Genomic DNA, 113,447 nt, shown 5'->3' with positions numbered 1-113,447 from the left:
ACGCCTCCTCGGTACACGGGGCCGGTCAGAACGCCCGACGTCTGCTCGAGGACGCGCGAGAGCGACTCGCGTCTGCGCTCGGATGCGAGCCCATCGAAGTCGTGCTCACGTCCGGCGGCACCGAATCCGTCGGTCTCGCCGTGCAGGGTCTCTGGCGTCGACGCGCGGCGGGCCAGAGCGAGATCGTCCTGCCTGACGGGGAGCATCATGCGACCCTCGACACCGTCGAGTGGTTGGCCGCGAATGACGGTGCGGTCGCCACGGCGGTGGCGCTGACCGCGACCGGACGGATCCCTCTCGACGCGTTTCGCGCGGCCGTTGCGCGCGAAGGGACCGCGCTCGCGACCGCACTCGTGGCAGGAAACGAGACCGGCACGATCAACGACGCGGCCGGACTCGCGCGCGCCGCCGCGGTCGAGGGTGTTCCCCTGCACCTCGACGCCGTTGCCGCATTCGGACACACCGAGGTCGACTTCGGCGCATGGCGGGCAGACGCCCCGGCAGGCGCAGGTCTCGTCGCGATGAGCGTGTCGGGCCACAAGATCGGGGCGCCCACCGGAACCGGCGCGCTCGTCGTCGCCCGCACCGCCGGAATCGCACCGCTCCTGCACGGCGGCGGCCAGCAGCGGGGGATCCGCGCCGGCACGCAGGACGTCGCCGGGGCGGTCGCGCTCGCGCGCGCCGCCGAGCTCGCCGTCGCCGAACGCCATGCGGAAGCGCATCGCCAGGAGGCGCTCCGCTCCGACGTGATCGCCCGCATCCACGCGCGCCTCCCGGACGTCGTCGTCCTCGGGGATCCGCAGCATCACCTGCCCGGCACGATTCATCTGCACCTGCCCGGAGCGGCAGGGGAATCGCTGCTGTTCCTCCTCGACCAGCGCGGCATCTCCGTCTCCACGGGATCCGCGTGCCAGGCCGGAGTAGCCGAGCCCTCGCACGTGGTCATCGCGCTCGGCTACTCCGCGCAGGCCGCCCGTGAGGTGCTGCGGATCTCCATGGGGCGCGATACGTCGTCCGCCGACCTCGACGAACTCATCGACGCGCTCGTCGAGGCGTATCCGCGGCTCGTCAGCCGACGCTGACGCGGCGGCGCGTACCCTGGAGATATGCGAGTTCTTGCTGCGATGAGCGGAGGCGTCGACTCCGCGGTGGCCGCCGCGCGTGCGGTCGACGCCGGACACGACGTCGTCGGCGTGCACCTTGCCCTGTCGCGCGCCGGAGGCACCCTGCGCACGGGCAGCCGCGGCTGCTGCACCGTCGAAGATGCCATGGACGCGCGACGCGTATCCGACAAGCTCGGGATCCCTTTCTACGTCTGGGACTTCTCGGAGCGGTTCCGTGACGACGTCATCGACGATTTCCTCGCCGAATACCGCGCTGGCCGCACTCCCAATCCGTGCATGCGGTGCAACGAGAAGATCAAGTTCGCTGCGCTGCTCGAGCGCGCCGTCGAACTGGGCTTCGACGCCATCTGCACCGGCCACTACGCGACGCTGGTCGATGGCGAGGACGGTCTCGAGCTGCATCGCTCCAGCGAACAGGCCAAGGATCAGTCGTACGTGCTCGGCGTGCTCGATGCCGACCAGCTGCGTCACACGATGTTCCCGCTCGGTACGACGCCGTCCAAAGAACTCGTCCGGGCCGAAGCCGCCGAGCGCGGCTTCACCGTCGCGAAGAAGCCCGACAGCTACGACATCTGCTTCATTCCCGACGGCGACACCCGCGGCTACCTGGCCGAGAAGGTCGGCGCACGGGAGGGCGACATCGTCGATCGCTCCGGCGAGGTTCTCGGAACGCACGAGGGCGCCCACGCCTTCACGGTCGGGCAGCGCAAGGGCCTCAAGATCGGCCATCCCGCCCCGGACGGCAAGCCGCGCTTCGTCCTCGAGGTGCGACCCGTCTCCAACGAGGTCGTCGTCGGACCCAAGGACGCGCTGCTCATCGGCGAGATCTCCGGCGAGCGATTCAGCTGGGCCGGCGCCGCCCCGCGCGACGCCGACGTGCCGTTCGCCTGCGACGTCCAGATCCGCGCCCACGCCGACCCCGTGCCCGCCATCGCCGTCGTGCGCGACGGGAACCTCGTCATCACGCCGACGGATCCGCTGAGTGGTGTCGCCACGGGACAGACGGCAGTGATCTATCGCGGGACACGCGTCCTCGGCCAGTGCACCATCGACCGTACGACCCCCGCGCACGCCGCTGACCGCGTTCTCGTCGATTGACGCACCCCGCGTACGGCCCCCGCGCACGCCGCTGACGGCGTTCTCGTCGATTGACGCACGTTCGTGCGCCTGCTCTCCTCGGCCTTGTCATCGACGCACGCGGGCGCCGTACGTAACGCCGCTGACGGCGTTCTCGTTGATTGACGCACGTTCGTGCGCCTGCTCTCCTCGGCCTTGTCATCGACGCACGCGGGCGCCGTACGTAACGACGCGACCACGAAATCTGTCGGTGCTCGGCCGTAGGATCGAGGCGTGACTACCGCGGCCAGTGATCTCTCGCTCGACGACGCACGCGCCGAGGCAGCCGATCTCGTCGCCCGCATCGATGACGCGCGCGAGGCGTATTACGGATCCGATCGGTCGCGCGTCGACGACCCGACGTACGACGCGTGGATGCACCGGCTCGAGGAGATCGAGACCGCGCACCCCGTGCTCCGGGCACAGGACTCGCCGACGCAGACGGTCGGATCCGCCGAGAACACTGGTCTCGAGACGATCACACACGCCGAGCGCATGCTGAGCCTCGATAACGTCTTCTCCGCGGACGAGCTCCTCGCGTGGTGTGAGAAGACCGTCGCTGCCGCGGGGCGAGACGTGCGCTGGCTCACGGAGCTCAAGATCGACGGTCTCGCGATCAGCCTGCGCTACGAGCGCGGTATCCTCACCTCCGCGGCCACGCGCGGCGACGGGCGCATCGGCGAGCTCGTCACCGACAACGCACGCCTCGTCACGGGCATCCCCGAGAAGCTCGCGGGCGACGGCCATCCCGACATCGTCGAAGTGCGCGGCGAAGTGTTCATCCCCGTCGAGGAATTCCACGCCCTCAACGCCGGCCAGGCGTCGCGCCGCGAGCGCGCGTTCGACGAGGCGCGCGAACGCTGGGAGCGTCGTGCCTCCACCGCCAAGAAGCCGTTCGACGAGGAACGACAGCGACAGGCGGCCGACCGTCGTTTCCCGGCATTCGCGAACCCGCGCAATGCGGCCAGCGGCGGCCTCCGGCAGCAGCTCGAGAAGAAGACCGGCCTCGAACGCGAGGCGGGAGAGGCTCGCCTCGAGGGGCTGCGTCTCTACGTGCACGGCATCGGCGCGTGGCCGGATCCGCCCGTCACGGCGCAGAGCGAGGTCTACGACCTGCTTGCGGGATGGGGACTTCCGACGAGCCCGCACTCGACCGTGAACTCGTCGATCGACGAGGTCGTGCGGTTCGTCGAGCAGTACGGCGAGAACCGGCACACGGTCGAACACGAACTCGACGGCATCGTCGTGAAGGTCGACGAGCTCGCCCTGCATGACGAACTCGGCATTACCAGCAGGGCACCGCGGTGGGCGATCGCCTACAAATACCCGCCCGAGGAGGTCCAGACCACGCTCCTCGACATCCGCGTCGGCGTCGGCCGCACCGGGCGTGCGACGCCGTACGCAGTCATGGAGCCGAAACTCGTCGCGGGCAGCGTCGTGCGGCAGGCGACCCTGCACAATCGCGACGTCGTCGTCGAGAAGGGCGTCCTGATCGGCGACACGGTCGTGCTCCGCAAGGCCGGCGACGTGATCCCCGAGGTCCTCGGCCCCGTGATCGAGAAGCGCGACGGCTCCGAACGCGCCTTCGTGATGCCGACCTCCTGTCCGGAGTGCGGCTCCGAGCTGCGCCCGATGAAGGAGGGCGACGTCGACCTGCGTTGCCCGAACGGCGAAGACTGTCCCGCGCAGGTGCGCGGCCGCGTCGAACACATCGGCTCCCGCGGAGCGCTCGACATCGAAGCGCTCGGAGAGGTGACAGCCGCGGCTCTCACTCAGCCCGCCCGGTCGGCCCAGACCGGCGACCCGCTCGACCCCGTGCTTCGCACGGAGGCCGGCCTGTTCGACCTCACCCTCGACGAGATCGTGCCGATCGAGGTCATCGTCACCGACCCGGAGACGGGGGAGGACCGCACCGACGACGACGGACGGCCGGTCCGCCGCGCCCCGTTCCAGAAGGTCGAGAAGACCTACCCTCCGGGATGGGAGGATGCGACGCCCGCAGAACGGCGCAAGGCAGGGATCCGCAAGGACCACGAGGTCATCCATCCGTCGGCGCAGGCGACGAAGCTGCTCGCCGAGCTCGAGCGCGCCCAGCAGAAGGAGCTGTGGCGCCAGCTTGTCGCGCTCAACATCCGCCACGTGGGGCCAGTCGCGGCACGCGCCCTCGCACAGCACTTCGGCTCGCTCGATGCGATCCGGGCCGCGAGCATCGATGAGCTCGCCGCGGTCGAGGGCGTCGGCGAAACAATCGCGCAGTCGCTGCTCGACTGGTTCGACCTCGACTGGCATCGCGACATCGTCGACCGGTGGATCGCGGCTGGCGTCTCGTTCCGCATCGACGGCCACCCAGGCCCCGGCGCGGCGGACACCGCGGGCGGCGTGCTCAGCGGGCTCACCGTCGTCGCGACGGGATCGCTCGACGGGTACACGCGCGACGGGGCCAAAGAAGCGATCATCGCCGCCGGCGGCAAGGCTGCGTCGAGCGTGTCCAAGAAGACCGACTTCGTCGCGGCAGGGCCGGGCGCCGGGTCCAAGCTGACCAAGGCGGAGGATCTCGGCCTGCGCATCCTCGACGCGGCACAGTTCCACCTCCTCGTCACCGAGGGGCCGGGCGCTCTGGAGGGCGAGACGTCGAACGGATAACACTTCGGCGCGATGCTTGCGATTCTGAGAGAATGCTGTGTATCGTTACGGAAATCCGCGGGAGTGCCGCGGCTCCGACCATTTCCCTCGCGGAGAGACTTCCGCGCGCGGGCGCCTACAAGGTCGCCCCGGGGTGAAGGGTTCCTGAACGCACCATGTCCAACCACACCTGGTTCATCATCGCGCTGGTGATCTACTTCGTTGCCATGATCGGCATCGGCGTCTACGGCGCGCTGAAAACGAAGAACCACGAAGACTATATGCTCGGCGGGCGCAATCTCCCGCCCGCTGTCGCGGCGCTGAGCGCCGGAGCCTCCGACATGTCCGGCTGGCTCGTCATGGGCCTGCCCGGCGCTCTTTACGCCACGGGACTCGTCGAGGTGTGGCTCGCGATCGGACTCACGATCGGCGCTTACCTCAACTGGAAGCTCGTCGCACCGCGCCTGCGCGCATACACGGAGATCGCGAAGAACTCCATCACCGTGCCGAGCTTCCTGTCCAACCGCACGCGCGACAGGACCAACATCCTGCGCGTCGCGGCCGGCATCATCATCCTCGTCTTCTTCACGCTGTATGTCTCGAGCGGCATGGTCGCCGGCGGCAAGTTCTTCCAGAGCGCGTTCGACGGCGACTACACGACCGGTTTGCTCCTCGTCGCGGGCGTCACGCTGCTCTACACGCTGTTCGGAGGCTTCCTCGGTGCGAGCTACACCGATGTCGTCCAGGGCCTGCTGATGTTCGCTGCGCTCCTCATCATTCCGGTGCTCGCGATCGTCTCGATCGGCGACCTCGCGGCCGTGGCCGAGGGCATCACGACGGTCGGCGCCGAGAACCTCGACTGGTTCGGCGGCGGGCTGACGGCCGCGTCGGTGATTGGCATCATCTCCTCGCTGGCGTGGGGGCTCGGCTACTTTGGTCAGCCCCACATCATCGTGCGCTTCATGGCGCTCCGTAACCCCGGCGAGGCGAAGACGGCGCGCCGCATCGGCATGGGATGGATGATCCTGTCGCTGCTCGGCGCCGTCGCCTCCGGCCTCATCGGCATCGCCTGGTTCAGCATCAACGGCATCGAGCTGCCCGACGCGGAGACCGTCGTGCTGGTGCTCTCGCAGAACCTCATGCACCCCTTCGTCGCGGGCCTCGTGCTCTCGGCGGTGCTCGCGGCGATCATGTCGACGATGTCGAGCCAGATGATCGTGTCGTCGTCGGCCCTCATCGAGGACATCGCGCGGCTGATCTTCAAGACGAAGCTGAACGAGCGCCTGCTGGCCTGGCTCGGACGTCTCGCGGTTCTCGCGATCGCGCTGATCGCGATCTCGATCGCGTTCGACTCGGAGGCGACCATCCTCGAGCTCGTCGGGTTCGCCTGGGCGGGCTTCGGCTCCGCCTTCGGACCGCTGATCATCCTGTCGCTGTTCTGGCGCAAGCTGACGAACATCGGCGCGATCGTCGGCATGCTCTCTGGAGCGGTCGTGGCCTTCGTCTGGGGAACGGCTCTCTCCGGCGGCATCTTCGACCTCTACGAGATTGTTCCCGGCTTCCTCATCAACCTCGTGCTGGCCGTCGTCGTGAGTATCGCGACCTTCAAGGCCGATACTGACAGCGACAAGGAGATCCAGCAGGAGTTCACCGACACCGGCTCGATCGTCCTGACCCAGGTCAAGCACAAGCAGGCCTGACCCTCTCTCGCCGAAGGGCGCCCCGCGGAGCGAGTTCCGCGGGGCGCCCTTCGCGATTGTAAGAAACATGAACGCCGTCTAAACGCTCTCTCATCTCACCGTCACATCCGCCTCATCGCCTGCGCCCAGAGTGGATCTCATCGCAGAACCGCTGGGGAGGACTTCATGACGATCACGCGCGAGGCACCGCTCGCCCCTGTTCCGGGGGCCGCGCACGCCGGGCCGCCCCGTGTCGCGCTGTATTCGCACGACGCTCTTGGACTCGGACACATCCGCCGGAATCTCGCACTCGCGCACGCACTCGCCGGGTCAGCGGAGGCCCCGGACATCCTGCTGCTCACGAGCGCCCCCGAGGTCGTCGCGGGCGACCGGCCCGACCGCTGTGACGTGGTAGCGCTGCCCGGCGTCGCGAAGAGCGCCGACGGGACGTACACCTCGCGGCATTTGTCGTTGGACCGCGGACACCTCGGCCGGATGCGTGAAGGCATTCTGTCGGCCGCGTTGGATGCGTTCCGCCCGGACGTTCTCATCGTCGACAAACACCCGCGTGGTCTCAGCGGCGAGCTCGAGCCCGCGCTCGAGATGCTCGCCGCGCACGGGACGCGGGTCGTGCTCGGCATTCGAGACGTGCTCGACGATCCACTCGTGACGCGACAGGAGTGGCTCGCCGATCGCACCCGCGATGCGCTCGCTCGCTGGTACCACCAGATCTGGGTCTACGGCGATCGCCGCCTGCACGACCCTCTCGCTCTCCTCCCGATCCCGCGACACATCGCGCAGAACGTCGTCTACACCGGCTACCTCGCCCACGGGCGCGGCACCTCCGGGCGTCGCCCGGCGCAGTGGCCCTACGCGCTCGCGGCGTTTGGCGGCGGAGCCGACGGGTTCACCGTCGCCGATGCCTTCGTGCGCAGCGAGCTCCCGCACGGCTACGACGGGATCCTGCTGGCTGGCCCGCAGATGCCGCCCGAGCAGGTGCGAGACCTCGAGCGGATCGCGGCGCAGCGCACGGACATGCGCGTGGTCGCATCCGTCGATGACGCCGCCGGTCTCGTCGCTGGTGCCGCGGCGCTCGTCGGCATGGGCGGATACAACACGGTGTGCGAGGCGATCGCCGCACGTACCCCGATGCTCGTCATCCCGCGCGTCGTGCCCCGCCGCGAACAGCTCGTGCGCGCGTCCGTCATGAGCGAGGCCGGGCTCATCGACATGCTGCTGCCCGAGAGCCTTTCGCCCGAGGCGATCTCGGCCTGGCTGCGGATGTCGACGCTGCGCGCGGACCGGCCGACACCGGCTTCTGTCGACCTCGACGGCCTGCGCCGGATCCCTGGGCTGGTCGAAGGTCTCGTCGCTTCTCGTCGAAAGGACGTCGCCCATGCGCACCTCTGACCCGCACCGCATCGGATACGTGCTCAAGATGTATCCGCGGTTCTCGGAGACCTTTATCGTGACGGAGATCCTCGCGCGAGAGGCCCGGGGAACCGACGTGCGCATCTATTCGATGCGTCCGCCCGTGGATCCGCGCTTCCACGGCATGCTCGCGGATGTGGCCGCGCCCGTCTCGTACATCCCGCGCGTGCGCAGTGCCGAATCGCAGTGGCAGTCGATCGGGGGCGCACAGAGCCTCCCCGGATGGACGCGAGCGCTCCCGGAGCTGCTGCGCGCCGATGCGTCGGACGCGGCGCAGGCGATCGACGTCGCTCACCGCGCTCTCGACGACGGCGTGACACACCTGCACGCGCACTTCGCGAGCATGGCGACGACGATCGCACGCCTCGCCGCGCTCCTCGCCGACATCCCGTACTCGTTCACGGCGCACGCGAAGGACCTCTTCCATGAGTCCGTCGATCGCGACGACGTCGCACGCAAGATCGCCGACGCCGACCACGTCGTGACCGTCTCGGACTTCAACGTCCGATTCCTGACGTCCCTCACGCGCTCCGCGACGCCGATCTGCCGGGTCTACAACGGCATCGACCTCGACGCCTTCCCGTTCCGGAGAGGCGCGCCGGCCCCGGCGGCGGTCGACGTCATCGCGGTCGGACGGCTGGTGGAGAAGAAGGGCTTCGTCGACCTCGTCGACGCGATCGCCGGACTGCGCAGGCGCGGACGCGACGTGACGTGCCGAATCATCGGCGGCGGCGATGAGGAGCGGAGCCTCATCGACCGGATCGCGCATCACGGTATCGGCGACCTCGTGACGCTCGCGGGACCGATGCCGCAGGAACGCATCCGTGAAGAGGTGCGCCTCGCGCGGGCTTTCGCCGCGCCGTGCGTTGTCGGCCGCGACGGTAATGCCGACGGTCTGCCCACCGTGCTCCTCGAGGCGATGGCACTCGGCACCCCGTGCGTTTCCACGGACGTCACGGGCATCACCGAGGCGGTGCGCGACAGGACGACCGGACTGACGGTGCCGCAGCACGACCCGGCCGCGCTCGCTGACGCGATCCTGCGGCTGATCGACGATGTCGCCCTCGCCGACGACCTCCGGGCGGCCGCCCGCGGTCTCGTCGAGCGGCAGTTCGCATCGGCCCGACAGGCCGAGCAGCTTGACGCTCTGCTGACGTCGAGCGAGGAAGACGAATGGAAGGTCGCGTGATGAGAATCGCCTACGTCTGCGCCGACCCGGGGATCCCCGTCTTCGGTTCGAAGGGCGCCTCGGTGCACGTGCAGGAGGTCCTGCGGGTCCTCCTCCGATCCGGGCACGAGGTCGACCTGTTCTGCCGCCGGACGGGCGGTGAACCGCCCGCCGCCCTCGCGGCGGCGATCGACGAGAGGCAGTTGCGGGTCCACGCGGCCGAGCGGATCTCGGACAGCGATGCCGCGCGCCGCGAGGAGAAGCTGATCGCGGCTGACGCCGAGCTCGCCGCGGTGATCGCCGCGAAGCACGCCGTGCGCGGGTACGACGTCGTCTACGAGCGCTATGCGCTCTTCAGCACCGCCGGCACGACGGTGGCGCGTGCCGCGGGAGTGCCGTCGATCCTCGAGGTCAACGCCCCGCTGCCGCTTGAACAGGCGAGGCACCGCCGGCTCGTTCGAGCCGACGTCGCCGACCAGGTGGCGCGCACTGTCCTCGCCGACGCGACCGCCGTCATCTGCGTCTCGGACGCCGTGGCGGCGTGGGCGCGCACCCTCGTTCCCGCCAGCAGGGTGCACGTCGAGCCGAACGGTGTGGATCCGGAGCGGTTTCGCGAGGTCGCGCGGTCGCAGGAGCGGTTCACCGTCGGATTCGTCGGAACGCTCAAGCCGTGGCACGGAACCGACGCGCTCGTTGACGCCGTGCGACTCCTCGACCGCCCCGAGACGCGCCTCGTGATCGTCGGGGACGGTCCTGAGCGCGATGCCCTCGCCCAGCAGGCGCGCGAGGCGGGCGTCGACGTGGAGTTCGCCGGCGCCATGGATCCGGTCGACGTGCCGGGCCGTCTGGCGCAGTTCGATGTCGCGGTCGCGCCGTACCCCGCGCACGGCGACACCTACTTCTCGCCGCTCAAGGTACTCGAGTACATGGCGGCCGGCGTCACCGTCGTCGCCTCCCGCGTGGGACAGATCCCCGAACTCGTCGACCACGGCCGCACGGGAATCCTCGTTCCCGGCTCAGATCCGCGAGCGCTCGCAGACGCTCTCGATGCACTGGCCGCCGACCCGGCGCAGCGTGCGCGGCTCGGATCCGCGGCGCGTGCCGACGTGATGCGTCACCGTACGTGGACAGACGTCGTCGAGCGATCCTTTGCGGCCGCCGACCTCGCCCTGCGCGTACCGGAAGGAGCAGTGCAATGACGAAGAAGACCGGATCTCTGCGCCGCCTCCTGCGTTTTCTCCGCCCGCATCTGCGGCCGAATCGCGGGCTCGTCGTCGGCGGGTTCGCGGCGATGTTCATCGAGGTCGCCGTCCGCGTCATTGAGCCGTGGCCGCTGAAGTTCGTGATCGATGCCGTCGTGGCCCCCGGAGCAGCCGCGGACTCCGGCATCGTGGTGCTGCTCGCCGTGTGTGCCGTGGCCGTCCTCGCCGCGGCGGGGATCCGGGCGCTTGCGGCCTATTTCATGACGGTGTGCTTCGCACTCGCCGGAACCCGCACGATGAACACCGTTCGCGGCCGCGTCTACGCGCACGCGCTGCGACTCTCGTTGCGCTTCCACAACGGCTCGCGTGCCGGCGACCTCATCAACCGCCTCGTCAGCGATGTCGGCAAGATGCGCGACGTCGCCGTCACCGCGGCCATGCCGCTGATCGGCAACTGCGTCACCCTCGTGGCGATGTTCACCGTGATGATGTTCCTCGACTGGCGTCTGGGACTCGTGATCCTGGCGGCGTTCCCGATCTTCCTGCTGTTCTCGCACGTGTCGAGTCGGCGCGTGACGCGGGCGGCCCGGGTACAGCGTGCGCGCGAGGGCGACCTCGCGGGCGCGGCGAGCGAGTCGTTCAGCGCGATGAAGCTCGTGCAGGCTTACACGCTCGAGCCGGTGCTGGAGAGCGACTTCGCATCGTCCAACAGCAAGGAGCTCCGCGAGGGAGTGCGAGCGACACGGCTCGCCGCGGGTCTCGAGCGGACCACGGACGTCCTCGTCGGCGTGGCGACGGGAGCTGTGCTGCTGATCGGCGGCATGAGCGTCGTACGCGGTCACCTGACTCCGGGCGAGCTGGTCGTCTTCGTGCAGTACCTGAAGGGCGCGTTCAAGCCGATGCGCGACCTCGCGAAATACACCGGGCGTATCGCAAAGGCGCTTGCGTCGGGCGAGCGCGTGCTCGCTCTGCTTGAGGAACGCCCGGAGGTCACCGACGGCACACAGGACCTCGGCCGTCCGTCGGGTCGCGTGAGCTTCCGCGGCGTCGCGGCGAGTTATGACGACGAGACCGTCGCCCTCGAGAACGTCGAACTCGATGTGCTGGCGGGGGAGCGGGTGGCGCTTGTCGGGCATTCCGGATCCGGGAAGTCGACGCTCGCGAGCCTCGTGCTCCGGCTACAGGATCCCTCTGAGGGCGTCGTCGAGATCGACGGCCGCGATATCCGCGACTGCACGCTGTCCTCCGTGCGCGCGGCCACCTCGATCGTGCTGCAGGAATCGGTGCTGTTCGCGGGCACCGTTCGGGACAACATTCGGATGGGGCGCCCCACGGCGACGGACGAGCACGTGGCGTGGGCCGCCGACGTCGCCGACGTCACCGAGTTCGCTGAGCGCCTGCCGGACGGACTCGACACGGTGGTCGGCGAGCGCGGAGATACGCTCTCGGGCGGCCAGCGCCAGCGGATCGCGATCGCGCGCGCGATTCTCCGCGACGCCCGGATCGTCATTCTCGACGAACCGACGAGCGGTCTCGACGCGACCAGCGCGGGCACGGTCACAGACGCGCTCGATCGGCTGACCGCCGGCAAGACGACGCTGATCGTCACGCACGACCTCGAAGACGCGCTGAGCTGCGACCGGATCGTCGTGCTCGAGCGCGGCCGGATCGTCGAGCAGGGCACGCCGGAGGAACTCCTCGGGCGTGACGCGTCGCGCCTGTCGATCCTCAATCGATCCGCCGACCGGGCCGCCGCCGGAGGGCCACGATGAACGACGACCTCTCACTCATTCGCAACGACACGCGGCTGGCCGCCTTGGGGACGCTGCTCGACGGCGAACGGATCGGCGCGCTCCTGCGATCGGCGGGGCACGAAGTCGACGCGGCGCGCGTCGCGTACGTGCGCTACAAGCCGCACACGTCGGCCGTCGCTGGCGTCTTCGTCTCCGACGGCAGAGGCGAGACACGGGCGGTGCACGCGGCGGCCTATCCCGTCGCGGCGCACGACAAGCTCGACAAGCTGCGCCGCCGCCCGGACCTCGTCCTCGCCGACGACCGCGAGCACGGGCTGGTTCTCGCGCTGGACGAGGCCGACCGCCACCTGCCTGGTATCCGAGAAGCTCGGAGGCGTCACCCCGACCTCGATGCCGTCGTCTATAAGCCGGGCCGTCGCTGGGTCGGCATCAGCCACTCCGACGGCGTCGTCGTGAAGGTGCACACGCTCGACGCCGCCCGGGCCGCCGTCGCCGCGTACGAGCGCGTCGCGCCGCACCTGCCGACGGCTCGTCTCGTCGCGGTCGACGAGACGCTCGGGATCGTCACCACGGCCCTCATCGAGGGCCTCCCTCTCGACGATCTGCGTGGGCAGAACGCGGGGACCCGAGCCGCGACAGAGGCCGGCCGGGCACTGGCGCGCCTCCACGCCGTCGACGCGGGCACGGCGCCGTCGCGGGCCGCGTCATCGTACGACGACGCGAGCGACGCCGCGCGTGCCGTCGGCGCCCTCGCGCCGGACCTTGCCTCACGGGCCGAGCGCATCGCCCGAGCGTCGTGCCGGGCAATCGCCGCGCTTCCGCGCCCCACGCGTACGCTCGTGCACGGCGACTTCTCCGCGGACCAGGTGGTCGTAGCCTCGAATGGCACCGCACACATCATCGATCTCGATCGCGCCCATCACGGCGACCCGCTCGACGACCTCGCGTGCTGGGCGGCCGACGCACTCGCGCGTCACGATGAAGACGGAAGCGACGGGCTCCTCGCGGGCTATCGGGCCGCCGGCGGTCGGGTCGATCGCGCCGCGCTGGCACCTCGCGTCGCGGTGGCCCTGCTGCGGCGGGCTGTCGAACCGTTCCGCCTGCGCATACCGGGCTGGCGTGCTCACGTCGAGCGGATCCTCGCTCACGCGGAACGGCTGCTCGTCGACCCCGAGCTGCCGGGCCTCGCGCCGACGCTCACCGAACCGGGTGCGGAGGTCATCGTGCACCGCCGCGGTCGCCGCGCGGTCGTGCGCGTGCCGCGGCCGGATGGCGATGTCTACATCAAGGCCGTGCGACCGAAGCGATTCGCTGGCGTCGCGAGTCGCGCGCTGCACGTGACGGAAATGACGGAAGCCCGCACGCCCGAGATCGTCTCGGCCGATGCCGGTCTCGCCGTGATTCGTCAGCGAAGCGTGGGAGACAGGACGCTGCTGGAGGTGGGAGCCGACCCGTCCTCATCGGCCGACCTCGTCGCGGCCGCCTGGCGTCAGACGGCGCGCGTCGTCGCCGAGCTGCAGACGATGACCGTCGCGGGACTCGACGAGCATGGACCCGCGGAGGAGCTGAGAGCGACGCGCAAGGCGGTCGACGCCGCGGTGACGGCCGGCGCGATCGCGGACCCTTCCCGCAGGCTGCGGGCCGTCGAGGACGCCCTCGACGCGCTGGGCGACCGCCCCCGCGTGCTCGCGCACCGCGACCTGCACGACAAACAGCTCCTGCTCCCGCACGACGCGACCGCCGCGGATCCGCGACTCGGGCTGATCGACGTCGACACGCTCGCGGCCGCGGACCCCGCCCTCGACGTCGCGAACCTCCTCGTCCACATCGAGCTGCGCGAGGCACAGTCGCTGCTCGCGCCGGAGACCGCGCGCACGGTGCGCACGGCGTTCGCAGAGGCGCTGCGGCGCGACGAGCGTCTGACCGCGGCCACGTGGTCCGCGATTCCCGCGTATCAGATGGCGACGCGCCTCCGCCTCGCCGCCGTCTACGCGCTGCGACACGGGGAAGGACGGGCGGCCGAGGCCATGTGGCGCTCGGCGGACCGCCGTATGAATACGATGGTGAGGTGACCGACCAGTTCGACCCGCCGCGCCCATGGATCCGTTCCTACGCTGAGACGGTCCCGCACGACCTTCCCGAGATGAGCGGATCGCTCATGGACCTCGTCGCCGATTCCGCGCGCGAATATCCGACGGCCCCGGCTCTGCAGTTCTTCGGCGCCGTGACGTCGTACGCTTCGCTCGCCGAGCAGATCGACCGCGCGGCCGCCACGCTCCGTGCCGAGGGCGTGCGGAAGGGGGATCCGGTGGCTCTCGTGCTGCCGAACTGTCCGCAGCACATCGTGGCGTTCTATGCGATCCTGCGACTCGGCGCGGTGGTCGTCGAGCACAACCCGCTCTACACACCGCGCGAGCTGCGCAAGCAATTCGCCGACCACGGGGCGAAGCACGCGATCGTGTGGAGCAACGTCGTGGGGACGATCCAGGAGTTCCCGGCCGACCTCGCGGTCTCGACGATCATCTCGGTCGACGTCACGCGCGCGATGCCGGCCTACATGCGCTGGGCGCTGCGTCTGCCGGTGCCGAAGCTCCGCGCCCAGCGCGCGCAGCTCACCACCCGCGTGCGCGGCGCGATCCCGTGGCAGCAGGCCGTCGCGTCCGACCCGCTGCCGCAGGATGTACCCGGGCCCGAGACCGATGACCTGGCCGTCATCCAGTACACGAGCGGCACGACCGGCGATCCCAAGGGAGCGTCGCTGACGCATCGCAATCTGCTGGCCAATGCGACGCAGGCGCGTGCGTGGACGCCGACGGTGTCCCGCGGCGAGGGCACCGTCGTCTACGCCGTGTTGCCGATGTTCCACGCGTACGGCCTGACCCTCTGCCTGACCTACGCGATGTCGCAGGCGGCGCGGCTCGTGCTCTTCCCGAAGTTTGACCCCGACATGGTGCTTCAGGTCACGAAGAAGCACCCGGCGACCGTCCTGCCGGCGGTGCCGCCGATCGCCGAACGCCTGCTCGCCCGTGCGCGGGAACGCGGAGTCTCGCTCGAGGGCACCCAGATCGGCGTATCCGGCGCGATGGCACTCGACCACGAGCTCGTCGTGCCGTGGGAAGCGGAGACGGGCGGCATGCTCGTGGAGGGATACGGCCTCAGTGAGTGCTCTCCCGTACTGATCGTCAACCCGGTCGCGGACACGCGCAAACCTGGCACGATCGGGCTGCCGCTGCCGGGCACCGAGTGCCGAGTGGTGGATCCCGATGATCCGACGATCGACGTCGCGCAGGGCGAGCCGGGGGAGCTGCTGGTGCGCGGCCCGCAGGTGTTCAGCGGGTACTACGGGCGCCCCGAGGAGACCGAGCGGGTGTTCTCCGACGGCTGGTTCCGCACCGGCGACATCGTCGAGATGGACGAGGACGGCTACTTCGCCGTCGTCGACCGCATCAAGGAGCTCATCATCACCGGCGGGTTTAACGTGGCGCCGACCGAGGTGGAGATCGCGCTGCGACAGCACCCTGCGATCGTCGACGCCGCCGTCGTCGGCCTGCCGTCCGCCGCGCACGGCGAGGAGGTCGTCGCAGCCGTCGTGCTCGAGGGATCCGCCGACGACTTCGACCCCGCCGAAGCCCGGGCCTTCGTCAAGCGCGTGCTCACTCCGTACAAGGCTCCGCGTCGCTTCGTCGTCGTGGAGGAGCTCCCGCGGTCGATGATCGGGAAGGTACTTCGGCGCCAGGTGAAAGAGCAGCTTCTCGCCGCGTAGACTGACGGGGTGTCTGAAATCACCCCCGATCTCGTGCGTCATCTCGGCGCACTTTCCCGGATCCAGCTGTCCGACGACGAGGTGACCACCCTCACCGGCGAGCTCGAGGCCATCGTGGCGAGCATGGCCACGGTGAGCGAGGTCGCGACGGACGACGTCTCCGCGACGAGTCACCCGATCGAGCTCGAGAACGTCTTCCGCGAAGACGAGCCGGGCGACATGCTCACCACCGAGCAGGCGCTCCAGAACGCGCCCGACGCCGACGGCGAACGCTTCCGCGTGACCGCGATCCTCGGGGAGGAGCAGTGATGAGCGACCTGACACGACTTCCCGCCGCCGAACTGGCGACGCTGCTCGCCGATGGTGAGGTTTCGAGCGTCGAGGCGACGCGCGCGCACCTCGACCGGATCCGCGCGGTCGACGGCGCCGTGAACGCCTTCCTGCACGTCAACGAGGCCGCCACCGACCGCGCCGCGGCCATCGACGCGCGCCGCGCGGCGGGCGAGAGCCTGCCGGAGCTGGCGGGGGTCCCGCTCGCGGTGAAGGACGTTCTCGTGACGACCGATATGCCCTCCACATCCGGATCCCGGATCCTCGAGGGCTACATGTCGCCGTACGACGCGACGGTCGTCGCCAAGGCGCGCGCGGCCGGCCTCGTGCCGATCGGCAAGACCAACATGGACGAGTTCGCGATGGGGTCGTCGACGGAGCACTCGGCGTATGGCCCGACGCGCAACCCCTGGGACCTCGAGCGGATCCCCGGAGGGTCGGGCGGCGGCTCCGCGGCAGCCGTCGCGGCGTTCGAGGCGCCCCTCGCGCTCGGCAGCGACACGGGCGGATCCATCCGCCAACCCGCACACGTCACCGGGACCGTCGGCGTCAAGCCCACCTACGGCGGCGTGAGCCGCTACGGCGCGATCGCGCTCGCATCGAGCCTCGACCAGATCGGCCCGGTCTCGCGCACGGTGCTCGATGCCGGTCTGCTCCACGACGTCATCGCCGGACACGATCCGCATGACGCGACGTCCCTGCGCCACGAGTGGCCGTCATTCGCCGAGGCCGCCCGCGAGGGGAGCACCGGCGAGGTGCTGAAGGGCCTCAAGGTCGGCCTCGTGAAGGAGCTGCACGGCTTCTCGCAGGGCGTCGACGAGTCGTTCCGCTCCGCCGTCGCCACGCTCGAGGCCGCAGGCGCCGAGGTCGTCGAGGTCAGCGCCCCCCATTTCGAATACGCGACCGCGGCGTATTACCTGATCCTCCCCGCCGAGGCGTCGAGCAACCTCGCGCGCTTCGACTCGGTGCGCTTCGGCATGCGGGCAGACGTCGCAGGGACCGTCGAGGACGTCATGGCCGCCACGCGCGAGGCCGGTTTGGGCCCGGAAGTGAAGCGCCGGATCATCCTCGGCACATACGCGCTCTCTGCCGGTTACTACGATGCGTACTACGGTCGCGCGCAGAAGGTCCGCACGCTCATCCAGCGCGATTTCGAACGCGCGTTCGCGGACGTCGATGTGATCGCGACGCCGTCTGCGCCGACGACGGCGTTCAAGCTGGGTGAGAAGCTCGACGATCCGCTCGCGATGTACGCCAACGACCTCGCGACGATCCCCGCGAACCTCGCGGGCGTGCCCGGCATCTCGATCCCCTCGGGGCTCGCGGCCGATGACGGGCTGCCGGTGGGGATCCAGTTCCTCGCACCCGCACAGGAGGACGCGCGCCTGTACCGCGTCGGCGCGGCGCTCGAGGCGCTGCTCATCGATGACTGGGGCGGTCCGCTCGTGGCCCCGGAGCTGAACGGAGTGTCCCGATGAACCTGATGGACTTCGACGAGGCGCTCGAGAAGTTCGAGCCGGTCATCGGCCTCGAGGTGCACGTGGAGCTGAACACGAAGACGAAGATGTTCTCCGCCGCGGGCAACCCCGCGAACGCAGAGTTCCACGACGCCGCACCGAACACGTTGCTCGCGCCGGTCGACCTCGGCCTGCCGGGATCGATGCCCGTCGTGAATCGCCAGGCGGTGCGCAACTCCATCAGCCTCGGCCTCGCGCTCGGCTGCTCGATCGCGCCGTCGAGCCGGTTCGCCCGGAAGAACTACTTCTACCCGGACCTCGGCAAGAACTACCAGATCAGCCAGCACCACGAGCCGATCGCGTTCGAGGGGTCCGTGGAGGTCGAGCTCTCGGACGGCACGATCGTCACCGTGCCGATTGAGCGCGCGCACATGGAGGAGGACGCGGGCAAGCTCACGCACGTGGGCGGATCCACCGGCCGCATTCAGGGCGCCTCCTCGTCTCTCGTCGACTACAACCGCGCGGGCGTGCCGCTCGTGGAGATCGTGACGCACCCGATCTTCGGCGCCGAAGCAAACGCGCCAGAGCTCGCAAAGGCGTACGTCGCGACGATCCGTGACATCGTCCGTGCCCTCGGCATCAGCGAGGGCCGGATGGAGCGCGGCAACGTGCGGTGTGACGCAAACGTCTCCCTGCGGCCGCGCGGCGCGACGAAGCTCGGCACGCGCACAGAGACGAAGAACGTCAACTCGATGCGTTCGGTCGAGCGCGCGGTGCGCTACGAGATCCGGCGCCAGGCCGCGATCCTCGACGCAGGCGGAACCATCACGCAGGAGACGCGTCACTGGCATGAGGACACGGGGGAGACCTCGCCCGGCCGACCGAAGTCGGACGCCGACGACTATCGCTACTTCCCCGAGCCCGACCTGTTGCCGGTCGCCCCGAGCGAGGAACTCATCGAGGAGCTGCGGGCTGCGCTTCCCGAGGCACCGGCGACGAAGCGCCGCCGACTGAAGGCCGAGTGGGGCTTCACCGATCTCGAGTTCCAGGATGTCGCCAACGGCGGGCTGACCGACGAGGTCGAGCAGACGATCCTCGCCGGCGCGTCGCCGGCGTCGGCGCGCAAGTGGTGGACCGGCGAGATCACCCGCGTTGCGAACTCCGCGGGGCGCGAGCCCGGCGAGCTCGTCTCGCCCGCTGATGTCGCGGCCGTGCAGGGGCTCATCGATGCCGGCACGCTCACCGACAAGTTGGCACGCCAGGTGCTCGAGGGTGTGATCGCCGGTGAGGGAACGCCCGAGGAGGTCGTCGACGCCCGCGGGCTCGCCGTGGTCTCCGACGACGGCGCGCTTGTCGCGGCGATCGACGAAGCGCTTACGGCTCAGCCGGACGTGCTCGAGAAGATCAAGGGCGGCAAGGTCCAGGCTGCCGGCGCCATCATCGGCGCGGTGATGAAAGCGATGAAGGGCCAGGCCGACGCCGCGCGCGTGCGCGAGCTCATCCTGGAACGCGCGCAGCAGTAACCGCATACGAGGACGCCCGCACGCCCGGCGTGTGCGGGCGTCCTCGTCGCGTGCGCGCGGTGCGTTCGCTTCCGGGAGACAATGGGGACAGACCGCTCCCCGGGAGGTGACCGAATGAGACGATCGCTGGCCGCCATCGGCACGGTCGCACTGCTCGGACTCGCGGCCTGTGTACCAGCGGAGGACGCGGCGGCGCCGTCGGCACCCCCGACCGCCACCGCCATACCATCATCGGCGCCTTCTCCCGAGCCGTCCGCCACGGCCTCGCCGGATCCGCAAACCACCACCGAGCGCGCCGCCGAGACCGTGTCGGCGATGTCGACGCGTGAGAAGGCCGCGAGCGTGGTGATGGGCTACGCCGCGGGGACGGACCCGCAGGCGCTGAAGACCGCCGTCTCCCGCGGATCCGGTGGGCTCATCCTCATGGGCGACAACGTGCCGTCCGCGCCCGACGCGCTGACCGAGATCACGACGGCGATTGCCGAGGCGGCCGACCCGCCGCCGCTGATCGCGATCGACGAGGAGGGCGGCGATGTTGCACGCATCACCTGGGACGAGGCGGCGTCGGCGCGCAACCTCAAGGGAGCGGGCGCCGACGAGATCGAGGCCGCGTTCGCCGAGCGGGGATCGGTGCTCGCCGAGGCGGGCATCCCCGTGAACTTCGGCATCGTCGCCGACGTACCACGCAGCGCCGACTCGTTCATCTTCTCGCGCGCCTACGGCACGGATCCGCAGGCCGTCGCGCAGGCCGTCGGGGCGGCGGTCGCGGGGGAGTCCGGTCGCGCCTTCTCCACGCTGAAGCACTTCCCCGGGCATGGCGCCGCGGAGGGCGACTCGCACAGCATGATCCCGTCGGCTGACCTCACGCTCGACGAGTGGCGCGAACTCGACGCCACGCCATTCGCCGCCGGCATCGCCGCCGGCGCGGAACTCGTGATGATGGGACACCTGCGCTTCGGTCAGATCGACGAGCTCCCCGCCTCGCTCTCGCCCGAGTGGTACCGCATCCTGCGGGAGGATCTCGGCTTCGACGGCGTCGCGGTGACCGACGACCTCGGGATGCTGCTCTCCTCGGGCGAGGACGCGTACACGGATCCCGAAAGCAACGCCGTGCAGTCGCTCGCGGCCGGCGCCGATCTGGTCCTGACCGTCGTCGGATCCACGCCGGAGACAGCCGACCGCACGGCGGAGGCGGTCGCGGCCGCAACCGAGGACGGCTCCCTCTCCGCCGAACGCCTCGAGGAGGCGGCGACGCGCGTCATGACGCTGCGATTCGAGGCCGCCGCGCCCGCGGACCCGGAACAATAGAGCCGTGAGCAGACAGGACGGGTCTGGCCGGCTCTTCTCGCCGCCGGGCGCCGACGATGCGGGCGCCCACATCCTGCACGTCGACATGGACGCGTTCTTCGTCGCGGTCGCAACCCTCGATGACCCGTCGCTCGCCGGTCGCCCCGTCGTGATCGCGCACAACGACCAGCGCTCCGTCGTCTCGAGTGCGTCGTACGAGGCTCGTCGCTACGGGGTCCGCTCGGCCATGCCACTCGGCATGGCGCTGGGCAGGTGCCCGCGTGCGATCGTCGTGCCGCCCGTGTTCGAGCGGTATCGCGAGGAATCGGCGCGCATGATGGAGGTGTTCCGCAGCATCACCCCGCTCGTGGAGCCGCTTTCGATCGACGAGGCGTTCCTCGACGTCAAGGGCGTCGAGCGGCTGTGGGGAACGCCGGGCGAGGTCGCGGCGCTGATCCGGCGCAACGTCCGCGATGAGGTCGGGATCCCGTGCAGCGTCGGCGGTGCCGCGACGAAACACGTGGCGAAGATGGCGTCCACGGCGACCAAACCCGACGGCCTGCTCATGATCCCGGCAACACGCACGCAGGAGTTTCTCGATCCGCGCCCCGCCGGAAGCATGTGGGGCGTCGGCCCGAAGGCCGCGGAGGCGCTCGCGAACCGGGCGATCCGCACAATCCGCGACGTGCGCGAGACACCCGTGGCCTCGCTCGCGGCGGTCATCGGTGTGGCGCAGGCGCAGCGGATCCATGATCTCGCTCACGGCAGGGATCCGCGGGCCGTGCAGACGGAGCGCGTGGAGAAGAGCATCTCGCACGAAGAGACGTTCCGATACGACGTGACGGATCCCGCGCTGCTGCGCGCCGAGCTGTTGCGCCTCGCCGACCGCGTTGCGGTTCGGCTGCGGCGCGCGGGCGCGGAGGCGGCGGGTGTGGCGATCAAGTTGCGCTTCGACGACTTCCAGACGCTCACGCGATCGCAGGCACTGTCCGAGCCGACGGCCGTCGGGAACCGCATCGGATCCGTTGCGCGCGAACTGTTCGGCGCGATCGATCTGCGCGCCCCGGTGCGCCTCATCGGCGTGCGTGCGGAGCGGCTCGTCCCCGCCGGATCCGCCGCGCTCGCGCTGTGGGACGACGATACGGAGTGGAAGCAGGTCGAGGGCGCGCTCGATCGCCTGTCGGAGCGATTCGGCACGGGGTCCATCACTCGTGCGGCCTTTCTCTCGCGCGCTCCGGAGCGCCCGACAGCAGATCGCCCTCCCGAGAACGGCTGACGGGCGCGGGCGGCGCTGGGTTACGCTGTCTGCATGCCCAACATCGCGATTGAACTCGGCAAGCTCAGCAGCAACTTCGGCGTCACCGCGGCCTACGGCGAGCAGCAGGACCTCGACGGGGTGAAGGTGCTGCCCGTCGCGGCGACCTGGTACGGCTTCGGCGGCGCTTCCGGCGAGGACGACACGAACACGGGCGGAGGGGGCGGCGGCGTCGCCGTGCCCGTCGGCGCCTATGTCCGCCGTGGGAGCGAGTTTCGCTTCGTGCCGAACATCGTCACGCTCCTCGCGGTGCTGACGCCGTTCGTCTGCGTCGCCGGCCGCGCGCTGGGCTACGTCATCAAGTGCCTCAAGAAGAAGAGCCGCTGACGTTTCGACCCCTCGTCGTCGACGATGCGATCCGTCGCGTCCTCGGCGCCGTCGCTCGCGACCCGTATCCGCGGATCCTCATCGACGGCCGCAGCGGCGCGGGCAAGACGACGATCGCGCTCCGCGTGGCCGATGAGCTCGACGCGCGTGTGGTCTCGCTCGACGAGTTCTACCCGGGCTGGTCCGGCCTCGCCACTGCGACCGAGATCGCCGGCGGCATCGTGCGCGATCATCGCGCCGGGGCTCTCTCCCGCTACCGTCGTTGGGACTGGGAACGTCACGCGTGGGCGCAGCACTGCGCCGTGGAGCCCGAGCGGCCGCTCGTCATCGAGGGATGCGGCGTGCTGACGGCATCGTCTGCGTCGGATGCGACCGCGTCGATGTGGCTCGATGGCGATGCCAACGCGCGCTATGCGGCCGCGATGGCGCGCGACGGCGATGGATTCCGGGCGCACTGGGAGATGTGGGCCCGGCAAGAACGCATCCACATGAGGACGCATGACCCGGCCGGTCTCGCCGACATCGCAGCGAGCGTCTGCTGACGCTATAAGTCGTCGCGCTGCTCGGCCACCTGCACAAGCCCCTCGAGGCGGAACCCGAGCCATTCGTAGAGTGCGTACGCGGGATCGTCGTCGGACGCCTCGGTGTCGTCCGAGATTCCGAGCCGGCTCGCGAGCACGAGGCGCAGCGCGGCGAGCGTGCGCAGCCAGGGATCCAAGTGGGATCCCGCGATCGAGACGTCGACGGGGGAAAGCGCATCGCCGACAGAGCCCTCTTCGATGCGGTCGAGGTCGGCTCGCACGGTGGCGGCGTCGCGCGCACGCCGCCCGAGCAGCTCGCTTCGCGTCACCTCGTGGAGGTCGTTGGAGGCCTCCTCGTCATCGGGATAGATGTCCGGAGTGAGTCGCGCCATCGCGGGGTCGTCGGAGGGATCCTCCTCGGAGAGCAGCTGCTGGAACTGCCCCACCAGGTCGGTCAGGTGGCTCGCCTCGATCCGGGTGAGGGTGAGGATCACGAGGTCGTCGCTCACTCGGTTGCCTTTCGAACGGTGGCCCAGAGGCCGTAGTCGTGCATGGCCTGCGCGTGCAGCTCCATCTGCTCCCGCGCGCCTTCGGCCACCACGGCATGACCGTCGTGATGTACCCGCAGCATCAGCGCGGTGGCGCGGTCGGTGTCGTAGCCGAAGTAGTCGCGGAACACGCGCACCACGTAGCTCATGAGGTTCACGGGGTCGTCCCACACGATCGTCTGCCATGGTGAGGCCGCGGCCGGAGCTTGCTCGCGGGCGACGTCGGCATCCGGCCAGGCCGTCGTCATCAGGCCCACCCCAGCTCATGCAGTCGGTCGTCGTCGATGCCGTAGAAGTGGGCGATCTCGTGCACCAGAGTCGTGTGCACTTCGTCACGCAGATCGTCGAGAGTCTCGCACCGCGCGAGGTGCGGTTCCCGGTACACGACGATGCGGTCGGGGAGTTCGCCCATGCCGTAGCGGTCGCGCTCCGTGAGCGACAGGCCATCGTACAGCCCGAGCAGGTCGAGCGAGCCGTCTTCCGGGCGGTCCTCGACCACGAAGACGACGTTGTCGAGCCCCTCGACCATGTCGTCCGGCAGCTGGTCGAGTTCCTCGACTACGAGCGTCTCGAACTCGTCCGCGTTCATGATTCCACCCTATCGACGCAGCGGGTGTGTCAGCCTGGAAACGTGACCACTCCGATCGAGGACTACGCCCTCTTGGCTGATCAGCACTCGGCCGCGCTCGTCTCGCGCGACGGCAGCGTCGACTGGCTCTGCCTGCCCCGCTTCGATGCCCCCGCGGTCTTCGCGGCGCTGCTCGGCGAACCGGATCACGGACGCTGGCGGATCGCCGTCGAGGACGCCGAGGTCGTCTCGCGCGCCTACGACGACGGCACCTTCATTCTCCGGACCCGCTGGCGTTCTGCGACCGGCGAGGCCGAGACGATCGACTTCATGCCGTCCGCGGACGCACGCGCGGACGTCGTCCGTGAGGTGCGGTGTCTCTCGGGCCGGGTCGTCGTCGAATCGGACCTGCGCCTGCGGCCGGGTTATGGCGCCGCGGCGCCATGGGTGCGCCGGCGCGGCGACAGGCTGACGGCGATCGCTGGACCCGATCGCTACGATCTTGTCGGCCCCGAGCTGACTGCCGACGGTCGCCGGCACGTCGGGCGTCACGAGCTCACGGCGGGGGAGAGCGTCGCGTGGGACCTCAGCCGGACGCCGTCGCACCTGGAGGCGCCTGAGCCGCTCGACGTGCGCGTCGCGCTCGATGACACGCGCCGTGTCTGGGACGAGTGGAACGCCGAGATCACCGCGGACGGCCCGTGGGGGCGGTACGTGCATCGCTCGCTGCTCGTGCTGCGGGCGTTGACCGACGCGGACACGGGCGGGATCGTGGCGGCGCCGACGACGTCGCTTCCCGAGGATCCGGGTGGTGTGCGCAACTGGGACTATCGCTTCTGCTGGCTGCGCGATTCCGCGCTCACCCTCGAGGCGTTCCTCTTCCACGGGCGTACCCAGACGCCGCTTCGCTGGCGGCAGTGGCTTCTGCGCGCGGTCGCGGGGGATCCCGAGGACCTGCAGATCATGTACGGCATCGCGGGGGAGAGGTCGCTCCCAGAGCGGACGCTCGATCACCTTCCCGGGTACCTCGACTCGCGCCCCGTCCGTGTCGGAAACGGAGCAGTGACGCAGTTCCAGGCGGATGTCGTCGGCGAGGTGATGATCGCGCTCGCGCAGCTGCGTGATGCGGGCATTGCCGAGGACGACTTCTCGTGGCCGCTCCAGCGAGCGATGCTCGACTACGTCGTCGATCACGCCGCTCGGAAGGATCAGGGACTGTGGGAGATGCGCGGCGACCCGCACTACTTCACTCACTCACGCGTGATGATGTGGGCCGCCGTCGACCGCGGGGTGAGAGCGGTGGACGAATACGGGCTCGCGGGTCCGCGGGAGACGTGGGCGCGACTGCGCGACGAGCTGCGCGACGAGATCCTGACGCGCGGCGTGAACCCCGAGACGGGCGGTTTCACGCAGACCTACGACACGACGGAGGTCGACGCCTCGCTGCTGCAGATCCCGCACACGGGATTCGTCGCTTATGACGACCCGCGGATGGTCGCCACCGTCGCTCAGATCGAGCGCGACCTCATGCAGGACGGACTTCTGCTGCGTTACCGCACCGTTGGAGCAGACGGACTGCCCGGCGACGAGCACCCCTTCCTCGTGTGCAGCTTCTGGCTCGTCGAACAGTACGCGCACTCAGGACGTCGCGACGAGGCGGTCGAACTGATGGAGCACCTCACCGGGCTCGCGAACGATGTCGGTCTGCTCGCGGAGGAGTATGACACTCACGCGCGGCGGCAGATGGGCAACTTCCCGCAGGCGTTCAGCCACCTCGGGCTCGTGCGGGCGGCGGACGCGCTCAGATCAGTCCGCGAAGGAACTCCTCAGGGCTGAGCCCCGCGGAACTCGCACGGCCGCGCAGGCGCGCGTGCTCGTCGGACGACAGCACGACGCGAACCTCTGTGAACACGTCGTCATCAAGCGCGTCGAACAGGGTTCCGTCGAGGGTGTCGTCAGGTGCCTCGACGGCGGATCCGCGTGGCGCGGGAGGCGCGGACGCGGTCGCCCCAGAGAAGCCGGGACCGGGATTCGGAGCCTCCCGTCGCTGGAACGCGCGGGCGGCGCCGTTCGCGCGGACGTCGGCCGCTTCGTTCAGCGGGTGTCCGGCATGGCCCTTCACCCACTCGAAGCGCACTTGGCGCCCCTGCATCTCGCCGTCGAGTGCCTCCATGAGCTCGCGGTTGAGCACGGGCTTGCCGTCGGCCTTCTTCCACCCCTTACGCTTCCAGCCCGCCATCCACTTGGTGATGGCGTCGATGACGTAACGGCTGTCGCACTCGACGACGAGATCCTCGCCGGTGTGCGCGGTCGCTCGAAGCAGTTCCAGCACCGCCGTCAACTCGCCGATGTTGTTCGTGCCGTGTGGTGCGCCTCCGGCAGCCCAGCGGTCGTCGTCGATGTACCAGGCCCAGCCCATCGGCCCGGGATTGCCGAGCGCAGAGCCGTCAGCGGCGGCGTAAAGGGTCATTCCCCCAGATTATGTGGTGCCGCGCACCGACGGTGACGTCACGCCGCGGGTTCGAGAACGAACATGGCGATTCGGCGATCGGTCTTCGCCTTGTACTCGTCGTAGTCGGGCCACACGGCCGCTGCACGAGCCCACCATGCGTCGTACTCGTCGCCCTCGAGTTCGCGTGCGACATACTCGCGCTTGTCGGCGCCGTCCTGCAGTTCGACGCGCGGGTTGCGCACGATGTTCCAGTACCACTGGGGCGGCTTTGGGGCGCCGCCCTTCGAGGCCACGACGGCGTAGCGGCCCTCGTGCTCGACGCGCATGAGTGCGGTCTTGCGCAGCCCTCCGGTCTTCGCGCCGACCGTCGTCAGCACGATGATCGGGGCGCCGCGCAGCTCGCCGGCCTCCGCGCCACTGGTTGCTTCGTACGTCTCTGCCTGTGTGCGAGCCCACTCCGCGGTGCTCGGCAAGTATTCGCCCTTGAGTGCCATGCGTCGAGGTTATCGTGCGGGTGAGGAGGGGAGGCCGGCCGCGAGTTCCGCGAAGACCTCCTCGGCGCGGTCGCGGACGGCGAGCGGCGCCGACTGGCCGACCCACAGCGACTGCAGCTCGCCGAGACCCTGTTCGCCCGCGGGAGCACGAAAGCGACCGGTGAGCCAATTCTGCGCCGGGAACGGCGCGGTGAGACCGCCGGCTTCGATCGCCCGGACGGCGCGGTTGCGCACGCCCCGCGAGAGGCGGCCGCTCATTGCGCGCGTCAGCACCGTCTCGTCGGCGGCGGTGCGTCGGATCGCGTCGCGATGCGCGTCGTTCGCCGCCGATTCTCGCGTCGCGAGGAAGGCCGTCCCGACCTGCACTCCGGTGGCACCCAACGCGAACGCTGCCGCGACGCCGCGACGGTCGGCGATACCTCCGGCCGCGATGACCGGCGCACGCACGGCGTCGACGACCTGCGGCACGAGCGAGAAGGTGCCCACGAGGGAGTCCTCGGCGGCGCGCAGAAAGGAGACACGGTGCCCCGCGGCCTCGGCACCAGAGGCGATGATCGCGTCGATGCCCGCATCGTCCAGCGCGACGGCCTCGGCGACCGTGGTCGCGGTGCCGACCACGCGGATCCCACGTTCGTGCGCGGCGCTCACGAGCTCAGCAGACGGAACCCCGTAGACGACGCTGAGGACCGCGGGACGGGCCTCGAGGATGGCGTCGACCTGTTCGCCGAGCGGCGGGAGGTAGCGCTCCGGGCGCTGCGGCATCTCGACGCCGACCGCCGAGTAGAACGGTTCCAGAGCGAGCGCGAACGTGGTGTGCTGCGGCCCCGGAGCCGCCTCATCGCCCGTCGGAAGCCAGATGTTGACAGCGAACGGGCGCGCGGTCGCGGCGCGCAGGTCGGCGATCGTGCTCCGGATCCGGTCCCCGTCGTAGCCGTAGAGGCCGTACGCGCCGAGCCCGCCGAGCTCGCTGACGGCTGTCGTGAGGGGAATCGAGGACAGTCCGCCGAAGGCTCCGAGGAGGATGGGGGTCCGAATGCCGAGGGTCGCAGTCAGGTCGCTCACCCTTCGAGAGTACGCCCGGCCCATCGGCAGCCCGGCGGGATCTGTCACAATCGCACATGTGTCAGCTTCCCTCCCGTCTGCCTTCGAATTTCTCGACGTGCCCGTCGAGGTGGCGGCGCGGCGCCTGATCGGATGCGAGCTGGTCACCACGTCCGGCCCGCGCGTGCGAGTGCGCATCGTCGAGACCGAAGCGTACGATCAGGAGGATCCCGCGAGCCACACCTTCCGCGGCCCCACGCCCCGCAACGCCGCGATGTTCCTGTCGGCCGGTCACCTCTACGTCTATCAGTCGCATGGGATCCACTTCTGCTGCAACGTCGTGACCGGACGAGCCGATCACGGGTCGGGTGTGCTGATCCGCGGCGCCGAGCCGCTGGACGGCGCAGACGTCATGCAGGCCCGTCGCGGACGCGGGGGAGTCGAGCTCACAAACGGACCCGGAAAGCTCGGTCAGGCGCTCGGCGTCGACCTGACGTTCACGGGCAGCGCGCTCGACGGATCCGCCGAGCGCTCGTTGCTGTTGGTGCCGCGCGAGGAGACGCCGGCGCACCTCATCGAGGTCGGGCGCCGCGTCGGGATCTCGAAAGCCGCAGACCTGCCGCGGCGCTTCTACCTGCGTGGGAACCCCTACGTGTCGCGCCATCACGGAGCGCCGCGCCCCAGCCGGTCATGACCCGCGGTGGCGTCCGAGCTGCACGCGAGAGGTTGCTCCGGTCTTCGCGTAGAGCGAGCCGACGTGGGTTTTCACCGTGGTGATGCTCAGGGTGAGGCGGTCGGCGATCTGCTGGTTGGTGAGACCCTCGGAGACGAAACCGAGCACCTGCGCCTCGCGGTCGGTGAGGTCGGTGCGCGGCGGCGGAGCCGGTGACGCGCTGTTGAGACGCGCGATCACGCCGCCCGCGACGGCCGGGTCGATGACATGACGATCGGCGGCGACGTGGGCGACGGCCTGGATCAGATCGGCCCCGCGAACGGTCTTGAGGAGGTATCCGTGCGCGCCGGCCGCCAGGGCCTGCGCGACAAGGTCGTCCGAGTCGAAGGTCGTCAGGACGAGAACGCGCGTCGTCGTCTCCGCGGTGATGCGCTCGGTCGCCCAGATGCCGTCCGTGCCGGGCATCCGCAGGTCGACGAGCGCCACGTGGGGGTGTTCGCGGAGGCACAGTGCGGCGGCGTCGAGTCCGTTCTCGGCCTCGCCCACGATCGTGATGCGGTCGTCGGCGCCCAGGATAGCCGCGATCCCGCCGCGGATGGCTTCGTGGTCATCGACAATCGCGACGCGGATGTTCTCATGCATGTCGGACGCCCTCGACGAATACCTGCGGCAGGGTGACCGTCGCCCGCCATCGGTCGGTGCCGGCAAGTCGTTCTGCGGAGAGGCTCCCGCCGATGTCCTCGAGCAGCAGAGCAGCCCCGGCCGTGCCGATTCCGGTTCCCGGGACGGCGCTCGTGCCCGCGATGACGTTCGACACACGGACGGCGTCGTCATCGACATCGAGGAGGACGTCGCCCTCGCCGTGCTTGACGGCGTTCGTGATAAGTTCACTGACGACCCTCCGGATGATCGCCGCCCCTGAGGCACTCTGCGCAGCGAGGATGTCCGTGAGGTCGTGCCCGCGCCGGAGGAGCGAGCGGTCGTCGGGCAGCAGATCGTCGAGCGAACCGTCCGTGCTGAGCGGATGCTGCTCGAGGCCGTCTATCGTCGTCAGCACCGCGATCAGCTGACGCAGTCGCCGATGAGCCTCATCCGTTCCCTGCGTGGCCTTCTCGAGGCTCTGCGCCGCTGCCCCCGGCAGTCTCTCCTCCCGTGCTCCGCGGAGTCGCGCGGCCTCGATGTGGAGGCCCGCCACCGCGATGTGGTTCGCCACATGATCATGCAGGTCGTGGGCGATGCGTCGACGGAGCCGCTCCGTCTCCTGGGCGTGGCGCAGCGCCATCGCAGTCCGCGTGCTGACGCGCTCGCTGCGCACGTTCCACCCCCACAATCCGCCGATCATGACGGTGAGCGCCCACTGCAGCGAGACCGCGGCCGCGACGCCGCTGCCGCGAAACCACACCACGAGCGTCAGCACCGCCACGACGGTCAGTGCGAGGATCCCCCACAGCAGCGCGCGCACGCCCCGGTCGCCGCCGTAGCGGAACGCGCAGTAGACGAAGTCGCCGAGGAGGAGGATCACACCGAAGCTGCTGCCAAGCAGAAGATCGCACACGGCGAGCCCCGTCCCGAGCAGCAGCACGAGAAACGGGCGGGTCGACCTCCAGACCGCCAGCAGCGACATCGCGCCGAGGAGTACCAGGAAGGCGGCCGGCTCATCGATGAGCGCGACGTCGGCCCACAGACGGTATCCGCCGAACTGGAGGAGTGCGACGCCGGTCAGCAGGTAGGCGATGGCGCCCAGCGCATCGCGACTGCGTGGCCGCTCGTTCAGCTGTCGCAGAATGCTGCGCATGCGCCGCTCGATCATGACCCAATCCTGCCGAACCTTTCGGGCCAGCACCTCATCCGAACGAAGGAGGACGGTGTGGACGGTCGAAGGATCCGCCGCGCCGAGCGCCGCGGGAGCGTGGAGCCATGAACATTCTCATCGCGATCATCGCGTGCGAGATCGGCTTCTGGGTTCTCCTCGTCGCCGGGCTCGGCGCCCGCTACCTGCTGCGGCTGCGCGGCCTGTCGACGGTGTTGTTGCTGTGCGTGCCGCTGCTCGACGTCATCCTCCTCAGCCTCATCTCGTGGGACCTCGTGGCCAATGGAACGACGGCCGACTTCACGCACGGACTCGGGGCGGTGTATCTCGGTTTCACGGTCGCCTTCGGGCACCCCATCATCCATCGCGTCGACCGCTGGTTCGCACATCGCTTCGCGGGCGCACCGGAGCCGCCGAAGGTGCCGAAGCACGGGCCGCAGCGGGTCGCGCACGAATGGAAGGAGTGGGGCCGGATGGTGGTCTGCGCGGTCCTCTCGACGGCCGTGCTCGGCGGCATCGTCTGGATCGTCGGCGACCCGGTCCGTACGGCCGAACTGATCGGCTGGATCGCTCGCGTCTGGCTCGTCGCGGGGATCTGGTTCATCGGCTGGCCCGTCTGGGTGACGATCGCAAATATGGGACAGGTCGCGAAGCGCGGCTGACGGTCGCCGCTCCACCTCCACATTCCGCAAACGCACCCAAAATCGCGCGGGAGGGTGCATCTGTGGAAGGTGGAGGACCCTGCCCCGCTTCGCCTTCCACGAATGCACCCAAAATCCTGCAGGAAGGTGCGTTTGTGGAAGGTGGGCGCGTCATTCGTGCTCGGCGATGGTGAAATGGCGGTCTCCTCGTGGATTCTCGAGTTCGTCGACGACCGCGATCGCGAGGTCGGGCGCCGTCACGCGCGATCTACCGCCGACGCCCATCAGTAGGGTGTCGGTCCCACGGCGATAGCCTCCGGTGCGCTCACCGGGTTCGAGGACGGCGGGCGGGCTGAGATACGTCCAGTCGGCCGCCGTGTGCGCGCCGCAGACGTCGAACTGGTCAAGACTCGCCTGTGCGAGCGCCTGCCATTCGGCGGGCACGAAGTCCTCCTCGTCGATGACGCGCCGTCCAGGATCACGCGGGGACCGCAGGGGAGCGGCACCGCCGATCACGAGGAGAGGCGTGCCATGCTGCGCCGCGCTGTCGAGGACGGTGCGTGTGAGGCGCGCGAGTCGATGCTCATCCCCGGGCGCGAGCCTGATCGTGAGCACGACCGCGTCGGCTCCCGCGACCACGGTCGCGATTGCGCTGCTGTTGGCGACGTCGGCGGCGACCGACTCCACCCGTGCACGTCCGGAGATCGGCGGTGCGGTGCGGGCGACGGCGACGATGTCGTGGCCGCGGGAATGGGCCTCGTCGACGACGGCGGTGCCGGCCATTCCGCTGGCTCCGAGTACGGCGATTCTCATGGCGTGATCGACACCTTTCTTCGTGCGGGGCTGAGCTGACCGGCGAGCATGGCAGTGAGCGCGATGGCGAAGCCAGCGAGTTGGAGGAGAGTGAGCGTCTCGCCCGCGATCACTGATCCGAGAATCGCGGCGACGAGCGGCGAGAGCAGACCGAGAAGCGCGGTCGCGGTCACGGGCAGGCGACGGATCCCGGCAAACCACAGGCTGTATCCGATGAGCGCGCCGACGACGCCGAGCCACAGGTATCCGGCGATCGCGATGGCGTCGATGTCGGGCGGAATTCCATCGATGAGGAGCGCCGGAGCCAACAGGACAAGGCCGGCGGCGGTGAGCTGCCAGCTGGCGAGGCCCACCGCGGAAACACCCGCCGGGCGCCCCCACTTCTTCGTCAGGACCACGCCCGTTCCCATCGATGCGGCACCGGCGAGGCCCGCGACGACACCAAGCGGCGAGAGACCGGCGCCCGGCCCGACCACGACGAGGCCGACGCCGACCATTCCCACCACACCCCAGGCGAGGCGCCACGTCGACAGCGTCTCGCGCAGGATCACGACCGACAGGAACGCCACGACGATCGGCTGTGCCGCGCCGAGCGTCGCCGCCACGCCTCCCGGCAGCAGCTGTGCGGCGAGGAAGAGGAGGGGGAAGAAGGCCCCCATGTTGAGGGTTCCGAGTAACGCGCTCTTCCACCACCAGGATCCGTGGGGGAGCGTGCGCGTAAGGAGGAGTCCGAGGATGCCGGCGGGAAGCGCGCGCATCAACGCGGCGAACAGCGGGTGGCCCTCGGGGAGCATATGCGTCGTCACGATGTACGTCGTTCCCCACGCAACCGGTGTGATCGCGGTCAGCGCGGTCCAGCCGGTGCGCGTCGCCGACACGGGCGCGGCGGTGTCTGTCGTCATGGGACCATCGTGCGCTGGGAAGAGGTATGACTCCAACACATTGTTGTCATCTCATACATGAACCGAGATCATGTATGGATGGAGCTTCAGCAGATGCGGTACGTCGTCGCGGTGGCGGAGGCGCGCAGCTTCACGCGTGCGGCCGAACGCTGTCACGTCGTGCAGTCGGCCCTGAGTCACCAGGTCAAGGCGTTGGAAACCGAGCTCGGGGTTCGGCTGTTCGCACGCACGAGCCGACGAGTGGATGTCACGGCTGCGGGGGAGGCGTTCGTCGAGGCGGCGCGTCAGAGCCTCGCCGCCGCCGACCGTGCGGTCGCCGATGCGGCCGAGGCAAGCGGGCGGATCCGCGGCACGCTGACGGTCGGGGTGATTCCGACCGTGACAGCGATCGACATTCCGGCGGCGCTGAGCGCGTTCCGGCGTGCGCATCCCTCGGTGCAGATGAGGTTGCGCGGCGGTGGAAGCCACGAGTTCATCGCTGCGATCGCGAGCGGCGACATGGACGTCGCCGTCCTGGGCCTCCCGGACTCCATGACGCCTGCCGGGGTGGCGACGCGCGTGCTGGCGCGCGAACGCCTCGTCGCGGTGGTCTCGACGGGGCACCGGTTGGCGGAGCGACGCCGGGTACGGCTAGAAGATCTCGCCGACGAGCGGTTCGTCGACTTTCCCGCCGGGACGCCGGGGCGTATACCGTCAGATCTCGCCTTTCGCGAGGCAGGGATCCCGCGAGAGGTCGCCTTCGAGGCGATGAGTCTCGACCTCATCCTCGATCTCGTGCGACACGATCTCGTGATCGCCCTGTTGTCGCCGGAGGTGGTGCCGGAACGTGCGGGTCTGCGGACGATCTCCGTGATCGGCGGACCGACCCGCATCGAGTACCTCGCCTGGAGCGATTTCAACCCGACGCCGGCGACGCGCGCGTTCCTCGACACCCTCGAGCCCGCTCCACCTTCCGCAAATGCACCCAAAACGGCGCGGGAAGGTGCATTCGTGGAAGGTTGACGGTCCCGCGTCGCGCGCACGGCCTCCGGTGTGGCTCTTCGGTCTGTTTCGGGCCCGATGACAGCATGATCCTTCGTATGCTACGTTAATATTTCGCCGAGCTAACGAATACGGGGGCATGTAGTGGAGATGGTCGTTCTCGTCGATAGCGAGGGTTCCCCCGTCGGTACGCAGAGTAAGGAAAGCGTGCATGGCGTCACCACACCTCGCCACCTCGCGTTCTCCTGCCACGTCATCGATACCGCGGGTCGACTTCTCGTGACCAGGCGCGCGCTCGGAAAGAGGACGTGGCCAGGCGTCTGGACGAACGCGTTCTGCGGTCACCCGGGCCCGGGTGAGACCTTCGAGGATGCGGTGCGTCGCAGGGCCGCGTTCGAGCTCGGCCTCACGATCGACAGCATCGTCTGCGCGCTTCCCGATTTCGGATACGTTGCGCGCGACGCGTCAGGGATCGAAGAGAACGAGCATTGCCCGGTCTTCATCGCACGAGCCACATCGTCACTGGATCCGAATCCGGCTGAGGTTGCCGAGATCCAGTGGACCAGCGTGCCCGAGTTGTCGACGGCGACGAAGGCCGCACCATGGGCATTCAGCCCATGGCTGATCGAGCATCTGCCGCAGCTGCTGTCGTCCTTCGCAGGTGTCGCCGGAGAGTCGGGCGATGATGTCTGACTCGGTGGCACGACTCGACGACGTCACAGTCACGGTCGAGACGCGGCTGCTGGAGGTGCTTGCGCAACGGCGAGCACGTTCGCGTCGTTTCTCCGCTCCGTATATGCAGTTGTGGGACTCTTTGGAGCGAATGGCGCGAGGCGGAAAGAAGATCCGACCGCGACTGCTGATGGACGCGTATCGGGCGCTCGGCGGCACCGATGACCGCGTGGCTCTGGATGCCGCGTGCGCCATCGAACTTCTTCACATCGCGCTTGTGATCCACGACGACGTGATCGACAAGGACGTCATGCGCCGCGGCGAGATGAACATCTCGGGACAGTTCGCGTCCGAAGCGATGCTGCGCGGCACGACGAGACGCGACGCGCATGCGTGGGGCGAGGCATCATCGCTTCTCGCGGGCGACCTGATGCTCACGCTCGCTCATTCTCTGCTCGCCCGGCTCGAGATTCCGGACGAACAGCGCCAGTCGGTGCTCGACATCTTCGACGCGACGGTCTTCGAGAGCGCGGCCGGAGAGCACTACGACGTCTGGCTCAGCTTGCATCTCGAGCCGGCGAACCCACAGGATGTCCTGGCCATGGTCGACCAGAAGACGGCCGCCTATTCCTTCCAGGCTCCTCTGGTTCTCGCCGCGGTTCTCGCGGGTGCCCCGACGAGTGTCATCGAAGAACTGGCGGTCATCGCTCGTCAGATCGGCGTGATCTACCAGTTGCGCGATGATGTTCTGGGTCTGTTCGGGGACGAGCGAGACACCGGAAAGTCCGTTCTCAGTGATCTGCGCGAAGGGAAGGAGACTCTCCTGATCGCTTACGCCCGTTCTGACCCCGCCTGGAGTGAGGTCGAGCCCCTCTTCGGAACGGAAGCGCTCAGCATCGCGGACGGTCACCGCCTTCGACGAGTCATTGAGGAGTCGGGAGCACTCATGTTCGTGGAATCGCTCATCACAGAACGATGCGAGAGCGTCTCCCAATTGATCCAAGAAGCCTCCCTGCCGGCAGCATTGCGCGAGCAGCTGACCGATGTGACCGCCGCCTGCAACCTCCGTAGCTCATGAACACCACGGGAATCGACCTGTACAACGCGACCGCGGAAGCGAGCGCATCCGTCGTCATTCATCGGTATTCGACATCATTCGGCTGGGCGAGCCGCCTGCTCGATGCTTCCAAGCGACACCACATCGCCCGCATCTACGCACTCGTACGTATCGCCGACGAATTGGTCGACGGGCCGGCGGAGAGCGCGGGTGTTGACAGGGAGACACGCGGAGTGCTGCTCGATGATCTCGAGGCAGAGACAGAACGCGCCCTGCGACTCGGTTTCAGTACGAACCTCGTTGTCCACGCATTCGCATTGACCGGCCGGGAGCACGAGATCGGCATGGAGTTGTGCCGGCCATTCTTCGCATCGATGAGGCGAGACCTCGACGCCACGTCCTTCAACGCTGTCGAGCTGGAAGACTACATCTTCGGGTCCGCCGAAGTCGTCGGGCTCATGTGCCTGGCCGTCTTCGAATCCGGATCGATCCGTGACGAGAGTGAGCGTGGTCGGTTGACCGATGGCGCCCGTCACCTCGGAGCGGCGTTCCAGAAGGTGAACTTCCTCCGTGACTTCGCTGACGATCATGAGGCCCTCGGCCGCGCGTATTTCCCGGGCACCGAGAAGATCCTCACGGAAGGATCCAAGGCCGACATCGTCGCATCCATCCGCGAAGACCTGCGGATCGCAGATATGTCGATTCCGCTTCTTGCTCCGGGATGCCGGGGATCCGTCTGGGCCGCGCGGGCGATGTTCGGCGAATTGACCGACCGGATCGAGACGACACCGGTCGCCGTCCTGATGCAGACCCGTGTTCGAGTTCCGAATCCCGTCAAGGCACGCATCTTCGCCCGTGCGCTCGCGATGAAGGTGACCCGGTGACCCCATCATCTCGGGTGATCGTGATCGGCGGAGGTGTCACAGGACTTGCGACCGCGTGTCTGCTGGCTCGCGACGGGCACCGCGTGACCGTTCTCGAGAAGAACAGCGAGCTCGGCGGTAGGGCCGGATCGTGGGAAAGGGACGGGTTCACATTCGACACCGGACCCTCCTGGTATCTGATGCCCGAGGTCTTCGACCATTTCTACCGAATGATGGGCACGACGACCGCGGAACAGATCGACCTGGTGCCGCTGCAACCCGGATACCGGGTCTACGGCGAACCAGCGGGGGAGGCCCGCGAGGATCCGATCGATGTGGACTCCGGCGCGGATGCCGTCGCTGAAACCTTCGAGGCGCGCGAGAGGGGTGCCGGCGACCAGGCCCGTGCCTACTTGCGGTCCGCGACCAAGACGTACCGCGCGGCGGTGAGATCCTTCCTTTACAACCCGTTCTCATCCTGGCGCGACTTCGCGTCGATGCGGGTTCTCTCCTCGGTCCCTGCGGTGCTTCCCCTCCTGATGCGGTCGCTCTGGACGTTCGTCGCGCGCCGTTTCGCCGACAATCGGCTGCGCCAGATTCTCGGCTACCCCGGGGTGTTCCTCGGTACCTCACCGTTTGAGGCGCCCGCGCTCTACCACCTGATGAGCCACATGGATCTGGTGGACGGCGTGAAGTATCCCGTCGGCGGCTTCCGGAGATTCGTGGCCTCGCTCGTTGACCTCGCACGTGAGAACAACGTCGAGCTCCTCACCGATAGCGATGTCATCGGCATTTCGAGCGCGGACGGTGCGGTGCGGTCTGTCCAGTACAACCGCGACGGCAAGACGGTCGTGCTTGACGCCGAGATCGTCGTTTCGGCGATCGACGAGCACCACACCGAGACAGCGCTGCTTGAGGCGTCCGACCGCTCGTATGCGCCGACGCGATGGGAGAAGCAGGTATCCGGCCCAAGCGCCGTGCTCATCATGCTGGGTGTGCAGGGTGAACTGCCGCAGCTGCTGCACCACACCCTGTTCTTCTCCGACGACTGGCACGGGAACTTCGACGCGATATTCGGGTCTCCGCCGCGCATTCCGGAGTCGCCGTCGTTCTACGTGTGCAAGCCGAGCGCGACCGATCACAGCGTCGCTCCGGCCGGCCATGAGAACCTGTTCGTACTTGTTCCGCTCCCACCCGATGTGAGCATCGGACATGGCGGGCCGGACAGGGCGGGCGATCAGTTCGTGAACGACGTCGCGGACAGCACGATCAGTCAGATCGCTGCTTGGGCGGACATTCCCGACCTTGCCGCCCGCATCGTCGTGCGCCGCACCGTGGGGCCGGCAGACTTCGCGACGCAGTTCAACACCTTCCGCGGAAGCGCGCTCGGCCCTGCGCATACTCTGCGCCAGAGTGCCTTCTTCCGGGGTGTCACGAGGTCGCGACGCCTCGGTGGCCTGTTCTATGCTGGCGCCACCACAGTGCCGGGCGTTGGACTGCCCATGTGCCTCATCAGCGCGGAACTGGTGCTGAAACACGTGCGAGGCGACTCCTCGCCCGGACCGCTGGAGGAGAGATGAGCGGCGTCTACGCGGTATGCCTGCTCGTCAGCACCGCGTGTATGGCGCTCCTCGACATCCGCTTCGCGTTGGTCTTTCGACGCCGGCCGGTGGCGAGCGCGGTCGCCCTCATCGTCGGCGTCGTATTCTTCGCCGCGTGGGATGCCGTGGGGATCGGCCTCGGAGTGTTCCGGCACCTCGACTCGCGGTGGGCCACCGGCATCTTGCTTGCGCCGGAGTTCCCCATCGAGGAGTTGCTCTTCCTGGTCTTCCTCACGTACCTCACGCTCATTCTGGTGAGCGGGTGGCAACGCTTGCGTGAGCGGAAGGACCGCCCATGACGTATCTGCTCATGTCGTTGCCCTTCCTCGGCGTCGGCGTCGTCGTCTTCGCGATCGGTGGCGCCCACGCACGTCGACGTGGTGCCGTGCGCCGCTACTTCTCATCGTGGGCGGCGGCGACTGTGGCCCTGCTCGTTCTCACGGCGGTGTTCGACAACGTGATGATGGCGGCCGGATTCTTCGACTACGGCTCCGAACAGATCTCTGGCCTCCGGCTCGGACTGATGCCCGTCGAGGACTTCCTGTATCCCCTTGCCGGTGCGCTGCTGCTTTCTGGAGTCTGGCAGCTGCTGAGCGGCCCCCGCGAGACCAGAGGACACGGTGATGGCTGAGCGAAGGTCGCTGATTCGGACCCTCCTCGTCGCATCGCGGCCGCTGAGTTGGATTAACACCGCCTACCCGTTCGCAGCCGTCTATGTTCTGACGACGGGGCGCATCGATCTCTCGTTTGTCGTCGGGACGATCTTCTTCCTCGTGCCATACAACCTGGTGATGTACGGCGTGAACGATGTATTCGACTACGAGTCCGACCTCGCCAACCCGCGTAAGGGAGGAGCCGAGGGGGCAAAGCTGCCGCCCCGGCTACACCGAGCGACACTCGTGTCCGCAACGGGGCTGGCGCTGCCGTTCGTCGTCACGCTCGTGGTCCTCGGTACGCAGCGACCGATGTCATGGGCCGTCCTCGCTGTGAGCCTGTTCGCGGTGCTCGCGTACTCCCTGCGAGGACTCCGGTTCAAAGAGATCCCGGTGCTCGATTCGGTCACCTCGAGCACCCATTTCGTCACACCGGCGCTCTACGCGCTCGCTCTCGCGGGAACGGTCATCACCCCGGCGATCGCCCTGACGATGATCGCGTTCTTCTGCTGGGGGATGGCCAGTCACGCTTTCGGTGCCGTGCAGGACATCGTGCCCGACCGGGATGCGGCAATCGGATCGATCGCCACGGTCTTCGGAGCCGCGGCGACTGTCAGGATCGCGATCGCGCTCTGGGCCATAGCGGGCATCCTGATGCTGTTCAGCCCGTGGCCCGCGAACCTCGCCGCGATCGCCGCGCTGCCCTACATCATCAGCGTCGCGCCGTATCTGAACGTCGACGACGCGCACTCGGGAACCGCCAATCGCGCGTGGCGCCGGTTCCTGGCCATCAACTACGCGGTGGGTTTCGCCGTCACTCTGCTGCTGATCTTCTGTGTGACGGAAGGACTGTTCTCATGACACACGTGCTCGTCACTGGCGCGACGGGGTACATCGGCGGACGTCTCGTGCCCCAGCTGCTCGAGGCCGGGCACGAGGTGAGCGTGTACGTCCGCTCTCCATGGAAACTCAACGATGTGCCCTGGCGGGACCGCGTACGCGTATTGACGGGTGAACTTTCGGATACCGTCGCAACCTGCCGCGCGATGGACGGGGTGGATGTCGCGTTCTATCTGGTGCACTCGATGAGCGCAGGTCGCGACTTCAAGCGCTCCGAGGAGGAGGCCGCGCGGACCTTCGCCCGATCGGCCGAGGTCGCGAAGGTGGGACGCATTGTCTACCTCGGCGGACTGCACCCGGAGGACGCCGCGCTGTCGGACCATCTCGCTTCGCGCGCCGCTGTCGGACAGATCTTCCTGTCCTGCCCCGTCTCGGCCGTGGTGTTCCAAGCCGGCATCGTGATCGGATCCGGCTCGGCATCGTTCGAGATGATCCGCCACCTCACCGAGGTTCTGCCCTACATGCCCGCGCCGCGCTGGGTACGCAACCATGTGCAGCCGATCGCGATTCGTGACGTGCTGCGCTACCTGGTGCAGGCCGTGACGATAGAGGAGGAGGTCAACCGTACATTCGACATCGGTGGTCGAGACATTCTGCGCTACGGACAGATGATGAACGGATACGCGGTCGAGGCCGGGCTTCCGCAACGTCACATCGCAGCGCTTCCCGTGCTCACGCCGTGGCTCGCCTCACAATGGGTGGGGCTTGTCAGCCCTGTTCCCCGCCAGCTCGCGGTGCCGATCATCGCGTCCCTGCAGAACGACTGCGTCGTGCGCGAGCATGACATCGACCGATACATCGCGGCGCCGGAGGAGGGCCTGCTCCCGTATCGCAGGGCCGTGCGTCTGGCGCTCATGCGCGAGGCCGAAGGAGAGGTCGAGACGAGCTGGCAGAGCGCGACAGTGGCCGGCGCGCCGAGCGATCCGCTGCCGAGCGACCCGAACTGGTCGGGTCACACCGTCTTGACCGACCTGCGGGAGCGGGAGAGCGCCGCATCCGCCGACGCCGTGTGGGATGTGATCGAAGCGATCGGCGGTGAGAAGGGCTGGCATTCGTCACGGCTCGCCTGGGCCGCGCGCGGATGGATCGACCGACTGGTCGGTGGCGTCGGTATGCGTCGCGGCCGCCGGCATCCTTCCCGAGTGAACAGCGGCGACGTCATCGATGTGTGGCGTGTGGAATCCATCGAACGCGGACGGATGCTGCGGCTGAGGGCGGAGATGCGGCTGCCAGGTCGTGCGTGGCTCGAGTTGAGCGTCGAGCCGACTGAGACGGGAAGCCGGTATCGTCAGCGCGCGGTCTATTTCCCCAAGGGGCTGACCGGCCGGTTGTACTGGGCGGTGTTGTTGCCGTTTCACGGCGTCATATTCCCGGGAATGGCCGCCAGCATCCTTCGCGAAGCCGAGCGATCGACCGAGAAGGCGCAATGAGACTGTGGTCGATGCACCCTCGCTACTTCGACCGCCAGGCGCTGACCGCATGTTGGCGGGAGGGGCTCCTCGCTCAAGCAGTGATCGCGGAGCCTGGCAGGGGATACTCCCGGCATCCGCAGTTGCGACGGTTCCGGCAGGCGGACGACCCCCGAGCCGCAATCGGGGACTATCTCAGTGCGATCGCCGACGAGGCGGATGCGCGCGGATATCATTTCGCAAGAGGAAAGGTCCGCGTCACCGGTGCGGCGGAGCGACTGACGCTCAACGATGGTCAGCTCGTCTACGAATGGGCCCACCTCCGCAGCAAGCTGCGCGCTCGCAGTCCGGACGTCTGGGCGCGCTGGCAGACTCTGATCTGCCCCGACCCGCATCCGAGCTTCGTTGTGATCAACGGGCCGATCGCGGACTGGGAGAAGGTCACCCCGCACACTGCGACAGAGCAGCCTCCGGAACAGGGACGTGCCGGCGAATCGGAGAATCCTTCGCGATGAGCACCGTTCCTCAGGAACGTCACGCGCGGGTGGGGCCGCGGACGACCGGCTTGAGGAGGTCGCGCATCACTGCCGTGCGTGCGGCGGTGTCAGCCCACCAACCAGCAGAGCCGCTCCCGCGAGTCTGAAGCCATAGCGCTCTGCTTGACGGAGTGAGCGTCGAATGGAATCTCTGGCTTACGCCACGGCCGAGCGGTTGTCAGCGCGGTGAGCGACGACGCGGCGCACAACCGCTGCGACCATCACGACGCACGCGGCAATCACAGCTGCGATTCCGACCAGTTGAGATGCCGGTTCGTCCGTGATTCTGGCGACAGCAACCCAGCTCAGCCCCCAGGCCGAAGCGAGCGCCGGGGTCAAGCGACCGCGCCCTGCGACCGCCGTGGCGACACCACACAGCGCAGCGACACTCACGACGCCCACACCCCAGATGTCGGGGTCGATACCGAAGCCACGGAACCCGAGGGCGGTCAGCCACGCCGCCACGTTCGCGGCGGTCGCGATCGTCACCCACCCGAGATACAACCCGACCGTCCCGTCCAGAACCACGGACTCAACAATGCCTGCCGCCGTCGAATCCGCCTTCCGCCGCGTGCGCAGCAACAGGCTGAACGCGATGCCGAGGACGACGAGCAGCGCGGAGATGACGACCACGGACAATCCGACCTGGCCGAGCTGCACGACTCCGATCCATGCGGCGTTCAGCAGCATGGACACAGCGATGAGGTAGCCGAGCCGGCGGTGCACCGCTCGCGTCGCCTGGCTGGGCAACAACTGCCATACGGCATACGCAAACAGCCCAAGGTAGATCACCGACCAGATGCTGAATGCCGGACCCGCCGGAGCGATCAGCGTCGAGTCAGCTGCGAGCGCTCCGCCGGCCGCATCTTGAATCTGCGCGCCGCCAAGGGCGCCGGAACCATAGAAGGCACCAGCAATCGCCACGAGCGCGAGAACGAAGACGACAACTTGTCTCACACGGTCAGAGGGCTGAGGTGAACCGGTCATGCACGCACCCTACGCGAGCGATGCCCGCTGATGAACTGCCTCTGGGCTTTCAGGATCCGAAGCCGGAGGGTAACGCCCTGGACCGTGCGAGGAACCCGCAAACGAGGACGAGGTGCGAACTTCGACAGGTCGCGCAGTCGACGGTTCACACCTCGTTCATCTGGGGTCCCTGCGTAGACAGTTTTCAAACCCCGGACCCGCACTTGGGCCGCCCCCTTCATTCGGTCCGGACGCTCTGTGAGTCGTCGGTTTCGATTTGATGGGTGCATTGCCGAGCGTACTCGGCCGGGGGTAGGTAGCCGAGCGAGGAGTGTCGGCGGTGATGGTTGTACTCGTGCTTCCAGTCGCCGATCATGACCTGCGCGTGCAGCAGCGAGTACAAGCTGTTGATGTTGAGACACTCGTCACGGATCCTGCTGTTGAACGACTCGACGTACCCATTGCGCCACGGCGATCCCGGCGGAATGTACGACAGGCCGGTGCGGGTGCCGGCCCAGTCGGCCATCGCTTCGCTGATGAACTCCGGCCCGTTGTCTGACCTGAGCACCGCCGGAGCGCCGCGGATGGCGACGAGGTCCTCGAGATGCGCGGTGAGCCGGTCGGCGGTGATCGACCGTTTGGTGAGCCCGCCGATGCACTCCCGGGTGTGCTCATCCACGATCGAGCAGATCTTGATCGGGCGGCCCTGCTCGTCGGCGTCGAACTGGAAGTCGACCGCCCACACCACGTTCGCCGCGTCCGCCGTCGGCGGGTCGACGGTCGAGGACCCGACGCGTTTGCGCCGCCGCAGCTGCGGGACACGGAGGCCCTCGTCACGCCAGAGGCGTTGGATCTTCTTGTGGTTCACGACCCAGCCCTCAGCGCGGGCATCGTGATACGCGCGTCGGTACCCGTAGCGGGGATGGTTCTTCGCCCAGACGCGTAGCCAGTCCCGCAGCGCCCGATCCGGGTCCGCGACAGTGTCGCCCTTGAGTGGGCGGCGGTACGCGGAGCGCGACAGCCCGACCAGACGGCACGCCATCCGTTCGCTCACCCGCAGTGTCCTGATCAGGTGAGCGACGGCGGCGCGGCGCCTGCCCGGGCCTAGAAGTTTCCCTCAGCCAGCTCCTTGAGCGCTGCCTTCTCCAGCTCCGCTTCGGCGAGCAACCGCTTGAGCGTCGCGTTCTGCTTCTCGAGCTCCTTCAGGCGCTTCGCGTCGTCGGCCTTGAGCCCGCCGTACTGGTTCCGCCACCGGTAGTACGTCTGCTCGGACACTCCGAGCTCCCGGCACACCGCCGCGACATCCCGCCCGTCGGCGAGCATCCTGTCGGCCTGGCCGAGCTTGCGGACGACCTGTTCCGGGGTGTGACGCTTCCTGCTGTTCGACATGATCTGACCAGTCTCCCTGCCCACAACCGCGGGAGACAGGACGACTCTCAGAACCACCGGACCTACGAAACGGGGTCAGCCCACGCTCACCCGCTCGCTGCAGGGGGTGGCGACGGGGCTGCTCGATGATCACCTGAAGCACTGTGTGCTCGATGCCGCCAAGCTTAGCGACGAGGCCGCCCACGAGAAGATTCAGGAGGCCACTGCCGCGGTCAACCGGCTGATCCGATCGTGACTGTGTGAGTCGGCCTCGCGGGTTAGCCTACCGGCACTTCCCGCCGAGCAGGGCTCTCGCGCCGCGCACCCCGGTGCGCTCGGAGCGCGCGGAGCGCCGACAGAATGGCCACAAGGTCAACAATCTCTTGCAGCAGCGCTCCCACCACCGCCGGCAAATAGCCGAATGCGGCGACGAGCATCAAACCGACTGAGATGATGATGCCCATCCAGATCGACTGCAGGGCGATCTGCACCGTGCGCCGCGAGACATAGGCCACATCTGCCACTCGCGCGATGTCGTTCGAGGTGATCACCGCCGCTGCTGACTCGCTCGCGACCGTTGCACCCCTGCCCGCCATCGCAACACCGACATCGGCGGCCGCCAGCACCGGGGCATCATTGATCCCATCGCCGACCATGAGTACGGGTCTCGGCCGCATCGCCTGCACAATCCGCACCTTGGTCTGGGGAGTGGTCTCAGCGTGCACCGTCTGAATGTCGACCGCGTGTGCGACAGACTCCGCGGTCGACGTGATATCACCGGTCACCATCGCGATCTCGGCTACGCCTGCTCGGCGAAGACGGGACACCGTCTCTGCAGACTGCTCACGAATCGGGTCGGACAAGATGATCACTCCGGCGAGCTCGTCACCGACCGATACGTAGACGGCCGTCTCCCCAGCTGAGAGTACGGGTCGATCGATCGGCCCGGTCACCTCTTCGATAAATGAGGGCTTGCCCACTCGCACCGAAGTGCCGTCTGCCAGGGAAGCGAGGACACCGTTTGTTGCCACCTCGTCGGCCGTCACCACTTCGGGAAGCTCAAGTTGCTGTGTGCGTGCCGATGCCACGATCGGATCGGCGAACACGTGCACGGAGTACTGCTCGGCGGCGGCCGCGAGCTGCAGCGTCTCGTCTACGGTGCGAGCAGCAGGGTGAATCTCGACGACGTCGGCTTTACCTTCGGTCAAGGTGCCGGTCTTGTCGAATGCGACTGCACGGACCCGGGCGAGCACCTCTAACACGCCACCGTCTTTGATGATGACGTTGAGCTTTGCCGCGGAACTCATCCCGCCCATAAACGCGACCGGGGTGGCGATGAGCAGCGGGCACGGCGTCGCCACGACGAGCACCTCGGCAAACCGCACCGGATCCCCGCTGAGAAACCACGCGAAGCCCGCAATCAGCAATGACACAATGGTGAACGGCACCGCATAACGGTCGGCGAGTCGCACCATCGGTGCGCGGGAGTCCACGGCCTCCTCGACCAACCGTACGATCGAGGCGTAGTTCGAATCGGCTGCCACCTTCTGCGCGCGCATCGTGAAGCTCGTCGTGCTGTTGACCGTTCCAGAAAGCAGTGGGTCGCCCGCGTGGTAGTTCACCGGGATCGGTTCACCGGTCACGGATGATTCATCAATCGTCGCGTGATCCGATAGGAGCACCCCGTCGACGGGGAGGATCTCTGAGGAGCGCACCAGCAGTTCGTCGCCGACTTTCACCTCTTCGATCGCGATGCGTTCAACCTCACCTGTTACCGGGTGAATTCGACCCGCGAATGCTGGGGCTCGGTTCAACAGTTGGTCGAGTTCTCGGCTCGCGCGGCGAGCGGCGAGGTCTTCGAGTGCTTCCCCTCCGGTGAGCATCAACGCGATGATGAGCCCCGCGACATATTCCTGTACGGCGAGTGTCGCGATCATGGCGATGACCGCAAGAATGTCGAGCCCCCAATGCCCGCGCATCAGATCTTTGAACATGTCGATCGCGGTGATCACGATCACGATACCGAGCACCAAGTATGCGGTGACCCCGAGAGCCATCTCTGCGCCGGTCAGCCAGAGCATAACCCCGGTCGCCAAACCGACGAGCACGAACATCATGAGCTTGCGGTTGCGAAGAAATTCCACCGTCGATGACATTGCGTGTGACGCTTCCGAGGTACGTGGGGCGATAGTCTGGGCTGGCACGGTGCTGTTCTCAGTCTCTCTTCGAGAGGGTTGAGAGTGCGGTGAGCGCGGTCACATCAGTGATCGTGATCCGCCCCTGTTCCTGTTGTGAGATCACCCCGGTGTCGGTGAGTTTGCGAAGTTGCCGACTGAGGGACTCTGGTGTCGTGGACAGGAGCGAAGCGATGTCCTTCTTTGCGAGCGGCAGCGTCACGTCGATGGCTCCTCGCGGCCCTGGCGTCGCAGGGAGCGAGAGCAGGTAATCGGCGAGACGAGAGCTCACGTTTCCCAAGACGACAGAAGCCAGTCGCGCCTCAGTATCATCCAAGCGCTGACTCACTCCTTGCAGCATGCGCAGCCCGATGCTCGGATGCTTCTCGACGAGACGCCCGAGATCGGCATGACGGAACACGCACAGTTCGGTATACACGAGCGCTTCTGCTGCGTGATCGGGTCTCGTGCCGGCGAGAAACGCGGATTCTCCGATGAAGTCGCCCGGCCCGAGGACCCGGATCACCTGCTCGTGCCCAGCCGCACTTGTGCGAGCGATCTTCACCTGACCGGTGTGCACCACCATCAACTGCGACATCTCCGAGCCTGCTGTATACGCCTGCTCGACAGCGTCTAATCGGACGGTACGTGCAAATCCCGCAACTTCCACTTGCTGCGCATGTGTGAGCCCTTGAAACAGCGGTACACGGGCCACGCAGAGATCATTTGCTGGATCAGCATCCACATCGGTTGAAACAGCCAACGGCATCCTTCCCTTCCCTTCTAGTATGGCGACTCGTGGCACAACACACGCGCTTCAGCTGAAGCCAGGGGTGGCGCGTGCAGTGATGTACGCGTGTGGCGTCCGCGGGTTCGAGCGCTGCCCGATCACCTCGAACCCGGCGTGGGTGAGGGCTTCGACCATTTTGTTCATCGGCCACCGGTATGCGGCGGCGATCGGATGGTCGAATGCCTCTAGCCGCGGCCCCGCGAAAAAGGACATCAGCAGCGATCCGCCGTCACCCAGCCGAGTGCGCAGTGTTGCGAGCGCGTGTAGAAGCTCTTCTGAGCTCATGTGAATGGTCGAATACCAGGCGAGGATCCCGCCCCAGCGGGTCTCGCAACGGGCGAGATCTTCGATGGAATCGTGATGGAACACAACCGCGGGATATCTGGCTCGGGCAATCGTGATGAGGCGATCCGATGGCTCGAGCCCTTCCACCGTGTGTCCGAGGCGTGCGAGGTGACCGGTCCAACGCCCGGTACCCGCGCCGACATCAAGAATGGGGCCATCGACTGCCGCGGCCCACGGCTCGATGACCGCACGGTCAGGGTCATCCGGTGAGATCTCGGCGCCGAGAATGCCCTCGATATCAACCTCAGGCGACCCGTATGCATCGGCCACCCGGTTTATTAAGGCCACAGGATCAGACGTCCGTGCTGCTGTGAATACGGCGTCCGTCGGTGCCTCAGGCCGCTGGGTCATGGTTCGATGATCACTTTGCCAGCAGTGTGCCCAGCCTCCACCATGGCGACGGCCTCCGCAGCCCGATCGAGACTGTACCGGTCCGTCACCTGCGGGTCGACGAGACCGTACTGGGCGACGCCGGTGACCTTCTCGAGCCCTTCACGCGTGCGCACCACCGCTACGCCACCGAGTTGCTGCAAGGTGGTCGGGTCTGCGGTACTGATGATGACGCTCGGGTCTTTGGCGACGACCGCGAGATCACGAAGCGCCTGCCCACCGACCAGGTCGATGAGCACATCAACACCCTCCGGCGCGATGGCACGCACCCGGTCAGCCGCACCCTCCCCGGAGGCAACGAACGTCGCACCGGTCGACTCCACCAGTTCCTGCTTCGCTGCACTGGCCACACCGATGACCGTGAACTTGTGCACATTGCCGATCTGCGCCGCCATCAGCCCGACCCCACCTCCGGCGCCAAGAATCAGCATCGTCTGACCAGGTTCCAGCTCGATCTGATGCGTCACGTCATACGCAGTCGCCCCTGCGACAGGCAGTGCTGCAGCGTCAGCAAAGGAAAGCTCTTCGGGCTTCTGGACGGTTTGTGCCGCATCCAACACCGTGTGCTTCGCGAACGTTCCCTGTCCTTTGGCCGCGAGGCCGAGCACCATGTCACCGACAGCGAAGTTCTCGACCTCTGCGCCTACGGCGGTGACGACACCGGAGGCCTCTCGGCCCATCGGTGCGGGAAGCGGCCAGTGGGAGCCCATCTGCCCCGCACGGATCTTCCAGTCAGCAGGGTTCACCCCGGCCGCTTTCACTTCGATCGCGAGCTCTCCAGGCCCAGGCGCCGGAGCGGGGCGTTCAACGAGTTCCTGCGTCTCGGGGCCGCCATAGGCGGCGAAGACCAGCGCTTTCGACATTATTGACTTCTCCTCATTCTCCAGGTGAGTGACACTTACGTGGTTGCCTGTGGCGGAGCGTCTTCACCCGAAGCCTCTGCCGCATCAGCGAGTTCCTTCGTGGCATACTCCGCGTCAATTGCGTGCTCCGGAGGTGAATAGACGGTGTAGAGCACCAAAGGCTCATCGCCAGTGTTGCGGAAGTTGTGGCGAGTACCGGCCGGGACAGCGCACAGGTCGCCAGCATCAACGGTGTGCGTCTCGCCGTCAAGGTCGGCCTCTCCGCTGCCCGACACAAAACTCAGCAACTGGTCGGTGGTGTCATGCACCTCGTCGCCGATCTCCCCGCCCACCGGAATCGTCATCGCAACGAGTTGGGAATGCTTTCCCGTCCAGAGCACCTGACGAAAAGTCGTGTTTGCTTTCGCGACCTCGTCGATGATGAAGTGCGTCGCCTTCTCGCCGACGCTGAACTGGTTCTCACTCATGTGTGTGGTCCTTTCTTAAGATGGAAGTTCGGATGAACTCTGGGCCGTGGCGGGTTCGACCGGGCGGCCTGTTTCATGTGCGGCTCGGGCGCGTTCACTCCTCGACAACGCAGTGGCTCCTTGGGTGTTGCGCAGCAGGCGCATCGCGTTGAGGATTACGATGAGCACCGATCCCTCGTGCACGAGCATGCCGATAGCCATCGTGACACCCCCTGCGAAGACCCCGACGAGCAGCACGACAACGGTGATGAGCGCGATCCAGATGTTCTGGCGCATGACGTTCACGGTGCGTTTGGCGAGGCCGATTGCTTCGGGCAGTTTCAAGAGGTTGTCGCCCATCAGGGCAATGTCTGCCGTCTCCACGGCCACCGCTGAGCCCGCTGCACCCATGGCAACACCAATGTCGGCGGTCGCGAGGGCCGGGGCGTCGTTCACGCCGTCGCCCACCATCGCGACCGTGTGCCCCTCGCGCTGCAACCGCGCGACAGCGTCGAGCTTGTCCTCGGGTAGCAACGAAGCATGGATCTCATCGATACCGACCGCCTCACCGATGGCTTCGGCGACAAGGCGCGTATCTCCGGTGAGCATCACCACCTTCTGCACCCCGCTAGCGTGCAAGCGCCTGATCATCTCGGGGGCATCCTCGCGGATCTTATCTGCGACACCGATTACGCCAAGCACGCTCTCATCGACCGCGACAATCATGGGGGTCTTGCCTGCCGCTGCCAGTTTGTTCGCAGCCACAGCCGCCCCCGCGTCGTTCACGATCCCGTACTGTTCGAGCAGCGGCACGTTACCGATGAGTACCCGCTTGCCGTGAGCGTCGGCCACGATCCCCTTGCCCACGACCGGTGTGACCGATCCCGGAAGGCCCTCGGGGGCCACTCCTTCTTCTCGTGCATTGTCGAGGATCGGGCGGGCAAGTGGGTGCTCGGACCCTGCTTCTGCGGCGGCTGCCCAGCGAAGCACCTCGCGCCGATCCGCTTCAGGATTGAGCACAACGATGTCGGTGAGTACCGGGCGGCCCTCGGTGAGAGTCCCCGTCTTATCGACTGCGACGGCCGAGATCTTGGCCGAGGTTTCGAGGTACTCGCCGCCCTTGATGAGAATCCCGTTGCGGGCCGAGCGGCCGATTCCCGCTACGATCGCCACGGGAATCGAGATGACGAGCGCGCCCGGGCAACCGATCACGAGCAACGTGAGGCCGAGCACTACGTCACCAGAGATGAGGCCCGCCGCAAGCGCGAGTACCATCACCGCGGGCGTATACCACTTCGAGAATCGGTCGATGAATGCCTGCGTTTTCGCTTTCGCATCCTGCGCTTCTTCGACACGGTGAATGATGCGCGCGAGCGTCGTGTCGGCTCCGATGCCGGTCGCCATGACCTGTAGGAATCCGCCCCGCGAGATCGTGCCCGCAAACACGTGATCTGACTTCGTCTTTTCGACAGGGATCGACTCACCCGTGATCGATGCCTCGTCGATCGCTCCGGTGCCTGACACGACCTGCCCGTCGACGGGAACTTTCGCTCCGTTCTTTACGAGCACGATCTCGCCCATGCGCACCTGATGTGCGGCGATCTCGACCTGCTCACCGTCGCGCATCACGACTGCAACGTCGGGGGCCACCGCGACCAACTCAGCGAGCGCTGCACGGGTCTTGTTCATCGTGCCGGCTTCGAGTGCGTGACCGATCGCGAAGAGGAACGTCACGGCGGCAGCTTCCCAGAAGTTGCCGATGAGTGTCGCGCCGATCGCTGCAATCGATACGAGCAGGTCGATACTGATGAACTTTACGAGCAGTGCCCGGACGGCCTTCACGACGATTCCGTACCCCGCGACAATTGCTGCGGCGAGCATGAACGCGTTCGCAAGGGTAAACACATGACCAGAACCGTGGGCGTGTTCGCCAGCGTCGATCCACCATTGCGGACCGACCGTGACGTTCCAGCTGCCGCCGAAGAGCTTTTCGACGCCGAACGACACGAGAATGAGGAGGCCCGAGACAACGGGAATGAACCAGTTGCCATACCGCCACTTACGGAACGCGTTCACGAATGTGCCGCCTTTCGAATTGGTGAACTTAGTGCGTGAGGAGCCGTTTGGCTAGAACGCGGAGGCCTTCGACTTATAGCCGGCCTTATCGACAGCAGCAATGAGATCGTCGACGGAACTTCTTGTCTCATCGTGGTCGATCTCAACGCGACCCGAGGCGAAGTGCACCGTCACGTTCTCGACGCCATCGAGCTTGCCGACCTGCTTCTCGATCTTGGTCACGCACGACGGGCACGAGAAACCCTCGGCGCGCAGCAGAGTGTGGGTGGTGTCAGTAGCGTTCGCCATGATGAGTCCTTTCGCTTCACCCCGAAACGGGGATCGACCAGGAGGTTCCTGGCCTTCACGACCCAGAATATTGTGTTGACAGAGCCTCAGCCTTGACCTAGATCAAGTCGTGCTCGGAGCTCCTCTCTGTGGCTCACCAGCTACTTGGGTGCTGTGAGTCGCTTCTTGGTTGATCTGTTGGGCGCCATGAAGGTCTACAAGACCGGACTGATCCGTCAGCAAGGCCCTGGCGGACGGTCGAGCAGGTCGAGCTTGCGACCCTCGAATACGTGTGGTGGTGGAACCAGGAGCGGCTCCACGGGGAACTCGATATGCGTACTCCGATCGAGGTCGAACAGGCGTACTACGCTGAAACTGAGACGCTTCTGTCACCGACCGGCCGACAGGGAAACCGGTCGGAACAAGAACCAGGCCAATTCAACCTGAAGGGCACCGTCTACTGCGGTCAGTGCGGCGAGCGGCTGATCATCACGAACGCGAAGAACCGGCACGGCAACGTCTACCCGTACTTCGTGTGCTCGGGCAGGCACTCTGGCAAGACCGAGTGCACAAGGCAAGCGATGCTTATCGAAGATGTCGAGCGGCTCATCGAGAAGTACTACGAGATGATCGAAGTGTCACCCGGGATGCGGCAAGACCTCGCTGGAAAGATCCACGCAGACTTCGACCTGCTCATGGCGAACGAGACAAAAGAACTCTCGCGACTCACAAGCGAACGGGACCGGCTCGACGACGAACGGATGAAGCTGTTGCAAGCCCACTACGCGGGTGCGATACCGATCGACCTGTTGAAGCAGGAACAGGATCGCATCGCGGATCAGATCGGAGACATTCAGCACCGAATTGAAGCGCACCACGATGAATATGCGTCAGCAAGGGCAAACCTCGACGACTCGCTCGGGCTGCTTGCCAACATCGTCAGCGTGTATGAGCGTGCCGATGACGCAAACCGGCGACTGTGCAATCAGGCGTTCTTCCACCGGATCTTCATCGAGGAAGGCGGGGATGTCCGCGTCGAATACGAACGCCCCTTCGGTTCACTTTGCGATACCGAGGAGCAGATGAACGCTCTGAACTGGGCCGCGGAAGCGAAGAAGAAGGGAGAGGTTCAGACCGGACAAAGAGTGGTTACTCTTGTCGAGGGTTTGAACCTCTCCCATTTGGGGTGGCTGACGGGGCTTGAACCCGCGACCCCCGCGACCACAACGCGGTGCTCTACCGACTGAGCTACAGCCACCATGCCGCCCCTGACGGGGCAACCACACTATCTTGTCATAGGTTCTGGGCGAACTCGCTCACGACATTCTCAGCGACCGCGCGTGCCTCATCGGAGGTGGGTCCGGGGTCGCTGACGAACGCCGTGCGGCGGTAGTAGCGCAGCTCGCGGATCGACTCGAGGATGTCCGCGAGTGCGCGGTGCCCACCGTTCTTCTCGGGTGAGGCGAAGTAGACGCGCGGCAGCCAACGTCGCGAGAGCTCCTTGATGCTCGAGACATCGACGTTGCGATAGTGGAGGTGTTGGTCGAGCTTCGGCATGTACTTCGCGAGGAACATGCGGTCAGTGCCGATCGTGTTCCCCGCGAGCGGCGCCTTGCGCTCTTGCGGGACGAACCGGCGCACGTAATCGAGAACCGCCTGCTCGGCCTCGGCGACCGGGAGGCCGCTCGCGAGTTCGCGGTCGAGGCCGCTCGTCGCGTGCATGTTCGCGACGAACTCGCCCATGTTCTCCAGCGCGGCGGCGGAGGGCTTGATGACCAGTTGCAGACCGGGATCGAGGATCTTCAGTTCGAAGTCGGTGACGACGACCGCGATCTCGACGAGTTCGTCAATCGTGGGATCGAGGCCCGTCATCTCGCAGTCGATCCATACGAGCCGGTCGTTCTCCGCTGCGCCCACCGTCGACACTCTTCCTTCTGTCATCCCGTTTGATCAGTCCCCCAGGGGCGATTCGAACACCCGACCAAAGGATTAGAAAGCCTCTGCTCTTCCACTGAGCTACTGGGGGTCTGCGATCAAGATTACCGGTTGCCTCCGAAACGGCCGAGTCGGCGTCCGGGCGCGTACCGTGGAGGGTGGCGACCATGCGGACCGCCGACGGCTTCGGTGAGGAGATGGATCATGCAGACCTACGTGCTGGCCGGTGGATGTTTCTGGTGTCTCGACGCCGCGTATCGCGCGCTGAATGGCGTCACGGAAGTGGTCTCCGGCTACGTCGGGGGAGCGACGGAGCACCCCACGTACGAGCAGGTGTGCTCCGGATCGACGGGTCATGCGGAGGCGGTCGCGGTGACGTTCGATGAGAACGTGATCCCCACCGAGGTCATCCTCGACGCGTACTTCACGATGCATGATCCTCGTCAGCTCAATCATCAGGGCGCCGACACCGGCACGCAGTACCGCTCCGCGATGTTCTTCGCCGACGACGACCAACGCCGGACGTTCGAGACGTCGCGTGAGCGAGCGACGGATCTGTGGGACGCGCCACTGGGCGAGACCGAAGGCACGATCGTCACGACGATCGATCCGCTCGAGCGCTTCTGGCCAGCCGAGGAGGTCCATCAGGACTTCTTCGCGAAGAACCCCGGCCAGGGATACTGCCTTGCCGTCGCGGTGCCGAAGGTCAACAAGGTGCGCGCTCGATTCGCGGAGTACGCGCGCGCCTGACTCGCGCGTGTCGCGGTCGGGATCCGGCGCGTCCACAGACGCGAATGTGCCGCGATTCATCCACATTGTGTGTCTCGTCGTCGCGACGCGGCGACGATGCTCAGCATCCTGAGTCCACGGGCCGAAGGTCGGTCCGAGGGAAGGGATGGAGACATGACCGAGCACATTTCGATCATCGGAAACGTCGGAACCGAGCCGAGCGTCGAGAAGACGAACGCGGGCGTCACCTACACGAGGTTTCGAGTGGGCTGCAGTCAGCGGATCCGTGATCACGAGACGGGCGAATGGCGCGACGGCGAGTCGAACTGGTACAACGTCTTCGCGTACGGCACGCTCGCGGAGAACGTGATCAAGTGCGTCGGCAAGGGGCGACGGATCCTCGCTACGGGAACGTTGCGCGTCCGCCGGTGGGAACGCGATGAGCGATCGGGGACGAGCGTGGACCTCACCGCCGAGGCCATCGGGCCGGATCTGCGCTGGGGGAAGGTGACGGGATTCGAGCGCACCGTCGGCGGCCGCAAGCGCGAGGACCGGGCGGACGGCGAAACGAGCGACGACCAGTGGCTCCCGCCGGTCGACGCGGCGGAGACGTCCGCGGAGGCCCCGGAGAGCGTCGCCGACGATGCCGTGGAATCGGCGGATCGCGAGCGGACGAAGGAAGAGGTGCCCACGCCGTTCTGAGCGGCGGGGCGCCGGGCGTGGCCCGAAGTGTGCGCGGCCCGGAATCCCGCGGCGCGCTCCCGTACACTGGTCATCAATATGGCTGAGTACATTTACCAGATGGTGCGCGCCCGCAAAAAGGTGGGCGACAAGCTGATCCTCGACGATGTCACGATGTCGTTCCTGCCCGGAGCGAAGATCGGCATGGTCGGTCCCAACGGCGCCGGAAAATCAACGATCCTCAAGATCATGGCCGGTCTCGACCAGCCCTCGAACGGCGATGCGGCGCTCACGCCCGGGTTCTCGGTCGGGATCCTCATGCAGGAGCCCGAGCTGGACGAGTCGAAGACCGTCCTCGAGAACGTCCAGGAGGGTGTCGGCGAGATCAAGGGCAAGATCGACCGGTTCAATGAGATCTCCTCGCTGATGGCGGAGCCGGACGCCGACTTCGATGCGCTGCTCGAGGAGATGGGCAAGCTCCAGGAGGACATCGACAACGCCGACGCGTGGGACCTCGACGCCCAGCTCGAGCAGGCGATGGACGCACTGCGCACACCTCCGGGCGACGCCAAGATCGAGCACCTCTCGGGCGGTGAGAAGCGCCGCGTCGCGCTCTGCAAGCTGCTGCTCGAGAAGCCCGACCTGCTGCTGCTCGACGAGCCGACGAACCACCTCGACGCCGAGAGCGTGCTCTGGCTTGAACAGCACCTGAAGGCATACTCCGGCGCTGTCATCGCGATCACTCACGACCGGTACTTCCTCGACCACGTCGCGGAATGGATCGCCGAGGTCGATCGTGGCCGGCTGTACCCGTATGAGGGCAACTATTCGACCTACCTCGAGAAGAAGGCCGAGCGTCTCGACGTACAGGGCAAGAAGGACGCAAAGCTGCAGAAGCGTCTCCGGGACGAGCTGGAGTGGGTGCGGTCCAGCACCAAGGGGCGTCAAGCGAAGTCGAAGGCACGTCTCGCTCGATACGAGGAGATGGCTGCGGAGGCCGAGCGCACCCGCAAACTCGACTTCGAAGAGATCCAGATCCCGCCGGGACCGCGTCTCGGCAGCGTCGTGATCGAGGCGAAGAACCTCGAGAAGGGGTTCGACGACCGAACGCTCATCAAGGGTCTGAGCTTCAGCCTGCCGCCGAACGGCATCGTCGGCGTGATCGGTCCGAACGGCGTCGGCAAGACCACGCTCTTCAAGACGATCGTCGGCCTCGAGCCGCTCGACGGCGGCGACCTCAAGGTCGGCGAGACGGTCAAGCTCAGCTACGTCGACCAGACGCGTGGCGGAATCGATCCCGAGAAGAACGTGTGGGAGGTCGTCTCCGACGGCCTCGACATCATGATCGTCGGCAAGACCGAGGTCCCCTCGCGCGCCTACGTGTCGAAGTTCGGCTTCAAGGGGCCTGACCAGCAGAAGAAGTCCGGCGTGCTGTCCGGCGGTGAGCGCAACCGTCTCAACCTCGCGCTCACGCTGAAGCAGGGCGGCAATGTGCTGCTGCTCGACGAACCGACCAACGACCTCGACGTCGAGACCCTGCAGTCGCTCGAGAACGCGCTGCTGGAGTTCCCGGGCTGTGCCGTGGTCGTCACGCACGACCGGTGGTTCCTGGACCGCATCGCGACGCACATCCTCGCGTATGAGGGCACGGCGGAGAACCCTGCGAACTGGTACTGGTTCGAGGGCAACTTCGAGGCGTACGAGCAGAACAAGATCGACCGCCTCGGACCGGACGCCGCGCGTCCGCACCGCACCACCCACCGCAAGCTCACACGCGATTGAGTCGAGAGCGGAACGAGCTCGCTCGTTCCCGCCGAGCCGATTGAGTGTGTTGACGAGCGAAGCGAGAAACACGCGCGATTGAGTCGAGAGGGGACCGAGCTCGCTCGGTCTCCCGACAACTCAACGACAGAACGCCCCCGGGATCAGATCCCGGGGGCGTTCTGCTGGTGCGAGGAGATTACTCCGTGATGATCGTCTCGTAGGCGTCGGGGTTCGCCTCGAGCCACTGCGTGATGGCCTCGGACTTGTCGGACTCGCCCTCGAACTCGTTCACGACAATGTCCTCGAGCGAGCCGTACTGGGCGTCGTCGAGCTGAATGCCTTCGATGTACTCGGCGGCCTCCGGGAACTCGTCCGAGAAGCCCGCGGTCGCGAGGAAGTGCAGGGCCTCCGACTCGCCCATGCCGCCCTTCGGGTCCTCGAGGTCCTTCACGGGGAAGGCGTTGTTGGCCCAGAACGGACGCCACAGCGTCACGACGATGTCCTCTTCGTTCTCGATCGCGTCGTCGAGGGACGCGAGCATCGTCGCGGTCGACGACGTGACGAGCTCGTACTCGCCGTCGAGACCGTACTCCGGCATCATCACGGTCTCGGTCTGGTTGGTGAGACCGGCGCTCGGCTCGATGCCCATGATCTCGCCGTCGAAACGGTCGGCGTTGCCCTTGAGATCTTCGATCGAGTTGATGTCGTCCATGTACTCGGGGACCGCGATTGTGAGCTTCGCGTTGTCGTAGTACGCGCCGAGGTCTTCGAGCTGGTCGCCGTACTCTTGCATGTAGTCACGGTGGGTGAGCTCTGACCACGCCGACGGGTAGATGTCGACGTCGCCGTTTGCGAGTCCGGTGTACAGAATGGCTGCCTCGGTGAGCTCCTCGAACTCGACCGTGTAGCCGATCCGCTCGAGCTGGTCCTTGAGCAGCCAGGCGGTCGACAGGCCGTCGGTCCACGACGGCAGGAAACCGAGCGTGATCGTGCCGAGGTCTTCGCCGTCGCCCGACGCGCCGTCGTTTCCGGATCCTTCTCCGTCACTGGCGCAGCCAGCGAGCATGAGGCCTCCGGCGAGGCCTGCGGCAACGAGGCCAGTGAGCTTACGCTTCTTCATCATTGTGTGATGTTTCCTTTCCTCCTGCGCCCACAGGCGCCGGACGTTCGGGATCGTTCCGGGGGAGGGCCCCGGAAGGACGAGCGGAGGAACTCCGCTCGAGCTGTGTGGATATTAGAAGCCCGCGCGGCGTGGGCCCTTCGCTTCGGAGAGTTCGGCCGCCGCTGCGGCCGCCTCGGCGTCGGCGCGAGCGTCGCGCACTGCCGTCTGGCGGCGGCTGAGAGTACCGAGCAGCGAGCCCCGGTACTCGGCGGGGTTGCCGAGCGCGGCCGTCACGCGGTCGAGGAAGACCGCAAGGACCACCACGCTGAGGCCCGCTTCGACGCCGAGCGGGATGTTGAGAGTGGAGATCGCCGCGACGACTTCCTTACCGAGGCCGTTCGCGCCGGCCATACCGGCGACGACAGCCATCGAGAGAGCGAGCATGATGACCTGGTTGATGCCGGCCATGATCGTCGGCGTCGCGAGCGGCAGCTGGATCCCGCGAAGGACCTGGCCGGGGGCCGCGCCGAAGGCCTGTCCGGCCTCGACGGTCTCGCTGTCGACGCCGCGGATGCCCAGTTCGGTCATGCGCACGCCAGGCGGCAGCGAGAACAGGATCGTCGCGAACACGCCCGGCACGAAGCCGACGCTGAAGAAGGTCACGGCGGGGATCAGGTAGACGAAAGCGGGCATCGTCTGCATGAAGTCGAGCACGGGCTTGACGATCGCGCTGAACGTGTCGTTACGCGCGGCGAGGATGCCGAGGGGAACGGCGATGACGATCGCGATGACGGTGGCGATCAACACGAGCGCGAGCGTGAGCATCGCGTTCTCCCACTGGTTCATGCCGACGACGAGCAGCATGGTGACCACGGTGCCGACCGCGAGCTGCCACGACCGGATGATCCAGCCGATGAGAGCGAGGACGGCGATGAGTACCAGCGTCGGCGTCGCGACGAGCGCCTCGGCGAGGCCCTCGACGAGGAAGCCGGTGACGACGTTGATGATGTCCAGCAGCCAGCCGAAGACATCCTTGAACCAGTCGAGAGCGAGGTCCGCCCAGTCGCCGAGCGGAATGCGGAAGTTCTCGAGCATCAGCGGGCCTCCTCGCTTCCGGCGATATGTGCTTCGACCGGTTCGCCGTCCGCACTGACGGCAAGCAGTTCATCCACGACGGTGGACGGGACGGGGTGCGTCGGGAGGGTGATCTCCTCGGTCGCGTTCGGGCCCGGACCGAGCGCGGCGAGCAGCGTGACGCGGGGGATCACCCCGACGAGCTTGTCGTCGGCGTCCGTGACGGCGACCGCGAGCTTCGACTCGACGGCCGGCACGAACAGGTCGACGAGGACATCGTCGACGTTCACGGCCAGCGCGTCGTCTCGGATGATCCCCTCGATCGAGCGCTCGCCCTTGCGGACGAGAGTGAGCGCATCGCGGTCCTCGACGGTGCCGAGGAGGTGCCGCTCTCGGTCGATGACGTACGCCGCACTGGAGTACGCGTCGCGCATCGTCTTCAGCGCGGCGCGGGGGCCGGAGGTCGACGAGACGACCGCGACCGGGCGCTCCATGACGTTCGACGCCGTGAGCACGCGCGCGCGGTCGACGTCCTGCACGAACTGCTCGACGTAGTCATTCGCCGGGTCGGTGAGGATGTCTTCCGGTGTCCCGATCTGCACAATGCGTCCGTCGCGCATGACCGCGATGCGGTCGCCGAGGAACATGGCCTCGTTGAGATCGTGGGTGATGAAGATGATCGTCTTCTGCAGCTTCTGCTGCAGTTCGACCAGCTGCTCCTGCATCTCACGGCGGATGAGCGGGTCGAGCGCGCTGAACGCCTCGTCCATGAGCATGATGTCCGTGTCGGCGGCGAGGGCGCGGGCGATGCCGACGCGCTGCTGCATGCCGCCCGAGAGCTGGCTGGGGAACTTCTCGCCCCATCCGGTCAGCCCGACGAGGTCGAGCATCTCTCGGGCCTTGTCGAGCCGCTCGGGCCTTCCAACGCCCTGCAGCTCGAGGGGATAGGCGACGTTGTCGGCCACCGTGCGGTGCGGCAGCAGCGCGAAGTGCTGGAACACCATCGAGATGTGGTCGCGTCGGGTGTCGCGCAGCTTCTTGTCGGAGATGTCGGTGATCTCCTGGCCGTCGATCGTGAGTCGGCCGTCGGTCGCGTCGTGCAGGCCGTTGATCATGCGGATCAGGGTCGACTTGCCGGAGCCGGACAGCCCCATCACGACGAAGATCTCGCCGCGCCGCACCTCGAACGACGCATCGATCACGGCGGCGGTGACACCGTCAATATCATCGCGCGCGGCTCCCTTTTTGAGCTTGTCGACTGCTTCATGGATGCGTCGGCCGAAGACCTTGTAGAGTCCCTCGGCACGGACCAGCACCTCGTTGACGTTTTCAGTCACGTTCTCCTGCGACGAGCGCGCCCTCTGACGCAACACGCGCGCTCGGCCCCCGGGTTGGCGGATCGTTGATAGATCATCGCCGGCGGCCGTGTCGGACGCGTCACCGCGAGCGGAATAAAGGATATCGGTTGCGTGTCGACATCCCTACAGCCTCAGCATACGCATATCTCCATGGGAGTCCTCAAACGAGAGCGGCGCACGCGCTCGACGTTATGTAATCGTGAGGGCGGAGCCGGTGCCCCCTGAGATGCGAGAAGATGGAAGACACCCCCGTCGATCAGGAGTCCCGCGAATGCCCACACTGCTCGGAGCGTCGTTGCGCGACGACTTTCCGTACTTTGCCGCGCACCCCGGCGCCGTCTATCTCGATTCCGCCGCAACGGCACAGCGGCCGGCCGCTGTCATCGACGCGGAGGCGAACTTCGTGCGCAGAGACTACGCGGCGGTGCACCGCGGATCCTCGATGGCAGTCGGCGAGGCGACCAGCGCGTTCGAGGACGCCAGGGCGCGGGTCGCGTCGTTCGTGGGCGCAGGTGAAAGCGAGATCGTGTGGACGCAGAACGCGACCGACGCGCTGAACATCATCGCGCTCGGGATGTCCGACGCCTCCGCCGGGCTCGGCGACCCGCGCTTCGCGCTGGAATCGGGTGACGAGATCCTCGTCACGGAGGCGGAACACCACGCGAACCTCATCCCGTGGCAGCGGCTCGCGGCGCGGACCGGCGCGGTCCTGAGGTGGGCGCCCGTCGATGAGCGTGGCGTGTGGACCGTCGACGGCATGCGCGAGGCGATGAGTGACCGCACGCGCGTGATCGCGTTCTCGCACGTGTCGAACGTCACCGGCCAAATCGCCCCGGTGGCGGACATCGTCGCCCTCGCTCGGGAGCGCGACGCACTCACGGTGCTCGACGCGTGTCAGTCGGTGCCGCACATGCCGGTCGACCTCGCCGACCTCGGCGTCGACTTCGCGGCCTTCTCAGCGCACAAGATGCTCGGCCCGAACGGCATCGGCGCCCTCTACGGTCGTGCCGAGCTGCTCGACGCGCTGCCGCCCGCGCGCACCGGCGGATCCATGATCACGGTCGTCTCGATGACGGAAGCCGAGTTTCTGCCCGCGCCCAACCGGTTCGAGGCGGGCACCCAGCCGGTGAGCCAGGCCGTGGGATTCGGAGCGGCCGTCGACTATCTGACCCGGCTCGCCATGTCGGCGCTTGCCCGGCATGAGCACGAGATCGGCGGTGCTCTGCTCGCCGAGATCGCCGCGGTCCCGGGCGTGCGTGTGGTCGGCCCGCGGCAGGGCGAGACGCGCGCCGCGCTCGTGAGTTTCATCGTCGACGGCGTGCACGCGCACGACGTCGGCCAGTTCCTCGACGACAGGAGCATCACTGTGAGGACAGGACATCACTGCGCACAGCCGCTGCACCGCGCGCTCGGGACCCCGTCCACGACGCGCGCGAGCGCGGGCGCCTACTCGACACTCGACGACGTCTCGGCGCTCGGCGCGGCGCTCCGTGAGGTACGTGGATTCTTCGGAGCGGACCGATGAGCGGCGGCCTCGAGGCGATGTACCAGGAGCTGATCCTGGATCATGCCAAGACCCCGGAGGGGAAGGGCGATCCGTCGCAGCACCCCTTTACGCACCACGAGCTGAATCCGTCGTGCGGCGATGAGATCACGCTCGGCATCACCGTGGAGGACGACCGGATCACGGGGCTCGCCTGGGACGGCCAGGGCTGCAGCATCTCGATGTCGTCGGCGTCGATCATGAGCGGACTGCTGACGGGCGCGACGCGCGACGAGGCTCAGACGCGGATCGACCAGTTCCGCGAGATGATGCGCTCGCGCGGAGCGGGGGAGCCCGCGGAGGAGCTCGAGGACGCCGCGGCGTTCCAGAACACCGCGAAGTACGTCATGCGCGTCAAGTGCGCGATGCTCGCGTGGGTCGCGCTCGAAGCCGACCTCAAGACCTCACGCGTCGCCTGAGATCGGCACCCGCATCATGATCTCCTGAGCGATGCTGGCGACAAGCGCGCCGTCGCGGGAGTAGAGGCGCCCGACGTTCATCCCGCGCCCGCCGCGCGAGACCGGCGACTCGGCGACGTAGAGCAGCCAGTCGTCGGCGCGTGCCGGGCGGTGCCACCAGATCGCATGGTCGAGGCTCGCGCTCTTGAGCCCCTCGGTGCGCCAGGAGATGCCGTTCGCGCGGAGCGAGGACTCCTGGATCGTGAAGTCGCTCATGTACGCGAGGGCGGCCTGCTGGAGCCGCGGATCGTCGCCGAGGTCGCGCTTGACGCGGAGCCAGGTTGCCTGGTGCGGCGCCTGCGACGACGTCTCAGCGAGTACCGGGCCGAGTACGCGCCGCGCCTCGATCGGATTGCGGCGCATGATCCGCGCGTCGTCCTGGGGGCTGGTTCCCGACGCGTCGATGTCTTCGGGAGCGGGCACTGTGGGCATCTCGACCTGATGCGAGAGCCCGGGGTCGTCCTGTTGGAAGGAGATGATGCCGCTGAAGATCGGCACCCCGTCCTGGTACGCCTGCACCCGGCGGCGCGCGAAGGAACGGCCGTCGTGGATCCGGTCGACCGCGAAGGTCGTCGGCAGGCGCACGTCGCCGGCGCGGAGGAAGTAGCCGTGGAGCGAATGCGCGGGGCGGTCGGCGTCGACGGTGCGCGTCGCGGCGACGACGCACTGCGCGACGACCTGACCGCCGTAGACGCGTCCGCCGGGCATCGGGTGCGAGTCGCCGACGAAGATGTCCTCCTCGGTGCGCGCGGCGCTTTCGTCGAGGCGCAGCACGCCGAGCAGCATCTTCACGGGGTCATTCGGATCGTCCTCGACTGTCACGCGCCTAGTCTAGAGAGGATGAATGAGCGACTCGTACTGGCGGATCCCGAATCGGCGCGGGACGCCCTCACCTTCGCCGGACGCTCGACGCGCGTCGGGGGAGAGGGCGTGCGCCTGCAGGCCGAGAACGGCGTGCTCGTGATGACGGCGGCAGCGCTCGCACCGCGCGGCCTGCTCGACCGCACGCCGACGGTGCTCGCGATGCGCATGCTGCACGCGGATCCGGAACTCGTGTGCGACGTGGTCGTCGAGGAGCTCACCGAGACGTCGGATCCGGGTCAGCTGCAGCTTCCGCAACAGGGCCTCGCGCCAGCGTGGGCCGGGGTCGCCCCGCCGCGCGGCGGCTGGAAGCAGACGGGCGAGATCGCCTCGCAGACACTCGCGACGCGCGCGCAGTGGGGCATCGCCGCCGTCGCGCACCAGGTGCCGACCAACGCGGGCGAGGATGCGGTGCAGGCGGTGCGCGGATCCGTGTGGGGGCCAGAAGACGACGACCTGGGCGGACTGCCGCTCGGCGTCGCGTTCGCGGCGTTCTCGTTCGGCTTCATCGCGGGCTCAGAGAACGCCCGGGTGTTCAGATCGGGACGCTGGACGCGAGTCTCACTCGCGCGCGGCCACGTGCTCTCGCGCGGCCCGGCGGTGTCCGGACTGACCGCGGTGCGCGCGACGGGGTAGCGCGTGTCTCACAATCGCTCGCGACGGGTCCAATGACGAGACACGCCCTAACGCTCGAACGTGTTCACCATCGCGAAGGCCGCGCGTTCCAGATAGTCCCACAGCGTCGCCTCGTGGAGAGGCGAGAGCTCGGCTTCGTCGACCGCGACTCGCATCGCGCGCAGCCACCGGTCTCGCGCGCCCGGCGTGATGCGGAACGGCTGGTGACGCAGCCGCAGCCGAGGGTGGCCGCGCGTGTCGCCGTAGGTGCTCGGGCCGCCCCAATACTGCTCGAGGAAGAGGCGGAGGCGATCGGCGGCGGGGCCGAGATCCTCCTCCGGGTACATGTCGCGCAGCTCCGGGTCGTTGGCGACCTCGCGGTAGAACACCTCGACGAGGCGTCGGAAGGTGTCGTGTCCGCCGACCTGCTCGAAGAACGTAGGGGCCGCGTCCGTCATCGCTCTTCGTCGGCCTCCGCGTCACGGTTCTGCGCGTCGATGGCGCGCTCGACTCCCGCGAGGTTCTCGGCGATGATGCGGCGCAGTCCGGCGGGGGCGTCGCCGTGCTCGCGGAGCCACTCGCGCGTCGCGTCGCGCAGCTCGGCGTTCGCCAGCGGGGCCGGATAGAGCAGTTCCACGAGGTATGACGCGATCTGGAAGGTGCGCTCGCGCCACACGCGCTCGACCATGGTGAAGTACGGTCCGACGAATCCGGCGAGGTCGTCACGCGAGGCGGCGTGGACGAAGCCAGCCGCGGCCGAGCGGATCACGGTGTTCGGCAGCTCGTCGCTGTCGACGAGCGCGGCCCATTCGACCTGCTTGCTGTCGTGGCCCGGCAGAGCGGCGCGCGCTTGCGCGGCCATCTCGGATCCCTTGGAGGTGTTGTCCTCCTCGAGCGCCCGCGCGATCTCCCTGCGATCGACCTTGCCTCCCGCGGCGAGCGACACGAGCAGCTGCCACGAGAGGTCGTGGTCGATGTCGAGGCCGTCGAGGGCGATGTCGCCACCGCGCAGCTGCGCGACGCGATCCCAGTGCTCGTCGGTCGACGCCGCGAGCGCGAAGGCGGTCGCGAGCTGCAGCTGCAGGTCGCTTCCCGCGTCGGCGTGCTCCAGCAGCCGCCACAGTCCGTCGGCGACGCGGCGCCGCTGCGCATCCCGTGTCTCCGGCGCGACGTAGGAGGCCGCGGCGAGTCGCACCTGCCCGAGGGTGGTCCGGATCGTCGTCGACTCGGTCTCGGATCCGATCCCGCGCAGGACGAGCTCGATGTAGTCGCGCGCGGCCATCTCACCGTCGCGCGTCATGTCCCAGGCCGCGCCCCAGACGAGCGACCGCGCGAGCGGATCCGCGATGTCCGCGATGTGCTCGATGGCGGTGGCGAGGCTCGTGGAATCGAGACGGATCTTCGCGTACGTCAGGTCGCCGTCGTTGAGGAGGACGAGATCACCGCGGTTGCGGCCCACGAGCTCCGGCACTTCGGTGAGATCGCCGTCGATGTCGGTCTCGACCGACTCGGTGAGCACGAGCGCGCCGTCCTGCAACGAGTAGAAGCCGATGCCCAGCCGGTGCGGACGGATTGTCGGATAGTCAGCGGGAGCCGTCTGCGTCACCGCGAAGCGCCGGATGACGCCGTCGACGTCCGTGTCGATGACGGGGGTGAGCGTGTTCACGCCCGCGGTCTCGAGCCACTTCGCGGACCACGCCTGCAGGTCGCGTCCGCTCGTCGCCTCGAGCTCCGTGAGGAGGTCGTCGACGGTCGTGTTCTGATAGGCGTGCTTGCGGAAGTATGCACCGACGCCCGCGAAGAACTCGTCGATCCCGACGTAGGCGGCGAGCTGCTTGAGGACGGATCCCCCCTTCGCGTAGGTGATGCCGTCGAAGTTGACGAGGACGTCGTCGAGGTCGCGGATCTCCGCGACGACGGGGTGTGTCGACGGCAGCTGGTCCTGCCGGTAGGCCCACGTCTTCTCCATCGCGTTGAACGTCGTCCACGCGGATGTCCACTCGGTCGCCTCGGCGGTCGCCATCGTCGACGCCCACTCGGCGAACGACTCGTTGAGCCAGAGGTCGTTCCACCACTTCATCGTGACGAGGTCGCCGAACCACATGTGGGCGAGCTCGTGCAGGATCGTCACGACGCGGCGCTCACGCACAGCGTCGGTGACCTTGCTGCGGAAGACGTACACCTCGGTGAACGTCACGCAGCCGGCGTTCTCCATGGCTCCCGCATTGAACTCCGGCACGAACAGCTGGTCGTACTTGGCGAACGGGTAGGGGACGCCGAACTTCTCCTCGTAATAGGCGAAGCCCTGCTTGGTCGTCCTCACGATCTCGTCGGCGTCGAGGTCGCCCCAGAGGCTCTTGCGGGCGAACACGCCGAGCGGGATCGTGCGCCCTTCGCTATTGACGAGCTCGTCACGGAACTCTTCGTACGGGCCCGCGACGAGCGCCGTGATGTAGGAGGAAATGCGCGGCGTCGGCTCGAAGCCCCATGTGGCCGATCCGCCGCCCTCGTGCGGGATCGGCTCCGGCGTCGGCTGGTTGGAGATGACCTTCCACTCCGTCGGAGCCGACACGGTGAACTGGAATGTCGCCTTCAGGTCCGGCTGCTCGAACACCGCGAACACGCGGCGCGCGTCGGGAACTTCGAACTGCGTATAGAGGTACACCTCCCCGTCGACGGGGTCGACGAAGCGGTGCATGCCCTCGCCCGTGTTGGTGTACTCGCAGTCGGCGTCGATGATGAGCTCGTTGCTCTCCTCGAGCCCGTCGAGCGCGATGCGGGAATCCGCCCACACATCCGACGGCGCGAGCTCGCGACCGTTGAGGGTCACCTCGCGGACCTCGCGGGCGATGAGATCGATGAACGTCGCCGCCCCGGGCGTCGCGTCGAAGCGCACAACGCTGCGCGATCCGAATACCTCGGCACCCTTGGTCAGGTCCAGCGTGACCTCATAGCTTCGGGTCTCGACGATCGCACGGCGCTCTTCTGCCTCGGCGCGTGTGAGGTTCTCTCCAGGCACTTGTCATGCTCCCATTGCGTTCTTCGGGGGTCGGCCCTGGCGCGTTCGGCGCCCCAGGCAGCTGGTACAGCCTACGTCGCCCGCATGGGACACGGATGACATCGCACGCGATGTCGCGAACTGCGCGAATCCTCAGGCTCGACTTCTACACAGGTGAGAAGATGGGCGCGTGATGAGTGTGCCCGCTGATTCCGCCGTCCCGTTCGCCTCTTCCGCTGCCCGTTCGGGCGCGCCATATGTCGAGACTCCCGTCGCCTATGACGCGGTGCTGCTCATCGGCTTCGGCGGACCCGAGGGGCAGGATGACGTGATCCCATTCCTCCGCAACGTCACGCGCGGGAGGGGGATCCCCGATGAGCGACTCGAAGAGGTCGCGACGCACTACCGCCACTTCGACGGGGTCAGCCCGATCAACGACCAGAACCGCGAGCTGCAGAAGGCGCTGCAAGACGAGATCGACCGCCGCGGTCTCGCTCTTCCCGTCTACTGGGGCAACCGCAACTGGACGCCCATGCTCGACGATGTCGTGCGCGGCGTCTACGACGATGGGCACCGCACCGTGCTCGGCCTCGCTACGAGTGCCTACAGCTCGTACTCGAGTGACCGACAGTACCGCGAGGACATCGCGCGCGTTCTCGGATCCGAGGAGGGCACCGGCCTGGGCGAGGGGGCCGATCCGATGACGATCGACAAGGTGCGCCTCTTTTTCGATCACCCGGGCTTCGTCGAGCCGTTCTACGAGGGCATTCGCGACGCTGTGAGCGCATGGCTCGACGCGGGGCGCCCCGCGCGCGAGATCCGCCTGCTCTTCTCGACCCACTCGGTACCGATGGCCGACGCCGAACGGTCGGGCCCGCCGGAGGGCGACTTCGGGCCGGGTGGCGCTTACGTCGCGCAGCACCGCGCCGTCGCCGAATACCTGATGGGCCGCCTTCGCGACGAGATCCCGGACGCCGCCGAGACCGACTGGTCGCTCGTGTTCCAGTCGCGCTCGGGCCCGCCCTCGCAGCCGTGGCTCGAGCCCGACGTCAACGATGTGATCGCTGGCCTCCCGGAAGACGGGGTCACGGCCGTCGCCGTCGTCCCGCTCGGATTCGTCAGCGACCATATGGAGGTCATGTGGGACCTCGATAACGAGGCGAAGGAATCGGCCGAAGAGGCCGGCCTCGCGTTCGCGCGCACGCGCACGCCCGGCAGCCACGCCGCATACGTCTCGGGTCTCGTCGACCTCATCGAGGAGCGCCTCAACGGCACGCCGGCGGCCGCTCGTCCGCACGTGACGCCGCTCGGCCCCTGGTACGACGTCAGTCGTGCCGGCAGCGACGAGAACGTCCGCCTCGGCTTCCGCCCGGCAGCCGCGGGCCTCGCACCCTAGGGCACCCTAGGATTCTCGATATGCGCATCCACATCGCGACCGACCACGCCGGCCTCGAGTTCTCCACCGATCTGCAGCGACACCTGCTCGAGCAGGGGCACGAGGTCATCGACCACGGCCCCACCGAGTACGACGCCCTCGACGACTATCCGGCCTTCTGCATCCGGGCCGCGCAGGCGGTTGTGTCGGATCAGACCGCGGGCGTGACCGCGCTCGGCGTCGTGTTCGGCGGATCCGGTAACGGCGAGCAGATCGCCGCGAACAAGGTCGCCGGTGTCCGCGCGGCGCTCGTCTGGAATCTCTCGACGGCCGAGTTGGCGCGCGAACACAACGACGCGAACGTCATCGCGATCGGCGCTCGGCAGCACTCCGTCGAGGAGGTCTTCGCGCTCGTCGACCGATTCGTGGCGACGCCGTTCTCTGACGAAGAGCGTCACGCACGACGCATCGCGCAGGTCGGCGCGTTCGAGCGCGACGGCTCCCTGCTGAACGGCCCCGCGCCGCGCGTGCGGAGCTAGTCCGTGCCCGAGGGCCACTCCGTCCACCGCATCGCTCGCCAGTTCTCGCGGAACTTCGTCGGGCGCCCCATTGCGGTCTCGAGCCCGCAAGGCCGCTTCGTGGAGGGCGCGGCGATTCTCAACGGACGCGAGATGATCGACGCGCGCGCCGTGGGGAAGCAGATGTTCCTCGAGTTCGAGGGCGAGGTGTGGCTACGCGTGCATCTCGGCCTCTACGGCGCGTGGGATTTTGCCGGGGATATCCTCGTGGATGCGACGATCGCGGCCGCGAACGGACGCATGGGGCAGACCAACCAGCGCGGAACCGAACTCGATGAGCCGGTCTTCGACGACGCCGGAGAGAACTCGCTCGCCTCAATCGGCGCCCCGCGGAAGACCCGCGTGCACGTGCGCATGTCGGAGCAGACCCGCGATATCGACGACGCGGACGAGTGGCCGCCGCCGGTCGTGGGCCAGGTGCGTGCGCGCCTGATGACAACAGAGGCATGCGCGGATCTGCGCGGGCCGACCGCCTGTGTCGTCGAGACGCCGGAACAGATCCGCGCGGTCATCGACCGCCTCGGTCCGGACCCGCTCGTCGGCGACCCCGCCGAGAACGAGGAGCGCTTCGTCGCCGCCGTGCGTCGGCGCGCCGTCGCGATCGGCCAGCTGCTGATGGACCAGGCCGTCGTCAGCGGTATCGGCAATGTCTACCGCGCCGAGATGCTCTTCCGTGCCGGGCTCGACCCCCACACGCCGGGAAAGTCCGTACCGGAAGAGATCGCGCGAGGGCTCTGGCGCGATTGGGTGGCGCTCCTCGAGATCGGTGTGCAGACCGGCCAGATGATGACGATGGACGGCCTGGCCGACGACGCGTGGCGCCGCGCCATGGCGAGTCGCGACGACCGTCACTGGGTGTATCACCGCGCCGGCCTCCCGTGCCGCGTGTGCGGCACGGAGATCCTGCTCGAGGAGATGCAGGCCCGCAAGCTCTACTGGTGCCCGACCTGTCAGGAGTGAAGCGTATGAACTTCGGATCCGTCGTCGACGTCGTCGCGAACGCCCGCATTGCAGGCGAAGGGCGCGACCTGATCGCCCACCCCGACGTCGAGCGAGACGGCCTCTTCGATCTCTGGCTCGCAGACGGGCGCATCGTCGACATCGCACCGGCCGGGAATCTGCGTCGTCGGGGAGCCGTGCTCGACGTGGAGGGCTCCTGGGTCGTGCCGGGTCTGCGGGATCATCACGTTCACTTCGTGCCGTGGGCCCTCACCGCCGAACGCGGCTCGGTCGCGGAAGCGTCTGGTGCCATCGAAGCGGCTCGGATCGCGGCGACGGCCCCCGTGCGCGGCGACGGTCGGCGGATCCTCGTGGGCATGCGCGACGCGCTGTGGGCGGACGCGCCGTCGCTCGCCCTCCTCGACGAGACGACCGGCGACGTGCCGACGTATGTCGTGAACTCGGACCTCCACTCGCTGTGGCTGAACTCTGCCGCGCACAGGTGCGAGGGCATCGCACCGGACGCCGCCGGGGTCCTGCGCGAGCAGGCCGCGTTCGACGTCGGCACGCGCATCAACGACGTTGCAGAGGAGGTCGCGGACGCCGCTGTGGAGCGGGCCGCGCGACGCGCGGCGGCGCGGGGTCTGGTCGGGCTGAGCGACCTCGACATCACCTGGAACGTCGACGCGTGGCGCCGCCGAGTCGACCGCGGATGGGATCTCCTCCGCGTCGCGTTCGGGGTCTATCCGGAGCACCTGGACCAGGCACGTGCCCAGGAGCTCGAGACGGGGCTCGCGCTGAGCGCGAACGGTCTCGTCACGGTCGGGCCGCTCAAGGTCATCGCCGACGGCTCCCTCGGCACGCGCACGGCGGCGACGACCGTCGGCTACTCAGATCAGACCGGTCGCGGCGCAATGAACATCGGCCAGGCCGACCTGACCGAGCTGCTCATCCGGGCGGCGGGAGCCGGCTTCGCGACGACCGTTCACGCGATCGGTGACGAGACCGCGACCGCCGCGCTCGACGCCTTCGCGACAGCGGGCGTGCCGGGTCGGATGGAACACGCCCAACTGGTGTCGCCGGCGGACATTCCGCGCTTCGCTCGGCTGGGCGTCGAGGCGAGCGTTCAGCCGCAGCACGCGATCGACGACCGCGATCTCACGGACACGCTGTGGGCGGATCAGACCGCGCGTGCGTACCCCCTGCGCGCGTTGCGCGACGCGGGCGCAACGCTGCTGTTCGGATCCGACGCGCCGGTGTCACCGTTGGATCCGTGGACGCAGATCGCCGCCGCCGTGTTCCGGACGGATGACGAGCGCGCGTCGTGGGATTCGGATCAGGCGATCGATGTGCGTACGGCGCTGGCGGCGTCGACGGCGGGCGGCAGTACGGATCCGCACGTCATCCTCCCGGGATCCGTGGCCGATCTCGCGATCATCGCGCATGACCCGCTCGCCGCGACCCGCGCACAGCTGGCGGCGATGCCCGTGCACGCCACGCTGCTCGGCGGACGTCTGACGCACCTGGCGTAGGCCCCTGCGGACACGGCAACGGCCCCGCCGTCTCGAAGACGACGGGGCCGTGAGAACCGAGTTACTCAGCGATGTGCGAGAACAGGAACCAGCGATCCTTCTCGAGACCCGACTTGATCCCGATGGCGATGTCCTGGCTCGTCAGGTCCGTTTCGTCAAGCCCCTCGATTGCGGCGTCGAGGTCGGCGATCACGCGGTCAATGTCGGCGATGATGCCCGCGACGACCTCATCCGAGTGGGCGAAGCCCGCGGGCGCACCGGTGGTCGCGCCCTTCTCACCGACGCGCTCTGCGCGGGCGTCGAGGGGGAGACCGAGCGCGACGATCCGCTCGGCGGCCTCGTCGGCCCAGCCGCCGGCGTGCGCGACGAGCGTGTCGAGGAACTCGTGCACGCCGATGAAGTTTGCGCCGCGGACATGCCAGTGCGCCTGCTTGCCGTTGATCGTGAGCGCCTGGAGGCCGAGGACGACGGGTGCGAGGAACTGTGAGGTGCTCGACGCAGCGGTCGCGTTGGAAGCGGTGGTTTTGACTGTGGTGGCCATGAGGGAACCCCTTTCTTCGGTTCAGGCGAAGGATGTGACCTCCGCTTGGTACCGAATCTACTCGTTTCGCGCATCGATGCAAGCAAGGTGAGCCTGTACTGAATATGCGCGTGACCTGGGAAAAGTGAGCCTTCCCTAATAAGGCGTGCTCACGGTGCGCCGAATCGATAGGCTCACCGACATGACGATCTCACCCCATGCCACGGTTCGCGCGCTCGCTGACGACGTTCCCGAGCTTGCCGATGACGTCCTCCTCGCCGAGGGGGCTCGCATCATCGGTCGCGTCACGATGGCCGCCGGATCGAGCGCGTGGTGTAACGCCGTGCTTCGCGGTGACGTCGCGTCGATCACGATCGGTCGCGGGTCGAACGTGCAGGACAACGTTTCGGTCCACGTCGATGCGGGTCACCCGGTCGTGCTGGGAGAGTACGTGTCGGTCGGACACAACGCGGTCGTCCACGGGTGCGAGATCGGTGACGGCTCGCTGATCGGGATGGGAAGCGTGATCCTGTCGGGTGCGCGGATCGGCGAATCGTGTCTCGTCGCGGGAGGCGCGGTCGTCCTCTCCGGTGCCCAGATCCCTCCGCGCTCGCTCGTCGCGGGTGTTCCGGCGAAGGTGCGGCGCGAGCTGACAGATGAGGAGGTGGCGGGCCTGCGGGACAACGCCGAGCGGTACCTCGAATACTCGGCGCAGCACGCCGCGTCTCTGTGACGCGCCCGGGAGGCCGCCAGTTCCTGCCCAGGGGTCGGGATCCGATAGACTCGTCTGGATCGCCTGATCCGGGGATGTAGCTCAATGGTAGAGCCCCAGTCTTCCAAACTGGTCACGCGGGTTCGATTCCCGTCATCCCCTCCAATCGACGTCCGGGGCGGCCGCTGGCCGCCCCGGACGTCGATTATTTGACTGAGCGAATCGAACCCTTTCGGCGCGCCAGCCGTTGTGCGTGGTCGAACCGAATGTCGGATAGACTCCTCAAGGCCGTTTCGTGTTCCCGAGTGCGTGGAATCAGCGGGGCGTAGCTCAGCTTGGTAGAGCGCCCGCTTTGGGAGCGGGAGGTCGCAGGTTCAAATCCTGTCGCCCCGACGTCGGCCCACCCGAATGAGTGAGGAACAGGAACGGATGCGTTTCTGGGAGACACGAATCCGGGCCGGAGGCACGTAGTGCCGCACAATTAGACCTCAAACCCGTGGCCACGCCCATCGTGGGCGCCGCAACAAGGAGAAGCGAACGAGCATGGTGAACAACACCGTCGAGAAGCTCAGCCCGACCCGGGTGAAGCTGCACATCACGGTCACCCCCGAGGAGCTCAAGCCGAGCATCGATCACGCGTACGAGCACATCGCGCGCGACGTCGAGATCCCCGGCTTCCGTAAGGGCAAGGTTCCCGCGCCGATCATCGATCAGCGCGTCGGGCGCGGTGCCGTCATCGAGCACGCCGTCAACGAAGGGCTCGACCGCTTCTTCCGCGAGGCCGTGTCGGAAAATGAGCTGCAGGTGCTCGGCCAGCCGAGCGCTGATGTGACCACGTGGCCCGCGGAGAAGGACTTCTCCGGCGACCTCGTGGTCGACATCGAGGTCGACGTCGCACCTGAGTTCGAGGTGCCGGACCTGGAGAACCTGAAGGTCACGGTTGACGCGATCGAGGTCGACGACGCCGCGATCGACACGGAGCTCGACGAGCTGCGCGCCCGCTTCGGCACGCTCGTGCCGGTTGATCGTCCGGCCACGACCGGTGACTTCGTCGAGCTCGACCTCATCGCGTCGATCGATGACGCCGAGGTGGACCGCGCCGAGGGCGTGTCGTACGAGATCGGATCGGGTCAGCTGCTCGAGGGCACAGACGAGGCTCTCGACTCGCTTACGGCTGGCGAGGAGACGACCTTCCGCACGACGCTCGTCGGTGGCGACCACGCCGGCGAAGAGGCCGAGGTGCAGATCACGTTGAAGGCCGTCAAGGAGCGCGAGCTTCCTGAGGCCGACGACGATTTCGCCCAGATGGCGAGCGAGTTCGACACGATCGGCGAGCTGCGCGAGTCGCTGGCCGACCAGGCCAAGCAGAAGGGCTCCTTCTCGCAGGGATCCGCCGCACGCGACAAGCTTGTCGAGCAGCTCCTCGAGACCGTCGAGCTGCCGATCCCGGCCAGCCTCATCGAGGACGAGGTGCACCGTCACCTCGAGCAGGAGAATCGACTCGAGGACGACGAGCACCGCGCCGAGGTGACGGAGGCGAGCGAGAAGCAGTTCCGCACCCAGATCCTCTTCGACCGCATCGCGAAGGACCTGAAGGTTGAGGTCTCGCAGGACGAGTTCACGCAGTACCTCATCCAGGCGTCGAGCCAGTACGGCATGAGCCCGCAGGACTTCATCCAGGCGCTTCAGCAGGGCAACCAGCTGCAGGCCGTCATGGGCGATGTCGCGCGGAACAAGGCCATCGCGGTCGTCCTCGGCAAGGCCGAGGTCGTCGACACCAACGGTGACCCGGTCGAGCTCGAGGGCTTCGCAGCCACCGAGGACGAGACGGACGAGGCCGCGGATGCGGACGACGCAGACGCTCCGTCCGAGGAGGCCGCCGACGAGGCCAAGTAAGCCACGTCGTCTGACTGACGAGAGGGTCGTGCGCCGGATGGCGACGGCCCTCTCGCCGTCTCATCGCCGGCCGTCGTATGCCCACGGCGAACACGGCCGAGCCGCAACGTACGCGCCGGTAGTGTCATATCGACGCCACACCCGAATGGAGTGAGAATGCCTCAACCCCTCATGGCACAGAGTGTCTTCGATCAGTTGCTGAAGGACCGCATCATCTGGCTGGGCTCAGAGGTGCGCGACGAGAACGCGAACGAGATCTGCGCGAAGATCCTCCTGCTCGCAGCCGAGGACTCGACGAAGGACATCTACCTTTACATCAACTCGCCCGGCGGTTCGATCACCGCGGGGATGGCCATCTACGACACCATGCAGTTCGTGCCGAACGACATCGTGACGGTCGGCATCGGCATGGCCGCGTCGATGGGCCAGCTGCTGCTCACCAGCGGCACGAAGGGCAAGCGCTACATCACGCCGAACGCCCGCGTGCTCCTGCACCAGCCGCACGGCGGTTTCGGCGGCACGGCGAGTGACATCCAGACGCAGGCGGAACTCATCGTGTCGATGAAGAACCGCCTCGCCGAGATCACGGCGGCCCAGACCGGCAAGACCGTCGAGCAGATCAACGAGGACGGCGACCGTGACCACTGGTTCACGGCACCGGAAGCCCTCGAATACGGATTCGTCGACCACATCCGCGAGAGCGCGAGCGACGTCGCCGGTGGCGGCGGCACCGAGCGTGAGTCGAACTGAACAAGCAAGGGATCGATCACACGATGCACACTCCGCACACCCCCGCCCCGCAGGGCCTTTCGACGCCCGCCAGCCGTTACATCCTCCCGCAGTTCGAGGAGCGCACGGCCTACGGCTTCAAGCGACAGGACCCCTATAACAAGCTCTTCGAGGACCGCGTCATCTTCCTGGGTGTCCAGGTCGACGACGCGTCGGCCGACGACGTCATGGCGCAGCTCCTCGTGCTCGAGAGCCAGGATCCTGACCGCGACATCATCATGTACATCAACTCGCCGGGTGGATCCTTCACCGCGATGACGGCGATCTACGACACGATGCAGTACATCTCGCCGGACATCCAGACGGTCGTGCTGGGCCAGGCAGCGTCGGCGGCATCAGTGCTGCTCGCGGCCGGTGCGCCCGGCAAGCGTCTCGCACTGCCGAACGCGCGGATCCTCATGCACCAGCCCTCGCTCGGACAGTCCGGCCACGGACAGGCGTCCGACATCGAGATCCAGGCTGCGGAGATCATGCGCATGCGGAAGTGGCTGGAGGAGACCATGGCGAAGCACACCAACCGCTCCGCCGAGCAGATCCACAAGGACATCGACCGCGACATGATCATCGGGGCGGAGGACGCCGTCGATTACGGCCTCGTCGACCAGGTGCTCACGTCACGAAAGCGCACCCAGGCGAGCTGACGCTCTGCTCTGTCGCGCGCCCCGTCCGGTGTTCCGGGCGGGGCGCGCCGCTGCGTTCGAACGTCGGTGCGAGCCGGTAGCCTGAAACAACACAGCGACGAGATCCTGGAGACGTGATCCCATGGCCCGAATCGGCGAGAGCGCCGACTTGTTCAAGTGCTCGTTTTGCGGGAAGAGCCAGAAACAGGTCCAGCAGTTGATCGCTGGTCCCGGTGTGTACATCTGCGACGAGTGCGTCGAGCTGTGCAACGAGATCATCGAAGAGCGCATGGCCGAGTCGGCCGGGGACGGCGAAGTCTCCGAGATCGATCTGCCGAAGCCGCGTGAGATCTTCGAGTTCCTCGACGAGTACGTCATCGGTCAGGACCAGGCGAAGCGTGCGCTGTCGGTCGCCGTGTACAACCACTACAAGCGGGTGCGCGCACAGGGCGAGCTCAAGGCTGCGGATGAGAAGGCCGAAGAGGTCGAAATCGCCAAGAGCAATATCCTCATGCTCGGGCCAACCGGATCCGGGAAGACCTACCTCGCGCAGACGCTGGCGAAGCGTCTCAATGTGCCGTTCGCGGTGGCCGACGCAACCGCGCTGACCGAGGCGGGTTACGTCGGCGAAGACGTCGAGAACATCATCCTCAAGCTGCTGCAGGCCGCGGACTATGACGTGCAGCGGGCCGAGCACGGCATCATCTACATCGACGAGGTCGACAAGATCGCCCGCAAGGCAGAGAACCCGTCGATTACGCGCGATGTCTCCGGCGAAGGGGTGCAGCAGGCGCTGCTGAAGATCTTCGAGGGGACGGTCGCGCAGGTCCCGCCGCAGGGTGGGCGCAAGCATCCTCACCAGGAGTTCATTCAGGTCGACACGACGAACGTGCTCTTCATCGTCTCGGGAGCTTTCGCGGGGCTGGAGGAGATCGTGTCGTCGCGTGTCGGGCGTGCGGGCGTCGGATTCGGCGCTCCGCTGCAGTCAAAGCGCGACAACGACGGCCTCTTCACCGAGGTCCGTCCGGAGGACCTGCACAAGTTCGGGCTGATCCCCGAGTTCATCGGTCGCCTGCCCGTGATCGCCGCAGTCGAGTCGCTCGATCAAGATGCGCTCGTCGACATCCTCACGGTGCCGCGCAACGCCCTGGTGAAGCAATATCAGCGCATGTTCCTCATCGACGGGGTCGACCTCGACTTCGACGAGGATGCGCTCCGTGCGATCGCGGATCTCGCCGTCGACCGCAAGACCGGTGCGCGCGGCCTGCGCGCCATCCTCGAAGACGTGCTCGGGCCGATCATGTTCGAGATCCCCTCGAGCGATGACGTCGCGAAGGTCGTCGTCACGCGCGCGGCCGTCGAGGACGGGTCGCCGCCGACCGTCGTCTTCCGAGAGCGCCGCAAGAGCGCCTGACGCACGAAGAGAGGGTCCGGACGATCGTCCGGACCCTCTCTTCGTCGCGGGTGTCAGTCCATCGGATCGAACGTCGACACGGTGGCGACGCCCTCCCGGTCGATGCTGATCTCGATGCCTGTGTCCAGCTCGGCGATCGGTCGGCCCTCGAGCCACGTGAGCGTCCACATGGGCGTCGGGCCGGTTTGCGGCAGGCTCTGCTCCGCCGCGGCGATCTCCGTAGCGAGCGCGGCGGGTACCGACGGGGGCACGTCGCTGCCTGCCGGCCATCTCGTTCCAAGTTGCATCATCACTCCTGTTCGTCGAGTTCGATCGCGGTGATCGCGAGCTCGGCGCCTTCCATGAACGTCAGCGACTCAATGCGACCGACGGCCTTGAGGTCGGACTCAATGAGCGCGAGGCGGGCGATGTCGGCGGCGGGCGCGGTGATCGTCGCCGACGCGACCGGCGTGCGCTGGGACGCCTTCGCCTCGGTCTTCGCGCGACGCACGCCGATGAGGGCCTGCGAAGCGGCGTCGAGAACGGCGGGGTCGCCACCGAGTTCGCCGGAGACCGGCCACGAGGCAGCGTGCACGGACCCGCTCTCGAACCAGCTCCATGCCTCTTCGGCCGCGAACGACACGACGGGGGCCAGCATGCGCAGGAGCGTCGAGAGGGCGCTGCGCAGCGCGACGGCGGCGGAAGCGCCTTCGGGGCCCCCGTTATACGCACGGTCCTTCACGAGCTCGAGGTAGTCGTCGCAGAATGTCCAGAAGAACGACTCCGTGACCTCGAGAGCGCGCGCGTGGTCATAGTTCTCGAGCGCCGTCGTCGCCTGCGCGATGACGCCATCGAGCGCTGCGAGCATGGCGAGGTCGAGCGGATCCGTGACCTCCGCACCGGCGGGCGCCTCGTTACCGAGAGCGAACTTCGTCGCGTTCAGCACCTTGATCGCGAGGCGGCGGCCGATCTTGATCTGCGTCGGGTTCTGGGGGTCGAACGCCGCATCGGTGCCGAGTCGGCTCGACGCCGCCCAATAGCGCACGGCGTCGGAGCCGTGCTTGTCGAGGATGTCGGCGGGTGTGACGACATTGCCCTTCGACTTCGACATCTTCTTGCGGTCCGGATCCACGATGAACCCGGAGATCGCGGCGTGACGCCACGGCGCCCGGTCGTCCTCGAGAGCGCTGCGCAGCAGCGTCGAGAACAGCCACGTGCGGATGATGTCCTGGCCCTGGGGGCGCACGTCGAACGGCGCCACGACATCCCACAGTTCGTCGTCGCTCTGCCAGCCGCCTGCGAGCTGCGGGGTCAGCGAGGACGTGGCCCAGGTGTCGAGGATGTCGCTTTCCGCGTCGAACCCGCCCGGAACACCGCGCTGGTCAGCGGTGTAGCCATCCGGCACATCGATCGTCGGGTCGACCGGGAGGCGGGCCGTGTCGGGCGTCAAGACGCGGCCGTAGTCGCGCTCGCCGTTCTCGTCGAGCGCGTACCAGAGGGGGAACGGCACGCCGAAGAAGCGCTGCCGCGAGACGAGCCAGTCTCCGGTGAGCCCGTTCACCCAGTTCTCGAACCGCACGCGCATGAACTCCGGGTGCCAGTCGATCTGCGAGCCGAGGTCGAGGAGCTTCGCCCGGAGCGACTCGTTGCGCGCCCCGTTGGAGATGTACCACTGGCGCGTGGAGACGATCTCGAGGGGGCGGTCTCCCTTCTCGAAGAACTTCACGGGGTGTTGGAAGGTGTCGCCGGTGGCGGCGAGCTCACCGGACTCGCTCAGCAGCTCGACGATGCGCTTCTGCGCGCTGAACACGGTCTTGCCCGCGAGCTCCGCGTAGGCCGCGCGGCCGGACTCGCTCGTGACGACGTCGGGCGCGTCCGCGATGATGCGACCGTCCTTGCCGATGATGGTGCGGTTCGGCAGATCGAGCTCGCGCCACCACACGATGTCTGTCGCGTCGCCGAACGTGCAGATCATCGCGATGCCGGAGCCCTTGTCGGGCTGCGCGGCCGCGTGCGCGAGGATCGGGACCTCGACGTCGAACAGGGGCGTGCGCACGGTCGATCCGAACAGCGGCTGGTAGCGCTCATCGTCGGGATGGGCCACGAGCGCGACGCAGGCCGCGAGCAGCTCGGGACGTGTCGTCTCGATGAACACGTCGCCCGATCCGTCGGTGCGGTGGAACGCGAGGCGGTGGTACGCGGCCGGCCGGTCGCGATCCTCGAGCTCGGCCTGCGCGATGGCGGAGCGGAAGTCGATATCCCAGAGCGTCGGCGCGAGCGCCTGGTAGGCCTCGCCGCGCTCGAGGTTGTTCAGGAACGCGAGCTGGCTGGTGCGGATCGTCTCATCGGAGATCGTGCGGTAGCTCTGCGTCCAGTCGACCGACAGACCGAGCTGTCGCCACAGGTCCTCAAAACGCGCCTCGTCCTCGACGGTGAGCTTCTCGCACAGCTCGATGAAGTTCCGGCGACTCACCGGCACCTGGTCGGCGGCCTTGATCGTCTTGGTCGTGCCCTCGAACGGCGGCGTGAAATCGGCTTCGTACGGCAGCGTCGGGTCGCACCGCACGCCGTAGTAGTTCTGCACCCGACGCTCGGTCGGCAGACCGTTGTCGTCCCAGCCGATCGGATAGAACACCTGCTTGCCGCGCATGCGCTCGAAGCGGGCTTTGACGTCCGTGTGGGTGTAGCTGAACACGTGGCCGATGTGGAGGGAACCGGATGCCGTCGGCGGGGGAGTGTCGACGGAGAAGACTCCCTGGCGACCGACTCGCTGCGCGGCGGCGCGGTCGAAACGGTACGTTCCGTCGGTTTCCCAGCGCTCACCCCACTTCGCTTCGAGTCCTTCGAGCTTGGGCTTGTCGGGGATGTCAGGCATGCGCGGAACTCCTCAGCGATATGGGCGGCACGGTGTGTACGTACCAGATGTGGTGGTTTCGGGAAGTCTACCCGGCCGCCGCTGAGGGGAGGGTTGCGCCGGAGGCCGCGGCGCATTAACCTGCAACCAAATGGTTGTATATGAGGAGCTCAGCGACGCCGAGGTGGATCGGGTCTTCCGAGCCTTGGCTGACAGCACGCGCCGCGACATCGTGCGCCGCGTGCTGACCGACGAGGCCGCCGTGAGCGAGCTTGCGGCCGCGTACGACATGTCGTTCGCGGCCGTGCAGAAGCACGTCTCGGTACTCGAGGAGGCGGGGCTTGTGACGAAACATCCCCGCGGAAGGCAGCGGATCGTGCGGGGCCAACCCGAGCGGATCCGCCGGGCGCGGCAGTTGCTCGCCACGTTCGAAGACATCTGGCGCGCGCGGATCGATCGTCTCGACGCGCTGCTCGACGAACCGAAAGGATCCTGACAATGCCTGTGACATCGGTTGAGACCGACACCGAGAACCTGACCATGACGATCATCGCCGACTTCTCGGCGTCGAAACAGCGCCTGTGGGGCGCGTACGCGGACCCGCGGCTCATCGAGCAGTTCTGGGGGCCGGTGACGTACCCAGCGACCTTCTTCCGCCATGACGTGTTCCCCGGCGGCCAGAGCCGCTACGTGATGACGGGACCGGACGGCGATGTGTCGGCCGGCTACTGGGAGTTCCTCTCCGTCGACGCCCCGAATGGGTTCGAAGTGATCGATGGGTTCTGCGACGAGGACGGCGAGCCGAATCGTGATCTTCCGTCGATGCGTATGGTGTTCGCGTTCGACGAGACATCGGGCGGATCGCGCCTGACGACGACGACGCACTTCACCTCGCTCGATGAGCTCGAGAAGCTGGTCGAGATGGGCATGGTCGAGGGCACCGAATCGGCGATGAGCCAGATCGACGCGGTGCTCGCCGACCTCGCGACCTTCGCCGCGGGCATGCCGACGAACGCGCAGGAGCTCTCCGACACACAGGTGCGTATCGCGCGCGTCATCCGCGGGTCTGTCGGCGACGTCTGGCGTGCCCACCACGATGCGGAGCTGCTGAAAAGCTGGTTGCTCGGGCCCGACGGCTGGGAGATGGACGAGGTGATCCCGCCGGGTGAGGCCGGCTCCACGTACCGGTACCACTGGGCGCCGACCGGCGACACCGAGGGGACGCCCTTCGCGATTTCCGGCACCGTCATCTCGTCGCAGCCGGAGCGCCGCGTCGTGCACACCGAGCAGATGGAGGGGATCCCCGGCGAGACGCTCAATGAAGTCACGTTCACGCCGGTGCCTGACGGAACCCTCCTGACGTACGTCATCACCTATGACAGCCGTGCCACGCGCGACGCCGTGCTCGCGACGGGGATGACCGACGGTATGGAGGCCAGCTACGTTCGGCTCGAGAGGGCCCTCGCCTGAGCCTCGGCGACGTGGTGCGCGGATCCGTCTCGGCCGCGCGCCACGTCGGGTAGAATCGTGCGTAACGGCATCGATCCGGCCATCACCGGGGAGCTCGCGGAAGAACGGCTGCTCGCAGCCCAGTAGAGCCGCGCGGGGCAGGCCCGTCACAGCCGCTGTGAGAGTGGCGCTCCGCTCGGGGCGCAACGCGGGGTGGTACCGCGGCTGGCAGCAGTCGTCCTCGCAGTTCGATCCGTGACGAACTGCTGGAGTGAGATGACCTACCCGAAGAGCGCTTTCGGTGCCGCCGCCGACGCGGTCACCCCTTCGCCGAGCTTCCCGGACGTGGAACGCGAGGTGCTCGACTTCTGGAAGGACGACGACACCTTCCGCGCCTCGATCTCGCAGCGCGAGGGAGCGGACGAGTGGGTCTTCTACGACGGCCCGCCGTTCGCCAACGGACTGCCGCACTACGGCCACCTCCTGACGGGGTACGCGAAGGATGTCTTCCCGCGCTTCCAGACGATGCTCGGCAAGAAGGTCGATCGCGTCTTCGGTTGGGACACGCATGGTCTGCCCGCCGAGCTCGAGGCGATGAAGCAGCTCGGCATCACGGAGAAACACGAGATCGAGCAGATGGGCGTCGACGCGTTCAACGCAAAGGCGCGCGAATCCGTCCTCACCTACACCCGCGAGTGGGAGGACTACGTCACGCGTCAGGCGCGCTGGGTGGACTTCGAGCGCGGGTACAAGACGCTCGACCCGTCGTACATGGAGAGCGTGCTGTGGGCGTTCAAGGCTCTCTATGAGAAAGGCCTCGCCTACGAGGGCTACCGCGTGCTGCCGTACTGCTGGCGCGACCAGACGCCGCTGAGCAACCACGAGCTGCGCATGGACGACGACGTCTACCAGGACCGCCAGGACCCGTCGGTCACGATCACGTTCCCGCTCACGGGGGAGAAGGCGTCCTCGCTCGGACTCGTCGGCGCGCGGGCGCTCGCGTGGACGACCACGCCCTGGACGCTGCCGACGAACCTCTCGCTCGCCGTCGGGCCGGACATCGCGTACGCGATCGTCCCGTCGGGTCCCGCCGGGCCCGGCGAGAACGTGGCGGCGGGCCGATTCCTGCTCGCCGAGGATCGCGTCGCCGCGCACGCCAAGGAACTCGGCTACGAGGATCCCGAGGACGCGGTCGCGGCGATCGAATCGCGACTCACGGGAGCCGAGCTCGCCGGCGTCGCCTACGATCCGCTGTTCGACTACTTCGTCGACGTGGACACGTGGGGCACGCAGAACGCGTGGCGGATCCTCGCGGACGACTACGTCTCGACGGGCGATGGCACCGGCATCGTGCACCAGGCGCCGTACGGTGAGGACGACCATCGCGTGCACGAGGCGCACGGCATCCCGTCATTCCTTTCGCTCGGTCCGGATGGCCGCTTCCTCGACAGCGTGCCCGACGTCGCCGGCGAGCTGTGGATGGATGCGAACACGCCGCTCGTGCGGTTGCTTCGTCAGAATGGTCGCCTGCTGAAGCACGCGAGCTACGTGCACTCCTACCCGCACTGCTGGCGCTGCCGGAACCCGCTCGTCTACATGCCGGTCTCCAGCTGGTTCGTGCGGGTGACGGATTTCAAGGACAGCCTGCTCGCGAATAACGAGCAGATCACCTGGGCGCCCGAGAACGTCAAACACGGACAGTTCGGCAAGTGGCTCGAGGGCGCGCGCGACTGGTCGATCAGTCGCAACCGCTACTGGGGATCGCCGATCCCCGTGTGGAAGTCCGACGACCCGAACCACCCGCGCGTCGATGTGTACGGCTCCTTCGAAGAACTCGAGCGCGATTTCGGCGCGCTCCCGCGCAACGAGGCGGGCGAAGTCGACCTGCACCGCCCGTACGTCGATCGGCTCACGCGCCCGAACCCGGATGATCCGACGGGGAAGAGCACGATGCGCCGCATCGAGGACGTCTTCGACGTGTGGTTCGATTCCGGCTCGATGCCGTTCGCGCAGGTGCACTATCCGTTCGAGAACGCCGACTGGTTCGACGACCACGCGCCGGCCGACTTCATCGTCGAGTACATCGGGCAGACGCGTGGGTGGTTCTACGTCATGCACGTGCTCTCGACCGCACTGTTCGACCGCCCGGCGTTCACGGGCGTGAGCTGTCACGGCATCGTTCTCGGCAGCGACGGCCAGAAGATGTCGAAGTCGCTGCGCAACTACCCGAACGTCAGTGAGGTCTTCGACCGCGACGGGTCCGACGCGATGCGCTGGTTCCTGATGTCGTCGTCGGTGCTGCGCGGTGGCAACCTCTCCGTGACCGAAGAGGGGATCCGCCAGGGCGTGCGCGAGTTCATGCTGCCGCTGTGGAACTCGTGGTACTTCTTCTCGACCTACGCGAACGCTGCGGGCGGATACGAGGCCGAGTGGCGCACTGACTCCACACACGTCCTCGATCGATACATCCTTGCGCTCACGGGCGACCTCGTTCGCGACGTGCGGGCCGACCTGGAGGCGCTCGACTCGACAACGGCATCCGAGCGACTTCGCGACTTCGCCGAGGCGCTCACGAACTGGTACATCCGTCGGTCGCGCGACCGGTTCTGGGGCGACGTGACGGATGACCCTGCGAGTCGCGAGGCGTTCGACACGCTTTACACCGTGCTGGAGACTCTGTGCCGCGTGGCGGCGCCGATGCTACCGCTCGTTACCGAGCGCGTGTGGCAGGGGCTAACGGGCGAGCGGAGCGTGCACCTGACCGACTGGCCGGACGCGGGCGAGTTCCCGGCGGCGGCTGACATCCGAACGGCGATGGATGCGGTACGAGACGCATCGAGCGTCGCGAACGGACTGCGCAAGAAGGAGAAGCTGCGCGTGCGCCTGCCGCTCGCGAAGCTGACGGTGGTCGCGGCCGGATCCGCCGGGCTCGGTCAGTTCGAGGACATCCTGCGCGACGAGTTGAACGTGAAGGCGATCGAACTCGACGAGCTGACGGAGGACACCGCGAAGCGGTACGGAATCTCCCACCGGCTGAGCGTCAACGCGCGCGCCCTGGGGCCGAGAATCGGCAAGCAGGTCCAGCAGGTGATCAAGGCGTCGAAGACGGGCGAGTGGTCCGAGTCCGACGGTGTCGTCACTGCCGGTGGCATCGAGCTGCAGGACGGCGAGTACGACTTGGCTCTCGACACGTCCGGACGCCCCGCAGGCGAAGCGATCGCGACGCTGCCCGGCGGCGGATTCGTGATCCTCGACACGCAGATGACGCCGGAGCTCGAGGCCGAGGGGCTCGCGCGCGACGTGATCCGTGCCGTGCAGGACACCCGCAAAAAGGCAGACTTCGACGTCAGCGACCGCATCCGCCTGGCGATCGCGTTCGACAGCGCCGACGACCGTGCCGTGTTCGGCACTTTCGAGTCGATGCCATTCGGCTCGCCGTTGGCCTCCCTCGTCCAGGAGGAAACGCTGTCGGTGTCATTCGAGCCTGTGCTGAACGATCCTGTCGAGCTTGCGCGCCTCGGTGACCCGCAGGACGCAGACGAGAACCTCGAGCGAGAGGACTTCTCCACCGCGGATGCGTGGGTGAGGGAGTTCGGATTCCGCCCGGAGCACGTGAATGTGATCGGCGCAGGAACCTACGCGAACGTCGGGGACATCACCATCGCGGTCGCACGGCAGGAGATGGGGCGATGAGCGGATCCGACGTGCAGCGGGCCGACGCAGTCTATGAGCAGCTGATCGCGCGGGCGGGGGAGTCGTGGGTCGAGCCTCGCCTCGACCGCACGGCGAAGATGCTCGCCTACCTCGACGACCCGCAGCGCACATATCGCGTCGTACACGTGACCGGCACCAACGGCAAGACCTCGACGGCGCGCATGATCGAGTCGTTGATTCGCGCGCACGGCCTGCGGACCGGCCTCTTCACGAGCCCGCACCTCGTGCGGTTCACGGAGCGGATCCTGATCGACGGTGAGCCGATCGCAGATGACGCGGTGTCCGACGCCTGGAATGAGATCGAACCGTTCATCTCCCTCGTCGACGAGGAGCTCGCGGCCGACGGACAGAATCCACTGACGTTCTTCGAGCTGCTCACGGTGCTCGCCTTCGTCGCGTGCGCCGACGCGCCCGTCGACGTGCTCGTCCTCGAGGTGGGGATGGGCGGAGCCTGGGACTCGACCAACACCGCGGACGGCGACGTCGCGGTGATCGGACCCGTTGCGATGGACCATGCCGCCCGTCTCGGCGCAACGCGCGAGGAAATCGCCGAGGTCAAGGCTGGCATCATCAAGCCGGGCGCGCGGGTCGTTTCGGCCCAGCAGGACGCTGGCGTCGCCGCTGTGCTCAGACGTGTCGCCGCAGAGCAGGGAGCACAGATCGCCTTCGAGGGCGCCGACTTCGCGCTCACGGACCGAAAGCTCGCTGTCGGTGGGCAGCAGGTGTCATTCCGCGGCCTCGCCGCCTCGTACGACGAGGACTACTTGCCGCTGTTCGGACGCCACCAGGCCGCGAACGCGGCTCTCGCCCTCGCGGCCGTCGAGGCGCTCATCGGCGGGGGCGAGCAGCCGATCCCCGACGATCTGCGTGCCGAGGGGTTCGGGGAGGCGACGTCTCCCGGCCGGCTCGAGCTCATCGGAACCGAGCCGACGATCGTGGTCGACGCCGCCCACAACCCGCACGGCGCGAGGGCCCTCGTCGAGGCGCTCGGCGAGTCGTTCGACATGGACGAGTGGGGCGTCGTGCTGGGCGTGATGGCGGACAAGGACATCGCCGGAATCATCGGTGAACTTGCCACGATCGCGACGCACGTGTTCGCCACGGAGTCCGACTCGGAGCGCTCGGCGTCAGCGGACGAGATCGCGGACGCGGCGGAGGAACGGGGACTGCGCCCGACCGTGCATCCGAACGTCGTCGACGCGATGGAGGCGGCGCGCGAATGGGCCGCCGAGGGAGAGAAGAGGGCTGTGCTCGTGGCGGGTTCGATCGTGCTGGGCGGCGAGGCGATCGCGCTCGCACGCGTGGAAGGGTGGAAGCCGTGATGGCGAAGACGCCGCGCGCACGCCGCTATCGCACCCTCCCCGAGAAGGTCGGCTCGATCGTGCTCGGGTTCGAATCGATCGTGGTGTTCCTCGCGGGGCTCGTCGTGTTCGGCCTCAAGTCCCTTCCGTCGGGCATCGCGGACTGGTGGGGCATCGTCGCGGGCGGAATCATGCTCATCGTGCTCCTCGCCGCAAGCGGCACCCTCCGCTGGACGTGGGGACGCGTACTCGGCTGGGTGCTGCAAGGGGTGATCGCGCTCGGCGCCTTCCTCGTCCCGGCGATCCTGCTGATCACGGTCGTGTTCGGTGGGCTGTGGGCCTACGCGATGATCGGTGGGGCGCGCGTGGAGCGCCGCATCGCGGATCAGCACGGTACGGACGGCACAGCCTGATCCGGTAGATTCGACACATGGCTTCTGAAGAAACCCTCGTCCTCATCAAGCCCGACGGCGTGGCGCGCGGCCTCACGGGGCAGATCCTCGCTCGCATCGAGCAGAAGGGGTACGAGCTCGTCGACATTCGCAAGCTGACCCCGTCTCGCGACGTCCTCGCGCAGCACTATGCCGAGCACGAGGGCAAGCCGTTCTACGAGCCGCTCGTCGAGTTCATGATGTCGGGCGACGTCGTCGCCGTGCGCGTCGCCGGCAACCGCGTCATCGAGGGGTTCCGCTCGCTCGCCGGCGCCACCGAGCCCACGACTGCGGCGCCCGGAACGATCCGCGGCGACCTCGGCCGTGACTGGGGCCTGAAGGTGCAGCAGAACCTCGTTCACGGATCCGACAGCCCCGAGTCGGCCGCGCGCGAGCTCGCCCTCTGGTTCGACTGACCCGCGCCCGGGCCGGGGAAGGGCCTACGCGAAGATCGTGTCGAGGATCGACGTGATCGCATCCAGCCGCACCTGCGCCATGAGCGTGATGATCACGAACGACAGCACCGAGATGAGCGGTACCCACCCCATCGTGCGGTCGGCAACCTTCCGCACGCCGCGGGGGAGTGGGAGCGCGCCGATGCGCACGCTGTGCAGCAGTACCGCGTAGAACGACGGGATCGTGACGACCCACGTCACCATGCACCACGGGCACAGCGTGCCGATGACGAAGATGCTCTGCGCGATGAGCCAGCACACGAAGCCGAACGCGAACGTCATGCCGAGGGTGAATGCCGCCCAGAACCATCGCGCGAATCGCGCGCCCGCCAGCACCGCCATTCCGACGGCGAGCGGTGCCATCCAACCGATGAGCCCGATGATCGGGTTCGGGAACCCGAACGCCGACCCCTGTGGGGCATCGAGGTTGGCCGAGCACTGCACGAGCACGCTGAAGTCGCACGCCGCGCCCTCGCCGGGGTTCTCGTAGGCGTCGAACTTCTCGATCGTGAGGGTGAACGCGGCAATGAGGCCGACGATTCCGGCGAAGACGAGCCAGACGGCCAGGGCGGTCGGGCGCTTCTGCGTCGCGATGGTCATGACGTCCAGTCTGTCATCGCCGCCGCTCAGACGACGCGCCCGAACCTGCGAGACGTACCTGAATGCGCGAGATTGGTACCAAGGTGAGATAATGACTGCGAGAAGACTTCGGAGCAATGGATGCTTCGCGCGGTGAGAGGCCCCAGGGGCCGCCGCAGACCGATGAGAAGTTGCCTCGCGACGCGACGCGCAACACGATTTCCACGGGCGTGAGACCGCTCGTGCAGGGAGTTCGCCAGAAATGGCCGAAGAGAACAACGACACGAACCACCAGGACGACACACGAGCAGACGAGCAGGAGCAGGCGACGCCACAGGTCGGACGGCCAGGCGCGTCCGATCCCGAGTCTGCAGCGCAGGCGCCCGTCGTGCCTGGATCCGAATCCGACGGCACCGCTGCGGACACGCAGGCGCCGGAGGGGAATGACGGCTCCGCCGAGAATCCGGGATCCGATCACGACGCAGCCTCCGGCTCCGCCAGCTCCGATCCACCGGCCGAGCCGTCGGGCTCCGACGCTCCGGCGCCGGACGAGAAGGCTGACGCCAGCTCCGGTTCCGACGATTCGGCGGATGGCTCGGGGGGCGACGACGATTCGCCGAAGGTCCCGACTGCGGTGAGCCTCGGGCTCCTGCCGGAGAACTTCGTCTCCCGCGTGTCGACGGCCCTCGCGTTCTACGCACCGGACGTGCGCCTGATGCCGTCGCTGCCCGCACTCGACGAAGACGACTACGACGAGGACGACGACAGTGGCTCCGACCGGTCGTCCGGCGGCGGCCGTTCCTCGCGTCGGCGTCGGCGCCGCGGATCCGGGAGCGACCAGAACGACGGTGGCGGGCGCAAGCGCGTCGTCGAGGTGGTCACCGAGCCCCAGCGCATCAAGGGGTCCACCCGCCTCGAGGCGAAGAAACAGCGTCGCCGCGACGGGCGCGAGGCCGGGCGTCGCCGCTCGGTCGTCACCGAGGCCGAGTTCCTCGCCCGTCGCGAGTCCGTCGATCGCGAGATGGTCGTGCGCGCGAAGCAGGACCGCACTCAGATCGGCGTCCTCGAGGACGGCGTGCTCGTCGAGCACTACGTCGCTCGCGCTCAGGACCAGTCGCTCATCGGCAACGTCTACCTCGGGCGCGTGCAGAATGTGCTGCCGAGCATGGAGGCGGCGTTCGTCGACATCGGTCGCGGCCGCAACGCGGTGCTCTACTCCGGCGAGGTCGACTGGGACGCGGTCGAGACGGGCAACCAGCCGCGCCGCATTGAGCTCGCGCTCAAGCCGGGTGACACGGTGCTCGTGCAGGTCACGAAGGATCCCGTGGGCCACAAGGGTGCGCGCCTGACCAGCCAGATCTCGCTTCCCGGACGCTACCTCGTGTACGTCCCTGCCGGATCCATGAACGGCATCTCGCGGAAGCTTCCGGACACGGAGCGCGCGCGACTCAAGAAGATCCTGAAGAAGGTCCTGCCGGAGTCGGCCGGCGTGATCGTGCGCACGGCCGCTGAGGGTACATCGGAGGATCAGCTCACGCGCGACGTCGACCACCTCGCGAAGCAGTGGGAGCACATTCGGAAGCAGGTCGAGAAGGGCCAGGCGCCGAAGCTCCTGCACAGCGAGCCGGACCTGCTCGTGAAGATCGTCCGCGACGTGTTCAACGAGGACTTCCGGCGGATGGTGATCAAGGGCACCGATGCCGAGGGGACCATCCGGTCCTACCTTGAGCAGGTCGCGCCCGATCTCCTCGAGCGTGTCGAGACCCACGAGGGCGACGCCGATCCGTTCGACGATCACCGCATCTCCGAGCAGATCGAGAAAGCGCTCGACCGCAAGGTCTGGCTCCCGTCCGGCGGGTCGCTCGTCATCGACCGCACCGAGGCGATGACGGTCATCGACGTCAACACCGGCAAGTTCGTCGGATCCGGGGGCAACCTCGAAGAGACCGTCACGAAGAACAACCTCGAGGCGGCGGAGGAGATCGTGCGGCAGCTGCGCCTGCGCGACATCGGCGGCATCATCGTGGTCGACTTCATCGACATGGTCCTGGAGTCCAACCGCGACCTCGTGCTGCGGCGTCTCATCGAATGCCTCAGCCGCGACCGCACGAAGCACCAGGTCGCCGAGGTCACCACGCTCGGCCTCGTCCAGATGACGCGTAAGAAGATCGGTCTCGGGCTGCTGGAGACGTTTAGCGAGGCCTGCGACGTGTGTGCCGGACGCGGCATCATCGTCCACCACGATCCCGTGTCGAAGCACCGCACTTCGGGCAACGGCGGCGGGCGCCGCTCGCGCGGCGGCAAGTCGCGCTCCGGCAAGAGCGAGGCGCCGGCGGAGAAGGACGAGCCGACCCACGTGAACACCGAGGGCGCGAAGTCTGCGCTCGCGAAGATCGCCGCGTCGACGCTCCCCAAGGAGGACGACGCTCCCGCCCGACCTGACCAGGGCCGCAACGGGGCTGACGCTCCGTCGTCGCTCGACCAGCTCGCGACCGTTTTGCCCGAGGGGCCGCGCGGAGCCGAGGACGAGGCTCCCGCCGCTGATGAGAAGCCGCGCAAGCCGCGTCGTCGTCGCGCGAGCGATTCCGGCGGCGCGGCGTCGACGTCGGGATCGGGAAGCGCCTCATCGTCGTCGGGATCCGGTGGAGCCAGCAACCTGCTGGATTCCGTCCTGAATGCGCTGCCGGAGCCGAAGGCGCCGGGGCAGGGCCGCTCGCGTCGTCGCGTGACGACGGCGGCTCTGCAGGGCACCGCGGTCAAGGTGGGCGAGGAGTCGACGGAGGAGTCCGCGAGCTGAGGGTTCGCGCCGTCATCGGCCCTGCCCGCGGAGGAGTCCGCGCGCAGGGCCGATCACGTGCGGTCGCGTCCGCGCACGCGCAGTCCGGAGGCGATGAGCGCCCGGGTCAGTTCGCCGGCGGTGACGCGCCGTGCGCCCGCGGCGACGATTGCGTCGATGCGCTCAGCGGGCACGTCGTAGTGGTCGAGGTCGAATGCCCGGCGGGGGAGGCCGACCGCCGCCGCGAACGCGTGGAGCTCCGTGAGATCCGTGTCGCTGATGAGGTGGGCCCAGAGTCGGCCGTGCGCGGGCCACATCGGGGTGTCGACGAGGATCGCCATGGCCGCCACGATATCGGTGACGGGATCGTCACGACGCGCCGCCGCGCGCAATTGCCGCATTCAGCATCAATCAGGTAAAGTTGTACGCTGGTGCGTCTCGGGTCGCGCGCTCTCCCACTGGCGGCGCGATCACACACCATGACGGATGCGCCTCGCACAATCCCATTTCCTACGAAACAGGTATCAACGTGGTTTACGCAGTTGTTCGCGCCGGTGGCCGGCAGGAGAAGGTCGAGGTCGGCTCGATCATCACGCTTGACCGAGTTCAGGCTGCCGAGGGCGAGTCGATCGAGCTGCCCGCCGTCCTCTTCGTCGACGGCGACACGGTGACGACCGAGGCCGACGCGCTGTCGAAGGTCAAGGTCACGGCCGAGGTCCAGGGCAACCTCCGCGGCCCGAAGATCGTCATTCAGAAGTTCAAGAACAAGACCGGCTACAAGAAGCGCCAGGGGCACCGTCAGGAGCTCACGCGCGTCAAGGTCACCGGAATCAAGTAAGCGCCAGGAAGAGGACACCGAGATGGCAAGTAAGAAGGGCGTCAGCTCTACCCGTAACGGTCGTGACTCGAATGCTCAGCGCCTCGGCGTGAAGCGCTTCGGCGGCCAGGACGTCAACGCGGGCGAGATCCTCGTGCGTCAGCGCGGCACGCACTTCCACGCCGGCACCAACGTGGGACGCGGCGGCGACGACACGCTGTTCGCACTCGCGGCGGGCGCCGTGGAGTTCGGTACGAAGCGCGGCCGCAAGGTCGTCAGTGTGGTCTCCGCGGCCGAGTAATCGGCGGCGTCACACGATCGCTGCAGACGTCGAACGGGGGTGGGCTGAGGCTCGCCCCCGTTCTGCGTAGCATCCACATTTTCTCCCGAAGAGGCACCATGGTCACGTTCGTCGATGAGGTCACCCTGCACCTGAAGGCAGGCAAGGGCGGCAACGGGTGCGTTTCCGTGCGTCGCGAGAAGTTCAAGCCGCTCGGCGGTCCCGACGGCGGTAACGGCGGCGACGGCGGCGACGTCATCATCGTCGCCGATCCGCAGACGACGACGCTGCTCACCTACCATCACTCGCCCCACCGATCGTCCGAGAACGGCGGCTTCGGTATGGGGGATCTGCGACACGGCGCACGCGGCGCCCCGCTTGAGCTGGCCGTTCCGGTCGGCACGGTCGTGAAGGATCCCACGGGGCAGACCCTCGTCGACCTGGATGAACCCGGCATGCGCTTCCTTGCCGCTGCCGGCGGACAGGGCGGCCTCGGCAATGCGGCGCTGGCGTCGCAGAAGCGCAAGGCTCCCGGGTTCGCGCTGCTCGGCACTCCCGGGTGGCAGGGCGATGTCGTGCTCGAACTCAAGACGGTCGCGGATGTCGCGCTCGTCGGCTTCCCCTCGGCGGGCAAGTCCAGCCTGATCGCGGCCGTCTCCGCCGCGCGGCCGAAGATCGCCGACTATCCGTTCACGACGCTGCACCCGAACCTCGGCGTCGTACAAGCGGGCGACGCGCGCTTCACGGTCGCCGACGTTCCTGGGCTGATTGAGGGCGCGAGCGAGGGTCGAGGGCTCGGTCTCGAGTTCCTCCGCCACGTCGAACGGTGCACTGCGCTCGTGCACGTGCTCGACTGTGCCACGCTCGACCCCGGCCGCGACCCGGTCAGTGACCTCGAGGTGATCCGCTCAGAGCTGGCGAATTACCCGGTTCCCGACGGGCAGGTGCCGCTCCTCGATCGTCCCCAACTCGTCGTGCTCAACAAGGTCGACGTGCCGGAGGCCGAGGAGCTTGCCGCGTTCGTGCGCGCCGACATCGAGGCAATGGGCTACCGCGTCTTCGAGGTCTCCGCGGTCGCCCGGCGAGGGCTGCGAGAGCTCACCTTCGCGCTGGCGAAGGTCGTCGAGGAGCACCGCGCTCTCGCTCCGGTCGAGGAGTCGCGGGAGCGCATCACGATCCGCCCGCGCGACGCCGAGCGCGAGTTCGCCGTCGTGAAGGAGGGCGGCTCGCAGGGGACGTTCTTCCGGATCCGCGGCAGCAAGCCCGAGCGCTGGGTGCATCAGACGGACTTCAAGAATGACGAGGCGGTGGGCTATCTCGCCGACCGGCTCGAGAAGCTCGGGATCGAGAACGAGCTGTTCCGCGCCGGCGCCGAGCCGGGAGCCACCGTGGTCATCGGCGATGACGATATGGTCTTCGACTGGGATCCGGCCCTCACATCGGCCGCCGAACTCACCCAGGCGCCGCGCGGCATGGATCCGCGGCTGGAGGGCAATCGGCGACGCACCACGACGGAGCGCCGGGATGCGTACCATGCTCGCCAGGACGCCCGCACGATCGAGCGCGCCCTCGAGGAGGAACGCCGGCTCGCGCGCCGTGACGAGGACGAGGACACGGGAGCGCCCGCGTGACGGCTCGCGTGCGCAGCGACCTCAGCGAGGCGCGGCGCATCGTCGTCAAAGTCGGATCCTCGTCGATCAGTGGTGATGCGACGTGGCGCATCGACATGCTCGTCGACGCGATCGTCACAGCTCGTGCGCGCGGACAGGAGATCATCCTCGTCTCGTCGGGGGCGATCGCCACGGCGCTCTCGCTCCTCGACGTCGGAAGCGGACGCCCGGATGACCTCGCGACGCAGCAGGCGGCGGCCGCCGTCGGTCAGAATGTGCTGCTGTGGCGGTGGCAGTCGAGCCTCGACCGGCACAGCGTCCTTGCCGGACAGGTGCTGCTCACGCTCAGTGACCTGCAGCACATGACGCCGCGTATCAACGCCCGGCGCGCGATGGACCGGATGCTGACGCTCGGCGTGCTGCCGATCGTCAACGAGAACGACACCGTCGCGACTCACGAGATCCGGTTCGGCGACAACGACCGCCTCTCCGCGCTCGTCGCACACCTCATGAAGGCAGACGCTCTCGTGCTCCTCAGTGACATCACGGCGCTCTACACGGCGCCCCCGGACCGCCCGGGTTCCCGCCCGATCGACACAATCGGCCCGGAAGACGATCTGCGCGCGTACGAGTTCGGCGACAAGGTCGTCAATAGTGTCGGCACGGGTGGGGCGGCGACGAAGGCGATGGCCGCGCGGCTGGCGCAGGACCACGGAATCGGCGCGCTCGTCACGAGCGCGGATAATGTCTCTGAGGCCCTCGCCGGCGCGAACATCGGGACCTGGTTCGCGCCGACGCCGACGGCAGAGCCCGCGACTGGCACTCTGCCCGTGATTCGTGACGTTGACACCCAGGAGACGCGATGACCACCGATACCCCCGAGATTCGCTTCGCACGAGCGAAGGCCGCCTCACACTCCGTCGCGCGCCTGACGAGCGCGCAGAAGGCTGACGCGCTCGACGCGATCGCCGATGCTCTCGTGGCGAACGCTCCGCGGATCCTCGAGGCGAACGCGGAGGACCTGGAGCGCGGGCGTGCCGACGGCATCGGTGACGCGCTGCTCGATCGACTTGCGCTGACCGACGACCGCATCGCCGCGCTCGCGCAGGCGACGCGCGACGTCGGGGCACTCGCGGATCCGGTCGGCCAGGTGGTCCGCGGGCAACGGCTGCCGAACGGAATGCTGCTCGAGCAGGTTCGCGTGCCGTTCGGCGTCGTGGGGGCCATCTACGAGGCGCGTCCGAACGTCACGGTCGACATCGCCGCGCTCGCGCTGCGGTCGGGGAACGCCGTCGTGCTCCGCGGCGGTTCCGCGGCGCAGAGTTCGAACGCCGCTCTCGTGGCGATCATGTGCGAGGCGCTCGGCTCGGCGGGCGTCGATCGGGACGCGGTCCAGACGGTCGATGACTTCGGCCGCGACGGCGCGAACGCCCTCATGACCGCGCGCGGTCTCGTCGACGTGCTCGTCCCGCGGGGATCCGCCGGTCTCATCGAGACCGTGGTGACGACCTCCACGGTTCCCGTCATCGAGACGGGCGCTGGCAACGTGCACGTCGTGCTCGACGGGTCGGCTCCTGACGAGTGGGCGCTCGACATCACCGTGAACTCGAAGACCCACCGTCCGAGCGTCTGCAACTCGGCCGAGACCGTGCTCGTGGTGCGCTCCGCGGCCGAGCGGCTCGTGCCGGCCGTTGTCGGCGCACTTCAGGCGGCGGGGGTCACGGTGCACGGCGACGAGACCGTCCGCGGCTTGGCCGACGACGTCGTTCCGGCGACGGATGAAGACTGGGAGACGGAGTACCTGAGTCTTGACATCGCGATGCGCGTGGTCGACACGCTCGATGACGCGATCGCTCACATCGGCCGGTACAGCACGCAGCACACCGAGACGATCGTGACGGCCGACGTCGTGAACGCCGAGCGCTTCCTCGCCGAGGTCGACTCCGCCGCCGTGTTCGTGAATGCGTCGACGCGGTTCACCGACGGCGGCGAGTTCGGCTTCGGTGCCGAGGTCGGCATCTCGACGCAGAAGCTGCACGCCCGCGGTCCCATGGGGCTGCCAGAGTTGACGAGCACCAAATGGCTCGGACGCGGGTCCGGCCAGGTCCGAGCCTGATCGTCTAACCCACGCCCTGGCGATAAGCTAGGGGATCGACGCTCTCACCCTTCGAATGGAGTCAGGATGCACATCGCTTCCGGTCTGGCGCACCTCGCCGCCGAGTCCGAGCACCACGGCAACGTCGCGCTCGAGACGCTTCCCTACGGCATCGCCTCGATCGTGATCTTCGGCGTACTCGCGCTGATCACCGCGTCGTACCAGAACGTGGCCCACCGTCACGAGAAGCCGGTCCAGCACACCGACGAGAAGCACTAGGCAAAGCGGGTGACGACGGCGACGCGACCGGCCCGGATCGGGGTGATGGGGGGAACATTCGATCCCATCCACCACGGGCACCTCGTCGCCGCGAGCGAGGCGGCGACGAGCTTCGATCTCGACGAGGTCGTGTTCGTCCCGACGGGCCAGCCGTGGCACAAGCAGGCCGTCTCGCCAGCGCAGCAGCGTTATGAGATGACCGTCATCGCGACGGCATCGAACCCGGACTTCACCGTCAGCCGCGTCGATATCGAGCGCCAGGGCACGACCTACACCGTCGACACGCTGCGCGATCTGCGTGCGGAGCGGCCCGATGCCGAGTTCTTCTTCATCACGGGCGCTGACGCGGTCGCTCAGATGCTCGGGTGGCGCGATCACGATGAGCTCTGGCAGCTGGCTCACTTCGTGGCCGTCTCCCGGCCCGGCCATGACCTGAATACTCAGGATCTGCCGAGTGAGCGTGTGACGCGGCTTGAGATCCCCGCATTGGCGATATCCTCGACTGACTGCCGCGACCGCGTCGAGCAGGGGATGCCCGTGTGGTATCTCGTCCCGGACGGCGTGGTTCAGTACATCGCGAAACATCATCTGTATCGGAGCAGGGCATGAGCACATCCGGCGATCAGCCGACTCGCCCGCTGACGCGGCGCGAGTTGCGTGAGCTGCGCGCACAGGGCGGCGAGGCCGCCGTGCGCGAAGCGCTGAACGCCGGGGAAACGAGCCCCGCCGACACCCCGACCGGCGACCGTGGAACGCCGGTCACGTCGGAAGCCGCGCGTCCGGCAGATGCCGAGACTTTCGCGGAACCGCGTCGCGAGCCGAACATTGTGGCCACGTCATCGCCGGACGTCGACGTCCGTCCGCCGTTGACCCGCAAGGAGCTGCGTCGCCTCCGAACGAACGAAGTCCCCATCGTGACGCCGGACCAGGCAGGCGATTCCGGGCCAGACGAACCGTCGGAGCCGAGCGAACCGTTGGAGGAGCCAGAGGCGGACGAGTCGTCGACTCCCGCCGTCGGTCACGATCTCGAGACGTCGTCGAGCGAGGACGACGCGGGTGTCGACGAGCCGGCCACATTCGACGTCATCGAGGTCGATCCCGCTGAGTCGGACGACGATGAACCCGCCGACCCCGCCGTGCTGGAGCCGACGACGAGCTCGACCGAGATCCCGACGCTCAATCCGTCGTTCGGCGCCGGCGTCGGGCAGCGCACAGGAGACCGTGTCGGACCGACGTCGTTCGACGCGCTCATGGAACGGCAGTACACACAGACGTCGCCGAGTTCGATCATCATGACGAGCTCGCTCTCGCTTCCCGAGGGCATCGGATCCACGGGCGCCGCGAAGGGGACGACCGACGGCCGCGACGTCGACGCCGTGCTCATCGACGGCGAGCTGCCCGCGAGCTCGTCGCCCACACCGATCGCCGCGTCGGCAGCGATCTCGACGCAGAAGAGTGCGCACGAGGTCATCCGCCCTCCGACGCCGGACAAGGGCCGCGGTGTCCTCCTCGTCCTCGGTATCACCGCCGGCGCGCTAGGCATTGTCGCGATCGGAACGCTTGCCACCCTCTATTTCACGGGAGTCTTCAACTAGTGAATCCCTCGTCCATCGAGATGCTGCAGACTGCCGCGACCGCGGCCGACAAGATGGGCGGCGAGAACCTCGTGGCGCTCGACGTATCCGAGCCGATGCCGCTCGCCGACATCTTCTTCATCGTCACGGGACGGTCCGAGCGCAACGTCGTCGCGATCTCTGACGAGATCGAGCGCGAGCTGCTCGAGACCGGCCACAAGCTGCTTCGCCGCGAGGGGAAGACGGGCGGTCGCTGGGTGCTGTGCGACTTCGGCGACCTCGTCGTGCACGTGTTCCACGCGGAGGACCGCGAGTACTACGCGCTGGAGCGTCTGTGGAAGGACTGCCCGACCGTGCCGTTCGAGCTGCCGACACGCCCGCAGGCCTCGTCCGATTTCGCGGGTTGATTTCGCCTGTAGTAAACTGATCGGGTTGCCCCGCGGGGTAGCGAAGCGTGTATGGGCCCATGGCGCAGCTGGTAGCGCACCTGCATGGCATGCAGGGGGTCGGGGGTTCGAGTCCCCCTGGGTCCACCATTGTGATGAGTCGCGACAGAACTCTCACCTGAGTCGCGACATGTGTCACAAACGAGAGCTCGGTCATCGGCCGGGCTCTCGTTGTTGGTTGCGCCAGTATCCGCGGTCGGGATCGATTCCACCTCTCGAGAGCGCGCGAGTAGCCCGTGCAGCTCATGCCGCGGGATCTCGTACTCGGCCGCCGCCGACCTCGGGTGGGGCGGGGGAGTTGACCCCGGGCAGGTTCGGGGCCACGATGAGACAGTCGATGGCCCTCACGGCCCGAGCAGTCCCTGTCACCTCTCCGTGATGCCGTTCCTGGCGCCGTGGGTGGCGCTGCTGACCGTTTACCCCACGGTCTATCAATCCCTGCTGCGCGGCGCACAGTCGACCGTAGCTTCATGGGCCGGCGTCGGGTTGTCGTTCGTGATCGGCAGTTATCTGGGCGTTGGGCTATGGACGTTCGCCCTCGCCATTTTCGTGGGGCTGGTCGCGTCCAGAATCCCCTGGATCCGCCACGAAGGGGTAGCAATCGCCACCACGGGCATCTTCATTCTGGGCGACGGCTTCACGGAGCAACAGCCGGTTCTGCTCGACCGCATCATCGAAGTCGCCGTTGGAGCCGGTGTGGGGCTGGTGGTCAATCTCCTCCTCATCCCTCCGCTACGAGATCAGCAAGCCGCCCGCTATGTCGACGACATCAATCTGCGCATGGGCAAGGTCCTCATCAACATGGCGGACGAACTCGGGTCGTCGTGGGACACCCACGAGGCGGAGGTCTGGGCAGAGGAGATTGAATCAATGGGCACGGACCTCAGTCGTGCATGGCAGTCCGTGCGCAGCGCGCATAAGAGCCGCAGGGTCAACCTTCGGCTGCATCTGCGTGGCCCGATCCGCGGCGGTGAGAAGGACGGAAACACCGACTATGACGAGATCCTGGGCCGCGTGGACGAAGGCATCTCCCACCTGAGGCATCTTGCCCGGACCCTGCGGGAAGCGACGTACTCGGAGGGGGAATGGGATACGCGCTTCCGTGAACAGTGGGTGGAGATCGTGCGCGACGCGGGCCGCGCCATTGCCGACCCGGATACCGAGGTCGAATCGATCAGCGACCGCCTCGTCGGCCTCTCCGCGGACCTGTCGGATGATGAGGATCTGCCCCAGCGGTCATGGCCGCTCTACGGATCACTCATCACGAGCATGCGTCTCATCGCACTTGTGGTCGATGATGTCGCTTCCGCACGGGAAGCGCGCGAGAGCAAATGAGCTGGCAGCACGCGGGATCGACGCATTGACGACCGAGAGGATCTCGTCGAATCTCTCCAACGCCGACCTGCGTGTGGCGGGACCGTTGTTTTCGTCTTCGATTTCCTCGAGCAAGACCTTCGACAGGCAGTTGCGGCGCTCGAACGCGTGCCGCTGGTCTCTGCTGCGGCGAATCGCCACCTGCTCGCCCCGGCCCTGGTGATACGTTGACTCGTGAGGGAAGGACAGCAATGATGCTCGCCCACAGTGACGACACCACCGACCGGCAGGCCATCTTCGATCTCGTCACGAGGGAGAGGTTCTGTCGGGATCAGCGCAGGTTCGACCTCATGGCGGAATGCTTCCACGAGAATGCCTGGGTTCGCACGACCTGGTACGACGGCCTCGGCGGGCAGGCCTACGTCGACTCCACCCGTGAGCTGATCGGCGAAACGAATACTCGGGACTTCTCCGGTAAGCACTGGGTATTTCCCGCCTTCGCACGCATCGAAGGCGATCGCGGGCTCGTCGAGAGCCCGGCGAAGATCTTCAGCCGTTACGACATCGACGGCGTCGAGGCAGACCTCCACAGCTACTGCCGCTTCTTCTCGCGAACGATACGCGAGGAGGGGCGGTGGAAGATTCTGAGTTTTCACGTCCTCTTCGAGTGGGACGAACTGCGCCCGGTCATGCCCGGCCAGATTCCGGATCTTGACGTGGACCTTCTCTCGACGATGCGCCCGTCGTACCGGTTCCTCGGCTATATGCAGACGAAGAACGGCGTGAAGCTCAACCATGACCTGCTCGGAGACGATCGCTGGGATGATCTTGTCGCGTTTCACCGGGGTGAAGATGAATGGCTGGGTGGCGCCGGAGCGATCGACCACCCCGGTAACGAGGGCTAAGTCATATCGTCGCCGATCGCATAGCACCCGTCACTCGACGAACTCGCCGTCGATGGGAAGAGTCACACCGCTGAGGTGACTCTCTCGACCGGTCAGCAGGTAGGCGCCGGTATCGTCGGCCCTCCGGAATGGTGCCCGACGTGAGCAGCGGGGGCGAGGTGCGCCTCGCCTGCGACGCGCGCGGTGCTGATATGCCGATCAGGGGCGTCTGAACCATCGGACACATGTATCAGATGGGGCGCAACTGGTTCGTAATATGGACTACATGTGCACAATCTGGGGATTTGTGAAGCCCGCTTCATGCAATGATCGCCCTTGACCGCGGTGCTCCGTCAGCGTAAGTTCGATATATGAGCCAGATGCGTACAATCTGAACATTCGTCACCTGAACACGCAGACTCGACCTCGATGGGGAGGAAGCTTGTGGCCATCACGATCGCGGTGTCTTCCCATCGACCGGGCGCGCTGTGATGATCATCGGCTTCGTCCACCACCACGCTCGGACACGAAGAACCGTGCTCGCGCTGACAACCGACTCACCGTCTGACGCGCGACCAGGGACGACTCACCCCGAGCCGAACGGATGACCATACGATGACGACGACGGCACGCCCGAGGCACGGGCTTCGCCCCAGCTGGCTCCTGCTGATCCCCGGGCTCGCACTGCTCGCAGTGGTGCTCCTATTGCCGCTCTTCCAGAGTCTGCTGCGCAGTTTCGGCACGCCAGAGTTCACCCTCGAGCACTACACGAGCCTCTTCACCGACGGCGTGACGCTCACGATTCTCCTTCGGACGGCGACGACGGCGGTCGTCGTGACGCTCGTGACTTTCGTGCTCGGATTTCCCTACGCCTACCTGATGGCGCGAGTGAGCCCCCGGGTGCGCGGGGTCTTGCTGGTCATCGTGCTTGTTCCGTTCTGGACCTCCGTCATGGCCCGCAACTTCGCCTGGGTCATCATCTTGCAGCGGGGCGGCCCGGTGCAGAGCATCTTCGAGTTCTTCGGGATACAGGACGTTGTGTTCTACGGGGACGTGGTCGGCGTCACGATCGCCATGAGTCAGGTGATGCTTCCGTTTATGGTGCTTCCGCTCTACAGCGTCCTCGGATCCATCGACCGGCGGCTCCTGCTCGCTGCGAGGGGGCTCGGATCGTCGCCCCTGGTGGCCTTTTGGAAGATCTATTGGCCGCTCGCGCGCGGCGGCGTCGTTTCCGGCATCATTCTCGTCTTCACACTGAGCATCGGCTTCTACGTGACCCCGGCACTGCTCGGTTCTCCGCAGGAATCACTCCTCGCGCAGCTGCTCGCCACCCGCACCACGCAGCTCCTCGACTTCGCTGGCGCTGGCGCGCTCGGCATGCTCGTGCTCGTCGTCACGCTTGTGCTCGTGGCCTGGGCGAATCGGTTCGGCGGCACCATCTCTGCGGTCGGTGTCGTCTCCACGTCGCAGAGGAAGGACGACTCATGACGACGTCACCGGAACTCCGCGACGAGGCGCTGGTCGAGGCACGCCCGCGGCGGCGCGACCGCGGAGTCGATCCGATCCCGTGGTGGCTGACCACGATCGGGGTGATCGTTGCGCTCTACTTCATCCTTCCCACGCTCATCGTGATCCCGTTGAGCTTCAGCGCCAGGACCGACTTCGTCTTCCCTCCCGAGGGATTCTCACTCCAGTGGTACGAGACCTTCTTCACGGACCCCCGCTGGTTGAGTTCCCTCGGGAACTCGGTGCTGGTGGCGGTGTTCGCCGCGCTCGTCGCGACAGTCGTGGGCACCGCGGCGGCAGTCGCGCTGAATCGTCTGACGAGCAAGTTCGCCGGGTTTCTGCGCACCCTGCTCATGATCTCGTTGGTGACCCCGACCATCGTGGTCGCAGTCGCCGTGTACATCTCGTTTCTGCAGTGGCACCTCACCGGCAGTGCGTTCGGCTATGTGCTCGCCCATGCCACGCTCGGAGTGCCGTTCGTGCTCGTGGCGGTGACGAGCTCGCTCGGCGGCTTCGATCAGACGCTGCTGCGCGCTTCGGCATCGCTCGGCGCCTCTCCGCTGCGTTCATTCATCCGGGTCACCATGCCTCTCATCAGCCGGGGCGTGATCAGTGGCGCGATCTTCGCTTTCGTGACCTCCTTCGACGAGGTGGTCATCGCCCTGTTCTTGCGATCGCCCACGTTTCAGACGCTCCCTGTGCAGATGTACAACGCGGTGACGCACGAGCTCGACCCCACGATCTCAGCGGCATCGACGCTCGTCGTCGTCGTCGTGACCATCATCGTCTTAGTCCCGCAACTGATCGGTACCCGCAGGAAGTCCCGTTAGGAGAAATGCCGTGACCAGGTCGAACAAGGAACAGGCGGCCCCGGTGGAGTCGTCAGCGACGGCAGAAAAGCAGGGGACTCGGATCCGACTGGAGGGCGTCTCCAAGGACTACGGTCACGCCATCCGCGCTGTCTCCGACATTTCTCTCACCATCGAGCCGGGGGAGTTCATGACCCTGCTCGGCCCCAGCGGCTCTGGCAAGACGACGACCCTCAACCTCATCGCCGGCTTCGAAACGCTCAGCGCGGGAACAATCGCCCTCAACGGCGAAGACGTGGGCAGGCTGCCCCCGCATAGGCGCAACCTGGGCATGCTGTTCCAGAACTATGCGCTCTTCCCGCACATGACAGTCGCTCAGAACGTCGCCTACCCGCTGCGCGAGCGCCGGGTGGCCAAGGACGAGATCACTCGCCGAGTCGCTACGGTTCTCGAGTTGGTGCACCTGGTCGGACGCGACGACAACTATCCCTCCCAACTTTCCGGTGGGCAGCAGCAGCGGGTCGCGCTGGCGCGTGCCATCGTCTTCAACCCCAAGGCCCTCCTCCTCGACGAGCCGCTCGGCGCGCTCGACCGCAACCTCCGGAGCGCTCTGCAGACGCAGATACGTCGTATTCACCGCGAGGTCGGATCGACGTTCGTCTTCGTGACGCACGATCAAGAGGAGGCGATGAACCTCTCCGACCGCATCGCACTGTTCGACAACGGTCGAATCGAGCAGGTTGGCTCGCCTGAGGAGCTCTACAGAGCACCAGAGTCGCTGTTCACGGCGAGGTTCCTCGGCGACTCGAACGTGTTCGACGTCGGTGACTCCGCCACCGGCCGACAGGTCAGGTGGGAAGAGGAGACGTGGACCGTCGATCCCGGAACTGTCTCGGATCACCCAGGCGTGCTCTCGCGCAGCGCGATCGTCGTCCGACCGGAAGACGTCGGTATCGCGCGCGACATCAGCTCGGTGCCAGCCGGCGCCAATTCCGTCAGTGCGACCCTTCGTGACCTCGAATACATGGGGTCGTACCGCACCGCGATGCTGGCGGTCGGACGCGCAGGCCAGCCGGCGACGGCGCGGATCGACGCGTTCGATTCCACGCTCACGCTCGGCGATGAAGTCGTCGCGTGGTGGAAACCCGAGCGACAGCGGATCGTCGCCGCCTGACTCTCATGGGGACAGCACCCAGACCATCAACACACAGACAACTGAACAGGCATTGCACTTTGAAGAATCACGTGCCCGGTTTCACAGGGCCTCACTCCTGAGAAAGAAGGATGACAATGGTGTCAAGATCCAAGGCCGCCCGCGTGGGCGTCAGCACGATCGCACTGGTGGGGATTCTCGCTGGCTGCGCTGGCGCGGCGGAATCATCGGGCGGCGACGCCGATGCGGCCGTCTCCATCACATACGTCGGATACGGCGGCGATGGCCAGGACGCACAGATCAAAGCCTGGCAGAAGTCGTACACGGCCGAGAATCCGGACGTGACCTTCGTCAACACCTCACCGCCTGACGTTGCGCAGGTGAAGGCTCAAGTCGATGCCAACGCGGTCCAGTGGGACGTCGTGGCCGTTGCCCCGTACGCGGCGGAGCAGAACTGCGGAACGCTTTTCGAGCACCTCGCTCTCGACAACATCGATCAGACCAATCTGGTGGAGGGTTCCGTCGGTGACTGCTACGTCGCCAACTGGATCAACACGACGCCGTTGGCGTATCGCACCGATGCCTATCCCGAGGGTGAAGGGCCCGAGACGATCGCCGACTTCTTCGATACGGAGAAGTTCCCCGGCCCCCGCGGTGTCGTGACCAACTTGCAGAACGGGATTCTCGAGTACCCGCTGATCGCTGATGGTGTGAAGGCAGACGAACTGTATCCGCTCGATGTCGACCGTGCGCTCGACAAGTGGGACACGGTCCGCGATGTGACGACATTCGCCCCGAACGTCGGTGCCCTCCAGCAGGCGGTCGCTGCCGATCAGGTCGACATGTTCTTCCTCCCCGACTCTCGAATCGTGCCCATGCTCACTGACGGAGACGAGATCACCGTCGTCTGGGATGTGGCCGTCGCGTCGCTCAACGCGTTCGCGGTTCCGCTGGGCTCCACCAAGAAAGAGGCGGTTGAGGACTTCGTCTCCAGCGTCGTCGAGCCGGGCCCAGTCGCCAAGATCTCCGAACTTCTCGGTGTGGCGCCCATCAACAGCGAAGCCAAGCCGAAGCTCGATGAGTTCGCCACTCAGGTCGCCGTCTTCGATCCCGAGGTCAACCCGGGCGATACCGTGATCCAGGACGTGCCGTGGTACGCGGAGAACTTCAACGAGACGACGATCACGTTGACCGACTGGCTGGCCGGTTGACACCCGTGGCCGCCGCACCCTGCTGAGCTGGGTGCCGCCGTGAAAATCGCGGCGGCACCCAGTCTCTGGTGCGCGCGGGCCCATCGCGCCTCCCGTTGAGATGCAGGTGAGCCGTACCCGTGAACACGCGTGGGGTCTGCTGTCACACTCGGCGGCAGAACGACAATCACGACGATGTCGATGGTGAGTCGAGAAGCAGCGTGCAGGTCAACATCTCTGCGGCGTTCTCCGTCGTGCACAGCAAGGCGGCGCAGGATTGATCGGCGCGGATGAGCGGGAGCCGCGACCGAGTTTCCCGCGCGTGAGGCAGGGCTCCGCCGACGCCCGACTGGCTTGTTATGCCGCCCGGTCGCGCGCGAGTAAGTTGTGGAGCATGTTCGATACCGACGTTGAGATGGCCGATACGGGCGCCCGATGGAGAGGGGTGTGACGGTGGCTGAGGAGACGACGATCGTCGACCTGTCCGCAGCGACTGACGAACTCCTCGCGTCGGCCGCAGACTCCCGGGCGGGTCGCGCGACGCGAGTGTTCCGTGCTGCGCCCGGCGGCCAGCTCTCACAGGTGATGATGGCGTTGATGGCGGGCAGGGATCTGTCGGAGCATGACAACCCGGGCGAGGCCATGCTGCACGTGCTGCGCGGCCGGGTGAGGATGACGGCGGGAGCCGACTCGTGGGAGCTGGGTGCCGGCACGCACATGGTGATCCCGCAGCACCGGCACAGCGTGGTGGCTCTGGAGGACGCGGCGTTTCTGCTGACCGTCGTCCGCGGGTCGCGGTGATGGGCACCGACGGGATCCGCGTGCAGCCGTCTTTGTCGCCGGCAGTCGCGGGCATGCCGATCGGGCTCGTGCTGGCGCATCTCCGCGCAGGGTGATGAACCCGTCTGGTCCGCCGTCAGATGAGACCGGTGCGCTGCGCTACGTGGATCGCGCGCGCCCGGCTGTCGACGTCGAGCTTCGTGAAGATGTGCGAGATATGGCTCTTGACGGTCGCCTCGGTGACGAAGAGCGTGCGCGCGATCTCGCGGTTGGCGGCACCGGTCGCCAGCAACTTCAGCACGTCGACTTCGCGCGCGGTGAGGCGGGGGAGAGGGCGACGCATACCATCGAAAACGCGCGCCGCCAGGTCGGGCGCGAGCACGGTCTCGCCGCGTGCGGCACGCTGGATGCCGTCGATGATCTCCCGCGGATCGACGTCCTTGAGGAGGTAGCCGGCCGCTCCCGCCGAGATCGCACCGAGGATCTCCGCGTCACGATCGAACGTTGTGAGAATGAGCACGGCGGGTGGCGGATCGAGTCGACGGAGCGCGGCCGTCGCCTCGATGCCGTCCATTCCGTCGCCGAGGCGCAGATCGCAGAGCACGACGTCCGGACGCAGCGTCTCAGCGAGAGCGACAGCCTGTTCTCCGGTCGCGACCTCTCCCACGATGGCGAGCGAGCCGCTGGCCGCGAGGACGGCGCGTAGTCCGGTGCGGACGACCGGGTGGTCGTCGACGAGGAGCACGGTGGTGGTCATGGCCTCTGCTCCTGGGCGGCGTCGTCGGGCGCGGCGGAGGCGCGGAGCGGGAGGTGTGCCGAGATCGCGGTTCCGTCTCCGCGCGCCGACTCGACGTCGAGGCCGCCCGCGAGCTCGCGCAGCCGGTCCCGCATGAAGATCAGCCCGAAGCTCGATTCGGGCGTCGGGGGACGCGCGTCCCAGGAAGTGGGATCGAAACCGTCACCGTCGTCGATGATGTCCAGCCGGACGGTGTCGTCGGCGTCGATGAGGCTCATGACCACGCGGCTCGCGGCGGAATGCTGTCGGACGTTCGCGAGCGCGGACTGGGCGGTACGCAGCAGCGCGACCTCGACGTCGGGCGGCAGCGACGGCACGGTCTCGTCGATGCGCAGCTCGGTGCGGATCCCCGTTTCGTCCCGCACGCGGTCGAGCATACGCCCGAGGGCATCGGCCAGAGCCTCATCCTCCAGCGCCGCGGGCGTCAATGCCGCGACGATTCGTCGCACGTCCGTCAGGCTGTCGCCCGCGAGGGACTCGAGCCTCCTCAGCGTCTCCGATGCCGCGGCATCGGATGTCTGGCTCGACGCGGCGTGCGCGAGGAGGCGGATGGAGGACAGCGCCTGGGCGATCGAATCGTGAATGTCGCGTGCGATGCGCGTGCGCTCGGCGACCGCGCCGGAGTGCCGTTGGGCCAGCACGAGCTCGTCCTGGAGCGCCGCGGCCTCCTCCTGTGCTCGGGTGAGCGATGCGACGAGGCGTTCGCGTTCCGCCGCGTCCCGGAGGAGTTGCAGGTACCCGCGTGAGATGCCGAAGGCGAAGACGCCGCCGATCAGCGGGCCGAGCACGTTCGCGTAGCTTGTCGCGCCATGGTGCACGATCAGTGCCGCGATCGCGACGGCGAGCACGAGCCCCGAGAAGACGAGGCCCCCGCGCAGCGGCAGCAGATGACCCGCGAGTAGCCACAGCAGGAATGCGAGCCACACGAACTCGGCCGAGACGGCCACAGCGATGACCCAGATCGTGGCGAAGCCGAGGAGCCACCACACGACACGTCGGCGCGCTCCGCTCGTCGACGGCAGGAGTGCACCTGCCGTGTGCCACGCGAGCACAGCCGCGCCGACGAGTGCCGCGATCGGCAACGGGACGCCATCTCCGCTCGCCCTGACGACGCCGACGACGGTGAGGAGCACGGCCATGGCGTGCTGCCCCCACTCCATCGCCCGCGCGGTCGCGCCCGCCCCCGTGCGTCCGAGCGGTTCAGGCTCGGACAGCGTCGTGTGGATCGGTCGCATCTGTTGATTCTCTCGCGTTCGTGCGCGGCGCGCTCGGCCACCACACGCGGTCTCCGATGAGGCGGAAGGTCGCAGGGACGATCACGGCGCGCACGACGAGCGTGTCGACAAGGACGCCGATGCCGACGATGAGGCCGAGCTGTCCGAGCGTGACCAGCGGCAGCACGCCCAGCGCGGCGAACACGGCCGCGAGGACCACTCCGGCGCTGGTGATCACCCCTCCGGTGTGCGCGACCGCGTCGATCATCGCCGCTCGCGTGCCGTGCACGGCTGCCTCGCTCCGGGCGCGGTGCACGAGGAAAATCGTGTAGTCGATCCCTAGCGCGACGAGGAAGAGGAACGCCAGGATCGGAACCTGCAGGTCCAGGGCATCCCACCCGAACAGGACGCGCCCGAGCCATGTGCCCGCGCCGATGGCGGCGACCGCGCTGACGAAGTTGACCACGAGGAGCAGCACGGGAGCGATGAGTGAGCGCAACAGCACGACGAGCACGAGGAAGCTGACCCCGAGGACGAGCGGCGCGATGACGCCCAGATCGCGTTCGTTTCCTCCTCGCGCGTCGAGGTCGGCCGCGACGGCGCCCCCGACGAGCGCATCCGCGCCGTCGATCGGGTGCACGGTGTCGCGCAGTTCCGAGATCTGTTCGAGGCTGGCGTCCGTTCCCGGAGAGTATTCGCTCGTCACCATGATCTTCGTCACCGCGGAGTCCCCGGACTCGCCTGCAGGGTGGGCACGCACGACGCCGTCGACGTCGGCCGCGGCGACAGTGACGTCGTCGGCGTGCTCCGAGTTCGCGACGATCAGGATCGGCTGGGCCTCGCCCGGCGGAAAGTGCGCTGAGAGCGTCTCCAGTCCGACGGCGGATTCGGAGGGCACGCGGAACTTCTCGATCTGGTCGAGTCCCACCTGGGCGCCGAAGAGGCCGGCCGCCATGACGGCCAGCAGCGCGGCGCCCGCGAGCAGGCTTGCCACGGGGCGCTTTGCGACCCGGGTCGCACCGGCGCGCCACGCGCTGCCGTGCACGCGCGCATCACCCGGTCGAGGAACGAACGGCCAGAAGATCCGCCGGCCGCAGACGGCGAGGAAAGGCGGCAGGACGAGCAGGACGGCGGCGAGCGCGATGAGCAGTCCGATGGCCGCGGGGATCCCGAGCCCGCGCGTCAATGGGATCGCGGCGAAGACGAGTGTGGCGAGCGCCAGCACGACCGTGACGTTCGATGCGAGGATCGCCGGGAGCGTCGCCCGCCAGGCCGTCGCCAGAGCGACGCGGTGATCTCCCGTCCGCTGCAGTTCCTCGCGGTAGCGTGAGATGAGCAGCAGTGCGTAGTTCGTGCCCGCGCCGAAGACGAGCACGCTGATGATCCCCGCATCGAACGCCAGGCCCCACGCGGAGCCCGCTGCGGCGGTGACGCGCCCCGCGAGCCCGTCGGCGACGCCGATGACGGTCAGCGGGATGAGCCACAGCACCGGCGAACGGTAGGTCAGGACCAGCAGAACCGCGACGATCGCGATCGTCACGACGAGGAGGGTGAGATCGGCGCCGTCGAACGCGGAGGCGACGTCGGCACCGAACGCGGGCCCGCCCGTGACCTGTAGCTGAAGACCATCCGGAGCGTGCTCGGCGAGCGCACTCCGCATCGCCTCGATGGTGGCGCCGGTCTCGGTGTTGTCCGCGCCGACCGCGATCGGCACGACGAGGACGGCGGCCTGCCCGTCGTCGCTGACCAGTGGCCCGCTCGGATCCGCGTCGGCGTGTGTGTTGAGCACCGGCAGCAGCTCATCCAGCTCGGCGAGGTCGCTGTCGGCCAGCGTTTCGTTGTCGTCGCGAGTGGCCACGACGAGGACGGGCTGGCGATCGGAATCGGGGAAAGCATCCAGTACGTCGCTGACACGCGAGCTCTCCGAATCCGCCGGCGCGTGCGCCGTGCGAACCGGCGCCTGGGCTCCACCGAAGATGCCGAACAGCACCACGAGTGCGAGAAGCGACGCACCGAGCGCGATCCAAGCGCCGCGGCGCGAGACCAGCCGATCTGAGAACCGTGAAGTGTGAGGAGAACCCGTCATACCCACAAGCCCATCAAGATCCTCCCGGCCGGACATCGGGAATCGGAATGTCGTCTGTCTCCATCAAAAGGTTGATGCGCGGCGCGCGCGAGGATCACGACTCGGGGACCGCGAGCGCCTCGGGCAGCATCGCGGCATGCGAGACGGACGGCGATGAGTCGCAGTACCGTCAGAGGGTGACCGACGACGAAGTGGCCGACCAGCCCCGACGGAACGAGACGGCGGACGAACGCGCCGACCGCAACTGGACCGAGGTGCTGCAGGAGCTGCGCGTGCTGCAGACCGGCACGCAGATCCTCACCGGTTTCCTGCTCGCCCTTGCCTTCCAGCCGGCGTTCGCGGACCTGGCGCTCGGTCGGAAGGGCCTGTACCTCGTGCTCATCGCGTTGAGCGCGCTGAGCTCCGTCCTCGCTCTCGCGCCGGTCGCCGCACACCGTGTGCTCTTCCGCGCAGGAGCGAAGCGCTCGGTGGTGACGGCCGGACACGTATGCCTGATCGCCGCCCTCGCGATCGTCTCGGTGCTGCTCGCGGGAGTCGTGGGATTCGTCTTCGATGTCGTGATCGGCGGAGCGTCGGGATGGATCGCGGGCTCGGTGCTTGCCGCTATCGCCGTGGTGACCTGGGTGCTCGTCCCGGTCACGGTCCGCACTGTTCGTCGAAAGCGCGCCGACTGAGACGCGGCGACGTCACCGGGCGCTCAGGCGCTTCCGTCGAAACCGTTCTGGCGCCACGCCTCGAACGTCGCGACCGCGGCAGCGTTCGCGAGGTTGAGCGAGCGTACGTCGGGGCGCATCGGGATCCTCAGGAGGTCGGTGACGCGCGGGTGGTGCAGCACCTTATCGGGCAGGCCCGTGGGCTCAGGGCCGAACAGCAGTGCATCGCCGGGGGAGTAGCTGACGTCCGTGAATGCGCGCGTCGCGTGTCCGGTGAAGGCATAGAGCGCCTCGACTCCGAGATCGGCGAGCGCGTCGAGAGCCGCGTCGAGATCCGCGTGCACGCGCACGTGCGCGAGATCGTGGTAATCGAGCCCGGCGCGCCGCAGCTTGGCATCCGAGAGGTCGAATCCGAGCGGTTCGACGAGGTGGAGAGTGCTGCCGGTGATGGCAGAGAGGCGGATCGCGTTGCCGGTGTTCGGCGGGATGCGCGGTTCGTAGAAGACGATGTGGAACACGGCGTCCTACGCTAGCGTGCGCGCCTCAGGCCTCGTCGCCCGAGACCTCGCCGTGAATCCGGCGCAGGTCCTCGAGAAGCGCTCCGATGAGGATCCAGTGGTCGCCGGTCGGCGCGACGACGGTGTACGGACGCGTGAGCGCAGGGAGTGTCTCCGTCACGGTGGGATCCGCCTTCGTGGTCGGCGTGCGGCGCAGCTCCAGGCGGACGTCGTGGGCGGCGCGACGCAGCTGTTCGGCGATGCCGATCACCGCCGCCTCGCTCGCCAGGTCGTCGTCGTATCGGTCGTAGTAGGCGCGCGTCATGCCGAGCACCTGGGTCACGACGGAGGACAGACGATTGAGGAGATCGCGCACGTCAGTAAGCTCACGCCGATGCCGTCGCCCGCGGGGGTTCAGTGTGAGCGAATCAGCCGCGTCGTCGATTGCGGTCTCGGCCGAGACGCGCATTGGACGCAGCAGGCGGGCCGTGAGGAGCAGTTCTTCGCGCGCGGCTGGTGACTGCGGCGCCTCGAGCGCGGACGCGAGACGTTCCATTGTGGCGGCGACCTCGTCGCCGAGCGCGTCGAGCGCGCGGTGCGCGGGGCCGACCGCCACCGGCGGGACCAGGACGAGGTTGACCACGAACCCGATGGCCGCACCGATCATCGTTTCGACGACGCGCGCCACCGCGTAGTCGGGGGTGGCCGCCCCGAGCGTCAGGATCAGCAGTGCGCTGATCCCGACTTGGTTCGTCGTGCCGGGCGTCATCTTCAGGGCCCAGGCTCCGACGAGCGAGACGACGATCGCGACCATCAGTACCCACGAGGCCTCGCCGAGCAGCAGTCCGAGCGCCGAGGCCACCACGACGCCCACGAGAACGCCGATCGAACGCTCGACGGCCTTCAGCATCGACTGGTTGACGCTCGGTTGGACGACGAGGAGCGCGGCGATGGCGGCAAAGACCGGGGCAGGCCCGTCGGGGATCGCCAGCACGGACAGGAACCACGCGGCGAGCGTCGCGACGGAGGACTTCACGACCTGCAACAGGGGCGATCGCCGCTGGGCCCGCACCGCCGAGATCACGCTCATGGCACCACCGTACGACGTGGGTGGGCGGTTGCCCGTCACCTGCGCCGCGCGGACTACGATGGCCTCATGGTGACGAGGCCTCCGAAACACGACATCGACGAGTCGAAGCTGACCGTCCGCCCCCGGCAGACGCACGCGGTCGGTGTGCCGGGAGTCGTGAACTCCCTGAAGATCTCGCTCGAGCAGATGGGTGTCAAGCGCACCGCCGAGACCCTGCTCCGAGTGAACCAGAAGGACGGGTTCGACTGCCCCGGCTGCGCGTGGCCGGAAGAGGACCGGCGCCACATGGCCGAGTTCTGCGAGAACGGCGCCAAGGCCGTCGCCGAGGAAGCGACGATCCGACGTATCGGACCGGAGTTCTTCGCCGAGCACTCGATCGAGGAGCTGCGCTCGCACGACGACTGGTGGCTCGGACAGCAGGGGCGCCTGACCCACCCGATGATCCTCGACGAGGGGGCGACGCACTATCGCCCGCTGTCCTGGGACGAGGCGCTCGACATCCTCGCCGACGAGCTGCGCGCGCTCGACGATCCTGACGAGGCGGTGTTCTACACCTCGGGCCGCACCTCGAACGAGGCGGCGTTCCTGTATCAGCTGCTCGTGCGTGGCTACGGCACGAACAACCTGCCCGACTGTTCGAACATGTGCCACGAGTCGAGCGGATCCGCTCTGGGGCAGACGCTGGGCATCGGCAAGGGCACCGTGTCGATCACCGACATCCACGATGCGGATCTGCTGATCATCGCCGGGCAGAACCCGGGGACGAACCACCCGCGCATGCTCACCGCGCTCGAGAAGGCGAAGCAGCGCGGCGCGACGATCGTCGCGATCAACCCGCTGCCCGAAGCCGGCCTCCTGCACTTCAAGAATCCGCAGACCGCGCGCGGCATGATCCTCGGCGGCACGCAGCTGACCGACGACTTCGTGCAGATCCGCCTCGGCGGCGACCAGGCGCTGTTCATCGGCATCGGCAAGCACCTCATCGAGCAGCACGCCATCCGCGGCGGCGTGCTCGACACAACCTTCATCGACGCCCACACCTCGGGTTACGCCGAGTACGCCGAGGCGGCCGAGCAGGTCTCCTGGAACGAGATCGAGGTCGCGACGGGCCTCGACGAGAAGCGGATCCGCGAGCTCGCGGAGCGCGTGCGCGCATCGTCCAAGACGATCGTCTGCTGGGCGATGGGGCTCACCCAGCACAAGCACTCCGTCGCCACCCTGCGCGATGTCGTCAACGTGCTCCTGCTTCAGGGCAACATCGGGCGACCCGGCGCCGGCGTGTGCCCCGTGCGCGGGCACTCCAACGTGCAGGGTGACCGCACGATGGGCATCTACGAGAAGCCTCCGACGGACTTCCTCGATGCTCTCGACGAGGAGTTCGCGTTCACGGCGCCGCGGGAACACGGATACGACACCGTCGCCGCGATCCGCGCCATGGACGCCGGGAAGGTGCGGTTCTTCCTCGCGGTCGGCGGCAACTTCGTCAGCGCCACCCCCGACACCGCGATCGTCGAGTCCGGCATGGCGAAGACGGGCCTCACGGCGCACGTGTCGACGAAGCTCAACCGCTCGCATGTCGTCACGGGCCGCCGCGCGATCATCCTGCCGACCCTCGGACGCACGGATCGCGATCGCCGAGGCTCGGGCGACCAGCGCGTGACGGTGGAGGATTCGATGGGCGCGGTGCACGGATCTCGGGGCCGTCTCGAGCCGCCATCGAGCGACATGCTGAGCGAGGTCGCGATCCTCGCTCGCCTGTGCGAGCGCGTGTTCGCGGGGCGCGAGGACGCTCCGCGCGCCGACTGGCAGGCACTGGAAGGCGACTACGCGCGGATCCGCGATCACATCTCGCGCGTCGTCCCCGGCTTCGAGCGGTACGAGGAGCGGATCCAGAAGGGGCGGACGTTCTACCTGCCGAACCCGCCTCGAGACACCCGCCAGTTCGCAACCGCGACCGGCAAGGCGATGTTCACCGCCAACCGCCTCGAGTACCCGCACATTCCCGCCGGACGCGTGCTCCTGCAGACGCTGCGGTCGCACGACCAGTACAACACCACGATCTACGGCAAGGACGACCGGTACCGTGGCATCCACGACGGCAGGCGCGTCGTGCTCACACATCCGGATGACATCCACGAGCAGGGCTTCGAGGATGGGGACATCGTCGACGTCGTGTCGGAGTGGCACGGCCCGAATGGCCTCGAGGAACGTCGCGCGGAGGAGTTCCGGCTCGTGTCCTACGACACGCCCCGACGAAACGCCGCAGCGTACTACCCCGAGACGAACGTTCTCGTGCCACTCGAATCGTTCGCGGACGACAGCGGCACGCCGACGTCGAAGTCGATCATCGTCCGGTTCGCGAGACGCGGGTAACTGATGGGACGCATCACGCAGCGACGCCCGGTCACGCGGATCACGCTCGGAG

General features: G+C 67.5%; 107 protein-coding genes, 5 tRNA genes and 3 pseudogenes (2 of these 115 only partly in view). 76 read left to right on the top strand and 39 right to left on the bottom strand.

Translation table 11 applies throughout. The annotated features are described in order from the left end of the window. From IEW87_RS10885 to IEW87_RS10805, 17 genes are all read left to right on the top strand, one after another. Nucleotides 1–1,082: the 3' portion of a cysteine desulfurase family protein gene (locus IEW87_RS10885; RefSeq protein WP_188712233.1), read on the top strand. The gene continues 85 nt to the left of window position 1, outside the view; the window shows 1,082 of its 1,167 coding nt (coding positions 86–1,167); its start codon lies beyond the left edge, outside the window; it ends in the stop codon at nt 1,080–1,082. 24 nt (nt 1,083–1,106) lie between these two features. Further along, complete coding sequence (mnmA, locus tag IEW87_RS10880) at nt 1,107–2,222, top strand: tRNA 2-thiouridine(34) synthase MnmA (protein ID WP_188712232.1); 1,116 nt, start codon at nt 1,107–1,109, stop codon at nt 2,220–2,222. A gap of 252 nt (nt 2,223–2,474) precedes the next feature. Continuing rightward, nucleotides 2,475–4,883 carry an NAD-dependent DNA ligase LigA gene (gene ligA / locus IEW87_RS10875; RefSeq protein ID WP_188712231.1) on the top strand — a complete coding sequence of 803 codons (2,409 nt, stop codon included), beginning with the start codon at nt 2,475–2,477 and terminating at the stop codon, nt 4,881–4,883. Between the two features lie 155 nt (nt 4,884–5,038). Beyond that, nucleotides 5,039–6,562 carry a sodium/proline symporter PutP gene (gene putP / locus IEW87_RS10870; protein WP_188712230.1) on the top strand — a complete coding sequence of 508 codons (1,524 nt, stop codon included), beginning with the start codon at nt 5,039–5,041 and terminating at the stop codon, nt 6,560–6,562. A gap of 165 nt (nt 6,563–6,727) precedes the next feature. Further along, nucleotides 6,728–7,951: a glycosyltransferase family protein gene (locus IEW87_RS10865; protein ID WP_188712229.1), complete on the top strand. Its 1,224-nt coding sequence runs from the start codon at nt 6,728–6,730 to the stop codon at nt 7,949–7,951. Further along, nucleotides 7,938–9,161, top strand: coding sequence for a glycosyltransferase (locus IEW87_RS10860; RefSeq protein WP_188712228.1), 1,224 nt, complete (start codon nt 7,938–7,940; stop codon nt 9,159–9,161). The genes IEW87_RS10865 and IEW87_RS10860 overlap by 14 nt, the downstream gene beginning before the upstream one ends. Continuing rightward, the gene (locus IEW87_RS10855) at nt 9,161–10,339 is read left to right on the top strand and encodes a glycosyltransferase family 4 protein (protein ID WP_188712227.1); all 1,179 of its coding nucleotides are present in this window, start codon (nt 9,161–9,163) and stop codon (nt 10,337–10,339) included. The genes IEW87_RS10860 and IEW87_RS10855 overlap by 1 nt, the downstream gene beginning before the upstream one ends. Beyond that, nucleotides 10,336–12,114, top strand: a complete 1,779-nt coding sequence (locus IEW87_RS10850) for an ABC transporter ATP-binding protein (RefSeq protein WP_188712226.1) — start codon at nt 10,336–10,338, stop codon at nt 12,112–12,114. The genes IEW87_RS10855 and IEW87_RS10850 overlap by 4 nt, the downstream gene beginning before the upstream one ends. Next, entirely contained in the window at nt 12,111–14,168 is a 2,058-nt protein-coding gene (locus IEW87_RS10845; protein WP_188712225.1) for a phosphotransferase, read from the top strand. The genes IEW87_RS10850 and IEW87_RS10845 overlap by 4 nt, the downstream gene beginning before the upstream one ends. After that, on the top strand, nt 14,165–15,859 hold the full coding sequence (locus IEW87_RS10840) for a long-chain-fatty-acid--CoA ligase (RefSeq protein WP_188712224.1): 1,695 nt from the start codon (nt 14,165–14,167) through the stop codon (nt 15,857–15,859). Before IEW87_RS10845 ends, IEW87_RS10840 begins: the two co-directional genes overlap by 4 nt. 9 nt (nt 15,860–15,868) lie before the next feature. Beyond that, complete coding sequence (gatC, locus tag IEW87_RS10835) at nt 15,869–16,168, top strand: Asp-tRNA(Asn)/Glu-tRNA(Gln) amidotransferase subunit GatC (protein ID WP_188712223.1); 300 nt, start codon at nt 15,869–15,871, stop codon at nt 16,166–16,168. Beyond that, a complete protein-coding gene (gene gatA, locus IEW87_RS10830; protein WP_188712222.1) occupies nt 16,168–17,667 on the top strand; it encodes an Asp-tRNA(Asn)/Glu-tRNA(Gln) amidotransferase subunit GatA in 1,500 nt (499 codons plus the stop codon). Before gatC ends, gatA begins: the two co-directional genes overlap by 1 nt. Then, a complete protein-coding gene (gatB, locus tag IEW87_RS10825; protein WP_229731099.1) occupies nt 17,664–19,169 on the top strand; it encodes an Asp-tRNA(Asn)/Glu-tRNA(Gln) amidotransferase subunit GatB in 1,506 nt (501 codons plus the stop codon). Before gatA ends, gatB begins: the two co-directional genes overlap by 4 nt. A 114-nt stretch (nt 19,170–19,283) precedes the next feature. Beyond that, nucleotides 19,284–20,477, top strand: a complete 1,194-nt coding sequence (locus tag IEW87_RS10820) for a glycoside hydrolase family 3 N-terminal domain-containing protein (RefSeq protein WP_188712221.1) — start codon at nt 19,284–19,286, stop codon at nt 20,475–20,477. Nucleotides 20,478–20,481: 4 nt separating this feature from the next. Continuing rightward, nucleotides 20,482–21,732, top strand: a complete 1,251-nt coding sequence (gene dinB, locus IEW87_RS10815) for a DNA polymerase IV (protein ID WP_188712220.1) — start codon at nt 20,482–20,484, stop codon at nt 21,730–21,732. Between the two features lie 33 nt (nt 21,733–21,765). Next, the gene (locus IEW87_RS10810) at nt 21,766–22,098 is read left to right on the top strand and encodes a hypothetical protein (protein WP_188712219.1); all 333 of its coding nucleotides are present in this window, start codon (nt 21,766–21,768) and stop codon (nt 22,096–22,098) included. Further along, nucleotides 22,074–22,640 (top strand): nucleoside/nucleotide kinase family protein, encoded by a 567-nt coding sequence (locus IEW87_RS10805; protein ID WP_188712218.1) that lies wholly within the window; start codon nt 22,074–22,076, stop codon nt 22,638–22,640. The genes IEW87_RS10810 and IEW87_RS10805 overlap by 25 nt, the downstream gene beginning before the upstream one ends. 2 nt (nt 22,641–22,642) lie before the next feature. Here IEW87_RS10805 and IEW87_RS10800 read toward each other — a convergent pair whose 3' ends face one another. From IEW87_RS10800 to IEW87_RS10790, 3 genes are read right to left on the bottom strand one after another with little or no spacing between them, the layout of a single operon-like run. Beyond that, a complete protein-coding gene (locus IEW87_RS10800; RefSeq protein ID WP_188712217.1) occupies nt 22,643–23,128 on the bottom strand; it encodes a DUF2017 family protein in 486 nt (161 codons plus the stop codon). Then, a complete protein-coding gene (gene clpS, locus IEW87_RS10795; RefSeq protein WP_188712216.1) occupies nt 23,125–23,415 on the bottom strand; it encodes an ATP-dependent Clp protease adapter ClpS in 291 nt (96 codons plus the stop codon). The genes IEW87_RS10800 and clpS overlap by 4 nt, the downstream gene beginning before the upstream one ends. Then, nucleotides 23,415–23,756: a metallopeptidase family protein gene (locus IEW87_RS10790; RefSeq protein ID WP_188712215.1), complete on the bottom strand. Its 342-nt coding sequence runs from the start codon at nt 23,754–23,756 to the stop codon at nt 23,415–23,417. The genes clpS and IEW87_RS10790 overlap by 1 nt, the downstream gene beginning before the upstream one ends. A 42-nt stretch (nt 23,757–23,798) precedes the next feature. On the opposite strand from IEW87_RS10790, the gene IEW87_RS10785 reads away from it, so the two are divergent. Continuing rightward, nucleotides 23,799–25,571, top strand: coding sequence for a glycoside hydrolase family 15 protein (locus tag IEW87_RS10785; protein ID WP_188712214.1), 1,773 nt, complete (start codon nt 23,799–23,801; stop codon nt 25,569–25,571). On the opposite strand, the gene IEW87_RS10780 is transcribed toward IEW87_RS10785, so the two are convergent. Genes IEW87_RS10780 through IEW87_RS10770 form a run of 3 tightly spaced genes read right to left on the bottom strand, consistent with a single transcriptional unit; the run spans nt 25,537 to nt 27,743 of the window. Beyond that, nucleotides 25,537–26,205: a ribonuclease H family protein gene (locus tag IEW87_RS10780; RefSeq protein WP_188712213.1), complete on the bottom strand. Its 669-nt coding sequence runs from the start codon at nt 26,203–26,205 to the stop codon at nt 25,537–25,539. The two genes, IEW87_RS10785 and IEW87_RS10780, sit on opposite strands and share 35 nt — an antisense overlap. A 38-nt stretch (nt 26,206–26,243) precedes the next feature. After that, nucleotides 26,244–26,681: a nitroreductase family deazaflavin-dependent oxidoreductase gene (locus IEW87_RS10775; RefSeq protein WP_188712212.1), complete on the bottom strand. Its 438-nt coding sequence runs from the start codon at nt 26,679–26,681 to the stop codon at nt 26,244–26,246. Nucleotides 26,682–26,690: 9 nt separating this feature from the next. Then, nucleotides 26,691–27,743 (bottom strand): NAD(P)H-dependent flavin oxidoreductase, encoded by a 1,053-nt coding sequence (locus tag IEW87_RS10770; protein ID WP_229731096.1) that lies wholly within the window; start codon nt 27,741–27,743, stop codon nt 26,691–26,693. Nucleotides 27,744–27,801: 58 nt separating this feature from the next. On the opposite strand from IEW87_RS10770, the gene IEW87_RS10765 reads away from it, so the two are divergent. After that, nucleotides 27,802–28,416 carry a DNA-3-methyladenine glycosylase gene (locus IEW87_RS10765; protein WP_229731094.1) on the top strand — a complete coding sequence of 205 codons (615 nt, stop codon included), beginning with the start codon at nt 27,802–27,804 and terminating at the stop codon, nt 28,414–28,416. Here the strand turns inward: IEW87_RS10765 and IEW87_RS10760 are convergent. Then, nucleotides 28,411–29,037 carry a response regulator gene (locus IEW87_RS10760; protein ID WP_188712209.1) on the bottom strand — a complete coding sequence of 209 codons (627 nt, stop codon included), beginning with the start codon at nt 29,035–29,037 and terminating at the stop codon, nt 28,411–28,413. The two genes, IEW87_RS10765 and IEW87_RS10760, sit on opposite strands and share 6 nt — an antisense overlap. Then, entirely contained in the window at nt 29,030–30,205 is a 1,176-nt protein-coding gene (locus tag IEW87_RS10755) for a sensor histidine kinase (RefSeq protein WP_188712208.1), read from the bottom strand. The genes IEW87_RS10760 and IEW87_RS10755 overlap by 8 nt, the downstream gene beginning before the upstream one ends. A 107-nt stretch (nt 30,206–30,312) precedes the next feature. Here IEW87_RS10755 and IEW87_RS10750 point away from each other — a divergent pair, with 107 nt between their 5' ends. Continuing rightward, nucleotides 30,313–30,867, top strand: coding sequence for a hypothetical protein (locus IEW87_RS10750; RefSeq protein ID WP_229731092.1), 555 nt, complete (start codon nt 30,313–30,315; stop codon nt 30,865–30,867). A gap of 150 nt (nt 30,868–31,017) precedes the next feature. Here the strand turns inward: IEW87_RS10750 and IEW87_RS10745 are convergent, their stop codons facing one another. Then, nucleotides 31,018–31,659 carry an NAD(P)-dependent oxidoreductase gene (locus IEW87_RS10745; RefSeq protein ID WP_188712207.1) on the bottom strand — a complete coding sequence of 214 codons (642 nt, stop codon included), beginning with the start codon at nt 31,657–31,659 and terminating at the stop codon, nt 31,018–31,020. After that, nucleotides 31,656–32,561 carry an EamA family transporter gene (locus IEW87_RS10740; RefSeq protein WP_188712206.1) on the bottom strand — a complete coding sequence of 302 codons (906 nt, stop codon included), beginning with the start codon at nt 32,559–32,561 and terminating at the stop codon, nt 31,656–31,658. The genes IEW87_RS10745 and IEW87_RS10740 overlap by 4 nt, the downstream gene beginning before the upstream one ends. A 78-nt stretch (nt 32,562–32,639) precedes the next feature. Here IEW87_RS10740 and IEW87_RS10735 point away from each other — a divergent pair, with 78 nt between their 5' ends. The 10 genes and pseudogenes from IEW87_RS10735 to IEW87_RS10690 all read left to right on the top strand — a co-directional run bounded on the left by IEW87_RS10735 (nt 32,640) and on the right by IEW87_RS10690 (nt 41,212). Further along, nucleotides 32,640–33,563: a LysR family transcriptional regulator gene (locus tag IEW87_RS10735; RefSeq protein WP_188712205.1), complete on the top strand. Its 924-nt coding sequence runs from the start codon at nt 32,640–32,642 to the stop codon at nt 33,561–33,563. A gap of 129 nt (nt 33,564–33,692) precedes the next feature. After that, on the top strand, nt 33,693–34,235 hold the full coding sequence (gene idi, locus IEW87_RS10730; protein ID WP_188712756.1) for an isopentenyl-diphosphate Delta-isomerase: 543 nt from the start codon (nt 33,693–33,695) through the stop codon (nt 34,233–34,235). Beyond that, entirely contained in the window at nt 34,225–35,292 is a 1,068-nt protein-coding gene (locus IEW87_RS10725; RefSeq protein WP_188712204.1) for a polyprenyl synthetase family protein, read from the top strand. The genes idi and IEW87_RS10725 overlap by 11 nt, the downstream gene beginning before the upstream one ends. Further along, nucleotides 35,289–36,038, top strand: a pseudogene (locus tag IEW87_RS10720) (squalene/phytoene synthase family protein); the annotation flags it as partial. The gene IEW87_RS10725 and the pseudogene IEW87_RS10720, both read left to right, overlap by 4 nt. Next, nucleotides 35,993–37,714 carry a phytoene desaturase family protein gene (crtI, locus tag IEW87_RS10715; protein WP_373285110.1) on the top strand — a complete coding sequence of 574 codons (1,722 nt, stop codon included), beginning with the start codon at nt 35,993–35,995 and terminating at the stop codon, nt 37,712–37,714. The pseudogene IEW87_RS10720 and the gene crtI, both read left to right, overlap by 46 nt. After that, entirely contained in the window at nt 37,711–38,034 is a 324-nt protein-coding gene (locus tag IEW87_RS10710) for a lycopene cyclase domain-containing protein (RefSeq protein ID WP_188712201.1), read from the top strand. The genes crtI and IEW87_RS10710 overlap by 4 nt, the downstream gene beginning before the upstream one ends. Continuing rightward, nucleotides 38,031–38,366: a lycopene cyclase domain-containing protein gene (locus tag IEW87_RS10705; RefSeq protein ID WP_188712200.1), complete on the top strand. Its 336-nt coding sequence runs from the start codon at nt 38,031–38,033 to the stop codon at nt 38,364–38,366. Before IEW87_RS10710 ends, IEW87_RS10705 begins: the two co-directional genes overlap by 4 nt. Continuing rightward, nucleotides 38,359–39,249, top strand: coding sequence for a prenyltransferase (locus tag IEW87_RS10700; RefSeq protein ID WP_188712199.1), 891 nt, complete (start codon nt 38,359–38,361; stop codon nt 39,247–39,249). Before IEW87_RS10705 ends, IEW87_RS10700 begins: the two co-directional genes overlap by 8 nt. Then, complete coding sequence (locus IEW87_RS10695) at nt 39,246–40,718, top strand: SDR family oxidoreductase (protein WP_188712198.1); 1,473 nt, start codon at nt 39,246–39,248, stop codon at nt 40,716–40,718. The genes IEW87_RS10700 and IEW87_RS10695 overlap by 4 nt, the downstream gene beginning before the upstream one ends. A gap of 11 nt (nt 40,719–40,729) precedes the next feature. Then, entirely contained in the window at nt 40,730–41,212 is a 483-nt protein-coding gene (locus tag IEW87_RS10690) for a pyrimidine dimer DNA glycosylase/endonuclease V (RefSeq protein ID WP_308420920.1), read from the top strand. 177 nt (nt 41,213–41,389) lie between these two features. Here IEW87_RS10690 and IEW87_RS10685 read toward each other — a convergent pair whose 3' ends face one another. Next, nucleotides 41,390–42,220 carry a TspO/MBR family protein gene (locus tag IEW87_RS10685; protein ID WP_188712196.1) on the bottom strand — a complete coding sequence of 277 codons (831 nt, stop codon included), beginning with the start codon at nt 42,218–42,220 and terminating at the stop codon, nt 41,390–41,392. A gap of 217 nt (nt 42,221–42,437) precedes the next feature. Next, nucleotides 42,438–43,588, bottom strand: a protein-coding gene (locus IEW87_RS10680) for an IS3 family transposase (RefSeq protein WP_188712195.1) whose coding sequence is annotated in 2 segments (ribosomal slippage) — nt 42,438–43,318 and nt 43,318–43,588 — 1,152 coding nt in all. Because the reading frame shifts where the segments join, the coding sequence is not laid out codon by codon here. Between the two features lie 85 nt (nt 43,589–43,673). Here IEW87_RS10680 and IEW87_RS10675 point away from each other — a divergent pair. Next, a pseudogene (locus IEW87_RS10675) lies at nt 43,674–43,823 on the top strand (metal-sensing transcriptional repressor); the annotation flags it as partial. A 22-nt stretch (nt 43,824–43,845) separates the two neighbouring features. On the opposite strand, the gene IEW87_RS10670 reads toward IEW87_RS10675, so the two are convergent. The 7 genes from IEW87_RS10670 to IEW87_RS10640 are packed head-to-tail and all read right to left on the bottom strand — an operon-like array spanning nt 43,846 to nt 50,939. Further along, nucleotides 43,846–45,723: a heavy metal translocating P-type ATPase gene (locus IEW87_RS10670; RefSeq protein WP_188712194.1), complete on the bottom strand. Its 1,878-nt coding sequence runs from the start codon at nt 45,721–45,723 to the stop codon at nt 43,846–43,848. Nucleotides 45,724–45,781: 58 nt separating this feature from the next. Continuing rightward, nucleotides 45,782–46,510 (bottom strand): Crp/Fnr family transcriptional regulator, encoded by a 729-nt coding sequence (locus IEW87_RS10665; RefSeq protein ID WP_188712193.1) that lies wholly within the window; start codon nt 46,508–46,510, stop codon nt 45,782–45,784. 48 nt (nt 46,511–46,558) lie between these two features. Then, nucleotides 46,559–47,227, bottom strand: a complete 669-nt coding sequence (locus tag IEW87_RS10660) for a class I SAM-dependent methyltransferase (RefSeq protein WP_188712192.1) — start codon at nt 47,225–47,227, stop codon at nt 46,559–46,561. Then, a complete protein-coding gene (locus tag IEW87_RS10655) occupies nt 47,224–48,129 on the bottom strand; it encodes an NADP-dependent oxidoreductase (protein ID WP_188712191.1) in 906 nt (301 codons plus the stop codon). Before IEW87_RS10655 ends, IEW87_RS10660 begins: the two co-directional genes overlap by 4 nt. A 35-nt stretch (nt 48,130–48,164) precedes the next feature. Then, the gene (locus tag IEW87_RS10650) at nt 48,165–48,596 is read right to left on the bottom strand and encodes a cupin domain-containing protein (RefSeq protein ID WP_188712190.1); all 432 of its coding nucleotides are present in this window, start codon (nt 48,594–48,596) and stop codon (nt 48,165–48,167) included. A gap of 15 nt (nt 48,597–48,611) precedes the next feature. Continuing rightward, nucleotides 48,612–50,651: a heavy metal translocating P-type ATPase gene (locus IEW87_RS10645; protein ID WP_188712189.1), complete on the bottom strand. Its 2,040-nt coding sequence runs from the start codon at nt 50,649–50,651 to the stop codon at nt 48,612–48,614. A 51-nt stretch (nt 50,652–50,702) separates the two neighbouring features. After that, entirely contained in the window at nt 50,703–50,939 is a 237-nt protein-coding gene (locus tag IEW87_RS10640) for a heavy-metal-associated domain-containing protein (RefSeq protein ID WP_017791819.1), read from the bottom strand. Between the two features lie 239 nt (nt 50,940–51,178). Between IEW87_RS10640 and IEW87_RS15225 the strand changes: the two are divergent. After that, nucleotides 51,179–51,526 (top strand): annotated as a pseudogene (locus tag IEW87_RS15225) (recombinase zinc ribbon domain-containing protein); the annotation flags it as partial. A 30-nt stretch (nt 51,527–51,556) separates the two neighbouring features. On the opposite strand, the gene IEW87_RS10630 reads toward IEW87_RS15225, so the two are convergent. The 4 genes from IEW87_RS10630 to IEW87_RS10615 form a co-directional block, all read right to left on the bottom strand. Beyond that, complete coding sequence (locus tag IEW87_RS10630) at nt 51,557–51,796, bottom strand: hypothetical protein (RefSeq protein WP_188712188.1); 240 nt, start codon at nt 51,794–51,796, stop codon at nt 51,557–51,559. 304 nt (nt 51,797–52,100) lie between these two features. After that, nucleotides 52,101–52,176: transfer RNA gene (locus tag IEW87_RS10625), tRNA-His, on the bottom strand. A 35-nt stretch (nt 52,177–52,211) separates the two neighbouring features. Then, nucleotides 52,212–52,859 (bottom strand): oligoribonuclease, encoded by a 648-nt coding sequence (gene orn / locus IEW87_RS10620; RefSeq protein ID WP_188712187.1) that lies wholly within the window; start codon nt 52,857–52,859, stop codon nt 52,212–52,214. A gap of 13 nt (nt 52,860–52,872) precedes the next feature. Further along, nucleotides 52,873–52,944: transfer RNA gene (locus IEW87_RS10615), tRNA-Arg, on the bottom strand. A gap of 113 nt (nt 52,945–53,057) precedes the next feature. Between IEW87_RS10615 and msrA the strand changes: the two genes are divergently transcribed. The 3 genes from msrA (at nt 53,058) to ettA (ending at nt 56,045) form a co-directional block, all read left to right on the top strand. Further along, nucleotides 53,058–53,603, top strand: coding sequence for a peptide-methionine (S)-S-oxide reductase MsrA (gene msrA, locus IEW87_RS10610; RefSeq protein ID WP_188712186.1), 546 nt, complete (start codon nt 53,058–53,060; stop codon nt 53,601–53,603). A 153-nt stretch (nt 53,604–53,756) separates the two neighbouring features. Then, complete coding sequence (locus IEW87_RS10605; protein ID WP_188712185.1) at nt 53,757–54,284, top strand: single-stranded DNA-binding protein; 528 nt, start codon at nt 53,757–53,759, stop codon at nt 54,282–54,284. 78 nt (nt 54,285–54,362) lie between these two features. Continuing rightward, nucleotides 54,363–56,045, top strand: a complete 1,683-nt coding sequence (gene ettA, locus IEW87_RS10600) for an energy-dependent translational throttle protein EttA (protein WP_188712184.1) — start codon at nt 54,363–54,365, stop codon at nt 56,043–56,045. 178 nt (nt 56,046–56,223) lie between these two features. Here the strand turns inward: ettA and IEW87_RS10595 are convergent, their stop codons facing one another. The 3 genes from IEW87_RS10595 to IEW87_RS10585 form a co-directional block, all read right to left on the bottom strand. Further along, nucleotides 56,224–57,147, bottom strand: a complete 924-nt coding sequence (locus IEW87_RS10595) for a glycine betaine ABC transporter substrate-binding protein (RefSeq protein ID WP_188712755.1) — start codon at nt 57,145–57,147, stop codon at nt 56,224–56,226. A 114-nt stretch (nt 57,148–57,261) separates the two neighbouring features. Then, a complete protein-coding gene (locus tag IEW87_RS10590) occupies nt 57,262–58,224 on the bottom strand; it encodes an ABC transporter permease (RefSeq protein ID WP_188712183.1) in 963 nt (320 codons plus the stop codon). After that, nucleotides 58,224–59,540, bottom strand: a complete 1,317-nt coding sequence (locus tag IEW87_RS10585; protein ID WP_188712182.1) for a quaternary amine ABC transporter ATP-binding protein — start codon at nt 59,538–59,540, stop codon at nt 58,224–58,226. The genes IEW87_RS10590 and IEW87_RS10585 overlap by 1 nt, the downstream gene beginning before the upstream one ends. 292 nt (nt 59,541–59,832) lie before the next feature. Here IEW87_RS10585 and IEW87_RS10580 point away from each other — a divergent pair, with 292 nt between their 5' ends. Both IEW87_RS10580 and sufU read left to right on the top strand, forming a co-directional pair. After that, a complete protein-coding gene (locus tag IEW87_RS10580) occupies nt 59,833–61,086 on the top strand; it encodes a SufS family cysteine desulfurase (protein ID WP_188712181.1) in 1,254 nt (417 codons plus the stop codon). Beyond that, nucleotides 61,083–61,523 (top strand): Fe-S cluster assembly sulfur transfer protein SufU, encoded by a 441-nt coding sequence (gene sufU / locus IEW87_RS10575; RefSeq protein ID WP_188712180.1) that lies wholly within the window; start codon nt 61,083–61,085, stop codon nt 61,521–61,523. Before IEW87_RS10580 ends, sufU begins: the two co-directional genes overlap by 4 nt. On the opposite strand, the gene IEW87_RS10570 is transcribed toward sufU, so the two are convergent. Continuing rightward, entirely contained in the window at nt 61,509–62,348 is an 840-nt protein-coding gene (locus IEW87_RS10570; RefSeq protein ID WP_188712754.1) for an acyl-CoA thioesterase, read from the bottom strand. The genes sufU and IEW87_RS10570 overlap by 15 nt on opposite strands. Nucleotides 62,349–62,402: 54 nt before the next feature. Here IEW87_RS10570 and IEW87_RS10565 point away from each other — a divergent pair, with 54 nt between their 5' ends. After that, entirely contained in the window at nt 62,403–63,059 is a 657-nt protein-coding gene (locus tag IEW87_RS10565; protein WP_188712179.1) for a DUF8185 domain-containing protein, read from the top strand. 47 nt (nt 63,060–63,106) lie between these two features. On the opposite strand, the gene IEW87_RS10560 is transcribed toward IEW87_RS10565, so the two are convergent. Both IEW87_RS10560 and pepN read right to left on the bottom strand, forming a co-directional pair. Beyond that, the gene (locus tag IEW87_RS10560) at nt 63,107–63,496 is read right to left on the bottom strand and encodes a globin (protein WP_188712178.1); all 390 of its coding nucleotides are present in this window, start codon (nt 63,494–63,496) and stop codon (nt 63,107–63,109) included. Beyond that, on the bottom strand, nt 63,493–66,057 hold the full coding sequence (gene pepN, locus IEW87_RS10555) for an aminopeptidase N (RefSeq protein ID WP_188712177.1): 2,565 nt from the start codon (nt 66,055–66,057) through the stop codon (nt 63,493–63,495). The genes IEW87_RS10560 and pepN overlap by 4 nt, the downstream gene beginning before the upstream one ends. A gap of 172 nt (nt 66,058–66,229) precedes the next feature. Between pepN and IEW87_RS10550 the strand changes: the two genes are divergently transcribed. Genes IEW87_RS10550 through IEW87_RS10535 form a run of 4 tightly spaced genes read left to right on the top strand, consistent with a single transcriptional unit; the run spans nt 66,230 to nt 70,460 of the window. Further along, entirely contained in the window at nt 66,230–67,432 is a 1,203-nt protein-coding gene (locus IEW87_RS10550; protein WP_188712753.1) for a ferrochelatase, read from the top strand. A 20-nt stretch (nt 67,433–67,452) separates the two neighbouring features. Continuing rightward, on the top strand, nt 67,453–67,950 hold the full coding sequence (locus IEW87_RS10545) for a ribose-5-phosphate isomerase (RefSeq protein ID WP_188712176.1): 498 nt from the start codon (nt 67,453–67,455) through the stop codon (nt 67,948–67,950). 3 nt (nt 67,951–67,953) lie between these two features. After that, a complete protein-coding gene (locus IEW87_RS10540) occupies nt 67,954–68,949 on the top strand; it encodes an Fpg/Nei family DNA glycosylase (RefSeq protein ID WP_188712175.1) in 996 nt (331 codons plus the stop codon). Nucleotides 68,950–68,954: 5 nt separating this feature from the next. After that, nucleotides 68,955–70,460, top strand: coding sequence for an amidohydrolase (locus tag IEW87_RS10535; RefSeq protein ID WP_188712174.1), 1,506 nt, complete (start codon nt 68,955–68,957; stop codon nt 70,458–70,460). Between the two features lie 61 nt (nt 70,461–70,521). Here IEW87_RS10535 and IEW87_RS10530 read toward each other — a convergent pair whose 3' ends face one another. Beyond that, on the bottom strand, nt 70,522–71,001 hold the full coding sequence (locus IEW87_RS10530) for a Dps family protein (protein ID WP_188712173.1): 480 nt from the start codon (nt 70,999–71,001) through the stop codon (nt 70,522–70,524). Between the two features lie 181 nt (nt 71,002–71,182). Here IEW87_RS10530 and IEW87_RS10525 point away from each other — a divergent pair, with 181 nt between their 5' ends. The 7 genes from IEW87_RS10525 (at nt 71,183) to clpX (ending at nt 76,411) form a co-directional block, all read left to right on the top strand. Then, on the top strand, nt 71,183–71,713 hold the full coding sequence (locus IEW87_RS10525) for a gamma carbonic anhydrase family protein (RefSeq protein ID WP_188712172.1): 531 nt from the start codon (nt 71,183–71,185) through the stop codon (nt 71,711–71,713). Between the two features lie 70 nt (nt 71,714–71,783). After that, nucleotides 71,784–71,857, top strand: a tRNA-Gly gene (locus IEW87_RS10520). A 154-nt stretch (nt 71,858–72,011) separates the two neighbouring features. Then, a tRNA-Pro gene (locus IEW87_RS10515) sits at nt 72,012–72,085 on the top strand. 150 nt (nt 72,086–72,235) lie between these two features. Further along, on the top strand, nt 72,236–73,588 hold the full coding sequence (gene tig / locus IEW87_RS10510) for a trigger factor (protein ID WP_188712171.1): 1,353 nt from the start codon (nt 72,236–72,238) through the stop codon (nt 73,586–73,588). Nucleotides 73,589–73,744: 156 nt separating this feature from the next. Beyond that, complete coding sequence (locus IEW87_RS10505; RefSeq protein WP_188712170.1) at nt 73,745–74,338, top strand: ATP-dependent Clp protease proteolytic subunit; 594 nt, start codon at nt 73,745–73,747, stop codon at nt 74,336–74,338. A 23-nt stretch (nt 74,339–74,361) separates the two neighbouring features. Then, complete coding sequence (locus tag IEW87_RS10500; RefSeq protein ID WP_188712169.1) at nt 74,362–75,018, top strand: ATP-dependent Clp protease proteolytic subunit; 657 nt, start codon at nt 74,362–74,364, stop codon at nt 75,016–75,018. 121 nt (nt 75,019–75,139) lie between these two features. Then, complete coding sequence (clpX, locus tag IEW87_RS10495) at nt 75,140–76,411, top strand: ATP-dependent Clp protease ATP-binding subunit ClpX (protein ID WP_188712168.1); 1,272 nt, start codon at nt 75,140–75,142, stop codon at nt 76,409–76,411. A gap of 53 nt (nt 76,412–76,464) precedes the next feature. Here clpX and IEW87_RS10490 read toward each other — a convergent pair whose 3' ends face one another. Next, nucleotides 76,465–76,701, bottom strand: a complete 237-nt coding sequence (locus tag IEW87_RS10490) for a hypothetical protein (RefSeq protein WP_308420919.1) — start codon at nt 76,699–76,701, stop codon at nt 76,465–76,467. Then, the gene (gene valS / locus IEW87_RS10485; protein WP_188712167.1) at nt 76,701–79,265 is read right to left on the bottom strand and encodes a valine--tRNA ligase; all 2,565 of its coding nucleotides are present in this window, start codon (nt 79,263–79,265) and stop codon (nt 76,701–76,703) included. The genes IEW87_RS10490 and valS overlap by 1 nt, the downstream gene beginning before the upstream one ends. 130 nt (nt 79,266–79,395) lie before the next feature. On the opposite strand from valS, the gene IEW87_RS10480 reads away from it, so the two are divergent. From IEW87_RS10480 to ndk, 6 genes are all read left to right on the top strand, one after another. Further along, nucleotides 79,396–79,740, top strand: a complete 345-nt coding sequence (locus IEW87_RS10480) for an ArsR/SmtB family transcription factor (RefSeq protein WP_188712166.1) — start codon at nt 79,396–79,398, stop codon at nt 79,738–79,740. A gap of 2 nt (nt 79,741–79,742) precedes the next feature. Continuing rightward, nucleotides 79,743–80,714, top strand: a complete 972-nt coding sequence (locus IEW87_RS10475) for an SRPBCC family protein (protein ID WP_188712165.1) — start codon at nt 79,743–79,745, stop codon at nt 80,712–80,714. A 255-nt stretch (nt 80,715–80,969) separates the two neighbouring features. Continuing rightward, nucleotides 80,970–84,386 carry an isoleucine--tRNA ligase gene (ileS, locus tag IEW87_RS10470; protein ID WP_188712164.1) on the top strand — a complete coding sequence of 1,139 codons (3,417 nt, stop codon included), beginning with the start codon at nt 80,970–80,972 and terminating at the stop codon, nt 84,384–84,386. After that, a complete protein-coding gene (locus tag IEW87_RS10465; protein WP_188712163.1) occupies nt 84,383–85,729 on the top strand; it encodes a bifunctional folylpolyglutamate synthase/dihydrofolate synthase in 1,347 nt (448 codons plus the stop codon). Before ileS ends, IEW87_RS10465 begins: the two co-directional genes overlap by 4 nt. Further along, a complete protein-coding gene (locus IEW87_RS10460) occupies nt 85,729–86,121 on the top strand; it encodes a DUF4233 domain-containing protein (RefSeq protein WP_188712162.1) in 393 nt (130 codons plus the stop codon). Before IEW87_RS10465 ends, IEW87_RS10460 begins: the two co-directional genes overlap by 1 nt. Before the next feature lie 17 nt (nt 86,122–86,138). Beyond that, nucleotides 86,139–86,555, top strand: coding sequence for a nucleoside-diphosphate kinase (ndk, locus tag IEW87_RS10455; protein ID WP_188712161.1), 417 nt, complete (start codon nt 86,139–86,141; stop codon nt 86,553–86,555). Nucleotides 86,556–86,579: 24 nt separating this feature from the next. Here ndk and IEW87_RS10450 read toward each other — a convergent pair whose 3' ends face one another. After that, entirely contained in the window at nt 86,580–87,194 is a 615-nt protein-coding gene (locus IEW87_RS10450; RefSeq protein WP_188712160.1) for a vitamin K epoxide reductase family protein, read from the bottom strand. A gap of 241 nt (nt 87,195–87,435) precedes the next feature. Here IEW87_RS10450 and IEW87_RS10445 point away from each other — a divergent pair, with 241 nt between their 5' ends. Beyond that, complete coding sequence (locus IEW87_RS10445; RefSeq protein WP_188712159.1) at nt 87,436–89,970, top strand: Rne/Rng family ribonuclease; 2,535 nt, start codon at nt 87,436–87,438, stop codon at nt 89,968–89,970. 53 nt (nt 89,971–90,023) lie between these two features. On the opposite strand, the gene IEW87_RS10440 is transcribed toward IEW87_RS10445, so the two are convergent. Continuing rightward, nucleotides 90,024–90,290 carry a DUF4031 domain-containing protein gene (locus IEW87_RS10440; RefSeq protein ID WP_188712158.1) on the bottom strand — a complete coding sequence of 89 codons (267 nt, stop codon included), beginning with the start codon at nt 90,288–90,290 and terminating at the stop codon, nt 90,024–90,026. Between the two features lie 188 nt (nt 90,291–90,478). Between IEW87_RS10440 and rplU the strand changes: the two genes are divergently transcribed. From rplU to IEW87_RS10355, 17 genes are all read left to right on the top strand, one after another. Then, nucleotides 90,479–90,787 carry a 50S ribosomal protein L21 gene (rplU, locus tag IEW87_RS10435; RefSeq protein WP_188712157.1) on the top strand — a complete coding sequence of 103 codons (309 nt, stop codon included), beginning with the start codon at nt 90,479–90,481 and terminating at the stop codon, nt 90,785–90,787. 22 nt (nt 90,788–90,809) lie between these two features. Next, a complete protein-coding gene (rpmA, locus tag IEW87_RS10430) occupies nt 90,810–91,067 on the top strand; it encodes a 50S ribosomal protein L27 (RefSeq protein ID WP_188712156.1) in 258 nt (85 codons plus the stop codon). 98 nt (nt 91,068–91,165) lie between these two features. Then, entirely contained in the window at nt 91,166–92,677 is a 1,512-nt protein-coding gene (obgE, locus tag IEW87_RS10425) for a GTPase ObgE (RefSeq protein WP_188712155.1), read from the top strand. Beyond that, a complete protein-coding gene (proB, locus tag IEW87_RS10420) occupies nt 92,674–93,522 on the top strand; it encodes a glutamate 5-kinase (protein ID WP_188712154.1) in 849 nt (282 codons plus the stop codon). Before obgE ends, proB begins: the two co-directional genes overlap by 4 nt. After that, nucleotides 93,519–94,772, top strand: coding sequence for a glutamate-5-semialdehyde dehydrogenase (locus IEW87_RS10415; RefSeq protein WP_188712153.1), 1,254 nt, complete (start codon nt 93,519–93,521; stop codon nt 94,770–94,772). Before proB ends, IEW87_RS10415 begins: the two co-directional genes overlap by 4 nt. A 66-nt stretch (nt 94,773–94,838) precedes the next feature. Beyond that, a complete protein-coding gene (locus IEW87_RS10410; RefSeq protein WP_188712152.1) occupies nt 94,839–95,030 on the top strand; it encodes a hypothetical protein in 192 nt (63 codons plus the stop codon). A 9-nt stretch (nt 95,031–95,039) separates the two neighbouring features. Then, nucleotides 95,040–95,639: a nicotinate-nucleotide adenylyltransferase gene (gene nadD / locus IEW87_RS10405; RefSeq protein ID WP_188712151.1), complete on the top strand. Its 600-nt coding sequence runs from the start codon at nt 95,040–95,042 to the stop codon at nt 95,637–95,639. Then, nucleotides 95,636–96,625, top strand: coding sequence for a hypothetical protein (locus IEW87_RS10400; protein ID WP_188712150.1), 990 nt, complete (start codon nt 95,636–95,638; stop codon nt 96,623–96,625). Before nadD ends, IEW87_RS10400 begins: the two co-directional genes overlap by 4 nt. Nucleotides 96,626–96,645: 20 nt before the next feature. After that, nucleotides 96,646–97,011, top strand: coding sequence for a ribosome silencing factor (gene rsfS / locus IEW87_RS10395; protein ID WP_188712751.1), 366 nt, complete (start codon nt 96,646–96,648; stop codon nt 97,009–97,011). 53 nt (nt 97,012–97,064) lie between these two features. After that, nucleotides 97,065–97,140: transfer RNA gene (locus IEW87_RS10390), tRNA-Ala, on the top strand. A 288-nt stretch (nt 97,141–97,428) separates the two neighbouring features. Next, complete coding sequence (locus IEW87_RS10385) at nt 97,429–98,385, top strand: FUSC family protein (RefSeq protein WP_188712149.1); 957 nt, start codon at nt 97,429–97,431, stop codon at nt 98,383–98,385. Between the two features lie 233 nt (nt 98,386–98,618). Then, complete coding sequence (locus IEW87_RS10380) at nt 98,619–99,269, top strand: nuclear transport factor 2 family protein (RefSeq protein WP_229731090.1); 651 nt, start codon at nt 98,619–98,621, stop codon at nt 99,267–99,269. A gap of 594 nt (nt 99,270–99,863) precedes the next feature. Beyond that, a complete protein-coding gene (locus IEW87_RS10375) occupies nt 99,864–100,736 on the top strand; it encodes an ABC transporter permease (RefSeq protein ID WP_188712147.1) in 873 nt (290 codons plus the stop codon). Then, nucleotides 100,733–101,584: an ABC transporter permease gene (locus tag IEW87_RS10370; protein WP_188712146.1), complete on the top strand. Its 852-nt coding sequence runs from the start codon at nt 100,733–100,735 to the stop codon at nt 101,582–101,584. Before IEW87_RS10375 ends, IEW87_RS10370 begins: the two co-directional genes overlap by 4 nt. Before the next feature lie 10 nt (nt 101,585–101,594). Further along, on the top strand, nt 101,595–102,737 hold the full coding sequence (locus IEW87_RS10365) for an ABC transporter ATP-binding protein (RefSeq protein WP_229731088.1): 1,143 nt from the start codon (nt 101,595–101,597) through the stop codon (nt 102,735–102,737). A 119-nt stretch (nt 102,738–102,856) separates the two neighbouring features. Continuing rightward, nucleotides 102,857–103,927 (top strand): extracellular solute-binding protein, encoded by a 1,071-nt coding sequence (locus IEW87_RS10360; RefSeq protein ID WP_188712145.1) that lies wholly within the window; start codon nt 102,857–102,859, stop codon nt 103,925–103,927. 432 nt (nt 103,928–104,359) lie between these two features. After that, nucleotides 104,360–104,707: a cupin domain-containing protein gene (locus IEW87_RS10355; protein WP_229731086.1), complete on the top strand. Its 348-nt coding sequence runs from the start codon at nt 104,360–104,362 to the stop codon at nt 104,705–104,707. A 115-nt stretch (nt 104,708–104,822) separates the two neighbouring features. Here the strand turns inward: IEW87_RS10355 and IEW87_RS10350 are convergent, their stop codons facing one another. Genes IEW87_RS10350 through IEW87_RS10340 form a run of 3 tightly spaced genes read right to left on the bottom strand, consistent with a single transcriptional unit; the run spans nt 104,823 to nt 108,782 of the window. Continuing rightward, nucleotides 104,823–105,443 carry a response regulator gene (locus IEW87_RS10350; protein ID WP_188712143.1) on the bottom strand — a complete coding sequence of 207 codons (621 nt, stop codon included), beginning with the start codon at nt 105,441–105,443 and terminating at the stop codon, nt 104,823–104,825. Continuing rightward, nucleotides 105,440–106,717: a sensor histidine kinase gene (locus IEW87_RS10345; RefSeq protein ID WP_188712142.1), complete on the bottom strand. Its 1,278-nt coding sequence runs from the start codon at nt 106,715–106,717 to the stop codon at nt 105,440–105,442. Before IEW87_RS10345 ends, IEW87_RS10350 begins: the two co-directional genes overlap by 4 nt. Beyond that, nucleotides 106,683–108,782, bottom strand: coding sequence for an MMPL family transporter (locus tag IEW87_RS10340; RefSeq protein ID WP_188712141.1), 2,100 nt, complete (start codon nt 108,780–108,782; stop codon nt 106,683–106,685). The genes IEW87_RS10345 and IEW87_RS10340 overlap by 35 nt, the downstream gene beginning before the upstream one ends. A gap of 176 nt (nt 108,783–108,958) precedes the next feature. Between IEW87_RS10340 and IEW87_RS10335 the strand changes: the two genes are divergently transcribed. Beyond that, nucleotides 108,959–109,456 (top strand): DUF6328 family protein, encoded by a 498-nt coding sequence (locus tag IEW87_RS10335; protein WP_188712140.1) that lies wholly within the window; start codon nt 108,959–108,961, stop codon nt 109,454–109,456. Nucleotides 109,457–109,479: 23 nt separating this feature from the next. Here the strand turns inward: IEW87_RS10335 and IEW87_RS10330 are convergent, their stop codons facing one another. Then, nucleotides 109,480–109,953 carry a tRNA (cytidine(34)-2'-O)-methyltransferase gene (locus IEW87_RS10330; RefSeq protein ID WP_188712139.1) on the bottom strand — a complete coding sequence of 158 codons (474 nt, stop codon included), beginning with the start codon at nt 109,951–109,953 and terminating at the stop codon, nt 109,480–109,482. A 25-nt stretch (nt 109,954–109,978) separates the two neighbouring features. Beyond that, a complete protein-coding gene (locus tag IEW87_RS10325; protein ID WP_188712138.1) occupies nt 109,979–111,022 on the bottom strand; it encodes an FUSC family protein in 1,044 nt (347 codons plus the stop codon). A gap of 66 nt (nt 111,023–111,088) precedes the next feature. Between IEW87_RS10325 and IEW87_RS10320 the strand changes: the two genes are divergently transcribed. Together IEW87_RS10320 and fdhD are read left to right on the top strand one after the other, a co-directional pair. Beyond that, nucleotides 111,089–113,395 carry an FdhF/YdeP family oxidoreductase gene (locus IEW87_RS10320; protein WP_188712137.1) on the top strand — a complete coding sequence of 769 codons (2,307 nt, stop codon included), beginning with the start codon at nt 111,089–111,091 and terminating at the stop codon, nt 113,393–113,395. 3 nt (nt 113,396–113,398) lie between these two features. Next, a protein-coding gene (gene fdhD / locus IEW87_RS10315) for a formate dehydrogenase accessory sulfurtransferase FdhD (RefSeq protein ID WP_188712136.1) crosses the window boundary here: on the top strand, nt 113,399–113,447 show its start. The gene runs 821 nt beyond the window's last position; 49 of the gene's 870 nt are visible here — the first part of the coding sequence; the start codon lies at nt 113,399–113,401; its stop codon lies off the right edge, out of view.

Source organism: Microbacterium faecale (genome assembly GCF_014640975.1).
GTDB lineage: Bacteria > Actinomycetota > Actinomycetes > Actinomycetales > Microbacteriaceae > Microbacterium > Microbacterium faecale.
The sequence above is the reverse complement of the archived record's forward strand: the minus strand, read 5'-3'. Positions and strand labels throughout refer to the sequence as shown.

Excerpts from the sequence above, each read along its gene's own strand:
- mnmA (WP_188712232.1), top strand. The coding sequence starts at position 1,107 with ATGCGAGTTCTTGCTGCGATGAGCGGAGGCGTCGACTCCGCGGTGGCC.
- putP (WP_188712230.1), top strand. The coding sequence starts at position 5,039 with ATGTCCAACCACACCTGGTTCATCATCGCGCTGGTGATCTACTTCGTT.
- IEW87_RS10865 (WP_188712229.1), top strand. The coding sequence starts at position 6,728 with ATGACGATCACGCGCGAGGCACCGCTCGCCCCTGTTCCGGGGGCCGCG.
- IEW87_RS10860 (WP_188712228.1), top strand. The coding sequence starts at position 7,938 with ATGCGCACCTCTGACCCGCACCGCATCGGATACGTGCTCAAGATGTAT.
- IEW87_RS10855 (WP_188712227.1), top strand. The coding sequence starts at position 9,161 with ATGAGAATCGCCTACGTCTGCGCCGACCCGGGGATCCCCGTCTTCGGT.
- IEW87_RS10850 (WP_188712226.1), top strand. The coding sequence starts at position 10,336 with ATGACGAAGAAGACCGGATCTCTGCGCCGCCTCCTGCGTTTTCTCCGC.
- IEW87_RS10845 (WP_188712225.1), top strand. The coding sequence starts at position 12,111 with ATGAACGACGACCTCTCACTCATTCGCAACGACACGCGGCTGGCCGCC.
- gatA (WP_188712222.1), top strand. The coding sequence starts at position 16,168 with ATGAGCGACCTGACACGACTTCCCGCCGCCGAACTGGCGACGCTGCTC.
- gatB (WP_229731099.1), top strand. The coding sequence starts at position 17,664 with ATGAACCTGATGGACTTCGACGAGGCGCTCGAGAAGTTCGAGCCGGTC.
- IEW87_RS10820 (WP_188712221.1), top strand. The coding sequence starts at position 19,284 with ATGAGACGATCGCTGGCCGCCATCGGCACGGTCGCACTGCTCGGACTC.
- IEW87_RS10810 (WP_188712219.1), top strand. The coding sequence starts at position 21,766 with ATGCCCAACATCGCGATTGAACTCGGCAAGCTCAGCAGCAACTTCGGC.
- clpS (WP_188712216.1), bottom strand. The coding sequence starts at position 23,415 with ATGACGACGGCCTGGCCGGATGCCGACGTCGCCCGCGAGCAAGCTCCG.
- IEW87_RS10790 (WP_188712215.1), bottom strand. The coding sequence starts at position 23,756 with ATGAACGCGGACGAGTTCGAGACGCTCGTAGTCGAGGAACTCGACCAG.
- IEW87_RS10780 (WP_188712213.1), bottom strand. The coding sequence starts at position 26,205 with ATGACCCTTTACGCCGCCGCTGACGGCTCTGCGCTCGGCAATCCCGGG.
- IEW87_RS10775 (WP_188712212.1), bottom strand. The coding sequence starts at position 26,681 with ATGGCACTCAAGGGCGAATACTTGCCGAGCACCGCGGAGTGGGCTCGC.
- IEW87_RS10760 (WP_188712209.1), bottom strand. The coding sequence starts at position 29,037 with ATGCATGAGAACATCCGCGTCGCGATTGTCGATGACCACGAAGCCATC.
- IEW87_RS10755 (WP_188712208.1), bottom strand. The coding sequence starts at position 30,205 with ATGATCGAGCGGCGCATGCGCAGCATTCTGCGACAGCTGAACGAGCGG.
- IEW87_RS10750 (WP_229731092.1), top strand. The coding sequence starts at position 30,313 with ATGAACATTCTCATCGCGATCATCGCGTGCGAGATCGGCTTCTGGGTT.
- IEW87_RS10745 (WP_188712207.1), bottom strand. The coding sequence starts at position 31,659 with ATGAGAATCGCCGTACTCGGAGCCAGCGGAATGGCCGGCACCGCCGTC.
- IEW87_RS10740 (WP_188712206.1), bottom strand. The coding sequence starts at position 32,561 with ATGACGACAGACACCGCCGCGCCCGTGTCGGCGACGCGCACCGGCTGG.
- IEW87_RS10735 (WP_188712205.1), top strand. The coding sequence starts at position 32,640 with ATGGAGCTTCAGCAGATGCGGTACGTCGTCGCGGTGGCGGAGGCGCGC.
- idi (WP_188712756.1), top strand. The coding sequence starts at position 33,693 with ATGGTCGTTCTCGTCGATAGCGAGGGTTCCCCCGTCGGTACGCAGAGT.
- IEW87_RS10725 (WP_188712204.1), top strand. The coding sequence starts at position 34,225 with ATGATGTCTGACTCGGTGGCACGACTCGACGACGTCACAGTCACGGTC.
- crtI (WP_373285110.1), top strand. The coding sequence starts at position 35,993 with ATGCCGGGGATCCGTCTGGGCCGCGCGGGCGATGTTCGGCGAATTGAC.
- IEW87_RS10710 (WP_188712201.1), top strand. The coding sequence starts at position 37,711 with ATGAGCGGCGTCTACGCGGTATGCCTGCTCGTCAGCACCGCGTGTATG.
- IEW87_RS10705 (WP_188712200.1), top strand. The coding sequence starts at position 38,031 with ATGACGTATCTGCTCATGTCGTTGCCCTTCCTCGGCGTCGGCGTCGTC.
- IEW87_RS10700 (WP_188712199.1), top strand. The coding sequence starts at position 38,359 with ATGGCTGAGCGAAGGTCGCTGATTCGGACCCTCCTCGTCGCATCGCGG.
- IEW87_RS10695 (WP_188712198.1), top strand. The coding sequence starts at position 39,246 with ATGACACACGTGCTCGTCACTGGCGCGACGGGGTACATCGGCGGACGT.
- IEW87_RS10690 (WP_308420920.1), top strand. The coding sequence starts at position 40,730 with ATGCACCCTCGCTACTTCGACCGCCAGGCGCTGACCGCATGTTGGCGG.
- IEW87_RS10685 (WP_188712196.1), bottom strand. The coding sequence starts at position 42,220 with ATGACCGGTTCACCTCAGCCCTCTGACCGTGTGAGACAAGTTGTCGTC.
- IEW87_RS10670 (WP_188712194.1), bottom strand. The coding sequence starts at position 45,723 with ATGTCATCGACGGTGGAATTTCTTCGCAACCGCAAGCTCATGATGTTC.
- IEW87_RS10665 (WP_188712193.1), bottom strand. The coding sequence starts at position 46,510 with ATGCCGTTGGCTGTTTCAACCGATGTGGATGCTGATCCAGCAAATGAT.
- IEW87_RS10660 (WP_188712192.1), bottom strand. The coding sequence starts at position 47,227 with ATGACCCAGCGGCCTGAGGCACCGACGGACGCCGTATTCACAGCAGCA.
- IEW87_RS10655 (WP_188712191.1), bottom strand. The coding sequence starts at position 48,129 with ATGTCGAAAGCGCTGGTCTTCGCCGCCTATGGCGGCCCCGAGACGCAG.
- IEW87_RS10650 (WP_188712190.1), bottom strand. The coding sequence starts at position 48,596 with ATGAGTGAGAACCAGTTCAGCGTCGGCGAGAAGGCGACGCACTTCATC.
- IEW87_RS10640 (WP_017791819.1), bottom strand. The coding sequence starts at position 50,939 with ATGGCGAACGCTACTGACACCACCCACACTCTGCTGCGCGCCGAGGGT.
- orn (WP_188712187.1), bottom strand. The coding sequence starts at position 52,859 with ATGACAGAAGGAAGAGTGTCGACGGTGGGCGCAGCGGAGAACGACCGG.
- msrA (WP_188712186.1), top strand. The coding sequence starts at position 53,058 with ATGCAGACCTACGTGCTGGCCGGTGGATGTTTCTGGTGTCTCGACGCC.
- IEW87_RS10605 (WP_188712185.1), top strand. The coding sequence starts at position 53,757 with ATGACCGAGCACATTTCGATCATCGGAAACGTCGGAACCGAGCCGAGC.
- ettA (WP_188712184.1), top strand. The coding sequence starts at position 54,363 with ATGGCTGAGTACATTTACCAGATGGTGCGCGCCCGCAAAAAGGTGGGC.
- IEW87_RS10595 (WP_188712755.1), bottom strand. The coding sequence starts at position 57,147 with ATGAAGAAGCGTAAGCTCACTGGCCTCGTTGCCGCAGGCCTCGCCGGA.
- IEW87_RS10590 (WP_188712183.1), bottom strand. The coding sequence starts at position 58,224 with ATGCTCGAGAACTTCCGCATTCCGCTCGGCGACTGGGCGGACCTCGCT.
- IEW87_RS10580 (WP_188712181.1), top strand. The coding sequence starts at position 59,833 with ATGCCCACACTGCTCGGAGCGTCGTTGCGCGACGACTTTCCGTACTTT.
- sufU (WP_188712180.1), top strand. The coding sequence starts at position 61,083 with ATGAGCGGCGGCCTCGAGGCGATGTACCAGGAGCTGATCCTGGATCAT.
- IEW87_RS10570 (WP_188712754.1), bottom strand. The coding sequence starts at position 62,348 with ATGCTGCTCGGCGTGCTGCGCCTCGACGAAAGCGCCGCGCGCACCGAG.
- IEW87_RS10565 (WP_188712179.1), top strand. The coding sequence starts at position 62,403 with ATGAATGAGCGACTCGTACTGGCGGATCCCGAATCGGCGCGGGACGCC.
- IEW87_RS10560 (WP_188712178.1), bottom strand. The coding sequence starts at position 63,496 with ATGACGGACGCGGCCCCTACGTTCTTCGAGCAGGTCGGCGGACACGAC.
- IEW87_RS10550 (WP_188712753.1), top strand. The coding sequence starts at position 66,230 with ATGAGTGTGCCCGCTGATTCCGCCGTCCCGTTCGCCTCTTCCGCTGCC.
- IEW87_RS10545 (WP_188712176.1), top strand. The coding sequence starts at position 67,453 with ATGCGCATCCACATCGCGACCGACCACGCCGGCCTCGAGTTCTCCACC.
- IEW87_RS10535 (WP_188712174.1), top strand. The coding sequence starts at position 68,955 with ATGAACTTCGGATCCGTCGTCGACGTCGTCGCGAACGCCCGCATTGCA.
- IEW87_RS10530 (WP_188712173.1), bottom strand. The coding sequence starts at position 71,001 with ATGGCCACCACAGTCAAAACCACCGCTTCCAACGCGACCGCTGCGTCG.
- IEW87_RS10525 (WP_188712172.1), top strand. The coding sequence starts at position 71,183 with ATGACGATCTCACCCCATGCCACGGTTCGCGCGCTCGCTGACGACGTT.
- tig (WP_188712171.1), top strand. The coding sequence starts at position 72,236 with ATGGTGAACAACACCGTCGAGAAGCTCAGCCCGACCCGGGTGAAGCTG.
- IEW87_RS10505 (WP_188712170.1), top strand. The coding sequence starts at position 73,745 with ATGCCTCAACCCCTCATGGCACAGAGTGTCTTCGATCAGTTGCTGAAG.
- IEW87_RS10500 (WP_188712169.1), top strand. The coding sequence starts at position 74,362 with ATGCACACTCCGCACACCCCCGCCCCGCAGGGCCTTTCGACGCCCGCC.
- clpX (WP_188712168.1), top strand. The coding sequence starts at position 75,140 with ATGGCCCGAATCGGCGAGAGCGCCGACTTGTTCAAGTGCTCGTTTTGC.
- IEW87_RS10490 (WP_308420919.1), bottom strand. The coding sequence starts at position 76,701 with ATGATGCAACTTGGAACGAGATGGCCGGCAGGCAGCGACGTGCCCCCG.
- valS (WP_188712167.1), bottom strand. The coding sequence starts at position 79,265 with ATGCCTGACATCCCCGACAAGCCCAAGCTCGAAGGACTCGAAGCGAAG.
- IEW87_RS10480 (WP_188712166.1), top strand. The coding sequence starts at position 79,396 with ATGGTTGTATATGAGGAGCTCAGCGACGCCGAGGTGGATCGGGTCTTC.
- IEW87_RS10475 (WP_188712165.1), top strand. The coding sequence starts at position 79,743 with ATGCCTGTGACATCGGTTGAGACCGACACCGAGAACCTGACCATGACG.
- ileS (WP_188712164.1), top strand. The coding sequence starts at position 80,970 with ATGACCTACCCGAAGAGCGCTTTCGGTGCCGCCGCCGACGCGGTCACC.
- IEW87_RS10465 (WP_188712163.1), top strand. The coding sequence starts at position 84,383 with ATGAGCGGATCCGACGTGCAGCGGGCCGACGCAGTCTATGAGCAGCTG.
- IEW87_RS10460 (WP_188712162.1), top strand. The coding sequence starts at position 85,729 with ATGGCGAAGACGCCGCGCGCACGCCGCTATCGCACCCTCCCCGAGAAG.
- ndk (WP_188712161.1), top strand. The coding sequence starts at position 86,139 with ATGGCTTCTGAAGAAACCCTCGTCCTCATCAAGCCCGACGGCGTGGCG.
- IEW87_RS10450 (WP_188712160.1), bottom strand. The coding sequence starts at position 87,194 with ATGACCATCGCGACGCAGAAGCGCCCGACCGCCCTGGCCGTCTGGCTC.
- IEW87_RS10445 (WP_188712159.1), top strand. The coding sequence starts at position 87,436 with ATGGCCGAAGAGAACAACGACACGAACCACCAGGACGACACACGAGCA.
- IEW87_RS10440 (WP_188712158.1), bottom strand. The coding sequence starts at position 90,290 with ATGGCGATCCTCGTCGACACCCCGATGTGGCCCGCGCACGGCCGACTC.
- rpmA (WP_188712156.1), top strand. The coding sequence starts at position 90,810 with ATGGCAAGTAAGAAGGGCGTCAGCTCTACCCGTAACGGTCGTGACTCG.
- obgE (WP_188712155.1), top strand. The coding sequence starts at position 91,166 with ATGGTCACGTTCGTCGATGAGGTCACCCTGCACCTGAAGGCAGGCAAG.
- IEW87_RS10415 (WP_188712153.1), top strand. The coding sequence starts at position 93,519 with ATGACCACCGATACCCCCGAGATTCGCTTCGCACGAGCGAAGGCCGCC.
- IEW87_RS10410 (WP_188712152.1), top strand. The coding sequence starts at position 94,839 with ATGCACATCGCTTCCGGTCTGGCGCACCTCGCCGCCGAGTCCGAGCAC.
- IEW87_RS10400 (WP_188712150.1), top strand. The coding sequence starts at position 95,636 with ATGAGCACATCCGGCGATCAGCCGACTCGCCCGCTGACGCGGCGCGAG.
- rsfS (WP_188712751.1), top strand. The coding sequence starts at position 96,646 with ATGCTGCAGACTGCCGCGACCGCGGCCGACAAGATGGGCGGCGAGAAC.
- IEW87_RS10385 (WP_188712149.1), top strand. The coding sequence starts at position 97,429 with ATGCCGTTCCTGGCGCCGTGGGTGGCGCTGCTGACCGTTTACCCCACG.
- IEW87_RS10380 (WP_229731090.1), top strand. The coding sequence starts at position 98,619 with ATGCTCGCCCACAGTGACGACACCACCGACCGGCAGGCCATCTTCGAT.
- IEW87_RS10375 (WP_188712147.1), top strand. The coding sequence starts at position 99,864 with ATGACGACGACGGCACGCCCGAGGCACGGGCTTCGCCCCAGCTGGCTC.
- IEW87_RS10370 (WP_188712146.1), top strand. The coding sequence starts at position 100,733 with ATGACGACGTCACCGGAACTCCGCGACGAGGCGCTGGTCGAGGCACGC.
- IEW87_RS10350 (WP_188712143.1), bottom strand. The coding sequence starts at position 105,443 with ATGACCACCACCGTGCTCCTCGTCGACGACCACCCGGTCGTCCGCACC.
- IEW87_RS10345 (WP_188712142.1), bottom strand. The coding sequence starts at position 106,717 with ATGCGACCGATCCACACGACGCTGTCCGAGCCTGAACCGCTCGGACGC.
- IEW87_RS10340 (WP_188712141.1), bottom strand. The coding sequence starts at position 108,782 with ATGACGGGTTCTCCTCACACTTCACGGTTCTCAGATCGGCTGGTCTCG.
- IEW87_RS10325 (WP_188712138.1), bottom strand. The coding sequence starts at position 111,022 with ATGAGCGTGATCTCGGCGGTGCGGGCCCAGCGGCGATCGCCCCTGTTG.
- IEW87_RS10320 (WP_188712137.1), top strand. The coding sequence starts at position 111,089 with ATGGTGACGAGGCCTCCGAAACACGACATCGACGAGTCGAAGCTGACC.